General features: G+C 46.3%; 95 protein-coding genes, 2 pseudogenes and 2 riboswitches (1 of these 99 running past the window's edge). Of the genes and pseudogenes, 22 read left to right on the top strand and 75 right to left on the bottom strand.

The features are described 5' to 3' along the window. Positions 1-1,024, top strand: the 3' portion of a protein-coding gene (locus GK047_RS13285) for a ribonuclease J (RefSeq protein WP_205516778.1). 650 nt of this gene lie to the left of the window's left edge; only the last 1,024 of its 1,674 coding nucleotides appear in the window; the start codon falls outside the window, past its left edge; its stop codon occupies positions 1,022-1,024. 93 nt (positions 1,025-1,117) lie between these two features. On the opposite strand, the gene GK047_RS13280 is transcribed toward GK047_RS13285, so the two are convergent. Further along, the gene (locus GK047_RS13280) at positions 1,118-1,516 is read right to left on the bottom strand and encodes a hypothetical protein (protein ID WP_163947077.1); all 399 of its coding nucleotides are present in this window, start codon (positions 1,514-1,516) and stop codon (positions 1,118-1,120) included. A gap of 174 nt (positions 1,517-1,690) precedes the next feature. Here GK047_RS13280 and GK047_RS13275 point away from each other — a divergent pair, with 174 nt between their 5' ends. Continuing rightward, positions 1,691-2,692: a polysaccharide deacetylase family protein gene (locus GK047_RS13275; RefSeq protein WP_163947074.1), complete on the top strand. Its 1,002-nt coding sequence runs from the start codon at positions 1,691-1,693 to the stop codon at positions 2,690-2,692. A 28-nt stretch (positions 2,693-2,720) separates the two neighbouring features. Here the strand turns inward: GK047_RS13275 and GK047_RS13270 are convergent, their stop codons facing one another. From GK047_RS13270 to GK047_RS13250, 5 genes are all read right to left on the bottom strand, one after another. Beyond that, positions 2,721-4,961, bottom strand: coding sequence for a beta-glucosidase family protein (locus GK047_RS13270; RefSeq protein ID WP_163947071.1), 2,241 nt, complete (start codon positions 4,959-4,961; stop codon positions 2,721-2,723). A 27-nt stretch (positions 4,962-4,988) separates the two neighbouring features. Next, positions 4,989-5,894 carry an EamA family transporter gene (locus GK047_RS13265; RefSeq protein ID WP_163947069.1) on the bottom strand — a complete coding sequence of 302 codons (906 nt, stop codon included), beginning with the start codon at positions 5,892-5,894 and terminating at the stop codon, positions 4,989-4,991. Between the two features lie 95 nt (positions 5,895-5,989). Next, complete coding sequence (locus tag GK047_RS13260) at positions 5,990-7,279, bottom strand: extracellular solute-binding protein (RefSeq protein WP_163947837.1); 1,290 nt, start codon at positions 7,277-7,279, stop codon at positions 5,990-5,992. A 134-nt stretch (positions 7,280-7,413) separates the two neighbouring features. Next, positions 7,414-8,247, bottom strand: coding sequence for a carbohydrate ABC transporter permease (locus GK047_RS13255; RefSeq protein WP_163947066.1), 834 nt, complete (start codon positions 8,245-8,247; stop codon positions 7,414-7,416). Next, positions 8,247-9,116 (bottom strand): carbohydrate ABC transporter permease, encoded by an 870-nt coding sequence (locus GK047_RS13250; protein WP_240343944.1) that lies wholly within the window; start codon positions 9,114-9,116, stop codon positions 8,247-8,249. Before GK047_RS13250 ends, GK047_RS13255 begins: the two co-directional genes overlap by 1 nt. A 168-nt stretch (positions 9,117-9,284) precedes the next feature. Between GK047_RS13250 and GK047_RS13245 the strand changes: the two genes are divergently transcribed. Both GK047_RS13245 and GK047_RS13240 read left to right on the top strand, forming a co-directional pair. Further along, a complete protein-coding gene (locus GK047_RS13245) occupies positions 9,285-11,081 on the top strand; it encodes a cache domain-containing sensor histidine kinase (protein WP_163947060.1) in 1,797 nt (598 codons plus the stop codon). Next, positions 11,078-12,715 (top strand): response regulator, encoded by a 1,638-nt coding sequence (locus GK047_RS13240; RefSeq protein ID WP_163947057.1) that lies wholly within the window; start codon positions 11,078-11,080, stop codon positions 12,713-12,715. The genes GK047_RS13245 and GK047_RS13240 overlap by 4 nt, the downstream gene beginning before the upstream one ends. 200 nt (positions 12,716-12,915) lie before the next feature. On the opposite strand, the gene GK047_RS13235 is transcribed toward GK047_RS13240, so the two are convergent. The 3 genes from GK047_RS13235 to GK047_RS13225 all read right to left on the bottom strand — a co-directional run bounded on the left by GK047_RS13235 (position 12,916) and on the right by GK047_RS13225 (position 24,379). Further along, entirely contained in the window at positions 12,916-13,701 is a 786-nt protein-coding gene (locus GK047_RS13235) for a DeoR/GlpR family DNA-binding transcription regulator (RefSeq protein ID WP_163947054.1), read from the bottom strand. Between the two features lie 106 nt (positions 13,702-13,807). After that, positions 13,808-19,072, bottom strand: coding sequence for a DUF2341 domain-containing protein (locus tag GK047_RS13230; RefSeq protein WP_163947052.1), 5,265 nt, complete (start codon positions 19,070-19,072; stop codon positions 13,808-13,810). Positions 19,073-19,105: 33 nt separating this feature from the next. Then, positions 19,106-24,379: a LamG-like jellyroll fold domain-containing protein gene (locus GK047_RS13225; protein WP_163947049.1), complete on the bottom strand. Its 5,274-nt coding sequence runs from the start codon at positions 24,377-24,379 to the stop codon at positions 19,106-19,108. Between GK047_RS13225 and GK047_RS13220 the strand changes: the two genes are divergently transcribed. Then, positions 24,378-24,587, top strand: coding sequence for a hypothetical protein (locus tag GK047_RS13220; RefSeq protein ID WP_163947046.1), 210 nt, complete (start codon positions 24,378-24,380; stop codon positions 24,585-24,587). The genes GK047_RS13225 and GK047_RS13220 overlap by 2 nt on opposite strands. On the opposite strand, the gene GK047_RS13215 is transcribed toward GK047_RS13220, so the two are convergent. From GK047_RS13215 to GK047_RS13205, 3 genes are read right to left on the bottom strand one after another with little or no spacing between them, the layout of a single operon-like run. Then, positions 24,584-26,287: a putative 2-aminoethylphosphonate ABC transporter permease subunit gene (locus GK047_RS13215; RefSeq protein ID WP_163947044.1), complete on the bottom strand. Its 1,704-nt coding sequence runs from the start codon at positions 26,285-26,287 to the stop codon at positions 24,584-24,586. The genes GK047_RS13220 and GK047_RS13215 overlap by 4 nt on opposite strands. A 7-nt stretch (positions 26,288-26,294) precedes the next feature. Continuing rightward, entirely contained in the window at positions 26,295-27,359 is a 1,065-nt protein-coding gene (locus tag GK047_RS13210) for an ABC transporter ATP-binding protein (protein ID WP_163947041.1), read from the bottom strand. Positions 27,360-27,395: 36 nt separating this feature from the next. After that, a complete protein-coding gene (locus GK047_RS13205; protein WP_163947038.1) occupies positions 27,396-28,487 on the bottom strand; it encodes a putative 2-aminoethylphosphonate ABC transporter substrate-binding protein in 1,092 nt (363 codons plus the stop codon). 510 nt (positions 28,488-28,997) lie between these two features. On the opposite strand from GK047_RS13205, the gene GK047_RS13200 reads away from it, so the two are divergent. Beyond that, positions 28,998-29,681, top strand: a complete 684-nt coding sequence (locus tag GK047_RS13200) for an AlkZ-related protein (protein ID WP_163947036.1) — start codon at positions 28,998-29,000, stop codon at positions 29,679-29,681. A gap of 98 nt (positions 29,682-29,779) precedes the next feature. Here GK047_RS13200 and GK047_RS13195 read toward each other — a convergent pair whose 3' ends face one another. The 3 genes from GK047_RS13195 to GK047_RS13185 form a co-directional block, all read right to left on the bottom strand. Continuing rightward, complete coding sequence (locus GK047_RS13195; RefSeq protein ID WP_163947033.1) at positions 29,780-32,158, bottom strand: MHYT domain-containing protein; 2,379 nt, start codon at positions 32,156-32,158, stop codon at positions 29,780-29,782. A gap of 377 nt (positions 32,159-32,535) precedes the next feature. Next, entirely contained in the window at positions 32,536-33,015 is a 480-nt protein-coding gene (locus tag GK047_RS13190; RefSeq protein WP_163947030.1) for a hypothetical protein, read from the bottom strand. Positions 33,016-33,195: 180 nt separating this feature from the next. Next, positions 33,196-37,614, bottom strand: a complete 4,419-nt coding sequence (locus tag GK047_RS13185) for a fibronectin type III domain-containing protein (protein ID WP_163947025.1) — start codon at positions 37,612-37,614, stop codon at positions 33,196-33,198. A gap of 292 nt (positions 37,615-37,906) precedes the next feature. Here GK047_RS13185 and GK047_RS13180 point away from each other — a divergent pair, with 292 nt between their 5' ends. Further along, positions 37,907-38,104 carry a PspC domain-containing protein gene (locus GK047_RS13180; RefSeq protein WP_163947022.1) on the top strand — a complete coding sequence of 66 codons (198 nt, stop codon included), beginning with the start codon at positions 37,907-37,909 and terminating at the stop codon, positions 38,102-38,104. Between the two features lie 816 nt (positions 38,105-38,920). On the opposite strand, the gene GK047_RS13175 is transcribed toward GK047_RS13180, so the two are convergent. From GK047_RS13175 to coxB, 14 genes are all read right to left on the bottom strand, one after another. Further along, on the bottom strand, positions 38,921-39,787 hold the full coding sequence (locus GK047_RS13175; RefSeq protein WP_163947020.1) for an SDR family oxidoreductase: 867 nt from the start codon (positions 39,785-39,787) through the stop codon (positions 38,921-38,923). Further along, positions 39,784-40,293, bottom strand: a complete 510-nt coding sequence (locus GK047_RS13170) for a hypothetical protein (protein WP_163947017.1) — start codon at positions 40,291-40,293, stop codon at positions 39,784-39,786. The genes GK047_RS13175 and GK047_RS13170 overlap by 4 nt, the downstream gene beginning before the upstream one ends. Positions 40,294-40,407: 114 nt before the next feature. Further along, the gene (locus GK047_RS13165) at positions 40,408-40,971 is read right to left on the bottom strand and encodes a MarR family winged helix-turn-helix transcriptional regulator (protein WP_163947014.1); all 564 of its coding nucleotides are present in this window, start codon (positions 40,969-40,971) and stop codon (positions 40,408-40,410) included. A 434-nt stretch (positions 40,972-41,405) separates the two neighbouring features. Next, positions 41,406-42,692, bottom strand: a complete 1,287-nt coding sequence (locus GK047_RS13160) for an ABC transporter permease (RefSeq protein ID WP_163947011.1) — start codon at positions 42,690-42,692, stop codon at positions 41,406-41,408. Next, the gene (locus GK047_RS13155; RefSeq protein ID WP_163947008.1) at positions 42,685-43,590 is read right to left on the bottom strand and encodes an ABC transporter ATP-binding protein; all 906 of its coding nucleotides are present in this window, start codon (positions 43,588-43,590) and stop codon (positions 42,685-42,687) included. Before GK047_RS13155 ends, GK047_RS13160 begins: the two co-directional genes overlap by 8 nt. Before the next feature lie 3 nt (positions 43,591-43,593). Beyond that, positions 43,594-44,505 (bottom strand): ABC transporter ATP-binding protein, encoded by a 912-nt coding sequence (locus GK047_RS13150; RefSeq protein WP_163947006.1) that lies wholly within the window; start codon positions 44,503-44,505, stop codon positions 43,594-43,596. A 16-nt stretch (positions 44,506-44,521) separates the two neighbouring features. Further along, a complete protein-coding gene (locus tag GK047_RS13145; protein ID WP_481856006.1) occupies positions 44,522-44,932 on the bottom strand; it encodes a GntR family transcriptional regulator in 411 nt (136 codons plus the stop codon). Next, positions 44,925-45,674 (bottom strand): hypothetical protein, encoded by a 750-nt coding sequence (locus GK047_RS13140; protein ID WP_163947003.1) that lies wholly within the window; start codon positions 45,672-45,674, stop codon positions 44,925-44,927. The genes GK047_RS13145 and GK047_RS13140 overlap by 8 nt, the downstream gene beginning before the upstream one ends. Before the next feature lie 145 nt (positions 45,675-45,819). After that, the gene (locus tag GK047_RS13135; RefSeq protein WP_163946999.1) at positions 45,820-46,275 is read right to left on the bottom strand and encodes a DUF420 domain-containing protein; all 456 of its coding nucleotides are present in this window, start codon (positions 46,273-46,275) and stop codon (positions 45,820-45,822) included. Between the two features lie 17 nt (positions 46,276-46,292). After that, positions 46,293-47,150, bottom strand: coding sequence for a cytochrome c oxidase assembly protein (locus tag GK047_RS13130; RefSeq protein ID WP_163946995.1), 858 nt, complete (start codon positions 47,148-47,150; stop codon positions 46,293-46,295). Between the two features lie 86 nt (positions 47,151-47,236). Further along, positions 47,237-47,554 (bottom strand): cytochrome C oxidase subunit IV family protein, encoded by a 318-nt coding sequence (locus tag GK047_RS13125; protein ID WP_163946991.1) that lies wholly within the window; start codon positions 47,552-47,554, stop codon positions 47,237-47,239. A gap of 1 nt (position 47,555) precedes the next feature. Further along, positions 47,556-48,170 (bottom strand): cytochrome (ubi)quinol oxidase subunit III, encoded by a 615-nt coding sequence (locus GK047_RS13120; protein WP_163946988.1) that lies wholly within the window; start codon positions 48,168-48,170, stop codon positions 47,556-47,558. Continuing rightward, the gene (ctaD, locus tag GK047_RS13115) at positions 48,167-50,035 is read right to left on the bottom strand and encodes a cytochrome c oxidase subunit I (protein ID WP_163946986.1); all 1,869 of its coding nucleotides are present in this window, start codon (positions 50,033-50,035) and stop codon (positions 48,167-48,169) included. Before ctaD ends, GK047_RS13120 begins: the two co-directional genes overlap by 4 nt. 28 nt (positions 50,036-50,063) lie before the next feature. Next, positions 50,064-51,080: a cytochrome c oxidase subunit II gene (gene coxB / locus GK047_RS13110; protein ID WP_163946985.1), complete on the bottom strand. Its 1,017-nt coding sequence runs from the start codon at positions 51,078-51,080 to the stop codon at positions 50,064-50,066. Between the two features lie 279 nt (positions 51,081-51,359). Between coxB and GK047_RS13105 the strand changes: the two genes are divergently transcribed. The 4 genes from GK047_RS13105 to GK047_RS13090 all read left to right on the top strand — a co-directional run bounded on the left by GK047_RS13105 (position 51,360) and on the right by GK047_RS13090 (position 56,394). Next, a complete protein-coding gene (locus tag GK047_RS13105; protein WP_163946983.1) occupies positions 51,360-52,040 on the top strand; it encodes a hypothetical protein in 681 nt (226 codons plus the stop codon). Between the two features lie 165 nt (positions 52,041-52,205). Continuing rightward, positions 52,206-54,317 (top strand): DEAD/DEAH box helicase, encoded by a 2,112-nt coding sequence (locus tag GK047_RS30375; protein WP_163946981.1) that lies wholly within the window; start codon positions 52,206-52,208, stop codon positions 54,315-54,317. 242 nt (positions 54,318-54,559) lie between these two features. Beyond that, positions 54,560-55,147: a guanylate kinase gene (locus tag GK047_RS13095; protein WP_163946979.1), complete on the top strand. Its 588-nt coding sequence runs from the start codon at positions 54,560-54,562 to the stop codon at positions 55,145-55,147. Positions 55,148-55,248: 101 nt separating this feature from the next. Then, positions 55,249-56,394 carry a conserved virulence factor C family protein gene (locus tag GK047_RS13090; protein ID WP_163946977.1) on the top strand — a complete coding sequence of 382 codons (1,146 nt, stop codon included), beginning with the start codon at positions 55,249-55,251 and terminating at the stop codon, positions 56,392-56,394. Between the two features lie 459 nt (positions 56,395-56,853). Here GK047_RS13090 and GK047_RS13085 read toward each other — a convergent pair whose 3' ends face one another. The 5 genes from GK047_RS13085 to GK047_RS13065 form a co-directional block, all read right to left on the bottom strand. Beyond that, positions 56,854-58,149, bottom strand: a complete 1,296-nt coding sequence (locus tag GK047_RS13085; RefSeq protein WP_163946974.1) for an MFS transporter — start codon at positions 58,147-58,149, stop codon at positions 56,854-56,856. Between the two features lie 115 nt (positions 58,150-58,264). Continuing rightward, the gene (locus GK047_RS13080) at positions 58,265-59,512 is read right to left on the bottom strand and encodes a M48 family metallopeptidase (protein ID WP_163946970.1); all 1,248 of its coding nucleotides are present in this window, start codon (positions 59,510-59,512) and stop codon (positions 58,265-58,267) included. A gap of 75 nt (positions 59,513-59,587) precedes the next feature. Then, positions 59,588-60,094, bottom strand: a complete 507-nt coding sequence (locus tag GK047_RS13075; protein ID WP_163946967.1) for a hypothetical protein — start codon at positions 60,092-60,094, stop codon at positions 59,588-59,590. Further along, a complete protein-coding gene (locus tag GK047_RS13070) occupies positions 60,087-60,596 on the bottom strand; it encodes a hypothetical protein (RefSeq protein WP_163946964.1) in 510 nt (169 codons plus the stop codon). Before GK047_RS13070 ends, GK047_RS13075 begins: the two co-directional genes overlap by 8 nt. Positions 60,597-60,669: 73 nt before the next feature. Then, positions 60,670-63,051 carry an EAL domain-containing protein gene (locus tag GK047_RS13065; protein WP_163946960.1) on the bottom strand — a complete coding sequence of 794 codons (2,382 nt, stop codon included), beginning with the start codon at positions 63,049-63,051 and terminating at the stop codon, positions 60,670-60,672. 81 nt (positions 63,052-63,132) lie between these two features. Next, a riboswitch (cyclic di-GMP riboswitch) is annotated at positions 63,133-63,221 on the bottom strand. 159 nt (positions 63,222-63,380) lie between these two features. On the opposite strand from GK047_RS13065, the gene GK047_RS13060 reads away from it, so the two are divergent. Then, complete coding sequence (locus tag GK047_RS13060; protein ID WP_163946957.1) at positions 63,381-64,223, top strand: polysaccharide deacetylase family protein; 843 nt, start codon at positions 63,381-63,383, stop codon at positions 64,221-64,223. Between the two features lie 46 nt (positions 64,224-64,269). Beyond that, the gene (locus GK047_RS13055; protein WP_163946954.1) at positions 64,270-64,971 is read left to right on the top strand and encodes a C39 family peptidase; all 702 of its coding nucleotides are present in this window, start codon (positions 64,270-64,272) and stop codon (positions 64,969-64,971) included. Positions 64,972-65,028: 57 nt separating this feature from the next. Here the strand turns inward: GK047_RS13055 and GK047_RS13050 are convergent, their stop codons facing one another. From GK047_RS13050 to infC, 3 genes are all read right to left on the bottom strand, one after another. Beyond that, positions 65,029-66,564 carry an MFS transporter gene (locus GK047_RS13050; RefSeq protein WP_346010336.1) on the bottom strand — a complete coding sequence of 512 codons (1,536 nt, stop codon included), beginning with the start codon at positions 66,562-66,564 and terminating at the stop codon, positions 65,029-65,031. A 7-nt stretch (positions 66,565-66,571) separates the two neighbouring features. Then, positions 66,572-67,105: a PadR family transcriptional regulator gene (locus GK047_RS13045; protein ID WP_163946950.1), complete on the bottom strand. Its 534-nt coding sequence runs from the start codon at positions 67,103-67,105 to the stop codon at positions 66,572-66,574. 162 nt (positions 67,106-67,267) lie between these two features. Then, positions 67,268-67,753, bottom strand: a complete 486-nt coding sequence (gene infC / locus GK047_RS13040) for a translation initiation factor IF-3 (RefSeq protein ID WP_163946947.1) — start codon at positions 67,751-67,753, stop codon at positions 67,268-67,270. Between the two features lie 79 nt (positions 67,754-67,832). Here infC and GK047_RS13035 point away from each other — a divergent pair, with 79 nt between their 5' ends. Then, the gene (locus tag GK047_RS13035; RefSeq protein WP_163946944.1) at positions 67,833-68,141 is read left to right on the top strand and encodes a hypothetical protein; all 309 of its coding nucleotides are present in this window, start codon (positions 67,833-67,835) and stop codon (positions 68,139-68,141) included. A gap of 25 nt (positions 68,142-68,166) precedes the next feature. Here GK047_RS13035 and GK047_RS13030 read toward each other — a convergent pair whose 3' ends face one another. The 9 genes from GK047_RS13030 to GK047_RS12990 form a co-directional block, all read right to left on the bottom strand. Then, positions 68,167-69,177 carry an LLM class flavin-dependent oxidoreductase gene (locus GK047_RS13030; protein ID WP_205516777.1) on the bottom strand — a complete coding sequence of 337 codons (1,011 nt, stop codon included), beginning with the start codon at positions 69,175-69,177 and terminating at the stop codon, positions 68,167-68,169. A 98-nt stretch (positions 69,178-69,275) separates the two neighbouring features. Further along, entirely contained in the window at positions 69,276-71,003 is a 1,728-nt protein-coding gene (locus tag GK047_RS13025) for a hypothetical protein (protein WP_163946939.1), read from the bottom strand. A gap of 63 nt (positions 71,004-71,066) precedes the next feature. Next, entirely contained in the window at positions 71,067-72,692 is a 1,626-nt protein-coding gene (locus tag GK047_RS13020; protein ID WP_163946937.1) for a DHA2 family efflux MFS transporter permease subunit, read from the bottom strand. Between the two features lie 14 nt (positions 72,693-72,706). Then, on the bottom strand, positions 72,707-74,023 hold the full coding sequence (locus tag GK047_RS13015) for an efflux RND transporter periplasmic adaptor subunit (RefSeq protein ID WP_163946934.1): 1,317 nt from the start codon (positions 74,021-74,023) through the stop codon (positions 72,707-72,709). A 10-nt stretch (positions 74,024-74,033) separates the two neighbouring features. After that, entirely contained in the window at positions 74,034-74,693 is a 660-nt protein-coding gene (locus GK047_RS13010; RefSeq protein WP_163946932.1) for an HlyD family secretion protein, read from the bottom strand. Next, positions 74,690-75,133: a MarR family winged helix-turn-helix transcriptional regulator gene (locus GK047_RS13005; protein WP_163946929.1), complete on the bottom strand. Its 444-nt coding sequence runs from the start codon at positions 75,131-75,133 to the stop codon at positions 74,690-74,692. The genes GK047_RS13010 and GK047_RS13005 overlap by 4 nt, the downstream gene beginning before the upstream one ends. Before the next feature lie 392 nt (positions 75,134-75,525). Further along, a complete protein-coding gene (locus GK047_RS13000; RefSeq protein ID WP_163946928.1) occupies positions 75,526-76,233 on the bottom strand; it encodes a phosphatase PAP2 family protein in 708 nt (235 codons plus the stop codon). A gap of 1 nt (position 76,234) precedes the next feature. Beyond that, positions 76,235-76,897 carry a TVP38/TMEM64 family protein gene (locus GK047_RS12995; protein ID WP_163946926.1) on the bottom strand — a complete coding sequence of 221 codons (663 nt, stop codon included), beginning with the start codon at positions 76,895-76,897 and terminating at the stop codon, positions 76,235-76,237. Positions 76,898-77,122: 225 nt separating this feature from the next. After that, complete coding sequence (locus GK047_RS12990) at positions 77,123-77,974, bottom strand: sugar phosphate isomerase/epimerase family protein (RefSeq protein ID WP_163946924.1); 852 nt, start codon at positions 77,972-77,974, stop codon at positions 77,123-77,125. Between the two features lie 118 nt (positions 77,975-78,092). On the opposite strand from GK047_RS12990, the gene GK047_RS12985 reads away from it, so the two are divergent. Further along, positions 78,093-78,944, top strand: coding sequence for an AraC family transcriptional regulator (locus GK047_RS12985; RefSeq protein WP_163946922.1), 852 nt, complete (start codon positions 78,093-78,095; stop codon positions 78,942-78,944). Positions 78,945-79,118: 174 nt separating this feature from the next. Here GK047_RS12985 and GK047_RS12980 read toward each other — a convergent pair whose 3' ends face one another. Continuing rightward, positions 79,119-79,274, bottom strand: a complete 156-nt coding sequence (locus tag GK047_RS12980; protein WP_163946920.1) for a hypothetical protein — start codon at positions 79,272-79,274, stop codon at positions 79,119-79,121. A gap of 145 nt (positions 79,275-79,419) precedes the next feature. Between GK047_RS12980 and thrS the strand changes: the two genes are divergently transcribed. After that, positions 79,420-81,333: a threonine--tRNA ligase gene (gene thrS, locus GK047_RS12975; protein WP_163946917.1), complete on the top strand. Its 1,914-nt coding sequence runs from the start codon at positions 79,420-79,422 to the stop codon at positions 81,331-81,333. Positions 81,334-81,516: 183 nt separating this feature from the next. Here the strand turns inward: thrS and GK047_RS12970 are convergent, their stop codons facing one another. From GK047_RS12970 to GK047_RS12915, 12 genes and pseudogenes are all read right to left on the bottom strand, one after another. Next, positions 81,517-81,690: an aspartyl-phosphate phosphatase Spo0E family protein gene (locus GK047_RS12970; protein WP_163946914.1), complete on the bottom strand. Its 174-nt coding sequence runs from the start codon at positions 81,688-81,690 to the stop codon at positions 81,517-81,519. A gap of 191 nt (positions 81,691-81,881) precedes the next feature. Then, a complete protein-coding gene (locus GK047_RS12965; protein WP_163946911.1) occupies positions 81,882-83,135 on the bottom strand; it encodes a tetratricopeptide repeat protein in 1,254 nt (417 codons plus the stop codon). Positions 83,136-83,153: 18 nt separating this feature from the next. Continuing rightward, a complete protein-coding gene (locus GK047_RS12960; protein WP_163946908.1) occupies positions 83,154-83,813 on the bottom strand; it encodes a class I SAM-dependent methyltransferase in 660 nt (219 codons plus the stop codon). Positions 83,814-84,535: 722 nt separating this feature from the next. Then, positions 84,536-85,651, bottom strand: coding sequence for an aminopeptidase (locus GK047_RS12955; protein WP_163947827.1), 1,116 nt, complete (start codon positions 85,649-85,651; stop codon positions 84,536-84,538). A gap of 2 nt (positions 85,652-85,653) precedes the next feature. Beyond that, positions 85,654-86,256, bottom strand: a complete 603-nt coding sequence (locus GK047_RS12950) for an ArsR/SmtB family transcription factor (RefSeq protein ID WP_163946905.1) — start codon at positions 86,254-86,256, stop codon at positions 85,654-85,656. Positions 86,257-86,541: 285 nt separating this feature from the next. Beyond that, entirely contained in the window at positions 86,542-88,320 is a 1,779-nt protein-coding gene (gene thiC / locus GK047_RS12945) for a phosphomethylpyrimidine synthase ThiC (protein WP_163946902.1), read from the bottom strand. Beyond that, complete coding sequence (gene thiE, locus GK047_RS12940; RefSeq protein WP_163946899.1) at positions 88,298-88,993, bottom strand: thiamine phosphate synthase; 696 nt, start codon at positions 88,991-88,993, stop codon at positions 88,298-88,300. The genes thiC and thiE overlap by 23 nt, the downstream gene beginning before the upstream one ends. A gap of 119 nt (positions 88,994-89,112) precedes the next feature. After that, positions 89,113-89,904: pseudogene (thiD, locus tag GK047_RS12935) on the bottom strand (bifunctional hydroxymethylpyrimidine kinase/phosphomethylpyrimidine kinase); the annotation flags it as partial. Positions 89,905-89,945: 41 nt separating this feature from the next. After that, positions 89,946-90,713 carry a thiazole synthase gene (locus GK047_RS12930; RefSeq protein ID WP_163946896.1) on the bottom strand — a complete coding sequence of 256 codons (768 nt, stop codon included), beginning with the start codon at positions 90,711-90,713 and terminating at the stop codon, positions 89,946-89,948. A gap of 5 nt (positions 90,714-90,718) precedes the next feature. Continuing rightward, complete coding sequence (thiS, locus tag GK047_RS12925; protein WP_163946894.1) at positions 90,719-90,922, bottom strand: sulfur carrier protein ThiS; 204 nt, start codon at positions 90,920-90,922, stop codon at positions 90,719-90,721. Continuing rightward, positions 90,906-92,168, bottom strand: coding sequence for a glycine oxidase ThiO (gene thiO, locus GK047_RS12920; protein ID WP_163946892.1), 1,263 nt, complete (start codon positions 92,166-92,168; stop codon positions 90,906-90,908). The genes thiS and thiO overlap by 17 nt, the downstream gene beginning before the upstream one ends. Next, positions 92,165-92,788, bottom strand: a complete 624-nt coding sequence (locus tag GK047_RS12915; protein WP_163946890.1) for a thiamine phosphate synthase — start codon at positions 92,786-92,788, stop codon at positions 92,165-92,167. The genes thiO and GK047_RS12915 overlap by 4 nt, the downstream gene beginning before the upstream one ends. 114 nt (positions 92,789-92,902) lie before the next feature. Next, positions 92,903-93,001: riboswitch (TPP riboswitch) on the bottom strand. Positions 93,002-93,235: 234 nt separating this feature from the next. Here GK047_RS12915 and GK047_RS12910 point away from each other — a divergent pair. After that, a complete protein-coding gene (locus tag GK047_RS12910; RefSeq protein WP_163946888.1) occupies positions 93,236-94,204 on the top strand; it encodes a bile acid:sodium symporter family protein in 969 nt (322 codons plus the stop codon). 126 nt (positions 94,205-94,330) lie between these two features. Here GK047_RS12910 and GK047_RS12905 read toward each other — a convergent pair whose 3' ends face one another. The 6 genes and pseudogenes from GK047_RS12905 to GK047_RS12880 all read right to left on the bottom strand — a co-directional run bounded on the left by GK047_RS12905 (position 94,331) and on the right by GK047_RS12880 (position 101,627). Next, the gene (locus GK047_RS12905) at positions 94,331-94,849 is read right to left on the bottom strand and encodes a YbjN domain-containing protein (protein WP_163946886.1); all 519 of its coding nucleotides are present in this window, start codon (positions 94,847-94,849) and stop codon (positions 94,331-94,333) included. A 168-nt stretch (positions 94,850-95,017) separates the two neighbouring features. Next, entirely contained in the window at positions 95,018-95,791 is a 774-nt protein-coding gene (locus tag GK047_RS30370; RefSeq protein ID WP_163946884.1) for a carboxymuconolactone decarboxylase family protein, read from the bottom strand. A 14-nt stretch (positions 95,792-95,805) separates the two neighbouring features. Next, positions 95,806-96,060, bottom strand: a pseudogene (locus tag GK047_RS12895) (MerR family DNA-binding protein); the annotation flags it as partial. Continuing rightward, positions 95,987-96,181, bottom strand: coding sequence for a MerR family DNA-binding transcriptional regulator (locus GK047_RS30645; RefSeq protein WP_481856005.1), 195 nt, complete (start codon positions 96,179-96,181; stop codon positions 95,987-95,989). The pseudogene GK047_RS12895 and the gene GK047_RS30645, both read right to left, overlap by 74 nt. Positions 96,182-96,471: 290 nt before the next feature. Continuing rightward, positions 96,472-98,787 (bottom strand): heavy metal translocating P-type ATPase, encoded by a 2,316-nt coding sequence (locus tag GK047_RS12885; RefSeq protein WP_240343943.1) that lies wholly within the window; start codon positions 98,785-98,787, stop codon positions 96,472-96,474. A gap of 176 nt (positions 98,788-98,963) precedes the next feature. Beyond that, positions 98,964-101,627: an endo-beta-N-acetylglucosaminidase gene (locus tag GK047_RS12880; protein ID WP_163946872.1), complete on the bottom strand. Its 2,664-nt coding sequence runs from the start codon at positions 101,625-101,627 to the stop codon at positions 98,964-98,966. A gap of 425 nt (positions 101,628-102,052) precedes the next feature. Here GK047_RS12880 and GK047_RS12875 point away from each other — a divergent pair, with 425 nt between their 5' ends. The 3 genes from GK047_RS12875 to GK047_RS12865 all read left to right on the top strand — a co-directional run bounded on the left by GK047_RS12875 (position 102,053) and on the right by GK047_RS12865 (position 103,958). Further along, positions 102,053-102,817, top strand: coding sequence for an SDR family oxidoreductase (locus GK047_RS12875; protein WP_163946868.1), 765 nt, complete (start codon positions 102,053-102,055; stop codon positions 102,815-102,817). A gap of 20 nt (positions 102,818-102,837) precedes the next feature. Beyond that, the gene (locus tag GK047_RS12870; protein ID WP_163946866.1) at positions 102,838-103,101 is read left to right on the top strand and encodes an MmyB family transcriptional regulator; all 264 of its coding nucleotides are present in this window, start codon (positions 102,838-102,840) and stop codon (positions 103,099-103,101) included. A gap of 293 nt (positions 103,102-103,394) precedes the next feature. Beyond that, entirely contained in the window at positions 103,395-103,958 is a 564-nt protein-coding gene (locus GK047_RS12865; RefSeq protein ID WP_163946864.1) for an NAD(P)H-dependent oxidoreductase, read from the top strand. A gap of 84 nt (positions 103,959-104,042) precedes the next feature. On the opposite strand, the gene GK047_RS12860 is transcribed toward GK047_RS12865, so the two are convergent. Further along, entirely contained in the window at positions 104,043-104,402 is a 360-nt protein-coding gene (locus tag GK047_RS12860; protein ID WP_163946862.1) for a winged helix-turn-helix transcriptional regulator, read from the bottom strand. 138 nt (positions 104,403-104,540) lie between these two features. On the opposite strand from GK047_RS12860, the gene GK047_RS12855 reads away from it, so the two are divergent. Next, complete coding sequence (locus GK047_RS12855; protein ID WP_163946861.1) at positions 104,541-104,693, top strand: helix-turn-helix domain-containing protein; 153 nt, start codon at positions 104,541-104,543, stop codon at positions 104,691-104,693. Between the two features lie 333 nt (positions 104,694-105,026). Here GK047_RS12855 and GK047_RS30640 read toward each other — a convergent pair whose 3' ends face one another. The 9 genes from GK047_RS30640 to GK047_RS12810 form a co-directional block, all read right to left on the bottom strand. After that, positions 105,027-105,668, bottom strand: coding sequence for an LGFP repeat-containing protein (locus GK047_RS30640; RefSeq protein WP_481856004.1), 642 nt, complete (start codon positions 105,666-105,668; stop codon positions 105,027-105,029). Next, a complete protein-coding gene (locus tag GK047_RS12845; RefSeq protein ID WP_163946857.1) occupies positions 105,628-106,119 on the bottom strand; it encodes an LGFP repeat-containing protein in 492 nt (163 codons plus the stop codon). Before GK047_RS12845 ends, GK047_RS30640 begins: the two co-directional genes overlap by 41 nt. A gap of 146 nt (positions 106,120-106,265) precedes the next feature. Next, positions 106,266-107,069, bottom strand: coding sequence for a hypothetical protein (locus tag GK047_RS12840; RefSeq protein ID WP_163946854.1), 804 nt, complete (start codon positions 107,067-107,069; stop codon positions 106,266-106,268). A 15-nt stretch (positions 107,070-107,084) separates the two neighbouring features. Next, positions 107,085-107,783 (bottom strand): hypothetical protein, encoded by a 699-nt coding sequence (locus GK047_RS12835; protein ID WP_163946852.1) that lies wholly within the window; start codon positions 107,781-107,783, stop codon positions 107,085-107,087. 52 nt (positions 107,784-107,835) lie between these two features. After that, positions 107,836-108,864 (bottom strand): patatin-like phospholipase family protein, encoded by a 1,029-nt coding sequence (locus GK047_RS12830; protein ID WP_163946850.1) that lies wholly within the window; start codon positions 108,862-108,864, stop codon positions 107,836-107,838. Between the two features lie 11 nt (positions 108,865-108,875). Further along, positions 108,876-109,400, bottom strand: coding sequence for a papain-like cysteine protease family protein (locus tag GK047_RS12825; RefSeq protein ID WP_163946848.1), 525 nt, complete (start codon positions 109,398-109,400; stop codon positions 108,876-108,878). A gap of 10 nt (positions 109,401-109,410) precedes the next feature. Further along, the gene (locus GK047_RS12820) at positions 109,411-110,652 is read right to left on the bottom strand and encodes a hypothetical protein (protein WP_163946846.1); all 1,242 of its coding nucleotides are present in this window, start codon (positions 110,650-110,652) and stop codon (positions 109,411-109,413) included. A 245-nt stretch (positions 110,653-110,897) separates the two neighbouring features. Then, on the bottom strand, positions 110,898-111,296 hold the full coding sequence (locus tag GK047_RS12815; RefSeq protein ID WP_163946844.1) for a hypothetical protein: 399 nt from the start codon (positions 111,294-111,296) through the stop codon (positions 110,898-110,900). A 58-nt stretch (positions 111,297-111,354) separates the two neighbouring features. Then, a complete protein-coding gene (locus tag GK047_RS12810; RefSeq protein ID WP_163946842.1) occupies positions 111,355-112,845 on the bottom strand; it encodes a hypothetical protein in 1,491 nt (496 codons plus the stop codon). A 228-nt stretch (positions 112,846-113,073) separates the two neighbouring features. Between GK047_RS12810 and GK047_RS12805 the strand changes: the two genes are divergently transcribed. Further along, positions 113,074-113,718, top strand: coding sequence for a glycoside hydrolase family 25 protein (locus GK047_RS12805; RefSeq protein WP_163946840.1), 645 nt, complete (start codon positions 113,074-113,076; stop codon positions 113,716-113,718). The last annotated feature ends 1,625 nt before the right edge of the window (positions 113,719-115,343 follow it).

Below are 115,343 nucleotides of genomic sequence, written 5' to 3'. Positions count from 1 at the left end.
AGCGTTTAGCAAAGCTAAACAAAAAGTATTTATTTCAACCTTTGCTTCTAATGTTCATCGCCTACAGCAAGTCATCGATGCTGCAGAGGCAACAAATCGAAAATTAGCTTTGCTTGGCCGAAGCATGGTTACTGTAGTGAGTATCGCTTCGGAGCTTGGATATTTAACTATTCCTGAAGGAATGCTCGTTGAAGCAGATCTGGTGAACAAGTTAGATAGTGACCAAATAGCTATACTTTGTACCGGGAGCCAAGGGGAACCCATGGCGGCTTTATCCCGCCTAGCCAGTTCGACTCATCGGCAGGTAGAAATTCTGCCAGGCGATACCGTCATTTTTTCGGCAAGCCCCATACCTGGAAATGAACGAAATGTAGCTCATATCGTAGATAATTTATTTCGATTGCGGGCAAAAGTCATTTATGGTTCAGGTACTGTAACGGGTATGCATGTTTCGGGGCACGCTAGCCAAGAAGAATTAAAGTTAATGCTCACATTAATGAAACCTAAATATTTTATACCTATCCACGGGGAATATCGAATGCTTCATCAGCATGGTTTGTTAGCTGAATCCGTTGGTGTAGATAAAAACAATATTTTCATCATTAATAATGGTGAGGTTGTGGATATTGAGAAATCAGTTGCCTACCAGAAACGAAAAGTGACTGCGGGAAATACCTTAGTGGATGGTTGGGGCATAGGCGATGTTGGAAACATTGTTTTACGCGACCGAAAGCATCTTGCTGAAGACGGTATTCTTGTCACGGTGATTACGCTTAGCAAAATTGATGGGAAGATTTTATCAGGACCCGACATTATTTCGCGAGGATTTGTGTATGTTCGTGAATCTGAAGGCCTCTTGGACGAAGCAAGTCGTATCGTAACTGACACGATTAACAAATTACAGATTGAAAATGCTAATCATTGGAGCTCGCTTAAAATTAGTGTAAAAGCAGTTTTGGGACGTTTTTTATATGAGAATACCGGAAGAAGACCCGTAATTCTTCCTATTATCATGGAAATCTAAATAGAATAAATCTACACATAAAACACGTGATCAAATGAACTTTTCTAGCCTCGCTTCAGATGCAGCGGGGCTATTTCCCTTTTTCAACGCTTACTAGAAGTAGAACTCATTTTGAATATCATTATGCTGTTGAACTTGATTTTCATCATTCTCGTCGAAAGACAAATCGCGGCGTTCCCTTTCTTGATATTGTTGTCGGCCTTCTTGTTCTAATTGTCGTTCAGCGATTTCAATTTGTTGAAGTAAATCATCAATAATTGTGTAGGTTTTTAGACTCTGGGAAATTTGATTTAAAGCTAGTGATACTTGCTGTACGGTTTGAGATAAATACTGAAATGTTTCCTTCTGCTGTTGTTGCCCTCGCACTCTGAAATGGTGTAGTTGTTTAAGTAGATCGATGGTTTTATTGGTATGTTGATTAAGATGATAGCTTGTTAAAGAAGCATGTTGCTGCTTTGTAAACTCGATAGAAGTAGAATGCGGCTTCTTCAAGGGATAACGTCCCTCCAAATCCCGGATGTAAAGTAGGTTTAGCATTGAAAGTTTGCCCTTAATTTGTGTACCTATTCCTTCAGGGTGCTCTTAGATCTTTTTTAATATTTTTGAATCCATTGGAGCATAATTTTTCATAGCTATCTAATTCTCATGGAAAACTAGAGGTATACAATGGAAATGAAATTGTTAATGAAATTGTTAATTCTGGGTTCTAGCTTGAGTTTTCTTTCTGAAACTACTGCAAATGCTATGATCAATCGCTCATCCTCGAAAATAATCAACCCATTAACACCGAATGAAACACGGGTAAGGGCAGATTTGATGGATACAATCAAGAACGAGGCTACCTTAAGGCGAATAGCCCCTATAAACGCAAGGATTGATGAGATATGGAAAGCCATCCCCGGTTACAACGGTATTGAGATCGATGTGGAAAAGACCTATGAACTCAATAAGGGAGTTATTCATTTAAGTGCCATTCAATACCTGTATAAAGAAATTAAACCCCAAATTAGCCTGGGGAACTTAGGGGCTCAACCGATTCACAGGGGGAATCCCTCGAAACCTCTAGTTTCCTTCATGATTAATGTCGCTTGGGGAAATGAATATCTTCCTCATATACGCGAAGTATTAAAAAAACATCATGCAAAGACGACCTTTTTCCTAGATGGTTCTTGGTTAAAAAAGAATATCGATTTAGCCAAAGACATAGCAGCGGAAGGACATGAATTATCCAACCACGCCTATTCCCACAAAAATATGAGCCAGCTGGATAGAGCTCAAGCTATTAGAGAGATAACCAGAACGGAACAGCTGCTTGTTTCTAATTTAAATGTTCGTAACACCTTATTCGCGCCGCCTTCAGGCGATTTTGATATGGAAACTGTGAAGATTGCGAAGGAACTAAATTTAAAAACAATACTTTGGACATTAGATACCGTCGATTGGAGAAATCCAACTCCTCAATCGATTGTTCAAAAAATTGAAAATAACATTAAGCCAGGCTATTTAATATTGATGCATCCCACAAAATCATCTAGCCAAGCTCTTGACGAGATGATTACAGTAATCGAAAGAAAGGGCTTGAGATTAGGCACCGTTAGCGAGGTTATTTCGGAAAGCCGCGTTCCAAATCAGGAGGCGCTTAAAAACAGTAGCCAGATTGAAGAATAATTCGTTTCTCATTACGGTTAGTAGCTCATCAAAAAAACTTATCCATCAAAAAATTCGCCTCTTTATCTCCTGAAGAAAGAAGCTTAATAAATTTATAAATAGGCATTTGTAAATAAAAAGCGTTCATATTGTGATTTAAAATATCATTCTTTAACTTTTGGTCCTTAACATGATGCTCGCCTATATATTGAATTGCATCCCGTCCTGTCTTTGTGTTCAGCCAGTCTTTAATCGGATGATTCTCGTTCATGGGTACCATTGGCTTACAAGTAATCTCCATATACATATCGACAGATAAGCGAATATCTCGAGAAGAACTTCCGACCATGATGGTAAAGTATCCGGTGTCCGTCGTCCACATTTTGAGCGCAGAATCGTAATAACAAAAATCTCTTGGATTCAAAACAAAAGAGACCGTCTTTGTTACGCCTGTATCTAAAGCCACTTTAGCAAAACTTTTTAATTCCTTCTCAGGCCGAACCCAGCGGCATGCCTGATCATGGATGTACAATTGAACAATTTCCATACCAGGGCAGTCGCCCGTATTCGTTATGTCAATCGTCACTGTCAATGGATCGGAATCCTTCAATTGCTTACGGTCACACGTTAAATTCGTATACTCGAATGAAGTGTACGACAATCCGTGGCCGAACGGAAAGAGAGGCTCGATCTCTTTCTTATCGTAATAACGATAGCCAATAAACAATCCCTCACCATACAGCGTTTTTCCATTTTCACCGGGGAAGTTCAAATAAGAGGGGTTGTCAGAGAGCTTAACAGGAAAAGTCTCCGACAACTTGCCGGATGGATTCGTTAGTCCGAATAAGATTTTCGCTACTGCCCCACCTCCAGCTTGCCCAGGCATCCAAGCATCCACAACAACCGGAACAGCCTCGATCCAGGCATCCATCCCAACGGCAGAACCAGCATTAATAATAACGACACAGTTGCTTTGAACGGCAGCAACCGCTTTAATCAAATTGATTTGATTAGCTGGTAAATCGATGTGTGTTCTGTCACACGCTTCGCCTTGGGGTATCCCAACGAACAGCAAAGCAACCTCCGCTTCCTTGGCTAAGCTTACCGCTGCAATAAGAAGCTCCTCGTTAGGTTCATCCTCTTCTAGATATCCTTGCGCGAATTGAAGGTCGCTCCCGCTTCCGACTATATTACGTAATTCCTCCAGTGGAACATCCAACCGAGTCGGATTGACCTTCGCGCTGCCTTCCCCTTGATATAACGGACTCAGCGCGAACTTCCCGACCACAGCGATAGAAGCAATTTGCTTCGGATCAAGAGGAAGTATTTGCCGATCATTTTTCAACAAGACGATACATTCCTCAGCAGCTTGTTGAGCAAGCAGATGATGATCATCGAAGTTCCATTCGTCATCCATTTTTCTCGGTTCACTTACACTTTCAATAACTGACAAGAGATTGCGTACGACATTGTCCAATGTACTTACATCAAGGCGACCTGCATGGACAGCTTCAATAATTTGCTCACAGCTCGAATCAGCCGGTCCCGGCATTTCCAGATTCAATCCCGCTTCCACACTATTAACTCTGTCGTTAACGGCTAACCAGTCCGACATGACGATTCCCTGAAACCCCCACTCATTGCGCAGTATGTCATTCAACAAATAGTTGTTCTCAGAAACATACGTGCCATTCACCTTGTTATAGGCGGACATAATGGCCCATGGATTCGCTTTTTTCACGATACGCTCAAACGCGGCCAAATAAATTTCACGCAGTGTCCGCTCATCTACCTCAGAATTGATGGTCATTCTTTCGAATTCCGTATTGTTGCAGGCATAATGCTTGAGAGTTGCACCAACCTTTTGGCTTTGCACGCCAGTAACGAAAGCTGCTCCTAATTCTCCTGACAAAAAGGGATCCTCGGAATAATATTCAAAATTTCTGCCGCATAAAGGGGAACGTTTCATATTGATGCCTGGGCCAAGCAGTAAATCGACCCCCAAACGATTGCATTCCTTACCTAATGCCCTACCTATTTCATGCAAAAGCCCTGTATTCCACGATGAACCGAGTGCTGATGCTGTCGGAAAACAGGTCGCTGGAGCTGCGCCTCCCAATAACACATCATTTTGCTCCTTCCGAATCCCATTCGGACCGTCTGCCATGAAAAGGGAAGGTATACCAAGGCGCTCCACTGCTATTGTGCTCCACAAGTCTGCGCCCGCACATAAACGTGCCTTTTCTTTAAGTGTCAGCTTCTCAAGCCATACGTCTACCCGATTTTCCATATCCTGTCTACCTACTCTCTTCTTATATTAGCGTTGCGGTAATGCCCTCACCTTCCAAGTTCGTGATGAAAACATGAACTTCATAATAAGTCCCGCAACAATCAGGCAAACCCCCAGCCACTGTAGTCCACCTATCGCTTCCATAAACACAAACCGTGCCATAAATATGGCGATAGGCAGCTCAACGGAACAAAGCAGCGTCGTCATTTGAGTACCTATTTTGGGTGCTCCGAATACAAAACAAAGCATAGGGAGGATAAGCCCCATTATTCCTAGTGCAATGGGAATCCATATGTGTACGTTCCACCATAAGCCTGTTACCAGATAGTACGGAGGAAAAACACCCCATACAAGCAGCATGGCCCCCGTTCCCATTAACGAACTGCGAAACCATGGGTTCATATGAACCACAGCTTTCCCACTGGCATATAAGGTACCTGCATATGAGAATGCCGCTACCAAGCCAGCCAACACACCTACAAGAGATATCTGCGTCCACCCGTCATGAACAACTCCAGATGCCAGGAACCCGCCAAACAAGGACACTCCTACGGACATCAACGTCTCCAGCGATGGCTTCTTCCGTTCAAAAATCCACTCGTACCAAACCCCGACCCACACAAATTGAAACAACAGCACAATAGCGAGGGAAGCTGGAATCGTTCGTATGGAGACATAATACAAAATACCCGTCATTCCGCTTAACGTTCCAACGGCAATCAGCTTTGACGCTTCTGGCAGTGTAAACGGCAGCTTCCCCTTATTCCTCCATAAAGCAAGCAGCCATAGCACAATGACACCGACAAACATTTGGCTCCCAATCAACTCGCCGAGATGAAATCCGCTCCTATAACCGATCTTGGTCACTGCGGCCAGAAAGCCGTAACTGGCTGCACCCACCAGCACAAGAAACACAGCTTGCCAGCGAAACATCGAATCATCCTTTCATTTACTGCTTTCCGCGACGTATAAAATGGAAAGGGGGGACACCATGTTACGGCCGTCTCCCCCACTACAAACATCCTTTTTTATTTCCTGTTCAATTTATCCCAAGCCAATTGAAATTCTGCAAGCATTTGATCGCCGTTTATTTTGCCTGCCACATATTTCTGAATGGAAGCACCGAATTCCTGAGTGGCTCCATCTGGATATCTGGACCATTGCCAGCCCCGAATCTTGCCATCCTTAATATACTTGGCAACATCTTCTCCAATGCTGCCGACGCTTGTTGGATCCGCCTGAATGCTTTTGAACGCAGGAATAAATTTGAAGTCTTTCGTTAAGTATTGCTTTCCTGTATCGGAAGTAACGAGCCAGTTGAGGAAGTCTTTTGCTTCTTTTTTCACCTTGGAATTTTTATTAACAACCCAGTTATTAGGGACCCCGACATAAATGTTGTCATTTAAAGCTTTGTCATCATTAATTGGCATTGGCAAAATACCGATTTTCAGGTTTGGATCAACCTTGTCTACAATAGGCTGAACCCAGTTACCTCCGATGGTCATAGAGGCTTTCCCCGCCGCAAACTGCGAAGTTCCGTTACTATAATCCGTTGTCAGCGGATTTTTATTGCCGTATTTGACGGTCATGTCCAATAGCTTGATCCAATCTATGAAAATCGGATTTCCAGCAAAATGAGCTGTACCGCTACTCAATTCATTAATGAAAGCGCCCGTATCCTTCTGTTTGCCCATGGCTTGATAAAAAGCGTGGTAACCTAGCGTATACAAGCTTCCATAATGATTCATAAACGGAGTGAATCCAGCTCCTTGCAATTTCTTCGAGGTCTCCTCCAATTGCGACAACGTCGTCGGCAACTCGGTAATCCCCGCTTTCTGAAATTGCTCTTTATTGTAAAGGAACCCCAGACCTTCGAGATTCATCGGCATTCCGTACACCTTGCCATTTTTGGTCATCGGCTCTTTCGCAAGGTCAATCACATCAGCTACCCATGGCTGATCCGAAAGATCCTCAATTTGCTCAATCCACGTATCTAACTGACGATAACCTTCATTATTGAAAATGTCCGGCATATCTGCCGCTGCGAATTTCGCCTTCAATTGCGTATTGTAATCATCTCCACCTACCGTAGAGACATTGATTCTAACGCCTGGATGCGTCTTTTCGTATTCCTTAGCCAATCGGTCAAACTCCTGCGAAATTTCCACCTTAAAATTGAAAACATTGACAACCGCTTCCTGGGGTTTGCTCGTCGCCGTGCTTCCTGCTGCATCGCTGTTTTCTTTATTTGTTCCGCATGCTGTCATTAAGGAACCTGTAAATACGAGAACAGCAGCGCTAGTAACCCATTTTCTCATCATGTTGACCTCCCGATTTATATGATTCTTACAAGAAAATTATAAAATTGAACGCCATGTTCCTGACACTCATAGTATTGACTTTTAAAGTGGACAAATTTGAGGTAGCTAATCTTCCCTTCGTCTTTTCTTTCCTATCCTTTCACCGCCCCAGCTGTGATGCCTTCCATGATGTGACGCTGCATGAACAGGAAAAAAAGAAGGATAGGCACAATCCCCATAACTAGTGCAGCAAGCGCCAAATCCCATTGTTTGGTATACTGCCCGAAAAGAGCGTTAGTCGCTAATTGCACGGTCTGCAGCCCCTTGTCCTGAAGGACAAGCAGCGGAAGAAGGAAGTCATTCCATATCCATAAACTTTGCAACACAATCACAGTGACGGTCATCGGTTTAAGCAGCGGAAAAATAATTCTCCAAAATACGGCATAAGGATTGCAGCCGTCAACAACAGCCGACTCCTCGATCTCAGGCGGAATGGATTTAATAAATCCATGATACAAAAATAATGAAAAAGAAACGCCAAGACCTGCATAGCAAAGTACAATTCCGTAGAAGCTATTCAAAAAGTGGAGCCAATTCCCAACCTTGACAAGCGGAATCATTATAGCTTGAAATGGAACTACCATCGCGGTAATGAACAGGGTAAACAAAGCTCGGTTCATCCGATTGGACCGGCGTGCTAGTCGGTATGCAGCCATCGATGCAATGATAACCATGGAGCTTACGCTCGAAATGGTGATGATGATGGAATTAGACAAAGCGCGCGGGAAGTGAAGAACGTTCCAAGCCCGGATGTAGTTATCCCAGTTCAACTTGGTCGGTAAGCTGGCTGTGTTTGTGAGAAGTTCAGCAAACGTTTTAAAAGAATTTACAAAGAGAAAGTAAAACGGAACTAGGAATAGTAAGGCAAGCAGCAACGTCAACACCTCGATAGTCAACAGCTTGGAAGAGTATGCGCTGTGTTTCATTACATATCCACCTCCCTTTTTTTCGTAATCGAAACCTGGAGCACGGTAATGAACGATACAGCGATAAAGAAGACAAGTGCTTTCGCTGTGCCAAGTCCGAATCGGTTATTCTTGAATGCCTCGTTATAAATATTCATGGCGATGGATTCGCTTGACTTAAACGGCCCTCCCTGCGTCAGCGAGAAATTCAGATCAAATGATTTAAATGCCCAAGCGACACTTAAAAACAAGCAAACTGTAATAGCTGGCATAATAAGTGGAAGAATAATGTGGCGCAAAACCTGGTGATTTTTCGCACCATCAATCGCTGCCGCTTCAATGAGGTCTTTGGGCACATTCGTAAGTCCTGCGACGTAAATTACCATGTAGTAGCCGGCTCCCTGCCAAACGCTTACAATCACAAGAGCCCAAAACGCTGTCGCCTCCGTACCCAGCCAGGAAAGCTGGAACACCCCCATCTTAGTAACCTCTCCAAGAACTGGGAAGCTTTGTACGAAAATAAATTGCCAAATGAATCCGAGCAGCAGTCCCCCTAATACGTTAGGCATGAAAAAGACCGTTCGCAGCAAATTGCGCGACTTTAACTGCTTGGACAAGATCAACGCCAATGCAAAGCCAATCACATTGCTGAATACAACAACCGCTAACATAAAGCGCGCTGTAAACAAAAAGGATCGGATAAAATCAGGATCATGTGTGAAAATACTGATAAAATTGGCGAATCCTATCCATTCAATACTGCCTGATACCCCGTTCCAGTTGGTAAAAGAATAATAAATACCAAGGCACAAAGGCAGTAAAACGACAATAAAGAAAGCTAAAAACGCTGGTCCCACGAACACTGTTTGCTGCATATACTCTGATTTCATCCAGGTTTTCATATCACTGTTCCTTTCATTTACTTTGTTAGAGTAGTTTTATTGTAACGAGAGTACCACGATGATCCCACTCAGGAATTTGTGCAATTTGGTGGACGATTCTGACCTCATGTAGTAAGATCAAAAACGTTATCAGCATCTTTAAGGGGTGAGGGACTTATGCGTTTTTTACAATCCAGCATTCGATATAAACTCATCGCGCTGATGCTGATTTCCACGCTTATCCCAATTGCAGCCTCAATTACCGTTACGTACTTTTATACCAAGGAATCAGTTAAAGCGCAGACGGTCTTGGAGAACAGCAGGCTCATTACCGAAGGTAAAACGAACTTGATCAATTATTTGGAGAGGCTGAATAAAGCCTCTCTAATCCCATATGGCAACAAAACCATGGAAACCATCTTGTCAGAAGGAGTAACAGGGTATGAAGATGAATCCTATGTTTTTACTACCTTACAGCTAGTTTTTCAATCTGCGAATGATGTGTATCAGGTTTATCTTTATATCAACAAAAATCAAACTTCCTTCTTAAAGACTCAAAGCTTCTTTGATCGCCAACAAACAGACTCCCCGCCTGTGAATGAAAGGAAACTCTCCCCTTATGCAGTCTGGACTGCCCCTACGCATCTGAGCAGCCATTATGGCGTTCAGCAGCTTGCCTATTCAAATCCGGAGTTAGTATTTACCCTTCAACGTCCTTTATTTCGTGTTCCATCCCCGGAGCAAATCGGCTTTCTCGCCATTGATATAAAGCTCGATGCATTAAGCAAATTGAGTTCTCAGCTATACAACAAAGATAAAGAAGATTTTTATATTATTGACAAAAGCGGTTCGATTATTTTTGCATCTGACGATGCGGTTATCGGTCAAATACGCCAGGATGCTTGGATTAAACAGGTGCTTTCCAAAAACGATGTCAGCGGAAATATGGAGTGGAATGAGATAGACTTTAGCGGCATGATTTTTTATTCAAACGTGGCTTTGCCTTCTTTGAATTGGACGATCGTCAAACGTATTCCTAACTCACAATTGTATGAAGATACTCGTAACTTGACGATTATCAACACAGCTTTAGGTATCTTTGCCCTTACTATTGCGATAGCGGCCGTATTGACCGTTTCCATCCGTCTTACGCATCCGATTAAAAAACTGATCCGCAGCATGAACCAGATTCAAGCAGGGCACTTGGAGTATCCAATCGACATCGACAGGGTAGACGAAATCGGTACGCTAGCCCTCCGTTTCCGAACGATGATGTCCACCATCAACGACCTGATTCTTCGGGAATATAGGCTAAATCTGGCCAACAAGACGACTCAGTTGAAAATGCTGCAGGCACAAATTAATCCGCACTTTATGAACAACGCCTTGCAGTTGATTGGCGCGACAGCACTTGAAAGCGGTTCTCCCAAAGTGTATGCGCTTGTCTCTTCGCTCGGGCAAATGATGCATTACAGCATGAATACAGAGGAAGCCATTGTTCCTTTATCTCGTGAAATTGAATACGTCAACTACTATTTGTTATTCCAACAACAGCGCTTTGAAGAAAAGTTGCAAATCGAAACCGAAATTGACGTGTCTACAGCAAACATTCCGATACCCAAAATGATTGTGCAACCGCTTGTTGAAAATTTTTTCAAACACGGGTTTCATTCTACGGCAGGAATCGGTCGTTTACGGATTGTTGCTTGGATTGAAGAGGAAACCCTTTATATCCGTGTGGAAGATAACGGGATAGGTGTGCCCGAAGCGAAGATGACTGCACTCAAACGTCAGCTTACACTGCTTAAAACTACGCAAACAGGACAAGGGGAAAAGATCGGCCTGATCAACGTCATGTCTCGTCTTCTTATCTATTACGGTGACAGAGCAAATATGGAATTAGAAGGACAGACGTCGCACGGCCTTATAGTGACACTAGTGATTCCACTAAATCCTCAGGAGGAATCTTCATGAAAGTACTAATCGTTGACGATGAAAAGCATGTTCGCACTTCCATACGTTACTTGATTAACTGGGAATCCATGGGCATCAGTCATTTACTTGAGGCGGTAGACGGCACCGAGGCAATAAGTATCATTAAGACCGAACAACCTCAGCTAATCATTACCGACATTATGATGCCGATTACTACAGGCATCGAACTTATGGAATGGATACAAATCCATGCCCCCAAGTGTAAGGTCATCGTAATTAGTGGATATAACGATTTTGAGTATGTCCGGCAAACGGTCAAAAGTGGCGGAGTCGATTATTTGCTAAAGCCCATTGTACAGAAGCATCTCCAGGAAGCAATCAGCAAAGCACTAAGAAGTTTACACGATGCCCAAATGGAACAACTTCAATATGTTCAGTTAGCCATGGAGGTTAACGAGCTGAAGCCGTTTTACAAAGACAAATTGTTGTCCAATTTACTAGGGGAATACGAAACTAAAGACGCCTTGATCAGTTGGGAGACCCTATTTCGGGAATTCCCGGCATTGAAAACCGCTCGTTCGTGCTGTATCGCGATACTTGATGTCAATACCCTAGAGCGTTCAATTCGTGAAAAATTCGAATCGAACCTGGATCTGCTTATTTTCTCGCTTATCAACATTTGCAATGAGTTCATACAAACGAAACAGAGTGGAATTGCATTTCGGAACTGGTACAAACGGCACGAAATTGTGCTGATACTTTGGGATGACTTGGACTTTGTCCGAAAAACGATAGAGGAGATTCAAGAGGGAATTGTACGAACGCTGAAAACCCATATTCAAATGGGGATTGGCCTCAAAGCTGAATTTCCAGACGGTCTGCATCATGCATATGTCACAGCGCTTAAGGCCCTCCACCAACGTAACTTACTCTGTTCATCCGGACCAATCTCCGAATATGCGATAACGGAGACATCCCGGACCAACACACTTCGTTTCAGTCAATTTGAAGAAGATTTCCGCATGGCAATCAAGACAGGTAGAGCAGAACCAATCCAAGAGGCTTTACAAAAATGGTTTCAAATCGTATCTGCTATGGATCATATTTCGTTCGATCAATTAGAGAAATGGCGGGACGAATATAACGTTGCCAAGGCTCGCTGGATGGAAGAGCTTCTTGGTGATATCACAGAGCCTGCCTCTGCCGCATCATCGTCCTTTAACATTCCCTTTAATAAAGAAGGAAACTTATCGTTACCCGCACTCGAGCAACAAATCATGCGGGAGTTGATGGAACTATCACAATTCCTTACGACAATTCAAATAAATAATCGCAGCTCATCCATGCGCGAAATTGCGCGCTTCATTCGGACGAATTACAATCAAGAAATATCGCTGACCGATATTTCTGAGCGTTTCCATTTAAACAGGGAATACATTTCCCGTAAATTCAAACAGGAATTTCATGAAACGTTCATCGATTATCTCAATCGCATCAGAATTGAAAAAGCGAAGATGCTCCTGACGAATCCGAACCTTAAGATCGCCCAAATCGCCCAAATGGTAGGATATCAGGATGAAAAATATTTCAGTCGTGTTTTTAAAAAAGTTGCTGTCCTGACGCCAAAAGATTATAGAAATCAATTTGCAGCTAATAGGGGTCCAACGAACTGAAATCTGCTAAAAACCCAATTACCAGAAAAATATAAAGCGATATTCTACTTGTCCCTTGACCCCTGCGACAAAACACAAAAAAGCGAGGGAACAATCGTTCCCCCGCTCTAGAACCCGATTCTTTTTTCGTTTTCTCTGCTGCTTCAAGCTGTCTGACCGAGAACTAACCTAGTTAAGTAGATTTTTCAGCTGCAGGACGGTTATTCGCAGGTAACCCAACAAATTCCCTGCTCGTCCAGAACGTGCTTCCAATCCTTCGGATAATTCTGATCCGATATGACCATATCGATCTGCTCAAGCGGCATGATCTGGGCGAAAGCCTGCACCCCGATCTTCGATTGGTCAGCCAGGATGATAACTTCATTCGCTGATTTGGCAAATTCTTTGGAAATGTGCGTCTCGTTTAGATCGTAGTCCGTCACACCGCTACTCAGCGCAATGCCGCCAATCGACAAGAATGCCTTATTCACAAAAAACTGTTTCATCATTTGCTCGCACAGCGGACCTGTCAAAGATTGCTGTTCAGGATTCAGTTGTCCACCGAGCAGAAACACCTTGCCGCTGAAGGTATTCGAATTCAGCGCTTCAGATAAGTACGTACCAATCGGCAATGAATTCGTTAAAATGGTTAAATTACGTTTACCCTGGATGGACTTGGCAAGCTCCATCATGGTCGTGCCCACGTCCAGGATTATCGTGTCTCCATCCTGGATCAATTGGGCTGCACGCGCCCCAATCTTCTTCTTGGCGTCGGCGTACAACTCACGGCGCTGCTGGAAGGGCGGTTCACCGTTCTCATGCCCAGAACGGATGGCTCCGCCATATACACGCTGAAGACGGCCCTCCATCTCCAGTACATCCAAATCACGGCGAATGGTTTCGGAAGACACGCCGAGCTCTTCGGCCATCGGCAGCACCTTCACCTTTCCTTCGCGCATCAGGGTTTGCATAATTAGATCTTTACGTTCTTGAGCCAAAAGCGACAAGCGTGGCCACCACCGTCAATTTAATAGTGTTACCTATATTTAACATCTACGTTCAGTATATCGCCTTTACTAAAGAAATCCAACCATTGCTAGCCTTCGGAGGGCACTATCGCCCTTCCGGTATAAATAGGTAATTATGGATGACCTGCGCAGCTTCAGCCCGTGTTGCGTTTCCTTTCGGAACGAAGCTGCCTTCCTCCCGGCCGTTCAGTAGACGAAGTGCAGCCGCAGACACCACATACTCTTTCGCCCATTCGCTCACATCGTTCCAATCTGCAAAAGCTGCTTCAGACGACGCTTTGGTTGCATCCTTATGGGTGAAATTCCATGCTCTCATCAGCATGGCAGCCATCTGCTCACGCGTAATGAGCGCGTCCGGCACAAACTCGCGCTCGCTAACGCCCTGCACGATGCCTGCTTGCAGGGCAGCAGCTACCTCTTGTGTATACCAAGCCGTCGTCGGCAAGTCTGTAAAAGCTGACGGCGCTCCCTTTGGCAGCTCCAGACTTCGCGCTAATAATGCGGCGAACTCGGCGCGGGTCACCGGCTTTTCTGGATAGAAGCTCTGCGGGCCGCTGCCAGACACGATTGGTTCCGCCACCATAGAGCTGAACATACGCCTTGCTGCGAGGTCGCCGACGACGTCAGCTGACCAGTGGTTCGCTACATCCGGGTAGCGGATGCTGTAATCGAGCACTACATAGTCGCCGCCACCTGATAAAGTAAATATGGCTTCACTGGCACTTTGCGAACGGTTCGGAGATTGCAATCGCACCGATCCGTCCCCAGTCACGCGATACAAGCCAAGCCGTTTGGCGTGAGCTTGAGGCGGCAGCGGCAAACGCAGCTCAGCGGTCTGTCCTACTGAGGCCGGATCGTTCCATGCCACATGCAGCATATGAGCCAATGGCTCCACGTTCACAGCCGAGTTCTTTTGCAGCTCCGTCAAAACTTCCAGCAAATCGTCATCCCAAGTACGATAAGAGACGACCAAAGATGTCTGATCCTTGCGAGTGCCCGTTGGGCTCGTTCGCTCCATTTGCAGAGAGCGGACAGGGACCGTTAACGTTCCCCAGCCGAACTGAAGCGCAAGCTGGTCTGACCGAAGCTCCGGTATAAGCGCATAGGGCAACTCTACCTGAGACTTCCCTGCCTCCACTTTGACCTGCGATACTCCTTTGTTCCCTGTCACAACGAGATGACTTGGAAGAACGGTCTGAATGAAGGCCGGATCCACGGCTCCCGGCAAGCCAGATGGCCCAGGAGCAGGAATTGGGGAACCAGATGTGCCGCCACTGCTGCTGCCGTTTCCAATGCCACCACCATTGCCATTGCCACCTGAGTTACCCGAATTGTCAGCTGCAAGCACCGTCAATTCGGCGCTAGTCTCCCAACCCTTGTACCAGACGGTAATGGTGCTTTTCCCTGGCTTTAGCGGAGTTAACATGCCTTCCACATCAACCATGGCAACTGCTTGGTAGCTGCTAGTCCACTGCAAATCGTCGACAATTGGTTCCTTCACAGCAGCAGGACCGTATAAGCCAAATACGTTCGCTTTGCCTTGCTGTCCCATCTTGAGCGACTGCACGCCTTCAAGCACAATACCTTGCAGCTTAGGAGCCTCTGGCTGTGGCACAGCACGTACGAGTAGCGTATAGCTGCTGCGAAGCTCACGGTAGGTAGCCTCGATAACTGTCTGTCCAGCTTGCAGCGTCTTTACTTTCCCAGTGCCTGCTTCCAATTCTGCCACACGGGGGTCGGAGGTGGTCAGAATCAGCCCAGGCAGCGGCGCTTTCCCCGGCTCCAGCAGGAAGCTAGAGCTTCCGTCACTATATGCTGCGCTCACCCCAGCTTGAAGAACCTCTCCTTCCGTCGCTCCTCGTAAGCCGCTGAGCTCAATCGACTTCACCGACGGCGGAGCCGATTCGTTCGCTTGAATGAGCAAACGATAGGATGCAGTGAGTGAACCGAGCATCGCCGTGATGACCGTTTCACCCCCAGACAGCGCCGTAATACTACCGTTAACATTCACTCGGGCAACTTCCGGTCTGCTGCTGATAATGATGTATCCTAGTGCCGGCGCAAGGCGACCGTCAGTGTACGTGGCCTCCACCACCGCGGATTGTGTCTCCCCGATTTTCATCGGCTTCAATCCGCCAAGTCGGATTGACTGCACGACGGGTTCCGCTATCGTGAAGGTGCGTTCCTGCGATTTCACTTCGATGCCTGAGTTAGCATTTTTGGCGACAGCGTACCACGTGTACGGCTTATTGGCTTCCCGCAGGCCCCAAACGTACTCAGCCATCCCTGTATTCGGAGCGGCAGGACCTTCTCCAAGCAGTTTCGGCTTGCTGCCCTTCACGCCAATGTAGTCAGTAGCAAGCTCTATCGGCTCTTTGCTAAAATTGAGCGGAATCGTATAATTCTCATGCTTTTGCTGGAAAAACCCGTAGTTGTCGTCCGTAATCGGAGAATACGGCACCATGTACATCAGTTGTTTCTTCAGGTCGAAATACATCATGCGGATATAGCCAGCTCCGCCCAGAGCAGCATCCTGATAGTCATGAAGCAACTCGTATACAATTTTGCCGCCAATACGCTTAACATTGTAGTAGGCAGACTGGTTATGCCCACACAGCACCATGAACACGTTGCTGTTCGGTTGGACGATTTGGTTCATGATCTTTTTACCGCCGTAATCATCCGTTCCATAAGTGCCAGAGTAGAGCAGATACTCGTGGACAGAGAGAATCGCCTTGCGATCCTTGTACTGCTGAAGCACCTGATTGGCCCAGTTGACCGATTCAGTATTCATGCCCTGCCAGCCCATGTACAAGATGATGAAGTCAACGCCTCCTGCGGATATGAGATCATAGTGATTCTTGTTGTTGCTGCTGTATTCACCATTGCTGTTGCTGTATTGACCGTAATACGGCTTATCCCGGAAACGGTTGGCTCCGAAATATTGGGCGTAATAAGGCGTTCCCACATCGTGGTTACCTTCCAGAACGCCATACGGCACGTTCGCTTTCTCAAGAATTTTCATACTGTGATCAGCATTCTTCCACTGTTTCTCGGAGGACGCCGTGTTGACAATATCCCCCGTGTGAATCACATATTTTATTTTTTGTTCCTCTTTGTGATCAGCAATCCACTGTGTCGAGGCATCATAAACCCCTGGGAAAGATTCGGCTTCAAGCTGCGTATCCGTCATCCAAACGAAGGAGAAGTCGTACTCTTCAGGCAAAGGTTTCCGACCCGGCAGCATCGTATCGGGCTGCGTTGCGGCTACGTACAATTTGGCGACTTTCGTTGCCCCGTCCACCATTGTCGCCTTGTTCAGCATCCCTGTGAGCTTGAAATCTCGGTTATCAGAGTTCCCGTTGCGCGTGGCAAGCAGCTCCCATTTGTTGGTGGAGTAATTCAAAGCATAAAGCAGCACTTTGTCCTTAGAATGACCTTCCCATGACACCTCAAGCTCATCCTTGTCTGAAAGGTTCTGATCTATCGTCAGATCGAACCGCTGGTAAGGATAGTTAAGCAATGATTTGCTGCTGTAATAGGTCCCGTCCGCGGAGGTTCCTAGCTGCTCATAGGCGCTTACAGGCAAGGGAGTTTCGGACGTAATCGCCGCATTTGCTGGCGGGTCCATCGAATCCGTTCGCTCATAAGCGATATCGCCGGAAGCTTTCGTTCTGTAATCCTTCACGAACTGCACATTTTTCTCGTAAAAGCTCACGTCCACAGGTGCACCGACCGGAGACTCCGCCTTCACTCGCAGCGGTACGCTGCCGCCCTGCTGGGCGAGCATACCGTCAGCACCCTCTGGCACAACCGATGGGCTCAGCTTGTCGCCATCCACAGTAAAAGTGACACTTCTGCTGTCCGAAACAGATGGGTCCTTAGCGGATACAGCCTCTACGTGCAATTGGTGCGTCCCCTGCTTCAATCCCTTTAATGCCGCTTGAAAGACACTGCTAGCAGCGCTGCCTTCCAGGTTTACCGCTTCCCCGCCATCAAGCCTATAACGGACAACCGCGTGCTCGTTCACCATTGCAACGATGCTAAGATCAGGAGTATTGTAGACCTCCCCGTTCTTCGGCTGCAGCATTGTCACTTGCAGCGCCTTTCTATGCTGACGTTCGCCGAATGAGACGAACGAACTGTTCTTCACCATGCTTTGGTATTCGGCCTGCACCCAAGCGGCGCTGCGCGCTACCTTTGACACTCTCACCTCATCCACACCTCCGCGATACCCACCTCCAGCAGCAGTTGCATCAGAAGCTTTGCTAATCGTGAATGGCGCAGTCGATGTGCCGCTTGTCGTAATGATGGAGCCCGCGCGCGTCTTGGAATCAACCAGCACCCCATCACGGTACATCTTAAGGTTGCCGCCTCCCAACAAAGCTTGATCGTATGTGAGCGTGAAGTATGTCCATTCCGCAGTTGCAGCGCCGCCATCTAGCTCCGCTCCCGCCTGGCTGCCATTCTTACTTGCGTCAGCATCACCCGTAAACAGGTTCGCGCTCCAACGACCTCCTGCTATTTTGAGCATATATGCCTGATTGAGCGCATCTCCACTGCGTTTACGCGAAATAACCGGGTAGTTCAGCGTCGTATACTCAGCCTCGTTGGCGCGAACCCAAGCAGACAGCGTAAACTGCCGTGCGCCGTCACCGATCAGTCCGTTCTTGGCCCGGACATAACCCCGGTGGCTCTCATAATAACGGCCAACCATGTTATAACGCGGGTCCTTGGATTCCAGTGTATACGAAGGCCCGCTAGAGCTTGCGTTTGCTGCCTGACGCAGCCCAGCATTATCATTGGCGGTTGAGTCGAGGTGCTGCTTAACCGCCCCAGGCTGTGTAAAATAGTCCTCGATTCGCTCGCCGAAATGATACACGACCAGAAAGTTTGGATCCCATACCTGTCTGGGCTGTGCATCAGCAAACGAACTGCCGCCGTAATACAGCCATACCTGGTTGGCGCCAGATGCATGGAGAACCGGAATTTTCACCCAGACGATACTCTCCCCTTGCGGGTCCCACTTCTCGATCTCATAAGGGAGACGTGTCGTTTGATCCTCATTATAAAAGGTCAAGTCATTCGCCGCTGTTGCGGCGTAATCGATTGTGGCGGGGTTCAGTCTGACCGGGACTGGAAAATCATTCAGATCATCCTGAGGGCCAGCTCCCCAGCCGCCAGCCAAGTCGAGGAGCATTCTATAGTTACGTTCCGTATCCTTCCATTCTACAGCAGGCGTATTGCTAGCATAGACATCGGACTCTGGCAAGAACAATCCACATTGGCACAATATCGACAACAGCAGCACCATGGCGCAGCAGCGCTTCAAACGCAGTCTATTTCTCACAAGAAGTCTCCTTTGGGATGTTGATGTTATCATTTAGTTCCGACGCTCCTTAACGGCTAGCACACGCTGCATCGCCTGTACGGCTTCCGCACGTGTAGTTGTAGCTTGCGGAGCAAATCGTCCGTAATCTCGGCCCTGCATCAGACCGAGGTGTGCAGCCAGCTGTACCGCTTCCTGCGACCACGAAGCAATCTGTTCCCCGTCTGTAAAGGTTTGCGATTGACCGGATGCAGCTGCATCCGAGACGTGTCCAGATGCTCGAGTCAACAGCACGGCCATCTCTTCGCGACTAATCATCGCGTCAGGATCGAAGCGGTTGCCCTCCTTGCCTTGAATAAGGCCAGAACCCACCGCCGCTTCGATATGCGAAGCATACCAAGCCTGTGCGGGAACATCTTCGAAAACTTTGGGCTTGACTGTTGACGGCTGAATGCCGAGCGACTTGACTGTCAGCGCGATGAATTCTGCGCGACTGATTGGCTGATCGGGGTGGAAATACCCCTCATCTGAGCCTTCTACATGATGCTGTGCGCTCATCGTTTGAATCGTGCGATAGGCCCAATGTTCGGTTGGAACGTCCACATAAGGCTTGCGATACTCAAGCAGCGCATACTTGCCGCTCTCCCGCAGATCAGCACGGATGCCACTTTCTGAAAGCTTGCCTCCGACGTAAGTCATGCTGCCGTCTGCGAACAAGCGGTAGACGCCCAGCAATGCTTTATCAGCTCCACTCGGGAAGGGGAATTCCACTTGCATAGGCTCCGTCCATTGAGCAATGGCTTGAGCGGCCCCTGGATCCTGTTCCACAGCGAGTTGAACATCGTACATCGGTGCTTCGAGATTCAGCTTGACTGGTTGATTCGCCGCTACCTTCTCCCAGGCATCTCGTGCGCTTATAGAAACCGCAGGAAAGGAGATGGATAAGCGACCCTGCGGACTCCCCTGTACAGCGGGATGAACGGCAATCGCTTGGATGAAATCCCCCGATATCTCCAGCTTCACGTTCTTATGTTCTAACCTCAACGTTTCCCTACTTTTCAATTGCATGAGAGGAATTGGGAAGACTACTTTGGATACCTCGTCAGCTAGCAGGACCTTCGCCTGTCCAGTCCCTTCTCTCCAATCGTATGCCCTCAGTTCATAGGAAGATTTGCCGTCAGCTACAAGCTTGCTACTTGAATTGTCGTTGCTGCCTCCGGCTCCCGAACCGCCACCGTTGGCGCCTCCTCCACCCGGCAATAAAGCGCCAGGGGACTTCACTGTAACCACAGCCAGCGCTTCCCGGTCCTGATAAACCGCTTTGACCACGCTCGTTCCTTCTCCCACTGCTGTCATCCGGCCAGTCCCGTCCATACGCAGTACGCTCTTATTCATGACCAGCCACTGGGCTGCATCCGTTACGTCTAGGGAAACAGCGTTCAGCGAAGTCGTATTCTCATAAAACGCTTGAAGAACGAACATCGCCCGTTCCCCCAGCTTTACTTGGGATGGCCCCTTCATAACAAGGGACTTCAGCTTGTGGCCGGAGTCAGGCGCAGCCAGCACTTCCATGGAATAACTGGCATTTGCCGTCTGGTATACGGCCGTGAACGTAACCTTTCCCGGATTATGCGCATATACAGCACCGCTTACTGAATCAATAACCGCTACCTCGGGGTTACTGCTTGTATAGAGGACAGGGCCCGTCAATGGGCGGATCGACTGATCGCTATAAACCGCTTGAATCACGGTGCTTTCATATTGACCTTGCCGTAAAACAGTCGGTCCAGAGAATAGCAACGATGCCAGTGTGCCTGAATTTGGTAATTGCGGCTTGATGATCACCAGTTGATCAGCGCTCAAGCCTTTCCACTCGGCATGAACGTAAGCTTGCCCAGGAACTAGCGCAGTCACCATGCCAAGGCTGTCTACGGCAAGCAACTTATCTTGATACGTCGCGTAGGTGACGCCTGAGCTCAACATCTCCTCCGTTCCATTGCCATACGTTACCTTAGTGACGAATTTAGCTTGTTGTCCGGCCAACATCTCGCTTGGCCCAGAGAGGACAATCGACTGCGCAATCCGATCATTCACGTTGACCGTGATGCCAGCGCTCCATGCGCCATATTGCGCAACCAGTCTGGCCGTTCCCTTAGCCAGCGGTGTAATGCGGCCCGTATCTGAAATCGCAACAATCTCTGGATTCAAGCTTTGATATACGAGTCCTTGCGTAAGCTCCTTTTGCGCGCCGCTTCCATCTAGCGCATACACGATGGCTTGCCCTTGTTTTCCCACTGACCATTGCTCATCGATTCCCCAGCGGATGGAAGAAATTTGCTGCGGCTTATAGGTTGCTGTGTAGGCGTCATACAAAGACGCTACCCCAGCAGCATCTAAAACTTTGCTGAATAGCTGAATAACGCCGATATTACCCTTCATATAATTGTCGGCGGCTCCAGTCGTATCCAGACTTGCGCCAACCGCCAAATCTCCTTCTATGAAGCGTCCGATAGCGCCACTTCTAGAACTTCTCCCTACTTCGGCACCATTGAGATACAGCTTTGCATCCATGCCGTCATAGGTAGCCACAGCATGAACAACCTGTCCCACAGGAAGCGCCGCCCGGCTCTCCACAACCACGAACGATTTAGCTCCGAACACATCCTGAATGTAGAACCATGCTTCCAACTTGCCGGTAACCGGGTTATACTCAAGCGCATAATCGGACTGCTGTTTCTTCCCGATGATCGTCTGAGGGCGGTACTTGTCTTCGAGCAGGAACGATGCAGCGACAGACAAGAAATCGGGGCTTAACTCTGGTTGATGCGGAATTCGCACATAAGCTCCACTGCCATCAAGTGCTAGCGTGTTCTTGCCTAGTTGTGGATTGTATCGCACAACCGCACCTCCCACAGCAGTACCGTGATGCTTCCCAAGGCTGCTGTCCTCTGCCGCAGAACGGGCGAAAAGCAGCTCAAGCAGATCAGGCGCCATTCCAGGCTCTGCTGCAATCATAGAGCCCACATCGGGAAGGGCCAACCATGGCCCATTCACGGACCAGAGCCCGTTACTACTGCCTGCCTCCACCCACAAGCGGTGATTCCCCGGATAAATGCCACTCAAGGTATACGTATTCGTGCTGGCATCAACCGTCGCTAACACCCGACCATTCCAGTAGATCCTGTACTGTGTCACTACAGGGTCACCGGATGGCGACCACGATACCCGATACGTGGAGCGATCCACAGGTTCGACTGTCAGCTTGCTATCGGCGGACCAAATGGGCGCATCAACTTGCTGCATGAGGCCAGTGGCCTTATAGTAGCAGCCGAGCTGCTCGGCCGTCAGGGCTTGGCTGAACAGCTTGGCGTAAGCAATTTTACCCTTGAAAAAACCAGAAACTGCCGACATCGACCCATTCGTAGAGCGGGCGCCGATCAACAGGTCGGTCTTGCCAAGAGACGAATGGTAATCAATAACACCCGGGGACTGCACACGCCCAACTTCCATACCGTTAATGTATAGAACCTGAACCGTTCCGTTAAACGTCACCGCAACATCATAGTAGGCGCTTGACTCAAGTGCTGCACGGGTTTTCACCGTGCGGTAGTTATCCTGCTTGGACGAAGTTACCCCACTCAGGAGAGCATCTGTCCGTCCAAGTGATATGCCGTAGCCGCCCGTGTTTACTTTGGACACGATAGACGGATCTGCGAGCAAGCTCGTCAGGTCGTCGTACGACAGCTTCGTCAATAGTGTCAGTTGTCCTGATGGATTCAGCTCCGCTGCATGGGGAACGCGGATATATTGCGATGTCCCGTTCAGACTCAGCACTTGGCGGCCTAGCGTAGGATCCATGACCAGAACAGGATCACCAACAGCAGCCACGACAGCATTTCTAGGCGAAGCATCCTGCGTCATCGAGCCGCTGAAATCGAGATCAAGCAGATCGGCAATCGGAGCTGGACAAGCCGCAGGCGGCCCACTGCTCTTGTAAGAGGCAGCCAGGCTCGGCTTCGCCCAATACCCCGTTCCATCTCCGGCCTCGACCTCAATCGCATAAGTCGTTCCTGGGCGAAGCGCACGAACGATCAGCTTCTGCTGTCCCGATGTGATGATCGGAAACGGCGTGCCGTTAATGGTCACGCGGTATTGCGTGATTGCTGCTAGACTCGCATCGAACGCGGTAGGCCAAGTCAGTTCCACATCGCCGCCGGAGCCGACAGGCGTCACAGACAGCTTGGCGTCCTCAGGCCAAGTCTGCAGCACCGACGGCACTGTATAGCTGGCCTCAGGACCATTTGACGTGCGGTTACCGATCCGGTCGGAAGCTTCCACGCGGTACACGGACGTATCGCCCGGCGGCATGCTAGCCGCCGAGTAGGACGTGACACTGCTGTCAACCGACGCAAGAAGTACGTTGTCTTTAAAAACGTGATACTGCGTGACGCCGGCGGCATCCGCTGCATTAGGCTGCGGTTTAATACTGTTCCACGCGATACGATAGCCATATAACCCGTACCGTTGCCCGTCCAGCTTCCCACCGACTGGCCAAAGCGGCGCGTCCGAGCTTCTCAGATTCGCTTTAAGTTGATACAACGTTTTCACTTCATTGGCGCTTAGCGCCTTAGTGAAGATACGGAAATCGTCCAGTTTGCCCGTATAAGGCAGATTTTGCTTGCCATCGGCACCTATATTCAAGTTTAGTGCTGTATCGATGCTGCCTGAACCAGCAATCGTAAGCGTTCCTTTCAACGCATTGTCCACGTAGACGCTAGCTTTACTGCTGCGATCGTAGGACACCGCGATATGGTGCCACTGATCATCGCCTACTGTGAAAGTCTTGCTCAAGTCCACACGATTGGCTGACGCGCCTTTGTAGTTCACCGTCAGCTTACTGCGCTCCATCCCGATCTCCCAGCCTGGATTGGCGCCGGAAGCCCAGTCTTTGTTCGCAATGATGGCGGTGTCGTTCATCAGCGAACCGTCTGCCTTCATCCAGAACGAGACGGTGAAGCTCTGACTGCTGCCGAACTTGAACTTCGAAGCGTCGAGCCCGATGTATCCGTTGGCAAGGTCAGCCGCTTGGCCCCCGATCTGGCCTTGCGGGAACGTCAACGGCGCACTTGGCGTTCCGTGATTGCTTTTGCCCGAAGCATCAAGCGCACTTCCTTCAAAAGGCAGGTACAGCATCTGGGCATCAAATATATCCGTGCTGCCAGACTCGGCAGCTAACGCTTGCCGCTGCCCCTGATCGGGCAGCAGCAACATCACAGCTAGCAAAAAACAAAGAAGAGAAGCGGTAGGTAGCAATTTCGCACGAAACATGAACGCGGACCTCCTCGTATTTGGGTTGTTCCTGCTTATCGTCGGTTCTGATAAGATTCCTGATAGACAACTGAGTAACTTCTGGCAGTTGGTTCTGATGCATCTGATCGTTTTTCTGATCTTTGTTCTGATCTTTGTTTATGATCTTTGTCATGATCATTGTTCTGATCTTTGTTCTGATCTTTGTTCTGATCATTATTTCTTCTAGCGCTTCTGCCAAGCTTCCGTCCGTTTCAACACGCGGTGCGCAATCAACTCATAGCCGAGCCGCACCACAATGTTAGCTACCAGGATCAACGTTGACATTGCAGCTGCCGCCGCCACGTCTCCCGCATCATCCATATTGACGATAGAAACCGAGGCTAGCTTGAAATCCGGAGAATACAAAAAGACAACAGCCGAGATCGTGACCATTGCATTGACAAAATAATACGCCGCCATCTCGAAGATCGCTGGCAGCGATACCGGGGCTGATACCCGAAAAAACAACTGGAACACAGATACCCGCATCGATTCGGACACAACTTCATACTCCTTGTCCAGCCGCTTCAGCGATGTTGTCGCTGTAATGAAGGATACAGAGTAAAAGTGTACGACATTAGCCAAAACAACAAGCCAAATCGTCCCGTACATCGCATGCAGCGGATTGTCCGGCCGATTAAAAAAGAAAATATAGCCAAGACCAATCACCATGCCCGGAAGTGCAAGCGGCAGCAAGGAGAGGAAATATCCGAGTTGGCGCAACGTTTTCCATATTCTTATTTTTTCGATCAGATAAGCATGTACAAACGTGAGTCCAGTCCCGATCACTGCCGTTAGGAACGCAACAAGTAAGCTGTTCCAGAACGGCTCTAGTCCCCCCGCAGACACGTCACTGAAATCGTAGTGTTTAAAGGAAAGCTCTAAGCGATAGGGCCATACTTTCACGAGGGAAGCGAACACCACCGTGAGCAGCAGTACCCCAATGATCAGAGCAACAAGCGAACAGTATACCGTGTACAGCGTGTCTCGAATGCGGTTGGGTGCAATTTGGTAAGGAACCGACTTGACCGATACCATCGATTGCTGCTTACGCTCTACGAAACGATCAACGAAGAAGGCAGCTAGTGCAGGCAGCGTGAGTAAAATACCGATTACCGCACCCATTGACATATTTTGCTGGCCGATAACCTGCTTGTAGATGTCGGTGGGCAGCACATTGTACTGACCTCCCACGACCTTGGGCGCTCCAAAGTCTGTAAAGCTCAAAGTAAAGCACACAAATAGAGAACCTATCAAACCGTACTTGGCTTGCGGTAGCGTAATGGTCCAAAACTGCTTCCATTTACCCGCCCCCAGTGTTTGGGCTGCCTCGTACAGACGGTAGTCAACGATAGAGAACGTTACAATAAGAATGAGAAAAGCCTGTGGAAATGTGTAGATAATTTCCGAGATGATAATACCCAAGCTTCCGTACAACGGAATGGGAAAGCCTGGCACAAGGCCGAACAGCCCTGTGGTCACAAGCCCTTGGTTGCCGAACAAGTAGGTCAAGGCAATGCCGTGCATCATCGTCGGAGCGAACAAAGGCAGCAGCGCTATGTACCGGAACCAACGTTTGCCAGACATCCCCGTGCGCGTCAGCGCATAAGCATAGAAAAAAGCAGCTCCCACGGATATGAGCGTCGTCAAAGTAGATACATATAGCGAATGGCTGATCGATTGCGATAACGCTGGTGTGGTCAAATAAGCGGTAAAATAACTGAAACCGACCCATTCATTTTGCTGATTGCGAAATGCCTTCATAAATAACTCGCCCAGTGGACCTACAATAGCGACAAAGAGAACAACGAGCATGAGGATGACGAGCAGCCGAATCAGCCAATCATCCTTGCGGAATTTGCGGCGTATTGCCGATTGGATAGACATGCTAGCACTACTCCTCACTTGTGAGCGGAATGGTTTGCGATTCGCCCGCTCCTTCAAACGAAATCAGGCGCGCCTGTGGCAGAAGGATTGCGATTCTATCTCCTAGCGCCATCTGCCGAAGAACGTAAGCCTCTACTTGTACATCCATGTGTACAGATTGCCCTTCCGCGACATCCGAATGTCCAGGCAGCGTTTCGACCGTAAGACGGTAAAAGGACCCCCGAAATTCGATGTACGTGAGCAGTGCGGGAATCGAGTCTTCTTCATGCGACGCAGCGAGTTTCACATGTTCGGGTCTAATCGCCCATATTCTCTCGTTACCGAGACCTGAACCGCTCTGTTTCTTGATAAAATTCATCGTACCAATGAAATCTGCTACAAATGGCGTTGCGGGACGGTTATAGATGTCCTCCGGCGTGCCGATCTGAATAACCTCCGCATGATTCATCACGATGATTCGGTCAGCCATTGTCAACGCTTCTTCTTGATCATGAGTAACCATGACCGTCGTGATCCCGAGCCTTGCCTGCAGCTCGCAGATTTGCTGCCGCAGGCGATGGCGCACCTTCGCGTCCAGCGCCGACAGCGGCTCGTCCAAGAGCAGAAACTGTGGCGACAGCGCAATCGCTCTTGCCAACGCCACCCGCTGCTGCTGCCCGCCTGAGAGCTGCGCAGGATACCGGTCCCTCACTTGAGCGAGGCCGACCATTTCCAGCATCTCCTCCGCTTTGCAGCGGATATCCTGCCTGCTCATACCCTTGCCTGTCAGCCCATATGCGATATTCTCGGAAGCCGTCAGGTTGGGAAACAGCGCGTAGGATTGAAAAACAACGCCGATATTCCGCTTGGCGGGGGGCAAGGACGTGATGTCCTTACCTCCTGCCAAAATCAAACCGGAATCTGGGGCTTCCAGCCCCGCTATAATACGTAGCAATGTTGTCTTGCCGCATCCGCTCGGACCAAGCAAGCAGACAAATTCGCCCTGCTTGATATGGGCATCGATGCGCTTCAGCGCATGAAACCTTCCAAACGATTTGGTGATGCCCTGAATCGTGATATCATGTTCTGTCATTACGTCATTCCTCTTCGGATCTATTGACTTGTCCGTTTATTTTTTAGCCTCGCTCTTGGTGTTGTAGCGTTTTTGCCATTCGGTTAGAATGCCGTCGCGTTCCTGAGCCATCTTATTCAGGTCGTTCTTAATCAACTGCTTCACGGGGTCCTTCTCGTAGCCGTCAGGAATTTTGCTGTCTCCGCTTTTCACGCTGACAATAGCATAGTTCTTGTTGTACTCTTTCATGGCCTCATCAGAGATTGCCCAATCCAGGAATTCTTTGGCAATCGGCTTGATCGCCTTCTTCTTCATCAAAGCGTTCGCCTCCACATCCCAGCCGGAGCCTTCTTTCGGGAACACCACTTGCACGGGAGCGCCGCCCTTCTTCTCTGTAATGCCGCGGTAGCCGAAGGAAATACCGATCGGGTACTCCCCGGTTCCTGCCAGCTTGGACGGCTTGGAGCCGGATTGGGTATACATCCCGATGTTGTCATGCAGCTTGTCCATGAACTCCCAAGATTTATCTTTACCGTGCAGCTGGATCAGCGCACTAACCGTCAAGAAGCCGGTTCCGGATGCGGCTGGATTCGGCATCGTAATCAGACCCTTGTATTCAGGCTTAGTCAAATCCTCATAGGAAGTAGGAACAGCAAGCTTGCGCTTCTCCATCTCCGTCGTGTTCACGACGAAAGCGGTCTCCCACGCATCGATGCCCACCCAAGTCGGAGGATTCGCTGTATCCTTGAACTCAGCTACGACGCGTTCAGTACCCTTCGGCGCGTAAGGTTCCAGCATCTTGTTCTGGTTCAGCACAAGCAAACTGGTGGCGGCTGTTCCCCATACGACGTCAGCCTGTGGGTTGTCTTTCTCCGCAAGGAGCTTCGCTGTAATGACGCCTGTAGAATCACGTGCGATGTTCACTTTAAGATTAGGATGTGATTGTTTGAACGTTTGCAGATAGGTCTTGATTTGGTCGTCCTCAAGCGCAGTGTAGATCGTGAGTTCATTGTTGTTTACATCCGCTTGCGCTGGAGCTGGCGTACTTGCTGTATCGTTGCCTGTTGTTGTGGTTTTTGCGGTCCCGCATGCTGCAAGCAGTGAAGCCGATAATGTTAGTACTACAGATAATTTCAAAGCCTTCTTCATGTGTTGTCTCCTCTTAGTTCTAATTTTGGCAAACTTGATCTAGTTAACTGTAACGTAGTTTTGTTATCGTATCGTCATTCCCATGTTAATTTTTGTTTAATTTTGTTGTTTATTTTGATTTATTGTTGTTTGTTGTTATTTATACCCATTTTCAGAAGTACTTGTTAAATCGTTACTCTTCGTAGAAAGCAGCTTAAACCAAATACAAAACAATACGTGTACAACGTCCACTTTTGTGCATCAGGCACTTGCAGGCCTGCCCTTTGAGCACACATGGCTGACATCTGCTTGCCAGAACATGAAAAAGATCGCGCTTCTTTGGCCGAGGATGGCTGAAGAAATGCGATCTTTCATATTTGTTGAAACAGGGATTACCTAACAACCTGACAACATCATATATATTGTGTTTTACTGTCTCGCTGCTGCATATTTCTATGGAATCATGGAAAAAGAATGAAATCGATATGGTATGATGAAATTAATTATTTCGACTGATTGAGGTGAACTGTTATGAAAGAACGAAATATACATACGTACGAAGAGGCCGTTCGACTTATTCATGAGGTAGGTATTCTACCTTTAGCTCCCTTAATCCCAGATCACCCGTCACTCTATCAAATCACTCCCGGTGAGTCGTGGTTAACTGGCACTGATTTAGATCCTTGGATGTGGCGGGCACGGTTTCCGAGCGATGGCACGGCAGCCTATGGCAAACTCCTAAAAAAAAAATCGGTTCTCATTTCAAGCGAACTGTTTCCATTTGTCAAAGCCATATTAGGAAACCCACAGCCCGTTGAAGATCGTTACAAGCTCGGTCTTGTTTCAAAAGCTGCTCTAGAGCTTTTCCGGCAAATTAAAGAAGAAGAAGGAATTGAAACAAGGTCGTTAAGATTTAAAACGGGCATGAATGCCAAAGAAATGAAAAAAACCTTTGGACAAGGTTTATTGGAATTACAAGACACGCTGGATATCGTCATTTCCGGTGTCAAAGAAAGCAGAATTTTGTTAGATGAGAAAAGCGCATGGCAAAGCACTTCATTCGAGACAGCGCATCATTGGATGGAGAGCGTTGGATTGCACGAATCTGACATTGATTTGAAGATTGCCAGAAAAGAGTTACAAACTCGATTAAAAAACAGTTGTAGTCCCGATGCGATGAAATTTTTTACTAAACTGTTTCAGTTCGAAGCCTGATCTTTCCCACGGCTTGGCATCGAAATCGTCGCACGGCCAATCTCCTTTTTCATCTATAGCAATCTTTCAACGTCAAGCCTGCCCATGCAGTACGATACTTAACTCTTCTGAACCATAGCATCTGTTATAAGCAGTTGAATTTCTGCCAATAGTGATTTATGGTCGAACGCTCCCTTTTGAATAACGTTCTTCACATAACCATTCAATTTGTACCGTTCTTCCGACGTAATCGATTTTGCCGTCAGTACCACAATCGAAATTGCACTCCACGCATCCTGCTTACGCAGTTCTTCAATGAATTGGAAACCGTCCATTTCCGGCATCATCAAGTCAAGTAAGATCAGTGTAGGCAATTCCTTCACCATGCATTCCAAAGCTAATCTGCCATTACGGGCCTGAGTCACGACATACCCTTCTTTGTGTAGCAGCCTGGTCATCAGTTCACTTGTCGTCGTATCGTCCTCGATAACGAGGATGGAATGATCGGTACGATTCGATACATATTTGTCCATCACGTCAATCAGCCGTTCCCTTTGCACCGGTTTCACCAAAAATTCAGAAGCCCCTAGTGCATAGCCCAAATGCTTGTCGCTTGTCATCGACCAGATCACAACGGGAATATCCGCCAGTTCAGGATCGCTCTTCAATACCGACAATACGCTCCACCCATCCATGCTCGGCATGAGAATATCCAGACAAATCACTTTGGGGCGAAGCTTCCTGGCCAGCAGCAGCCCTTCCTGTCCGCTTTCAGCGAACGCTATTGTCCATCCCTCTTTGGCAAGATACCGCTCCATCAATTGCCGGTTAAAAGGCTCGTCGTCGATGAGAAGAATGCTTACCTGACTGAGATCTTCCACATATTCAAGCTCTGTCTCTGCAGATGGATCTTTGACAGATTCTTGCTCGAAGAGGGCGGTTGGAAGCCAGCATGTAAATGTACTGCCAGATCCAAGCTCGCTTTCCACATCAATGTCGCCCCCCATGATATTGCAAAAGCGTTGGCTGATGGCCAGTCCAAGACCCGTGCCTCCATATTTGCGCGTCGTTGATGAATCGGCTTGCGTGAATGGCTGGAATAACTTCTCAAGTTGCTCCGGTGTCATCCCAATTCCTGTGTCTTGAACACGGAAGCAGTAACCTGCTTGGTTACCTCTTGTTTGGCGGTATATATCGAAACCGATGGTGCCAGCCTTGGTAAATTTGCTTGCATTACTGAGCAAATTGAACAAGATTTGTCGCAGTTTCGTTATATCTGTCGTTATGTCTCCTTCCTCACAACGGGTCTCCACCTGATTTCCATTCCCTTCAATCAACGGCGTGACTGTCGTCATCACATCCTGAATCAGCTCTGCCAATTCGCATGTCTCAAGGTGAATTTCCATCTTGCCAGCCTCAATCTTCGAGATATCCAGAATATCATTAATAAGAGCGAGCAGATGATTTCCCGCCTTGCGGATTTTCCCTAGATCATCCACGAAGGTTATCTCGCCAAGCTCTTCCGCTTCTTCTTGCAACATTTCACTGTACCCGATGATGGCATTGAGCGGTGTTCGCAGTTCGTGACTCATATTGGCCAAGAATTGACTCTTAATCATATTCGCCTTGATCGCTTCATCATGGGCTTTCTCAAGCTGCGCGGTTCGTTCAACCACCAATTCCTCCAAGTGGTCGTTCAACTGGCGCAGCTCCTGATTGATGATATAAATTTCATCTGTTTTCCCCTGAATTTCCGAATCTTTATGTGAAAATCGTTTGGAGATGTATATTCCGAGCAGAGACAGTCCAAGGGTAAATAAAGTGCCTCCCGATATGAAATAAGCGAGCCATTTCTGATCTAGCACCATGCCTGAAGATAACACTGATTTGCCACCTAACTGGAAGTGAGCAGCCATCATGCCTGTGTAATGCATGCCCACGATCGCAGCACCCATAATCAACCCGCTTCCGAGCTTCTTCCAACTTTCGCTTCGTTCTCCATCCTTACGGAAATAAAACGAGAGCCATAACGCCGCAACAGATGCCACAATCGCAATCACAATGGAGAGCGCAAAGTAGATGGGGTCATACCTAATATCAACCTGCATCGCAGCCATTCCAATATAATGCATCGCTGAAATGCCAGTAGCAAGCAGCATCCCTCCAGAGAGCAATTGTCGCAGTGTTAACTGGTTGCGGCCGACTATGAATAAAGCAATGAAGGAGGCGAAAATAGCTGCAAGCATAGATAGAAGCACTATCGTCAAATTATAAGCAATCGGTACGGGCAGTGAGAAAGCAAGCATCCCGACAAAATGCATCGACCAGATACCCATCCCCATAGAGACGGCGCCAAAAAAGAGCCACAACCAGCGATTTCTCCCTCTGGACGTGCTTATCCTTCCGACCAAATCCAGAACGGTGTATGAAGCTACAACTGCAACAATATACGAAAAAACTACAAGTACCATGTCATGCGAACCGTGAACATGTTCCACCTGAAATCCCTCTTTCCATTAAGGTGCCCATAATCCAAACAAGCCTTATATTATTCAAGTATAACATCTCCATAAGCAGTAGTTCTTAGCTTTAACTCATCATATTACTTTCCATGTTATATCGGTATTTCAATTTTGAATCATTACTGTTATTGCTGCGATAGATAAATGCCAGTTAAGCATTTCGTTTAATCGTCTCTTCAGAATAAAACAACTGAGCTCCCGTTTCTGGGACTCCGCGGAAAAGTTTCACATGAGATACCAGAGAAGAAGCAAAGGTATCGCGGAAGTAGGACAAAGTGAAGCCCTGAGGGAAAGCATCTCTTAGGGCTTTTGTTGTTTTATATGAACAACCAGTTCCTAGCTTGACAGTGAATTTATTTACTGGAACGTCTACATGAGCATTTTTTTATTTCGTTGCATGCTATGGCGATTATTTCGTTAAACGGGATAATATGCCTGAAAAAGAAAATAACATCTGGATCATTCTCCGGTACGACGCTAATAATTTCCACAAAGTTTGAACCGATACGAATATTAATGGCGTTCAAGATACCTAATGTTTTTGTGCGAACAACCGCCTTGAAGTTGACCCGTTGAGGGTTGACTTCGATACGAAACGAAGCTAAATTATTGTAATTTATTGCCACGTTTTTTTTGTTTACAGAAACTACAAAGGAAGTACTACCCACGCTTCGGATTGTTCCACCAAAAGCTTTCCCATTTAGTAATGTAATATCTCCCAAAGTTCCGATGAGAGGCCGAAGACGTTGTTGGATCGTGATTCTCTGTTTTCTGGGACACCCCGGGAAAATCTGGGGACTGGTAGGAAGCTGACCTTGTTTTATAGTTACCATCGGCAATCCCTCGCTTTCGCAATAATGATTCAAGATATGCAAAAATGTTGAGGGGAGTATGGGGAGGTTCGATGGTCTTTATGCCTACATGGGGTCTGAACCTTCTACAATAATGAAAAATACCCCTCAAGCCAGGTTCTAGCGCTTAAGGAGTATTTTAATAATTCAACTGTAGATTTATTAAATTAGATCAGACTTCTGCAGAAGTCTTTGAACAATAACCGCAACTTCTGCTCTTGTTATGAAAACTTTAGGAGCCAGTTCAGTGCTGGTTCGTCCCGAAACGAGCCCCGATTGCAGGCAGTCGGAAATCCCACTCTTCGCCCAATTCGATATAGTTCCCGCATCAGTGAAGGCGTTCAATAATTGTTCCGTAATTTGAGAAGGCTTCGCTTCAAGACCTGTAATGGTCATCGCTCTTCCCATGATGGTCATCGCCTGTTCGCGTGTAATCTTATCATTCGGACGGAAAGTGCCGTCTTCCAATCCGCTTATCAGGTTGTAAGTGAATGCCGTCCCAATCGCACTGGCGAACCACTCCTTCCGATCAACGTCAGAGAAAGGCGTTGCCCCTGCCTTTAGTTTTAGTCCTAATCCACGAATCAGGATAGCTGCAAACTCCGCACGTGTAATATCTTGATCGGGATTGAAGGAGCCATTGCCGACGCCATTGATGACCATACGTGATCCCATATCGTTTACGGCTTTTTTAGCCCAGTGCAACTCTACATCTTTAAACTCAAGCGGATGCCATATCACAGAATAAGTGCTATTCGTCAAGCTGTTTACCTTGGCATAATACTTACCATCCAGCAGCACGATTTTCGTCGGCACATGGCGCAGTGTTCCATCCGCTTCAATCACAACTGCAGTCGTGATTTTGTTAGGATTAACGCCGTCTGGAATCACAATTGTATGTTCAACATAAGCTTTGAACTCGGTGACCTCAATTGTCGTGTCCTTATAAAGAGCTCTTACAGTAAAATTAAGCGGTGGAACGACAATCGTAATCGTTCCGCCTTTTGTCGACTCGTTTGGAACCCCATGAACTGGCGCTCTTGGCACAGCAATTTCGATCTGAAGCTTAATATCTTGCAGGGCTACCGATTTGCCTACCTGATCGGAGATCGAGTTGATGTTGATCTGTTGAGCCGGCAAATGATAGGTTGCTTTATCTGTTTTAATTTCCAATACCACTTGCTGGGTTTCCATTTTACTGACCATCTGTCCGTTGAGCTCAACGATCACGACATCGGATTTGGTGCCCAACGGTATCGTTACCACAGCAGACTGGCCTTCCTTTGCGAGCTTATCCTCCAGCTTCTTCTGGTCAATCGTGATGGTTGTTACCGTCAGTGAATTTACGTTCGTTACCTTTGCTGTTCCTGCATTCTCCAATTTGCCATTGACAAGAACGATAACTTCCGTTTTATCAACTTCCGATGTTGTTGGAGACGCTGGCTGTGACGGCGTGCTTTCACTGCCGTTGTTATCGGAATAAGCTGATGGCCTTACGGCATTAGAAACGGCGGAAGCGGCGCTGCTGCCAACGCTGTTGATCGCAATTACGGTAAACGTATAGGTCGTGCCATACGTTAAGCCCGTGACTGTAATTGGACTGCCAGTCCCGGTTGCCGTTATGCCGCCCGGACTCGAAGTCACAGTGTAGCCGGTTATAGCGCTGCCTCCATTGCTGACGGGTGCTGTAAAACTCACTTTCGCTCGCGACTCACCATTCGCTACCTCTGCCGTTACAGCAGTCGGCGCACCCGGCACCGTAGCCGGTGCGTTCGGTGCCGTCGGTGTCACACTGTTCGATGGCGTCGAAGCGGCCGAGCTTCCTACGCTGTTTATGGCAACAACGGTGAACGTATACGCCGTGCCGTACGTTAAGCCCGTGACTGTAATTGGACTGCCAGTCCCGGTTGCCGTTATGCCGCCCGGACTCGAAGTCACGGTGTAGCCGGTTATAGCGCTGCCTCCATTGCTCGCAGGTGCGGCAAAGGTTACGGTCGCTTGTGATTGACCATGCACTACCTCTGCCGTTACAGCAGTCGGCGCTCCTGGCACCGTAGCCGGTGCGTTCGGTGCCGTCGGTGTCACGCTGTTCGATGGCGTCGAAGCAGCTGAGCTTCCTACGCCGTTTATTGCAACGACGGTGAACGTATACGCCGTGCCATATGTTAAGCCCGTAACTGTAATCGGACTGCCAGTTCCGCTAGCCGTCAATCCACCCGGACTTGAAGTCACGGTGTAGCCGGTTATAGCGCTGCCTCCATTGCTGAGCGGTGTTGTAAACTTCACTGTAGCTTGTGACTCACCCTTCGCTACCTCTGCCGTTACAGCAGTCGGCGCTCCTGGCACCGTAGCCGGTGCGTTCGGTGCCGTCGGTGTCACGCTGTTCGATGGCGTCGAAGCAGTTGAGCTTCCTACGCCGTTTATTGCAACGACGGTGAACGAATACGCCGTGCCATATGTTAAGCCCGTAACTGTTACTGGAGTGCCAGTTCCGCTAGCCGTCAATCCCCCTGGACTCGAAGTCACGGTGTAGCCAAGAATGGCGCTGCCTCCATTGCTGACGGGTGCTGTAAAACTCACTTTCGCTTGCGACTCACCCTTCGCTACCTCTGCCGTTACAGCAGTCGGTGCGCCTGGAGCGGTAGATCCCAATTTCTGAATACGTTCGTTACTGAAATCGGACACGTATACATTCCCTCTGCTGTCTACCACCACGCCGGTTGGATACGCAAACTCACCCAAACGGCTTCCTGACCCGCCACCGCTCCTCTTCCACTCGCTCCACACACCTGTGGATACATTCAGCTTCTGAATCCGATGGTTTTCGGAATCAGCCACGTATACATTATCATTGCTGTCTAACTCCACGCTAAATGGTTCATTAAACTCTCCGAGGTCGCTTCCTGCCCCCCCACCACTTCTCTTCCACTCGCTCCATATCCCTGTAGATATATCCAGCTTCTGGATGCGATGGTTATTTGTATCCGCAACATACACATTCCCTCTGCTGTCTACAGCAACACCACTTGGTTCAGCAAACTCTCCAAGGCCGCTTCCTTTCCCGCCGCCGCTCTTCTTCCACTCGCTCCATATCCCTGTAGATATATCCAGCTTCTGAATGCGATCGTTATTTGTATCCGCAACATACACATTCCCTCTGTGATCTACCGCCACGCCGCCAGGATAATCAAATTCACCGGGGCCGCTTCCTTTCCCGCCGCCGGTCTTCTTCCACTCGCTCCACACCCCATTGGAAACTTCCAACTTTTGGATACGGTGGTTATAACGATCAGCCACGTATACATTCTCTCTGCTGTCTATAGCAACGTCGGTTGGATCCGTAAACTCTCCCAGGCCGTTTCCTGATCCCCCGCCGCTTTTCTTCCACTCAGTCCACACACCTGTGGATACCGTCAGCTTCTGGATGCGATGGTTTTCGTAATCAGCCACATACACATTTCTGTCGCTATCCACCGCCACACCGCTTGGACCATTAAACTCTCCCAGGCCTGCGCCAACAACTGCCCCCTGATATACCCACTCGCTCCACACCACTGTGGATACATTCAGCTTCTGGATGCGATGGTTGCTGGTATCACCCACGTATACATTACCACTTCCGTCTATCGCCACGCCTTTTGGATGATTAAACTCTCCCAGGCCACTTCCTGCGCCTCCGCCACTCTTCTTCCACTCACTCCATATCCCTGTGGATACATTTAGCTTCTGGATGCGATGGTTATTATACTCAGCCACGTATATATTATCACTGCTGTCTAGAGCAACGGCGAATGGATTATCAAACTCACCCAAACCCTTTCCTGCCCCTCCGCTGCTTTTCTTCCACTCGCTCCACACACCTGTAGATACCGTCAGCTTCTGGATGCGATGGTTGTTGGTATCACCCACGTATACATTACCAATGCTATCTACTGCCACGCTGGATGGTTTGTTAAATTCACCCAGGCCGTTTCCTGACCCACTGCCGCTATTCTTCCACTCACTCCATACCCCTGTGGATATATCCAGCTTCTGAATGCGATCATTCCAACCATCCGCCACATACACATTCCCTCTGCTGTCTACCGCCACGCCTCTTGGGTTATTAAACTCACCTAATCCGCTTCCTGGCCCTCCGCCGCTCTTCTTCCACTCACTCCACGCCCCTGTGGATATATCCAGCTTCTGAATGCGATGGTTACTGGTATCAGCCACATATACATTCCCAATACGATCTACCGCTACGCCTGTCGGATTCCCAAATTCCCCCAGGGCGCTTCCTCCTGCCACCCCGCCGTTCCCCTTCCACTCGCTCCATACCCCTGTAGATGCCGTCAGCTTCTGAATGCGATGGTTAACGTTATCGGCCACGTATACATTCCCTCCACTGTCTACCGCCACACCGTTCGGATTATCGAACGATCCAGGCAAATCATTGCTAGATGATCCTATCCTGGCGTATTGACTCCATTGATCTGCTGCTTGCACAGGAACCACAAACCATGCAATAGAGGCTATAAAGAGCACAATACCCCATACCCATAATTTTCCTGTAAACTGATTTGAATGTACCCGATTCATAACTTTCATTCTCCTCCTCCGAAAGCTCGACTCACCTGTAAACACCAGGTATATTCTACCAAACACTTCTCTCAAAATTCTCACACAACAATTCCCCCAAATTTCCTTCTCCGTGATCTGCCGATACATCCACTTTTCTGCCCCTAAGTAGTGGAACTTCCCCGACTTTAGTACAGCTTCCAAAACCGCCATAAGTCCGTTTTCGTATTTCTTCACAGAAGCTACAATAAAGACATGAGAAACGAATTGAATACTAATAAAAATGCTCGATAATTGAGAGGAGATTCATTGTATGAACAAATTGTTCAGATCCACAACAGAAAGTAAATTAACTGGTCTTTGCGGAGGGATTGCAGAATGGTTAGGACTTAATCCAACGATCGTTCGTCTCGTGTTTGTTGTTGCCGCTCTGTGCAGCTTTGGAGCCGTCACGTTGATGTACTTTATTGGTAGTATTCTAGTACCGAAGATGCCTTATAGCCACTATTAATGAAAAGCTAAGCTTTCAACATTTTCCATATGAAAAACACAAAAAAATTGTGATGTTTCAAAAAATATAACTTTTGAACCCAATAAGATATTGTGTGTCCATATTTTCCTAGTTGAGACTAAAAACCACCTGATTAGGTGGTTTTTTAACATCTGTTTGAAATTTACGGTTCTTATATAAGATATTGAGAATCGCACCCTTTACACTGGAACAAGCGATACTCCTGCCAATTGCAGTAAGGGCAAAACAATCCTGCCGTCCGCAAAACCCGAATTTCCTCAGGAAATGCTCAATGTGACCAAACGAGTGACCCATGGTTTAATTTCTAAATCATTTTCTCTCTAGAAAAAACAAAAAAACGCTCAGAAACCCAAGCGTTTTACGGTTTAATTACGGTGAAGCCTAGAGGGCTCGAACCACTGACCTTATGGGTGCTAGCTATGTACTCTCCCAACTGAACGGATTCCCCGCCAAATAGTCAGCGCCTGTCTCAACAGCCACTCTGTCACCTGCGCAACTGGATGGGTCGAGCGGATCGTACTTGAAATACAATAAGCGGCGAGAATAGCAAGGAGTTATTGCCCGGATCTTACTCTTTCGGGATGAATTATGGGGGAACGTATAATCGAATGGAACAAAATACCGGCACCGATTCAGTGGTCGTATTTAAGTTCTAGAAATGGATGTAGTCACCGATGGGTTGAACAACAAAAAGGACCGACGAACTTTATGTTCGGCGGCCCTTTTGTTGTTCATACACTTCCATTTTACTCTGCTTACTAAAGGCACAAACTTCAAAATAGACGCAGTCCGCTTCTACCGGAAATATTGTACATGCTCTTGTAGAAAAGCATCTAGCGTGCGGGGATTTCTACCGAGCAAGTGTTTTACAGCGTCCGTAGGCCTCTCTGGCACTACCGTAGACATGGTTTGAATTTCCACAACGTGGCTCGCAAGCCAAGGAGGCATATGCCCGTACTCGATTAGATTATTGCGTAGTACTTGGGGCTCCAAGTTAATGTAGTTTATCGGCCGATCAAGCAGGGCGGATAGTTTACTTGCGATCTGGGGATAGCTAAAAATCTCTGAACCCGTAAGCGTATAGATTTGGCCTGCTGCCTCACGATTGGTCAGAACCTCTGCGGCAACATCTGCGATATCGCGACAGTCAATGAAGTTACAAGGTGAATCGCCCATGGCGCCGAAGAAAATATTTTGAGTTGTGACCGTTGGTACAAGACGCAATAAGTTTTGCATGAATGCATAGGGACGCAACACAGTGTGGATGAGACCCGATTCTCTCAAGGTTTTTTCGATTTCTTGATGCCAGCCTGCCACTGCTACTGGGGAGCTCACCTCAAAGGCAGGACTGGATATCTTAACGATGTGCTTGATTCCCGCTTCGGCAGCAATCCCAATGATTGAAGTTTCCAATTCCATTTGTATGGGACTGTTGGACATGGCAAGGAATAGCTGACTAGCTCCTGCAAATGCGCGGCGCAGCGATTCAGGGTCGGAAGCATCCGCCGATGCGACCTCGATCGTCGATAGGCCCTTATCCCCAATCTGAGCACGTAACTTCTCAGGCTCTCTGCTCAACGCCCGTGCGGGCACACCAAGATCCACCAAACGTTTCAAAAGCGCACTACCTATCGTACCTGTTGCTCCAATAATAACGATCATTTTTTATCTTCTCCTTTGGATGAAAAATTAGTTTTGACGGCAAGACGCCACCGCCATGTTATAATCGTGCTGGCAATCACACCGGATAACGGGAAATCGATCCAGACACGATCGACCCAAGCTAAGTTATCGATGGGAATAATAATTCCTAGTAGATTGGATGTCGCCCAAGCGGCGCATAGGCCAAACATGGCTCCCATCAACGCGAATAGCCCAACCACAATCAAGTGAGGCACGGCGACAAGCCACCGTATACGACCTCCCCGGATGCGCAGCCAAAGGCCAAGCATCAAGGCAATCAAGGCCGATGTTCCGCCGATTGTGGTCAAGGCCGCAAATTGGAGCCCCTTGTCGGCGGTGACCAATCCCCCAATACCTGCCATAATGGCTGGAGATACATAAGCCATGACAACTTCACGCCAAAGTACAAAAGTCTTTGTTCTAGGACCAGCATCCTTGATGTCGATAAGACTTTCTGCCTTACTCGGGTATCCCGTCTTGTTCATTCAGTTACATCCTTCCCTTCTTCTTAAAAATTGCTCAGCAATTGCTCCCTTGTTTATAATTAGGAGGCTAACTATATGAGAGTGAGAATGGGCTAGCTTCATCACTAGCCCATTCTACTCATTACTGATGTGTCCCTTTGATCCGGCTGGTTCGTCCGTAAGCGCTGAGATGCCTTTCGTAACTCGGCCGAGCAGGTCGAGAAATACGCTGCGTTCCTCGATACTGAGTAAGCCCACCATAGCTTCCAGCCGTGCAAAATGTTCGTGAGCCATGTCACGGAGCTTCCTCGCTCCTTGCTCTGTCAATATGACCGCTTTCTGGCGGCCATCGACAGAACTTGATCGCCGGAAAACGAGGCCATCTCGCTCAAGCGTGTCGATGAGTCCAGTCACTGTAGCACGTGTAACACCTAGATGCTCCGCCAATTGCGAGGGCAACACTTCTCCTTCGTGATCTTCAAGATCAGCTAGTAACCGATAGCGCCCTGTTGATAAACCGAATCTGGAGAAATGAATCTCCGAAGCATGTCCAAGCTTAGCTCCCGCTGCCATCAGCCTAGACGCGACGAGCACAGCCTGTGCGTCTATGTCTAGTTCATAGCGATCAATCTGACGCTTGGATTGTGCAAGCGAGGGAACTGCGTCAATGTCATTTGTTATATTAGTTTCGTTGGCCATATAATTAGTATGGAGCCTAACTATTTATTTGTCAACTATTTTTTAATTCACTGAACACGATAGGCTATTCAACTCAATTGGTCTACAGTTTGACTGAATTTCCTAATCTTGCGGATTCATAAGCGCCGAGCGCAACCTCCGCTAATCGGAACCGCTTCCCCGCTGTGTAGCGCATGGACAAAAGCCCTAATCATATATTCATCCAAGTTGTCTCCCCAGTAGTTCCATTCCCCTTTGCCAGACTTGTTCCCCCGTCGTAAAAAGTATCAATCATAACCGTGTTATATGTAAAATAAAAAAAGACAGATAAATCAACGAATTGATTCATCTATCTTCATTATTTAGCCTCAAACATGTACCCAAATTTGTCTCATTTATCGACCAATTCTGTCTCAACTATAACCGTTACTCACACTCATATGTGAGGACATACCCTAAACCTTATAAGCCCGCATCGCTTTACGAAGCTCGCGCCACGAAGGGCGTTTGCCATACATCAGCACACCCGTACGGTAGATCTTGGCGGCTACCCAAGCCATGGCACAGATGGAGGCCAACTGGATAACGATAGATAACCAGATCTCCCATACTGCTGGACTGCTCATGCCAATGCGTAGAAACATAATGAGCGGAGAGAAGAATGGAACGAATGACATCACGACCACGAAGCCAGCATTGGGATTGCTTAGTCCGAACATTGCAATCATGAAAGCTGCAACGATCAACATTGTAACGGGCATAATGGCCTGACCTACTTCTTCTGTTCGACTAACGAGAGAACCTACTGCCGCAAACACCGTTGCGTAGATGAAAAAACCTAAGAGGTAAAAGATTAAGAAATATATAATCAGCGATATTTGTAAATCCGACCAGTTCAAATGAAGTTCTGCAATTAGCTTGCTGCTGCTCGATAAGCTTAAATTCACTGCACCTACCGCAATGATTAAGGCAATTTGTGACAAAGCCAGTAAGCAAATACCGATTATTTTGCCAAACATTTGTTTAAGCGGTGACACGCTGGTGATGAGGATCTCCATCACGCGCGAGCTTTTCTCTGCGGTAATTTCCATGGCCACCATGTTCCCAAACCCAATCACACCCATATACAGCATGAACAACATGACATAGACAAGCGCATAAGACATCACCATTTGAGATTCTGTTTTCCCCGCCGCAGCTTCTTCATTGGTTGAGATTTGTACGGTTTCTAAGTTAACTGGCGCTTGAATGTTCGCTTTCTGCTCAGCAGCAAGACCGGCCCCTTGCAGGGTTACATCTGTTTTGATGAGCTGGAGAGCCGTTTGCAGCTTATTTTTAAACGTAAATTCCATGGTACCCTCTGATTTATAAACGACCTTGGGAAATCCAGCTTCATTAACATCGGTAAATTCCACGTATCCCTTAATCTTTTTATCGGCGATCTGCTTTTTACCCGAAGCTTCATTCGACTCCCGGCTGCCTTCATCTTGAAGCGGCACAATCACGATATCTGGACTCTCTTGTTTCGTGTAGAATTCAGCTAATTTGCTAGCCAAATCAGCATGAACTCCACCGAATACACCAATTTTCGTTGCTTCATGAGAGGAAAGTTTATCGATCAGTGTAGGTAAATGAATCATAATGGATAAGAGCACAATAAGAATGAGGCTCATGACACGAAACGACTTCGAGCGAAAACGCGTCATAAACGTAAACTTGATCACCGTTCCCATACTATTCATGTGTGCTTCCCACCTTTTGAATGAAAATTTCATTTAACGTCGGTTCCATAATTTGAAAGCGTTGTATAGTAGATTGCTCTAAGGCATGCTGTAAAATCTGCTGCGCAGCTGCTGCTTCATGGATTCGAATTTCATAGCCGGTTAAATGCTTAATCACCTTTGTAACCCCGGAAATAAGCTCCAAGCCCTCTATCGGCTGCTCGGTTTCAAGAAGGACTCGCTCCTTGGGGAAAGTCGCTTTAATCTCTTTCAAGCTCCCTTGAACAATCGTATTCGATTGATGGAGAATACAAATATTTTCACAGAGCTCCTCCACATGATCCATACGATGACTTGAAAAGAGAATCGTCTTTCCTTCGTCGCGCAGCGCCTTCACTGTCGTCTTCAATAGCTCCACATTGACGGGATCGAGTCCACTGAACGCCTCATCCAGAATCAAAATTTCCGGATTATGAATAACAGCAGCAATGAACTGAATTTTTTGTTGGTTCCCTTTGGAGAGCTCCTCTACCTTCTTGTTGTAATACTCGGGCACGCCAAATCGCTCCAGCCACATCTTCAGACCTGCATCTGCCTGTTTACGAGCGAGCCCGCGAAGCTCTGCAAGATAAATGATCTGCTCACTCACTTTCACCTTTGGATACAGCCCGCGTTCCTCTGGCAAGTAACCCATTAGACGTCTGAGTTCTTCCCTGTAGCCCTGTCCCTTCCATAGGATCTTACCTTCATCTGGATAAATGAGCCCAAGCACCATACGCATCGTCGTTGTTTTCCCTGCACCATTGGCACCTAATAAACCGTATATTTCCCCTTGTTTCACACGAAGTTGGATTCCGTTAACCGCTGTCTTCTCACCATACTGCTTCGTCACTTGTTCTACTTGCAATGAATAGGTCATGTTTCACCCTACCTTCCTTATTTCTCCTGATATGAGGTAGCCAAGGATTTCATCTAATTCCACAGACTGTGTCTGGATCACCTTTACACCGAGTCGGTGAAGATCAGCTTCCGTTTCCCGAGAAGAACGACTGATTACTTTCGTAGCGGTTGCCGGGCTAAGTTCCTCCACAGCCACAACCCCGGATAGCTCAATTAATTGATCATGATGACCCTCTATCCAGAGCGTTTTCCAGCTATCGAACAGCACATCCTTTTCATAAAAACCCATCAGCTTCCCATCATGGATGAAAGCCACATAGTCGGCCATCCGTTTCACCTCATCAATGATGTGTGTCGCCAGCAGCACTGTCTTGTCTCCGCGTTCCATATACGCCATCAAATCTTCCATCATCATGCGCCAGGCAAAAGGATCAAGACCTGAAGTCGGCTCATCCAGGAATAGGATATCCGGATCAAAAGCCATTGCATGAATGAAAGCTAATTTACGTTTCATCCCTTTAGAGAGATGACGCAGCTTCTGCTTGCCATCTAAACCGAACCGTGCAAACAACTCCTGCGCTTTAGATTCATTCCAGCCGAGATACCAATGTGACACAAATTGCGTCAGTTCTTTAATGGTACTGAATCCGGCATCCATCCACTCTTCCGTCTCGGGGATATATCCAATTCTTTGCTTTATTGAAATTTCATTTTCTATATAGGTTTGCCCCAAAAGCTGAATCTCTCCTGCATCAGGCTTAATCAAATTCATTAACAATCGAAATAAAGTGCTTTTCCCAGCGCCGTTAGGGCCGACAATCGCAACAATATAACCAGATTCAATCTCCAAATCAATAGGACCTATGTCCATTTGATCAAGGGATTTACGCAAGCCTTTTATTGAAATGGCCTTTGAAGTTTCTACATATTGCATAACAACGTCCTCCCTTCTACTCTTTCTTTTCCATGCTGACTTGTTCGATTGCTTTCTCAAAAAGAATGTGAAGTTCCTCGACTGTACAATTCACTCCGAATCCTGTACGTACAGCTCCTCGCATTGCTTCGATAACAGCCTCTTTGCGATATTGCTCGCGAACCGTTTCTCCAACCTGCGCCACGAATGAGCCCGTACCTTGTCGCGTACGCAGTATACCTTCATTCTCAAGATCCTGATAAACTCTTCGGATCGTGATTACACTACACGAAAGATCTGAAGCGAATTCACGGATTGAAGGCAATTGTGTGCCCTCAGCAAGCTGACCGCTCAAAATTAGTGCTCTTAACTGCACCTCAATTTGATGATAAATGGGTTCCGCACGATCTACGGATACTTGAATTGGAATTTTCAACGACTTATCCATGCAGATCACGTTGCGCAAATCTTTTATTTAACCAAACAGCACTTGCTATAATCGCCAACGTTCCTAACGCAAGCGAAACAATCGGAAGCAGTACTTGGAATTGCTGCACCCACTCCATCATTCCTATCCATACCGATTGACCAAAAAGCCACCACAACAAAAAAGCTCCAAGAACGATAAACGGCATCATCAACAAACATCTAATGAAATAGGTCTTACCTTTCACACCCAATTCCCAACAGATGTACAAGCAGCCCACCGTCAACGAGTAGCCAATCCATACAAATGCATAAAACAAGCATTCCAGCAAATTTAACGGCATTTGTCCTATATGACTAAGGATGCTGAAATATGGAACGAAGACCACAATTGCCATTGCGAATACCATAATAATAATTTGTAAAAACCGACTACAAATGATGACTTGATTCGAAATCGGCATTGTTTTCAAATAGGCAATTCGTTTCGTGTACACGTCCGTTTTCTTATAGTTGAGAAAAGCTTTGGATAGTGGAAATCCCCAAATTGGCACAATGCCCATAACAAAAAAATTCAAAGACACATCATTAAAAATAGTTACGTTATAAGAAAGGTCCGAACGTTGCCCCATACTTGTCATCGATAATAAGGTGAATACGACATATAAATTAAATAGGATATTCCATATCAGCATCAGCCGATTGTTTCCAAAATCTTTACGCGTAAGCCACCAAGCATCTAGCAGCACCTTTTTACTTATCATTTCACACCCCACTGTATATACTGTATATATTGATATACACAGTATATACCAAATTCATTTGTAAAATCAAGGAAAAATAAAAAAAAGCAAAACCTTTAAACGGATTATCCCGCTTAACAGTTTTACCTTTTTAACGCCTATTTTATTATAAGCCGAAAATTGCATCTAACACAGGCTTCGTTGTTCCACCTGGGAAAAGGAGATAGAGCATGACATACACGACAACGCCCGTAGGTGCTGTAATTAGCCATACAATTGCCGCTACTCGTCCAATCTTCTTGTGCTTAAAGAACTTCTTCTTGTAAGCCAACCAGAGAGTAACGAGTCCCAAAACGCCACCAATTGTCGCAAGTGTGATATGGAAAAACAAGAACAAATGGTACGGGAGCTTTAAGCTTTCCGGCCCGCCAAAAGCCGTATTCCCCTCGAATAACGTTCGAGACATATAAATAATGAAGAAAGCGAGTGCAAAGATCGCTCCGAAAACCATCAATTTCTGATGCGTTTCACGGTGCCCTTTGACAATATGATACCATCCGAAGCCGACAAATATCGCACTAATCACGATAAACATCGTAGAAATAGTTGGCAAAATGTGCATCTTCCAAAATCCTTTCTTTAGGCGCGATTCCAGCTGCCGCCTTGGTGGTTCAAGCTCTCCTGAGCTTCAAAGCTGTCCGCATATTCATCCTCTTTACGCTCTCTACGGTACCATCTAAAGAATATGTAAGCAAGCACAGCTCCATAGACAACTTCTTGTATCATTTTCATAATAACACCGCCAAGCTGTTGATCGTCAAGTGGCGACATGTGAGCGAAGGGTATCGTTACGTTCTTGTACATATCATAAATGATTGTATCTGCAAAAATAATAAGTGCACACGCTGGCGTAAGCAAAATGCCATTTCCGAAAATATAACCAAGTTTCTTCAGATCATTTAGACGATTGAGCTCAGGTAGTGGCGTAAACACAGGAAACCACATCGTAAAAGCAGTAACAAAAAGTGCAATGTGGTAAATCAGCTGCAGCCATTCATTCCGCATTAAACCATCCATAACTAAAGGCATGTGATAGATAGAAAAAAGCATATTAAATAAAAACAAAGCAATTAACGGTCGCGTGAAAAATGTAAATGCTACCCGGAACACGCGATTTTTCATTAAAGGACGGAACATCCATCCTGGTGTACCAAGCCAAATGAAAATGGGTACAATTAAATATAACATAGTTTGTTGCAGCATGTGCATGCTGAACAAATAGTGATGTCCGAGATAATTAATGGGGCTTCCTTGTCCAATATAAAACAAGGCAAGTCCTGTGTAGAAAGACAATTTCTGCTTAACCGAAACCGGCTCTACATCTGCAAATATCCCATTCGCTTTAGTGATGAAGCGATTGTACACATAACCGATAACAATAACCACCAATAATAAAACAGGACTCCACAGATCAAAAAATCCACCAATTTGGTTCATAGCTGTTGTCTATCTCCTTTCAATTTCCTATCAACTAAAAAAAGAGGAGGCACTTTGTCTAGACAAAGTTGCCTCTTCCTGCTTACTTACCACCACATCCAGTATACAGCCGCGATTACTCCTGTTACCGCAATAAAGGCTCCTCCCGCTAGGAATATAAGCGGGAATAAATGTCCTCTTTCTTTGGCATGCATCCAGAACAGTAGTTGAATCACTGCTTGCACAATACCGAGGGTAACGATGAAAATTAAGATAAAGGATCGATCCAAATCCCCATACAACACAACAGCAAATGCCAGCATTGTGAGAAGGATCGAGATAATGTAAGACAAATAGTGATTCAGCGTCGGTTCTTGCTTATGTCTTTTGCTAGGAGTGGAAGCTTCGTGAGAATGACTGCTCATCTTAGTGACCCACCTTCCCCATCAGATAGACGACCGTGAAGATAAATACCCAGACTAAGTCAATAAAGTGCCAATATAGAGCAGCTACGTAGAACTTAGGTGCCGTAACAACTGTAAGACCTTTTTTGAGTCCTTGTAAAATCAACAATGTAATCCAACATATCCCGAATGCAACGTGAGCACCGTGGAAACCAACAAGGGTATAAAATGAAGTTGCAAAAGCACTCGTTACAAACTTATGCCCTTCATGCACATACTCAACAAACTCATAAATTTCTAAACCTAAGAACGTTAAACCAAACAACACAGTTACTGCAAGCCATCCTAACAATTGACCAAGCTTTTGTCTGTGCATCGCGATAATCGCGAATACACTCGTCAAGCTACTAGTTAAGAGGATAAACGTAGACCAACCAACTGTTTTAAGATTGAACAATTCTTGTGCAGTCGGACCATCAGCAACTGAATTCCGAAGTGCAATGTAGGTTGCGAATAAACAACCGAACAATACCACCTCAGCACCCAGGAAAAGCCAGAAGCCAAGAACCTTATTTTTCCCTTCAAGGGTTGCCGTTTCCGGATGTGCAGGCAGTGCGCCCGTATGATGAGTACTCATGCCTTTGCCCCCTTGTCTTCAAGTTCTTCAGGTTCGATATGCCATCCATGATCGTCATAAACGGAACGTAAGAACATTGCAATGAATGTAATTACGATACCGGCAGCAGCTACATAATAATTTTTGTACATGAAGCCGAAACCTGCAATAAACAGACCAAGCGACATAACAAGCGGCAGAATCGAGCCAGATGGCATATGAATTGAACCGATTGGCTCAGCAGGAATCATTTCCTTATTACCTGCCGTTTTTTCTTTCCAAAGAGCATCTAAGCCGCGAACAAGCGGAATTTGTTTAAAGTTATACTCTGGTGCAGGTGAAGGAATCGTCCACTCCAACGAGCGTCCATCCCATGGATCTGCTAAAGCTGTCTGTGGTTTTCTCGATGTTGCAATGATGTTGATTAAGAACACAAGTGTACCGATACCCATTAGGAAGGCACCCGCTGTACTAATTAAGTTCCCTGTTTCTAGATCATGACCTGGTTGGTACGTAAATACGCGACGAGGCATACCCATCAATCCCAAGAAATGCTGTGGAAAGAATGTCAAATGGAAACCAATGAAGAAAAACCAGAAGTGAATTTTACCTAAAGCTTCATTCAACATGCGACCAAACATTTTTGGCCACCAGTAGTAAAGGCCTGCGAATAAGCCTAACACCAAACCACCAACAATAACGTAATGGAAATGAGCTACTACGAAATACGTATCATGATACTGAAAGTCTGCCGCAGGAATCGCTAGCATAACCCCGGTAGTTCCACCCATAACGAATGTAGGGATGAAAGCAGTAGCAAAAATGTTAGCTGTTGTGAAACGGATTTGACCGCCCCAAAGCGTGAACAACCAGTTAAAGATTTTAACGCCTGTAGGAACCGCAATCGCCATTGTAGCAATCGAGAAGATCGAGTTCGCTACTGGACCTAAGCCTGCTGTAAACATATGGTGGACCCAAACCATGAAACCTAGGAAACCGATTAACACGGAAGCGAACACCATGGAGCTGTATCCGAAAAGACGTTTCTTCGAAAAGGTAGAAACAATCTCAGAAATAATACCGAATGCAGGAAGAATCAGAATATATACTTCGGGATGCCCAAATATCCAGAATAGATGCTCCCATAACACGTTGTTACCGCCTCTTGCGGCATCGAAGAATGCGCCTCCGAAAATACGGTCAAACATAAGTTCTACAAGCGCTACTGTAATTGCAGGAAACGAAAGGATAATCAAACCAGAAGTAATGAATGCAGTCCAAGTGAACATCGGCAAGCGCATGTAAGTCATACCAGGCGCACGCATATTAATGATCGTCACTAGGAAGTTAATTCCCCCGATAAGAGTTCCAATACCGGCAATCTGTAAACCCAAGACATAGAAATCAGTCCCTTGTAAATTACCCTCTATTGTAGTTCCCCAACCTGTATCCGTATTGGAAGATAACGGAGCGTACCCCGTCCAACCAGCATCAGGTGCTCCGCCCAAGAACCAACTTGTATTCATAAGCACGCCGCCTAAGAAGAACAACCAGAAACCTAGTGAGTTCACAAAAGGGAAAGCAACGTCCCTTGCCCCTATCTGTAAGGGTACAATAGCATTCATAAAGGCAAAAATGATCGGCATCGCTGCAAAAAAGATCATCGTCGTACCGTGCATCGTTGTTAATTGATTAAATGTATCCCCGACAAAAATATGAGCATCGGGATACGCGAGCTGAATCCGAATCAGAATGGCTTCAAGCCCTCCGACGAGGAAGAAAAAGCCGCCCGCTATCAAATACAGGATACCGATTTTCTTATGATCGACCGTTGTAAGCCAATCCATCAGACCGCTGTATTTTTTAACTGCATGAGTGTGAGCCAACGTATTTACCTCCTTTATCCTGAGAAGTTTATTTCAAAGTCTGTAAGTATTGAACAATATCTTTGATTTGGGTATCATCAAGTTTACCGCCTGCTTCTTTACCGAAGGCTGGCATCTTGTTACCCGGTTTTTGTTCTTGCGGATTACGTATCCACAAATCCATTTTCTCAGGAGTGTGTTCCAGAACACCAGCAAGCGTATCGCGATCTGCGAAACCTTTCAGGTTCGGAGCAACACCAGGACCGTTCGCGTTCACGGCGTGACAAGTCATGCAATTTTCTTTGAAAAGCTCCTCGCCTTTTTGTGCAGTTGCCGGCACAGAAACTGGCGTTTTCATTTTAGTTACCCAAGCATTGAAGTCAGCTTCACTCTTGGATTCTACCGTGAAATTCATCAAAGCATGTGAAGCTCCGCATAGCTCCGTACATCTTCCTTGGAAGGTAGCAATTTCGCTTGCTTCTAAGTAAAGGGTATTCGTAATACCTGGATTCGTATCTACTTTACCGCCGAGAGAGGGTACCCAGAACGCATGGCTGACGTCTGCCGATACAAGCTCAAATGCAATAATTTTGTCCTTAGGTACAACCAGCTGCTGAGCTGTAGCGATGCCTAAATCCGGATATTCAAACTGCCACCAGAACTGATGAGCAGTTACTTTGACATGAACGGCATCCTTGTTCTTATTGTAATTCGTTGAATGCTTAAACGTATACGAAACAGTTGGCACCGCAAGTACCAGCAAAAGAAGAATCGGAACGATTGTCCAGATAATCTCAAGCACGTGGTTCCCTTCGACTTGCTTAGGTATGCTTTCATCACCTTTGCGTTTGCGAAAGCGAATTAGAACATACGCATAAATAGCAAATACGACAATTACGACAAAAATCATGATAAAGAGACTCAATTTCATTAAGTAAAGCTGCTCATCTGCTACTGGACCTTTCGGCTTTAAAGCAGATAGGGTCGGGTCTCCACACCCGGTTAGCAAGAACGTCAATACCGCGAAAAGGGGTATTAGGCGCCATAACTTTTTCAATCGACTCATTGTATCAACCCCACTTTTAAAACATTATTTTTACCACGAAGGCCATGCACGTGTCAATTCACTTTATTAACTATAAATTCGTGAAAACTTTTTGTCAATCGCTGTAGAGAAGTTCACAAATTGTTCTTAAAGGGCTTTCTAGCCATATATTTTCCTTCCATGGTTATTTCCATACAGCCACCTCTTTATGCATAAAAGCGTATATTTGAGCTAGCGAATAAAAGACCGGAAACATCCCATCCTATAGACATTACAACGTCATCGGGAGGTATGTTCGACATGCTCAGGAAGTTAGGTTTTCCGATTTATGGATTGATATTCCTCATGCTGCTCTTAATAGGTTGCTCAGAGCAAGGAAGGCAATATGGCAAAAGCCCCGATCACACCAACTTTGGATCTCCATCAGAAAATTCGACAGATTCAGAAAGAGCTTACCAAACACAGCAATTCTCCGGCCCTGTCTCTCACAACAACAAGCAGCTTGCATACAGTCAGTTCCTCTCTAACCAACTAAACGCTCTAAATGGGGTTAATACCGCTATCGTCATGACCACAGATCAATACGCCTATGTTGCTCTCATGATGGATAGCACAGCAATAGGAACCAAAAATACGACCAGGGAAACGAATAATCAAGGAACGAGCAAAGGCTTTTACAATGATCATGCCCCATCCAACGATTCCATGTCTTCACAAGATTTGAACACAGGTTACAACAATTATGAGACAGCCGTCCATCATGATTTGTTGACTCATCGATTCAAACAGACCATTGCAGAGAAAATTCGCAGCCTCCAGCCGAATCTTCTAGATGTTTATATTTCGGCGAACCGGGATTTTCTAAATAAAATGAATAGCTATGCCCAACAAAGTTGGAAAGGTAATTCGTTGATGCCGCTGTTAACCGACTTTAACCAGACGGTAGAACGAGTATTTGGCACGGCACAGGTGCTGCCATAACATTAAAACTAGAGCTTTTGTCTTCTCTCGTGATGGACTTTCTTCTATATAAATGGACATCATTGTACAGGTTGCGGTCAGCTCCTGTTTTCAATTGGCGAACATTCCTGTTAGAATGAGGGGATCGTCTTTAATATGTAGGAAAAAGGGAGCTGGCCAATTACCATGTCAAATGGATTTGCCTCATTAGGAATTAGAGAACGTCTTGTTCAAGTATTACAAGCTGACGGAGTCGTTGAACCGACCCCGATTCAAAAGGAAGCAATCCCCGTACTATTAACCGGCACTGATGTCATCGCACAAGCGCAGACAGGAACCGGCAAAACACTTGCCTTCGTACTTCCAATGCTGGAAACGATAGATGTAGAGAGCTCTGATGTGCAAGCATTGATTTTAACACCTACTCGAGAGTTAGCTATACAGATTAGCAGCGAACTACAAAAGCTTGCTCCTGTAACGGGTGCAAAAGTTTTGGCCGCCTATGGGGGCCAGGATGTAGAGAGACAGCTTAGAAAGCTACAAGGAAACATACATATAGTAGTAGGAACACCAGGGAGATTGCTTGATCATCTCCGTCGTGGCTCGATTAACTTCTATAAGTTGAAGATACTTGTATTAGATGAAGCAGATCAAATGCTGCACATGGGTTTCTTGCACGAAGTGAAAGATATTATTGCCCAGACCTCTCCATATCGTCAAACGCTTCTCTTCTCAGCCACCATGCCTGAGCAGGTGCGCAGCTTATCCAAAGCTTATATGAAGGAAGCCAAAGAAATTCAAATCAAGAGTAAACAGGTCACCTTAACAGAAATTGAACAAGTCCTTGTGCAAACAACGGATCGTACCAAGCAAGATCAACTGATCGAAGCGATTAAACAATACAGACCTTACTTAGCGATGATTTTTTGCCGCACCAAAGCCAGAGCAATTGCGCTTAATGAAGCCCTGCAAGAGATTGGTTTGATGTCTGATGAGCTGCATGGCGATTTATCCCAGGCCAAACGGGAACAAGTCATGAAACGATTCAGAGACGGTCGCATTGAGCTTTTGGTCGCAACCGACATCGCGGCACGCGGCTTGGACGTTGAAGGGGTTACACACATCTTTAATTATGATGTGCCTCAAGATGCGGAAAGCTATATACATCGTATTGGAAGAACGGGTCGCGCTGGACAAAAGGGTGTTGCCGTTACTTTCGCAACACAGAGGGATATTCCAACTATCGAGCTTATCGAAAAAGGCATTCGTATGTCTTTGGGAAGGCCTGACCAACCAAGACGCGTACGTGCAGTTTCCGATGAAAATTACGACAACGATGGAAGAGGGTCTGCACGTAAAGGCGGCGGCCAGCCATCAAGCGGTGGACGCGGTGGCAGAAATGGCGCATCGGAACAACGCGGCCGCAATGATAGACCAGGCGCACGGGGCGGTGCTAAACGTGGCGATCGCGCAAACATGCAATTTGGCTCCCGCAATGCTGGACCTCGTGCAGCGAAAGTTAACTCTGAACGCAGCCCACAAACTTGGGGGCGCGGCGACGAAGCAAGAAGCTCTGCACCTCGCGGTGATAACATGAGCGCTGCTAAAGCACGTGTGACCAACTCATATGGACGCGATACCGGGTCTGAGCGTGGATCGAGAAGCGAAAACGCAGGTAGGAACGGCGGCGATTCCGAACGTGGCGCTAGAGGTAATACCCCTCGCGGCGAAAATAAATACTCACCTTACAATAAATATGCTGGCGTTGAACGCAGCGACGCAGCTAGCTCGGAACGCGGTGCCAGAGGCGGAGCGTCTCGCGGTAATAGAACGAGCGCACCTCGCGGTTCGCAAGGCGGCGGCGAGCGCAGTGGTCAGGCTTGGGGACGCGGCGACGCGGCAAGCTCTGAGCGAGGCGCTAGAGGCGGTGCGCCTCGCGGCGACAGAACGAGCGCACCTCGCGGTTCGCAAGGCGGCGGTGAGCGCGGCGGTCAGGCTTGGGGACGCGGCGATGCGGCAAGCTCCGAGCGTGGAGCTAGAGGCGGTACGCCTCGCGGCGACAGAACGAATGCACCTCGCGGTGCACAAGGCGGTGCGCCTCGCGGCGACAGAACGAATGCACCTCACGGTGCACAAGGCGGTGCGCCTCGCGGCGACAGAACGAATGCACCTCGCGGTGCACAAGGCGGTGCGCCTCGCGGCGGCGACAGAAGCAGCACATCGCGTGGCGGACAGTCTGGTTCACCTCGCGGTTCCAAAGGTGGAGCCCCACAGCGCGGTCGCGGAGGGAAACGCTAAAACAACGCGTTTCCACCGCAAGCCTTTACCACGCATCGGGAAAGTTGTAAAATAAAAGTACCCCCTACTTGGGGTTAGGATATCTCGTGCTTGATCTTTTCTACCAACTGTCTTTCTTCCTAATAAATAGAGAGCAAATGCAGATTATGGAAAAGTGATCCTACTTCAGCAAAAATCGTTTCATACCAGAACTCGCACGAGGATTTACCCCCCATTATTCACAAAATAAGGAGGTATGTTCCATGTACGCATTAAAGGAAAGAGAAATGGTTTTTGTATTTACGGGTCCTCATGGAGCCGGTCGCAAAACGGTAGCGGAAATGTCAGGTTCAACGCTAGGCATGAAACAAGTAATTTCGTATACGACCAGACCTCCAAGAGCAACTGAAGTAGACGGTCAAGACTATCACTTCATCTCACCAGCCCAATTCGCTGCCTCCAAAGAGGACAATGAATTTATCGAGGTCAGCACAGTTAATGACCATCTATATGGCATTAAGAGCGCTGATATTGAACAGATGTTTCAACAGAGCGGTAGCATCTATTTGATCTTGAATCGTTTCGGAGCGCGCACGCTCAAGGAGCTTTACGGGGAACACGTTGTCCAAATCTTTATCTACGCACAACCCGAATTGCTCGCACAAAGAATGAGGGAAAGCGGTGACTCCGAAGAGATCATCGCCAAGTATATTTCTTATTACGAAGAAGAAATGGCTTATCGCGATCATTGTGCTCATGTATTTGAAAACGTAGATCTGGCTCACACCGTATTTGATTTAACCAAAACATTAGACCAGTACTTAAATCGTAATTTATTAGATCTGGATTAATCGGCATCAACTGCCTATATCAGGCCTGGACGAAGCAAACGTCCGGGTCTTTTCACGTACAGATACTCTCTCTGGCTTGTTGAAAGGAGCTGCAAACTGAAATGAACATCATATCCATAGAACCAACACCAAGTCCTAATTCCATGAAGCTGAACATGAACGAATCCCTCCCGGCTGGCGTACGGATGACTTATACAAAAGCGAACATTGCGGAAGCGCCACAGGCCATCCGCGAGCTTATGACTGTCCAAGGAGTGACAAGTATTTTCCATACTGCAGACTTCGTTGCCGTAGATCGAAACCCGAAGGGGTACTGGCAGTTTATCCTCGGCAAAGCCCGTGAAATCTTCGGTGAAGCGCAGCCTTCTGGGGACACGGGCCTGCTTCCTGAGCAGACTGCCCCTGAGGCGGCTTTTGGTGAAGCGCAAGTCTTCGTGCAGATGTTTCGCGGCATCCCACTCCAAGTCAGAGTGCGCGCTGGCGCAGAAGAAATGCGCTCGGCTATGCCGGATCGCTTCACGCAAGCCGCAGTCCGCGCAGGTACGGCTTCGCCGAACCTGATCAAGGAGCGGAAGCTCGAGGAGCTCGGCGTTCGCTACGGCGAGCTCAAGGACATCGCGGGCGAAGTCGTCCAGGAGCTGGACGCTTCTTATGACGACGCCCGCATCGAGAGCTTGGTCTCCCTGGCGATGGAGGAGACCTCGGAAACCACCTCCGCGAGTGACCTCGCGGAGCCGTTCAATACCGACGCAGCCGCGGAGCAGCTGCGTCACAGCGATTGGAAGCTGCGCTACGCCACACTGCAGAAGATCCAGCCGTCGCTTGAAACGCTGCCGCTTCTCGTCCACGCGCTGCAGGACGAAAACACGTCGATTCGGCGGCTAGCGACGGTGTACCTCGGGGACATCAAGGAACCCGAGGTGCTGCCATACCTGTACCGTGCTCTCGAGGATGCCACCCCTTCCGTACGTCGAACAGCTGGAGATACCTTATCCGACATCGGAGATCCGGCTGCTATGCCCGCAATGGCTAAAGCGCTCAAAGATCGTAACAAACTGGTTCGTTGGCGCGCCGCGCGTTTCTTATATGAAGTCGGCGATGAATCCGTTATCGAGACGCTTCGCGAAGCCGTGGACGATTCAGAATTCGAAGTCCGTATGCAGGTGAAGATTGCGCTTGAGCGCATTGAAGGCGGCCAAGCTGCAGAAGGCTCCGTTTGGCAGCAAATGACACGTAGAAACAATTAGCCCTATTAAGAAAAACGCCTAACGGCGTCCTTGTCTAAACCCATAAGTTTATGCATGGGGAGGGGATTAGGTATGGGGTTCCAACCGCTGTTAAAGTCGTGTTCCTTGAATTTACAAGGTGGTATTGAACACGACTTTAAAGGCGGCCGCTAACGCTTCTCCACCCCATCCCCTTTTTTGTTCTGCTTGGAGCTGCCTTCTACTTTTCTTTTTGTTAACCTATCTGTGAAGATCATCCTGACAGTCTCTTTTAGGTTTGACGCTTATCGGTAGTTTTGCACTCCTATCCTTAAGGGGCAAGTTTCGCTCACCCAAAAACATATAAATTCTTATATGTCAAAATAGGCCATATCCAAAGTAGTGAATTGCTACTTTGGGTATGACCTTTTTTTATGGAGATCGGGTTATTTATTATTGGCTTATACACGCTTTTCACTTTTGTACGCTCATTGACTAGTTTCATGTCAACGTCCTCTTCTGATTCGGGCGAATTGAAAACAACGCCAAAACCGCAGCTACCATGCAAAACGCAGATATGACGTAGAACATAACGTTGGGCGAAATTTTAATAAGTAGAGAAGCAGCAGGAGGCCCGGCAGCTACACCAACGAACCGCATCGAGCTATAGATAGAGCTAATCGTTCCCCGCTCCTCTTTCTCAATGCCTTCTGTAAGCATTGCATCAAGACAGGGTAATGCGGACCCAATACCTATGCCCGCCAGGCTCAGCAAAGCAATTAGAATATGGATCTGCTGCATAAGTGCGCACAGCAGCACACAAGCAGCCAAAATGACAATACCTGAGAACGTAACCCATTTCATGCGTTTTTTGTTCTGGCCAATCCATTTCCCAGTAAAAAAAGAAGCAAGACATAAGGCTGCTAATGGAATCGCTAGTACACACCCTTTTAGCACGCCATCAAGGTGGAATTGCTCCTCCAAAACATCGGATAAATAAAACAAGGTGCCGAAGATGACGAACATACAGATGCCGCCGATTGCAAAGATGGCAATGAGCCACGTTCCTTCCTGCCTGAATATCCCCTTTATTGAAGCCAAAAAGTTAGCAAAGCTCCCAGAACTCCCGGAGCTTGATTCCACCCTAACTTCTGAAATCCTTTTCCCAATTGCTTCTAAATTTCCTTCCCTTACATCACACTGTTCTTTCTTCCGCTTCCCCGCCTTCGGCGTTTTCACCAAAAACCATACCAACAGCATCGAAAGTAGGCAAAATGCAGGAATAGCCAGAAACGGCAGGTACCACAACCATGCAGCGAGCGCCGACCCAAGTATGGGACTTAACACTTTGCCCAAGGTATTCGCGGTTTCGATCATCCCAAGCCCACTGCTGACATCGCTCTCTTCATGAAATAAATCACCGACTAGTGGCATGACAATCGGCGCAGCTCCTGCAGCACCGATACCTTGAAGAAATCTCCCCAGTAAGATGATGTAATAAGGATGCTGCATCCACATCGCCGCTAAGCCTGACAAGAGCCCCCCAAAACCAGCGATAAGCAGACTAGGCACAATTACAACTTTTCTCCCAAATTTATCAGATAGATAACCTGCGATAGGGATAAGAATAATCGCAATAGCTGAATAAACGGATATCATCATGCTGACCTGCAGGGACGATACACCTAGCTTGCTGCGAATAGCGGGAAGCACAGGAATCAGCATCGAATTCCCTAGCGTCATAATAAGCGGAATGGAAGCAATGGATATGAGATCCCATTTCTTTCCCTTCTCCATGCGACGAACACCCATCCTTGTTCTGTAGTATGCTTCGTGACTCTCCGGTCGCCCGGTCGATTCCTCAACGCTACTACTATTCCCTATTCGTACAGAGACATTCTTTCAGCAAGCATCAATGAGTAAACGGTTTGAAATACTGGATTCGTTCCATAATTGTCGGATGCGACCCACGAAACCATTGAACGATTTTTGGCTGTGTGACTGGACTTAAATTCTCTCTGGCAATTTTCTGAAAAGCATGAATAGCTGACAAGCCGTCGCCTGTCATTTGCATGGAATACACATCAGCCCGATGCTCAATGATCCGTGAAAACGCATTTTGCGCAGGCGATGAAGTAAAATTCATGATTGTTACTAGCAGCAGCAAAATAGGCAGAGCAGCCAAATCCAACTCCCCGCGTATTCCCCAATGTGCTCCCCAACGCTTTATGAAGAATCGATAAGCCTTATGGGCTAGCCAGAAGCCAATAAAACTTAGTGCAATCCCATAGGCAATTCCCCAATATATATGCCCTTCTACGTAGTGACCCATTTCGTGAGCCATTACGGTCAAAATCTCTTCAGGCTGCAGCTTTTTTAGAATCGTATCCCAAAGCACAATACGCGCATTGCCGCCAATTCCATTGACATAGGCATTAATAGCATTCGTGCGTTCCGACATGTTGACCTCATAAACTTGATCCGCAGGGATGTTGGATTGGGCCGCAAGGGAGAGGATCTCCTGCTTGAGTTCTTGATTCTGGAGTGGTTGAAAATCGTTATATAAGGGATCTAGCACCACAGGCTGAATGAACGTTACGAATAATATAAGCGGAATACATATAACCCAGAACCATAGCCACCAGCGTTCTGGGCTCCTTCGCACTAGCCATCTGAATAGGGCCACCAAGATGATTGTTCCTAATACGTTAATCACAAAATCTTTGGCAAGGTCGCTCCAAAACATGGTAATCGTCTCGTTAGACATCCCATAGTGATGATCGACTTGATACAGCAAGTAGTCAATAGGTAGCAACAACACGTCCATAAGAAGCATAAATAACAAAATAAACACAATCATTTGTAAGAAGGGGCGATGAAACCATTGTTCCACAATATGACGAAATCTTACTGCGACCCCGAGCAGAACCACAAGGAGTCCCATTTGTAAAGGCGAAGAAATGAAAAATGCCAACGAACGAATACGTGATAAGGACTCTGCTTTCTCAATTTCCTCCAAAGTCATGAACGTGTGCGGGTCAGCAACCGTTCCTCTAATTGAATCTGGAATCTGAAACAGATCCCCTTGTAACAAGTACATACTCATTCCTAACGTATACAGAGCAAATATAACTAAAATTATCAGGTATAGTCGTTTCATTTCATTCCCCCTCTCCTTTACTTTGGACAACCTATTTATATGTTTAGCGAAATAACCTTATAACAAATCCAATGATTATAACTCCAAGAGCTTACTTTTAATCTTGTGAGGCAGAGGCTCCATCAGTAGTTGTTCAATCATCTCCGGCTGGCTCCGCTCCTTCAGATATTGCCATAATAAATCCGCTTTGGTTTGACGGTTCATCAGCTCATAAGCAACTGCCCATACTTCCGGACTTCCCATGGATAAGCCCTGCCAGCGTGAAACAGCCATACTGGGCAATCGGACAATGGCATCCTCTACATGCAGCTTGAAGCCACCAATGATCTCGATCGGCATGTCATCCGTCAGGATGAGAACGCGATAATCACTAGCAAAGGGAAAGTCACCGCTGTGCTGAAGTCGAACTTCTTCCAGGATTAGGCTGTTCATGAGCATTTCCAGAGGAACATCCGTTGTTATATCCCAATCGTTCATCGTCTCGATCAGTTGTAAACTGAAGTGCAGCCCGCTACCGCCAATTGCGTACGGCACCTTGGCTCGATCCAAGGCTCCTGCCACTCGTTTAATGTGCTTAAACATGGTAACATCCCCCATCAATCTCATATAAATTGACCAACAGCCAGTCCGGGGTGAAATCTCTGGAGAGCAACCACACCTCTCTGAATTGGCCCCGCGGCAGCATAAGCTTTTTCTTTCTGCCCAATACATCGGACATGCCGAATAACAAGGATACGTTGCGAATAAGGAGCATACACGGATATTCGTGCGAATATTCCCTATATTTCTCCTCCTTGCCTCGCACCCGATCATTAATAACCTTAATGAATTGATCTAATACTTCCGTTCCTGGAAGGGTAAGCTCCGATCGCGACATCATCAGCCTCGCCTCTTCAGAATCATAGAATAGATGTGTGACTTCAAGCCCTACCAGGTTCTGTTCTACATCCTCAAGCAGCGCATCCGGCTTCTCTTGCTGCTGCACAAACCTCAGCGGATGTTCGTGATTACGATTATATAGCTCTACAAATATATCAATTGCGGTTTGTTCCAATCCTTTTTTTTCAGCTTCGTGTTTGCTCATCTATCTCCCTCATATCCATAAACGGGTCGTTCTATTTATTTTACCCTATTACATGAGTCAATGCCCGATGAGGTCATGCAGTAACACCTTTTTGTTTCATAAATCTAAGCAGCTCTTGAGCTTCGAGCGGTCTGCTTAGGAAATAACCTTGAACCTCGTCACATCCTAATGTGGATAAAAGTTCCCATTGTTCGAACTTTTCAACGCCTTTAGCGATAACCTGATTACCTAGTTCCCGAGACAGCGAAATTATGCCTTGTATCAAGGTTTGATCTTGTTCATCTTGCACGATGTTTTTGACGAAAGAACGGTCGATTTTAATAGAGTGAATGGACAACCTCTTCAATAACATTAGTGATGCGTACCTGCTGCCCAAATCATCGATCGAGAGTTTGACACCCAAACGCATGATCTCCTCGCAAGCCTTGAGTACGTTTTCATTCTCCATCATCGCTGTATTCTCTGTAATTTCCAAACAGAGAAGAGAAGGATTAAGGTTGGTGCGCTGTATTGTTTCCGCTAACTGCTTAGGGAAATTAAGATCGAGCAATTGCCGCGCTGAGCAATTAACCGACATCATGAGAGGAGGCAGACCTTCCATGATCCAACCTTGGAGCTGTTCACAAACCGTATTCAGCACCCAATAACCGATATCAACAATGCTATCTGTCTCCTCTGCCTGTACAATAAATTGATCAGGCGATAAGAAACCAATACCTGGACGTACCCAGCGTATTAGCGCCTCCACCCCAATGATTTCACCTGAGCGCATATGAATAAGCGGCTGGTAATGAAGGACGAACTCCCCTTTCTCCAGCCCTTTTCTAACTCCATAATTCATCTGAAATTGCCGCTCGTCCTCACAACGAACCGAGGCTTCATAGATAATGACTTGATTCTCACCTTGCTGCTTTGCCTGATTCAAAGCAATATCAGTAACTTGCATAAGCTGTTCCGCGCGTTGTCCGTGCTCAGGCATAAGAGCGATTCCCATGCTAACCGTAGCTTGGAGCGATCTACGTTCATACAAGAACGGCTCCTTCAAGCCTTCGATGACCCTCGATCCCAGTATGGAAATCTGCATACGATCGACCATTTCTGGTACCATCAATGCAAACGTGTTTTCACTCAGCCTTGAGATAACAGCCTGTAGCGGGGAATATTTCCTGAGCTGCTCAGCCACATGCTGCAGCACTAAATCTCCTATTAATGACCCCACTTTCTCATTCAAATGTTCGAATCCGTATACTTCTAATCGCATAATGGCAAACGGGTCCGGGTTCGGCTTGGCTAAGTGCATTTCCAATTGATTTTCAAAAAAAACCTTATTAGGAAGACCTGTTAGCCTATCGTGGTACGCCAGGTAACATACCCTTTCTTCCGCGATTTTCCCTTTCGCTACCTCTATAAGAGCGACATATTGAAGCAGTTCTCCTTGTACTTTCATATCCTTGCTTTCAACTCTTACATGCTTGCGCGCCCCGCTGCTTGTTTCAAGCGTATAATTCCCCTGTAAAATAGGATAAGGTTCCTCTCCATAATCATCGTCCAGCGATTCGATATCTGATTCATAGATCAGGAGGACTTGCCCCACATGGCGTAATAGCAGCTCCTGAGGAGATTGCTCGAAGAGCTGTGCCGCTTGCGGATTTATGTCTTTGATCATACCTTCCTGATTAATAATGAGAATAGATAGCGGCGATAGATCATATAGCAATTGATAGGTACGATCAATGGAGGGCAGAAAATCATATTTGAGCACGGCAAAGCGCAAAAATAAAGCAAACCATAAAAGTGAGAACATACCTAAATCTGGGTAATTAAATGATTCAGGCAAAAAAAATGGACGCTTCTCAAACAAAAAGGCAACCGACCACAAACTAGAGAGGAGTACACCTAGCAAAATTACACGAATTTGTTTTCTTTTGGTGTTCAAATCATATTTCTTAACATAACGAAAACCAGCCACTGCCAGCATAATGCAAGTAACCATCGTGTATACACGAGCCCCCAACATGATGTAGCGAAGTCCAACGCTCGCGGATTCGTACTTCCAAAATCCATCGTTAACGAATTTAACGGACAGCCAGGGAAAGGGACAGAATAACAAGCTTCCTAGAAAAATAAAAATAGGCCCGTAACAAATAGCGAGCAGTTGCCACTTGGGCAACGTTCGAAACCTTCCCGTCAGCCTCATCACAAAGTGAAGCATGACACCCATCAACAGGAAACTAGGAAAATAGAATAACCAGACAACCATCCCACGCTCATAGAATAGCGCTGCATAACGGACCAAGTAAGTTCCCACAAACTGGACAGCCATCAAGAATAATACGATAGCTGCGATTTGGTTCAGCTGATGATAAGGATTTTTTCGATAGACTTCTATACCTAATATAAATAATACCGAAACAGGAATAAAATAGAGTAAGATAATTACTGTCATAGTCATCATGATGCAAACACCTCATAGTTTCGTAGACCATCAAAAAAGATAAAAAAAGAAACCTAGCTTAAGGTTTCTTAATCGACCTAAAGCGGAAACTGGCTGGCATACGAACAAATCATCGTGTAGCCCCTCTAGTTTTGCGTCCTTGGCTTTCGCCAAGTTTGCCTTTATCTCTTTTAAGGAATATTTAATTAATTAGCACTAGGACTTTTTACCTATTCACTTTATAACACGTTCAATGAAAGACCGTCAACTATTTTATGAACTGTTTGCATTTTTTTTCGTCAGATGATAGTAATAAGACTATGTTTATTTATATTAAAGGTAGGGATTCTATGAAACTCATTTATTATTCAGCGATTTTTTCCATCTTCACTTGCCTTTCACTAACAGCCTGCGACCAGCATGCTTCGGATTCGACTTCTAGTCCTCCTACTGAGCAAGCAGTTTCTGTAGCGCCGTCTAGCACGCCAGTTCCTACAGAAAAGTCTGACGTCTCAGGGACAGCAAAGCCTGAAGCAATCATCCCTCAAGCTCCAGAAACCGGAATTCCGAAGGAAGAGAATATCGTCTCAGATCCCAAAAAGCCTGATAAGGTATCAAGCCTGAAGCCTATTTATAACGTAGGTAAAGACTGTGTAGCGATTACGATCGACGACGGTCCGACAAAGAATACGAAAGATCTTCTGAAAATGTTAAAAGAACAAAACGTGCATGTGACCTTTTTCTTTCTTGGGCAAAATGCCGCTGCATACCCAGAATCTGTAACCCAAGCTGTCTACGAGGGAAATGAGGTGGGTTATCACTCGGACACACATCCCCAAATGTCCAAAATGACTTATTCGGATCAAGAGAAGGAGTTTGAATCTGGCCTTGCAAAGCTAAAAAAATGGGATACGCAGCCAGTTACTCTTTTTCGCCCACCGTACGGCGCTTATAATAATGACACCAAACTCATCACAGAAGAGCATCAAATGAGTATGGTTTTGTGGAACGAGGATCCGAAGGACTGGTCATCCAAAGACCCAAAGAAAATTGCTGATAATGTCTTATCCCAAGTAAAATCCGGCAGTATTATTGTGCTGCATGACCATCCTTCCACAATTGCTGCACTTCCAGCAATTATTAAAGGCATTAAAAGTAAAGGCTTTAAACTAGTCATGCTCTCTAAGCATTAAGGAGTTTTGAATCCGGATTACTGGATTGGAAAGGATGCATGAAAGGATGAAAAGGAAAAAACCCTTATTTCTCTTTTTGATTGGCATGATCAACTTTCTACTTCTACCCCAAATGGTTTTCTCAGAAGATAACAACCAACATTACCAAATTCCTAACGTCCCTGTCATCTCTCAGCTACCTGAGCTGCCGAATGGATGTGAAGCTGTAGCTGCGACAATGCTGCTGCAATGGGCAGGAATTACCGTATCGAAAGAGGAAGTTGCAGAGGCGCTTCCCAAAGGGGATTTTCCCATGATGAATGAGGACGGAATATTAATTGGTGGTAATCCAGAGGATGTCTTTGTAGGGGACCCCTTCGGGAAAGGTTTTGGGATCTATCATAAGCCGATTGCTACGCTATTAGGTCACTATCTCCCAGAACAAATTGACGACCTCACAGGCGGGTCTTTCGATAATCTGCTCGATACAGTTAAGTCAGGGCGACCCGTTATAATCTGGGCCACCGAACATATGGATGCGCCTCATTTTGAGGATCAATGGCAGGACGAGGAAGGACACCTCATCGATTGGTATAATCCTGAGCACGCCTTAGTGATGACGGGATGGGACGACGATTATGCCTATATGAACGACCCTATGACAGGTGAGCGGGAAAGTTATAATTTATGGGGGTTCAAAACGATATGGGAATCGATGGGCTCTCAAGCAATTACAGTTATGGAAAATTTCATAAAGCCAACTCAATGAATAAGACCTCCCGATCATCCGGGAGGTCTTGTTTTCATACATACTAGCGAATCAGGTTTAAATCGTATGCGGCACAGAGCCCTCTTCCTTAGGCTTCGCAGCGAAGTTAGGTGTCGTGAACTTTAGAGGCCCAGCCACGAAAGCGGCAGCAAGCCCAATGACACCGAACACAATAGATAAGATGAACCCATGGTTAATGGCTGTTCCAAGCGAATCGCGCATGAAAACCATTGTCTCTTGAGGCAAAGTAGAACCCGCACGAATCAATTGATCTGGATTCGCAAGCGTAGCTAATTGTTCGAGCGGCATATGGTGCGCTTCTGCACCTTTTTGAATCAAGCTTTGGTAGTTATTGTTCACAATAGTAGCCATAATCGATGCTCCCAGAACCCCGCCAATGTTGCGCCAGAAGCCAACAATAGAAGAACTGACCCCAATGTATTTACGATCCACACTAAGTGCCATCGCTGTTTGTGCGACACTCATCAGAGGTCCAAGTGCTCCTACTCCAAGGATAACCATTAGTAAAATCATATACCATTTGGAGGCATCATGACTGGCGACACTCAGCAGATAGCCAACGACGATACCAGCAGTCATACTAAATGCGATAATGGTACGGAAACTAACAAAGCGCTGGATGGTGCCTATAGATACCGCTCCAACCATTAAAGAAAACATCATTGGTGTTAATAATGTGCTGGAATTAGCCTGCCCCAACACTGCAGTTGCAAAAACAGGCAAGTAAGCAATCGCCGAAAACATAATCGCCCCTTGGCACAGACAAGCTAAGACCATGCCCACGACCATGCGATTCTTGAACAAAGGAAGCGGTAGCATGGGTTCTTCTGCTCGGCGTTCCACAGCGATGAAAAGGATACCTACAACAACGGCTACCGCTAGCATGCCGATAATTTGCCAAGATGCCCACGGGTACTCTTTCCCTCCCCATTCCAAAGCCAGCATAAGTGAAACTGTTGTGATAATAAGAAACAATGAACCCAAAAAGTCAATTTTGGGACGCCGATCTGAGCGTGATTCCTTCAATGCAAAAAGTAAAACTAGGAACGAAAGTATGCCTAACGGTAAATTCACATAGAAGCACCAACGCCATCCCCAGTTATCTGCAAGAAAGGTACCAATCTGCGGGCCTGCCACAGACGATAGCCCGAATATAGCCGCGAATACGCCAGATAGCTTAGCCGCCTGTTTGGGGTCGGCAAAAATTGTATAAATAATCGTAAAGCTGATTGGAAACAGGGCGCCAGAGCCAATCCCTTGTATGGCCCTATAAATAATAAGCTGAGTCATATCCTGCGCAGTCCCACAGAGTGCCGAGCCAATCAAGAAAATAGAAATTCCAATCAGGTAAAACAGCTTCCTTCCAAACATATCCGACAGTTTACCGAATATAAGCATTGTGCTTGTAGAAGCGAGTACATATGCTGTGAATACCCAACTAATTTTATCGAACCCATTAATGTCACCGATAATATGACTCATGGCTGCCGACGTAATTGTATTGTCTAACGCAGACATTAGCAACCCAAGCGCCATAGCCAAAACAATAAATCCTGCTTTCTTGTTATCCACGATCTTTCTACCTCTTTTCTGGTAATAATTTTCTCAGTCGTTCCAAGCCTCTTCCTAACGTACCTAATACACTTTCATTGTTTTCAATACCAATGAGAAGACATATTTCCTGAGTCGAGGAAATAGAATGTTTGTGTTTTTCATAGTCGCTCTTTAAAACAACAAGCGTCTCTTCCGTTCTTTGAATACCAAGCTCCAGATAACTAATTACGACCTCCGGCTCAATAAATTCTCCAAAATAGAGTCGGATCATGGCGTCAGACTTAAATTCGTTCAGCTGAATCGGGCTGTACATGTACGTTCTAAAACGCTCACGGCCTTCCTCCGTAATGGAATATACCTTCTTGTTCGGTCGCCCGTCTTGTTGAACACTCTCCTTGGTGATCAAACCCTCCTTCTCCATCTTGCTCAGCGTCGGGTAAATCGTTCCATAACTAGCGTTATAGAAGTAAGAAAACACCGACTCCAACAAATGCTTCATGTCATATCCTGAAAGGCTCTTCTTCATTAACATGCCTAAAATAACGTCCTGACTGGTCATGTAGTATGGCCCCCCTGCTTCATGCATTTTGTATTTGATATTCATAATTTACCAGATCATATATATCGAGTCAACATATATTTATTCTTCATATATAGAAATGATATAAAAAAAGCATGAACTGCCGACAAACTCGCAGTCCATGCTTTTTAATGACGCTTTTTAGAGCGGGTCTAGCTGAACGGCAGCCTGCTTACCGCTCAGCTGAATGCCTGTACGCTTAAGCCCGTGCCCACTTAAATCCCGAAGCAGCGTTTCCAACAATACCTTCGCTTTCGGGCCTTCTTTGCCGCTTATCTTCACAACCAGCAGTACAGCGTCGCCAGACTGAAGAATGCGCTCAGCCTGCTGCCGCTTCGTCTCCAGGTCATGATCCTCAATCTGCGGCGTTAGCCTGATCTCCTTGACCTTTGGCGCCTGCTCGCGTTTGCGAGCCTGCTGCTTCTCCTGCAAAGCTTGCTGCTTGGCTTGCCCCGCACCAACGAGCTTGCAGGGTGGCGGGCTGCTCATGAGCGATGTGCAAACCAAGTCAACCTTGAGCTGCTTGGCCATCGCCAAAGCTTCTTGTGTAGGAAGCACTCCGAGGTTTTCGCCGTTTAATCCGGTTAAGAGCACCTCAGAGGCTTTAATCTTCTCATTCTTAATCATTGTGATTGCCCCTATACTTTCGATATAATGAATCCAATACCGTTATCAACCTGAATAATAAGGAGTTTTACGCCCCGTCATGAGCAAAAAAGAAATGGAAGAACAAATTATTGCCAACTATCAACGAGATGAACAAATGATGATTCTCATTTTCGCACAGTGGTGCATCAATCATGACCTCAACCCAGCTGAGATCTACCAACTCGCCTACCCGAACCAAGAGCCAAATATCGCCTTACAGCTGGCCCTAGACCTGACCGTAACCAAAGATGAAGCTGGTGAAATACCTGATGATACTGTACTCGGTGTGCTTTCACTCTTCGGCAATGAAGAATTAGCCTGCTTCGTCACCGAGGAGATTGCCAAAAGACCGCAGCGTGAGCGTTAGAAGAGAGCCTCCAGGCTCTCTTTTCTTATGTCAGGTTAAAGATTTCAGACAACAGCTCGCACGTGCGCAATCTCGTCTCCATACAGTAACCACCCGCGACAACCATCACCTCATCCACTTCATAGCTCTTCGCTAATGAAAGCAACTGCTCTTTCACCTGCTGCGGCCCGCCAATAATCATGCGTGACCGGTTGTCGCGCACGCGTGTTCGATCCCATTCCGTATAGGGGTAAGCAGCGGCTTCTTCGGGGGAGAGCACACCTGTAAACTCCCCTTTTTCCACTTGCAAAATTCGCAAATCGAATGAAGCCGCAAGCCGATCTGCTTCTTCATCGGTATCCGCACAGAGCACATGAATGCACACTGTCGCCTGTGGGACGACATTCAGCTCCGAAGGCCGGAATGACTTGCGATAGCTGCGCACCGCCTGCTGGCCGCCTGCGCCATTAATAAAGTGCGCGAAGCAGAATGCCGCACCCGCTTGCGAAGCATACACCCCGCTCTGCCCAGTGGAACCGAGCAGCCACACCTGGGGCGTCGATTCCACCAGTGGGGTGGCGCGGATGCCCTCGAACCTATGACCCGGTTCCACCGAATCGGTGAGGAACCGCAGCAGATCCGTGACTTGTGCCGGGAAGCGCTCAAGTCCCTCGAACAGATCAGCGCTGCCGCCTCGCAGCGCCTTCGCCGTATGCGGCGTGCCGCCCGGCGCGCGCCCGATGCCTAGGTCGATGCGCCCTGGATAGAGCGCTTCGAGCATGCGGAAATTCTCAGCGACCTTGTAGGCGCTGTAGTGGGGCAGCAGCACGCCGCCAGAGCCGAGCCGAATCCGGCTCGTGCGGGCCGCAAGCGTGGAAATGAACACCTCCGGCGATGAACCGGCAAGGCCCGCGGAGTTATGATGCTCTGATACCCAGAACCGAGTGAAACCGAGCCGATCTGCTGCCTGCGCCAACCGAATCGTTTGCTGCAGCGCTTCCTTATGCGTGGAACCGGATGACACCGGTGACTGATCCAGAATACTGAGCTTCAGCATATTCATCCCTACTTTCTATTTGCCGATGATCATTGATTATACCTCTCTAAACCACAAAAGAAAAAGGACAAGCCGCTAACGACATTGTCCCCTCGTTGTTACTTCAGCTCCGCAATCAGACGGTCCACTTCGCCAGCAGGAGTAGCCATGGTTTCATATACTTTAACGATTACGTTGCTTTGTATTTGATCTATTGTTAGATTGTTGAAGGTTAAGGTCTGTTTTCCATTCACTAAACGATCTGTGCCTGTGAACGGAAAAGTCTTGGAGCCAAGAATGCTGCCGGAAGGATCGACCAGCTCAAATTTTAATTTGGAAATGTTGCTGTCCACAAGCACTTGCGGATCACGCGTGATATCCATAGACAACTGCAATTTATAGGTGTAGTTGATGGAAAGCGTCTGTCCTGGGGACGTTATTTGCGCCAAATAATAATCCTTAATATTGACAGTGTATGGGTAAAGCGAAATTTTATGTCTATCCTCTTGCGCTTGCGCCGTTACCTGATAAGAGGCAATTGTCGATTTATAGTCCGCAGCGCTGCTTGAAGAGGAGCTAACCACATTTTGCAATTTCATCGTAAAGGTATCGCTTGACTCCGAAACAGGTAGAACGAAAGCATAGCTAACAATCATCGCAGTCCCCGGAGCAATCGATTTCTGCACTTCACTTTGTCTGGTGCCCGCATAGTCATAGCCAGATGGACTTGCTAATTCGGTTTGAAACGCTGGTACCGGAATCGGACTTAAGCCTTTATTGGTGAGCTTAAACTTGGCAAAAGCCAGTTTGCTACCCTGATCTGCATTGTCGGCAACATGCAATTCGGTTAAGGCCACATTTAAATCCTGATTAATGGTGTCATTCCACTTTTCAAAAGTAATTGGCGTACCATACTGATAGCTGCTCGCAAGTGTTTTCGTATCTGGCAGTTGAATGTTCAACTTCCCAATGTTGAAGGTCGAGGTTTTCATGCTACCAGACGTGTCTGCTTGCGCAAAGCTCTCGGTTGTGAGCACATTCAAACTATCCAATATCGTGTCCATCTCTGTTTGAATAGCAAAGTGGACATATTTACTTTCGCCTGGCTCCAAAGAAACAGAATCTGCTTCAATCTGTTTGCCTGCGTATACGTTTGTTTTGCTTTTGCCGGCAAGCTCAAGTACGGGTAAGGTTTCCGTCTGATCAGATGGATTGCTCACCAGTAATTTCACAACATAGTTAGCTCCCTCGTTCGTGTTGCTCTTATTGACGTCTACTGTTTTGAATTGCAGCGGTGATTCCAAAGTAGGAATGGTAAAGGATTCGCCCCACTTTTTGAGGCGTGCCGAATCTTTGAATTCTGCGCGCGTGCCGTTCCAAACGGATGCGCCCACAGGAACTGTAAATAAAGTCGTTTCCACTTTTGGATACACATTATAGTTAACGTCAACGAGCGAAATATCGCTCAAGCTCACTTCGGTTTGACGGTTAACGCTCTTCAGGTAAGTCAGTTCGACTTCAGAATCCGGCTGCACGCCTCGAGCGTTACTGCTGCTTGGACGTAATGTGTACGTCGTGCCATCGGTCGTTTTCACTCTCAATTCATGATCGGGGATACGGATCGTTTGACTGTTTGTGTTCTTCACACGAATGATAGCGCCTATGCGTACGCCACTCGATGTTTTCTCGTTATACATACCTTCCACCGTTACATGAAGGCTGTCATTTAGATCGTAAACTGCGGTAGTCGGCACGGCTGTTCCTTCGGCTAAAGCGGGAATTCCCGACATCAGCAGAGAAGTAGACAACACGAGGCTCATCGCTACTTGTTTGAATTGGATCTTCATGGTTGGGCTCCTCCTAAGCGTTTTGCTTTAGCAAGCTGACTTCGTAAGCATATACGCTTGCAATTACATTTCAATCATCACATGATGCTGTGCATCAGAGCTTGCTTTCTCCTGCGCCACTTCTTTCTGCTTCTTTCTCTGCCTCATAAAAATAACGAGAACGATCGAAATGAAAGCAGGGATCGCTGAAATAACTAGCGTATCTGCAATGGCTCGCGTTAAAGCTTCCTTTTGCACCATGCCGTATAATACACCAATAACCCCGCTCGTTGCCGAGCCCGAGTCAGTGCCAAGCTCCAAATAACGATGCACCACATTCGTTTGAAAATCCGCATAAGCGGTTGTATTCGTAGAAATAGCCTCATTAAATCGAGTTCCATACTGTGTTGATCTAGTATTCATAATACTCGTCAACAACGCAATACCAAGCGACGCCATAACGTTCCGAATAACGTTGGACATGGCTGAAGCTATACCGATTTGATGGTTCGGCAAGGTGTTTAGCCCAGCTGAGGATAACGGCATCATGCATAAGCCGATCCCAATTCCACGGATAATCAACAATCCGCTAATCCAATGTGTAGCTGTTTGCTGGGAAAGCACGTGCATCTCCAGCGTCGTACATCCAATGATGGTGAGTCCCAATATGCCTAACGGAACAACGCCATACTTCGAGACGAGTTTACCGGCAACCGGCATCATGAATGCCATGGCAATCGATTGCGGCATCATCACCAGTCCTGTTTGCATCGGTGTCAGTCCAGTCACATTCTGCATGAAGATTGGCATCATATAAATGCCGCCCTGCATGGATATCATGACGAAGCTTGAAGCCGCCAAGCTAAGTGTAAAGATTGGATTCTTGAACAAACGGAAATCCAGAATCGGGTTTTCCTTGCCAAGCTCCACCCAAATCAATAGAACAAAACTGAAGAAAGAAATGAAAAATAAACTAACGATATATAAGGACGTCCACCCGTCGGACTGACCATCAGTTAAAGCCAACAACAGGGTACTGAATACAATCATGGACAACACGCAGCCGAGATAATCAAATTTCAGACCTTCTCGTTTCGGTGTCTCTTTGAGGATAATGAAGCCTAGAACAACCGCAACAATCCCTATCGGAACGTTAATATAAAATAAGTACCGCCAACTGAAATTATCAACTAAATAACCGCTTAGCGTTGGACCCATGGCAGGCGCAGCCATTGCGGCAATCCCCCAAATCCCCATGGCAACTTGGATCTTGCTGCGTGGCACAATTTGATACAGCATCGCCATACCCACAGGCATAATAAACCCGCCGCCAAGACCTTGAATAATTCTGAAAATGATCAGGCTCGTATCGCTCCATGCAATCCCACACAGGATTGACCCGATGATGAAGCCAATGACCGTCGAAAGAAACGTCGTCTTGTAACCAAAGCGATCGGAAAGAAATCCCCCCATCGGCACAACGACCGCTGAAGCGAGCATATAACCCGTAACGACCCATTCAATCTCGGTCGAGGTAGAGCCAAATACAGCCATTAGCTTTGGAATTGCCACGTTCATCAAGCTATTATCCAAAATGGCAAGGAACGTACCGAGAATGAGTACCATTAGCGCTAGCCATTGGTAACCCGTAATTTTTTCCTCTTGCTGTTCAACTGCGGGGCTAGATGCTGCTGTAGCTGTAGTTGACATCCTTGCAGCCCCCTTTACTCGGCATGAACTTTCGTACCTTCACTCAGCTTATCGCCTGGATTGAGCACAATTTTATCATTTGGCTTGAGATCCGCTTGCCCTTTAAGATAGACCCAGTCTTGGTTCTTCTCTTCGGTTTGCAGCTCGACCAGATGCACCGTCTCGCCACTTAGCTTGTAAACGATAGCTTTGCCGTCTTTTTGGACGACAGCAGCTTTGGGAATCTCCACTCGGCTCTCGCCGCCCGTTCCTCCGAAGGCTACACTGGCAACTGCACCGCCATGAAGCGCCCCGTCTGCATTGCTCACTGTCAGCTTCACTGGAAATGTATTGTTATTCGTATCGGAAACCGGACTTACGAAGGTGATTGTGCCTTCGAATGTTTTACCGGGCAAGCTCGGTACGATAACCGTTGCCTTCGCCCCTTGCTTGATCGAGCCAACCATCGCTTCCGGGACACTCACTTCGACTTTAACTTGATCCATACTTACAACAGTCAGCAGCGCTGCTCCGGCCTGCGCCATTTCGCCCGCATTCACATTTTTTTTCACGATGACCCCATCGATTGGTGAGACTATGCCTGCATTTTTAACCGCATTTTGCGCTAAATTCAAAGCTGCTTGCTTCGCTGAAACGTCTGCCTTTAACTGCTCCAACGTGTTCGCTGTGGCTCCCTCTTTAGCCAGACTGAGCTTCGCTCCAGCAGCCGACAGTTGAGCATTAGCTGCTTGCTGCTGCGAAACCGCCGTTTCATAGGCAGCCTGTGCCTTGGTGTAGTCCAACGTCACTTTGTCTAATTCATCTTGACTCACATCGCCTTGATCGAAAAAGTTCTTGGCGTGATTGTAACTTTTCGTCACGAGGTCGTAAGCCGCTTTCGCTTGTGTGACGCCGGCCGCTGCTTGGTTACCGCCTGCTTTCGCTTGATCGACTGCTGCCGATGCCGCTTGGATATCTTGCGTTCGTGCGCCTGCTTCTATATCAGCGAGCTTCGCTTGAGAAGCTGTAAGGCCTGCTTGCGCTTGATCCAACTGCTGCGTCAAATCTTCGGTATCAATTTGCAGGAGGATATCACCTTTCTTGACTTTCGCGCCCTCTTCTACGTTCACGGAAGCAATTTTTCCGCCAATTTTGGACACGACTTGAACCGTTTGATCTGCCGCTAGTTTACCACTGGCGCCCGCAGCGCCCGTACTGCCGAGCGTAATCACTTTTACAGAAGGAAGCTGTGTCTGCGCTGCACTAGTCGGCGTGCTTCCACAGCCGCTTACCATGATCATTGAACCTGCCAGAACACTTAAAGATAGAATGACGTTAAGATGTTTTTTCATGGGTGTCACCTTACTCCCCTTTGATATGGATTTTGATCTCTGCATTCATGCCTGGCGCCAGATCAAATCCCTGATGGTCGTCTATCGTAACTTTTACATTCATGCGTTGCGTGACTTTGGTGAAATTCCCGCTTGAACTAGTCGTTGGCAGCAGCGAGAAGGTAGAGGCCGTCGCTTGACCAATCTCTGATACTTTTCCTTTAAATTCCGTTCCACCGTATGTATCAATGGCAAATGTAACTGGCTGACCGATATGAATTTTCTTAATCTTCGTTTCATCAATATCTGCGGATACGAACAGAGCGCTCTTATCTACAATCATTGCAACCGATTGTCCTGGCGCAACCACTTCGCCTACTTTGGCCGCCGTTTGAATCACTGTGCCTCCAATTGGTGAACGCAAGGATGCTTGATCCAGCAAGCTGTTCGATAAGTTTGTAATATCTTGCTGACCAACGATTTGATCGGCTACCACCGTATCGCCGACCTTCACGCCAAGTGTGTTGATTTTCCCGGAAATCCTGGGCATAACACGATAAATATCTCCAGAAATGCGCGCATTATCTGTGGATACATAATTTGCTCCTTGATACCAGTAGTAGCCGCCAATGCTTCCTCCAGAAATGACCATAATGGCAAGAATTATAATTAATACCAGTTTTCGCTTCATTCCGTTCCCTCCAGCTTTTTCTCTAAATGGTCAATCAGCGTTCCAACTACCTGTTTGCAAGTCGCAATTTGCTCAGGTGTAAAAGCTTGCTCCAAGCCCGCATAAAATTTTTGATTGATGGTCTCCAGCTTCGTCTTCTTCATCTCTTGACAGATGTTCGTCGTACCGATCCAGACGACTCTTCGATCCTGCTCATCCCTCCTCCGCTCAACAAGACCGTCTCGTTCCAGACGATCGACAATTCCTGAAACTGTACTATTGCTCAACTGCACGGCTTGAGCCAAGTCACCAAGCTTTCTTGGTTCCTTGAGGAATAATTCTCGTAAAATAAACAGCTGCGGTCCAGTAAGCTCTTCTCGCTGGAGCTCCCGATACAGCAAGGAAATTCGTAATTTATTCAGTCTCGTAAAGTCGGCTACAAGATCTTTAATTTCTTCCAAACCACTTCCCCCTTTGCAGTCATAGAACTATTTCGAATGCGAATATTTCGTATACGAAATAGTTGACGTCACTTATCATAACACGTTTTATTAATTCTGGAAATATCTTTCTTTTGACTACAATATAAGCGAGAAAAACGCCTAACGGCGTCCTTGTCTAAACCCATATGTTTATGCATGGAGAGGGGATTGGGTATGGGGTTCCATACCCATACCCTTTTTTGTTCTACTTGGAGCTGCCTTCTACTTCTCTTTTTACTAACCTGTCAGTGAAGATCATCCTGACTAGGTTTGACACTTATCGATAATTTTGCACTCATATCCATAAGAGGAAGTTTCGCTCGCCCAAAAACATATAAATTCTGGCGTGTCAAAATAAAACAGCCGAAAGCCTATGCTTTCGACTGCTTTATTTGTTTATATTGTATAGCCTGTATCCCCATAATACATCCGATAAGACCTGCACTACCGGCTGCAAACCCTGCCAATACATCGCTTGGATAATGTACGCCTAAATAAATGCGACTTATCCCAATGCAGAGAATGACAAAAATCGTGATTACAGGAACACACCAAGCCCCTTTCCAGGAATTACGTATATTCACCCAAAGCAAGTAACCGATAAGTCCATAAAAAAGACTAGCTACCATGGCATGACCACTTGGGAAGCTGAAGCCCTCCGCTTGGATCAACCACTCCTCTAAAGGCCGCACTCTCTCAAATATCATCTTCAGCAGCGCATTAAGCACCCAAGCTCCTGCTGCACCCGCGAATAAAATCAGTGTTTCCCACCTAATTTTGTATTTAAAAAGCAGCCATGCTGCTGCAACTAAGAAGAGTACAGATTCTGTGATCAACTTTCCCAGTATTGTAAAAAAAATAGCGATCTGAGTTAGCCCCTCGCTTCTTATTGATCGAATAGCTTGTCCAATCGTTATATCGAGCCTTTCCAGCCAACTGGATGACAAGCTCTTTGAAAGGACAATAAAACCCATTAGCAGGATAATCGCCATGGCAGCTCCCCAAAATAAATCCTTATATAACCGCTTTCTATACACTTCTCCGTTCTCTACCAAAGTCACCTCATCCTCCGTTTTCAAGCTATTTTTTATTGAATCTTTGCCTTTTGCTATATCTTCTCAGCACCAATGGAAGGAGTGCGAAAACAACATAAAGAGCCGCAGCCCAGTAAAAATTGACTGAACCTATCTCTTGCAGCGAAGCGCCGAATACATTGTAGACAACCGCACCCGGGATTATTCCAATCAGAGTAGCCCAGGTATAGTCCCAGAAGCGGATTTTGGATAAACCAGCTCCATAACTCACGCCATCGAATGGAAAAAAGGGCATCAGTCGCATGTACAAGACGACCATGAATCCATGCTTTTCCGCCTTATCCTCAAAGGTCTGGAGCTTTTTGTTCCGTAAAATCCGCTGAAAGCTATTTCTGCCCCATTTTCGTGTTAGGTAAAAAGAAAGCAGCGCCCCTGCACCAGCTCCTATTACATCATAGATCGTTCCCCAAAAAGCTCCGAACACAAAGCCTCCAAATAGTGTCAAAGGCGTTGCCGGAAATAGCACGAGCGGACGCAACGTGTAGGCAAGAATATAGAGCAGCCCACCAATTAGCCCTAAATTCCGTAGCCATGCGCCGATAAGATGCATATCGAATCGCGACCACACATCTGTATATTTGAGAATAAGCAGACAAGTTGCAGCAGCAAGAAACCATGTTAGCAGCAACCACAGCGATTTGGAGCGCATCCTGTCCCCCTCCTCTTACCTCTTTCATTCGTCTGAATTCCATCTTACACAAATGGGTAGTTAATTATCAAACGGGTACCCCTCATGGAATGAAAACAGACAAAAAAACAAGCGAAAAGAACTGAAAAGCGAGTGGAAAGAATCGGAAAATAAGTGAAAAACACAGACAAAAGCCCCATTCGTTTCACAAACACGAATGAGGCTTCTTTTGGTACAATCTCTTTCTTATGCTAGCCACTGTTTGACTTTCTTCGCATAATTAAGCAGCATCTCAGATGACCCATACTGTCCGCTGAAATCTTCAATTCCAAGGTACCCCTCGTATCCTACGGCTTTCAAAACGTCGAGCAATTGCTTCCAGTTCACAATGCCTTCATCCAGCGGCGACCAGTCGCTTTTCCATAACTTGATGCTACCTTGTGCTTCTCCAGTAGGTGCCCACCCGGCATTCTTAATGTGGACATGTGTCAAGTACGGTCCTAAAAGCTCAAGACCCATGCGATAATTCTCAAATCCCTCATGAACCATGTTGCCTGCATCGTGCAGAACACCCACATAATCAGGATTGAAGCCTGAAATTATTCTATGCACTAAGCCAGCACTTGGCGCAATGGTTTTATGATGCGTCTCTAACAGCCCTTTCACGCCATATTGCTGCGAAAGCTCCTGCACATGGTGAAGGTAGTTAACTGCCTCTGCATATAGATCGTTATAATTTCTGCTTTCATCATAGGCTGGAACACCGACGCGAATGAAGCTGGCTCCCACTTTTTTCGCTACCTGCATCACTCGCTCCGTACCCGCAATATCACCGCAGTTCAGGTAAGGTGTCACGCTCAGATTAACTAAACCATGTTCTTTAGCGAGAACTCTGAAACGTTCAAGCTCTTCATCAGATGCTTGGGGATCAATTGAACACAAGTTGTTTCTCCAAAAAGAAGGCTGTTCGCCCACTGCGTCAGCCGGGATTTCTTTGTAACGCCATTCAATTCCATCTATACCTGCGGATTGAGCCGCTTTGGCAAGTGCTTCTGGTGTCAGGTCTGGTGTGGCAACAGTAAATACAGATAGTTTCATAGGAATCCTCCTCAGTGTTTATCTCCTCTTTATTTTGCAGTATAATAAAAACGTATTCATTGCAATAATTGGGCAAAAGTTTGCTTATATTGACTCCACAACGAGGAGAATACCGCTCATGCAGGAACTATACCAAAATTTACATGAAGCTATTAACTTTAGGCATGCCGTCACCCATGATCCAGTGTCTTTCGAATTTCACCAACATCAGGACCAGTATGAGATTTATTTTTTCCTAACAGGCGATGTTCATTATTTTATAGAAAAGCAAGTGTACCCGCTTCAGTATGGGGATCTTCTCATCATGCACAGCAATGAACTGCACAGACCTAATTTCCAATCCAAAAAGCAGCGCTATGAGAACATCGTTATTCACTTTAATCCGAAGCTGATGGATGCATTCAGTTCCCCTCAATTTAACTTGCTAGACTGCTTCAATAACCGTGTGCCTGGCGAGCAAAATCGCATGAGGCTTACGCCGCAGCAAATCGATGATATCATGAAGCTTTACGAACGGATGGACAGCCATAATCGCGCGCAGGCTCGGGCTGGCTCCGAAGTGCTCTTCGTAGCGGCATTCACAGAGCTTCTTGTCTTTATCAATCGCATCTTTCAAAGTCAAGGAAAGCAAGAGGAACAGGCGATGATTCCAGATAAGCTCTCCTCTCTTCTTGCCTATATCGATGAGAACTTGGATCAAGATCTGTCGCTCGAAGTGCTCGAACATGTCGTGTTTATGAACCGTTCTTACCTCTGCCGTTTGTTCAAAAAGCATACAGGTAGTACGATTCACGAACATATTTTATTCAAACGGATTGCCAAAGCGAAGCTGCTGCTGCGCGAGGGCTGTACAGTTACGGATACGTGCCAGCAAGCTGGCTTTAACGATTATTCCAACTTCATCCGTACGTTTAAGAAAGCTGTTGGCCTGCCGCCCAGGCAGTACCAAGCACTGCAAAAAAGAGCTTAGTTAGGTTCAAGCTCATCTCCCTACGTCATGTCAACGGCAGTCTTATGCGATTCAAACCTGCTTAACCGTGAAATATTTATGTTCTTGACTTTTCCATATTTGATCCTTTATAGTGTTGAATCAAGCAACAAATAACAGGCAATGACCAAAGACATGATTTCCTTAACGGACTGTTCAGAGAGAGAAGCATTCGCTGCGAGCTTCTTCAGTAACCGAATCGAGATTACCCCTTTGTAGCCGTGGCGATGAACCCGTCCCCCGTGGAGCGGCAGTAAACGGCACCGTCTTATCCCCGATATCGGATACTAAGAAGGATCTTGCATCTTGCATACTTTGGCTTCCGCCAAAGTAATGTTACGCTGCAGGTCGAATTAGGGTGGAACCACGAGCTGAACGCACTCGTCCCTTTATGGGATTAGAGGCGTTTTTTTGCGTTCATAAAATAAGGAAAATCAAAGGAATGGAGGCTTAATTCATGGAGATCAATGTAACATTGGCTGATGGAAAGATTCGGAGGTATCCGCAAGGAACAACCATCGAACACGTAGCGGAATCGATTAGCGCAGGGTTGAAGAAAAATGCCGTGGCTGGCAAAATAAACGGCAAACCCGTTGATCTCAACCAAGCAGTTGATCAAGATAGCCACGTCGAAATTATTACCCTTGAGAGCAAGGAAGGTCAGGACATTTATCGTCACACTACGGCGCATATTATGGCCCAAGCCATTAAACGCAGATATGGCGCTCATACTGTGAAGCTTGGCATTGGACCTGTCATTGAAGATGGATTTTATTATGATGTGGATATCCAAAACCCGCTATCGATCGATGATTTGGCAGCTATCGAGAAAGAGATGGACGCTATTATCCATGAAAACCTCCCCATCTTCCGTCGAGTTGTCTCTCGCGCAGAAGCAACAGCAACCTTTGAGAAACTCGAAGATCCGTTCAAGCTGGAGCTTATCCGTGATCTCCCAGAGGATGCTGTTATTACACTCTACGAGCAAGGGGAGTTTATCGACCTCTGCCGCGGGCCGCATCTGCCTTCTACAGGTAGAGTTAAAGTCTTTAAGCTGTTGAGTGTAGCCGGTGCCTACTGGCGAGGGGACTCTAACAATAAGATGCTGCAGCGCATTTATGGCACTTCGTTTCCGAAAAAGGTCCAGCTTGAAGAGCATCTGCATAGGCTCGAAGAAGCCAAGAAACGTGATCACCGCAAGTTAGGTAAAGAGCTCGAACTGTTCATGTTCTCGGAAGAAGCGCCGGGTATGCCCTTCTACCTTCCCAAAGGCATGACAATCCGGACGGAGCTTGAGAACTTCGCTCGCGATATACAAAGACAGCGAGAATACAACGAAGTCCGTACACCACTGATGATGAATAACCGAATGTGGGAGCAGTCAGGGCATTGGGATCATTACAAAGACAACATGTATTTTACGGATATAGACGAAACAACATTCGCACTGAAGCCAATGAATTGCCCGGGACACATGCTCATTTTCAAAAACAGTCTACACTCCTATCGGGAACTGCCTATCCGTATTGCGGAATTCGGCCAAGTACACCGCCATGAATTTTCGGGAGCCCTTAACGGAATGATGCGAGTGCGTACTTTTTGTCAAGATGACGCCCACCTCTTTGTTCGCCCTGACCAGATTGAGGATGAAATTAGACGCGTTATCGAGCTGATCGATTACATGTATCAAATATTCGGCTTCCAGTACACAATTGAGCTCTCCACTAGGCCAGAAGATTCAATGGGTTCAGATGAGCTATGGGATAAAGCCGAACAGTCCTTGCAAAATGTGTTAGAAAACCTTGGTATCCCTTATCGGCTCAATGAAGGCGATGGCGCATTCTATGGTCCGAAAATTGATTTTCATATTCAAGATGCGCTGAAGCGCAGCTGGCAATGCGGCACGATTCAATTAGACTTCCAAATGCCTGAGAAGTTCGAGCTTTCCTATATCGGCGAGGATAATCAGAAACACCGACCTGTTGTTATCCATCGTGCTGTGTACGGGTCCATTGATCGATTCATGGGGATTATCACGGAGCATTTTGCTGGTGCTTTCCCGTTATGGCTTGCGCCCGTACAAGTGAAAATACTGCCAGTTTCTGAAAACTACATGGACTACGCCTATGAGGTGAAAAAGAAACTTGGCGAAGAAGGCATTCGTGTCGAAGTAGATGGACGAAATGAGAAGCTTGGCTACAAAATTCGTGAAGCGCAACTGGAGAAAGTTCCGTACATGCTCGTTCTTGGCGAAAACGAGAAAATTTCGAATGAAGTATCGGTTCGTAAACGGGGCGAAGGCAATCTGGGCTCTAAGAGCATAGCGGAAATGATTAAGCTTATTAATGAAGAGATTTGTTCGAGAACGTAGATTTGTGCTAGGACATTCTAAACATAAGCATTGGGAGGGAATTAGGCATGGCGTTCCAACCGTTTCTTGAAATCGTGTTTCTTTGAGTGCATGGAGTGGTTATAACACGATTTCAAATACGGGCGCTATCGCTGTTCCCCTCCCATACCCAAGAAGTTCTAGTCACATTTGTCCTCATTACAATTAAAAATCTATTGGGTCGTGCCCTGATTTCACCCCATAAAACTGATTAAGCAATTTGTCCAATTGATGAGACATTTTTAGCACATCCTTTGTATGAACTTCTTGTTTTTCAAATAGATGCAATAACTCCTTTCGTTTAATTTCAATCTCTCTTACAATTTCGTTGTAATACATGTTTCCTAGGCTCCTATCTGAGAAATAACTTCATAACATCCTCTCAAAAAAATTATATTTGATGTTACATTTTTCTTCATCGCCTGAAATCTATAACATGAACTTCTCTGGTCAACCAGTCATTTTTAAACTGAGATTCGATACGAAAGATTACAACAGCAAAAATTCTACTGCACTCAGCAATGGAAGGTTCAATATATCAATAGTTTACTAGTAAATAATTCTTCATGCTCTTTGGAATGTCTGCTTATTCTGGCTAGTAATTTATATGCTTCTCTTAAATATCCTGCTGACTCGATGCCTTCTTGAAGTTTAAAGTACTCAATTATTTCAAGAATCAGAGTGTCCGATTTTAAAATTCCCAATGCGAACTGCGCTTCCGATACAATCAATTTAGCAATTTGAAGGTTTCTATGATTTGCACTTGATTTAATCACTTCTTCTCCTATCTTCAATGCTTCATTGTGTTTCCCCGTCAAATTATGTAACCTTGCCAATCTTAACTGTATGATTTCAGCAAAATAAGTTTGTTTGATATCTAATGCAATTTTTAATGAAGAATTTTGATGTTTGTATGCTTCGTCATGCTTACCCATGTCAGCATATAGGTCTCCTAAGTTGTTATTATAAATCAACTCAAAAGATGGATGATAATTTAAAAATGATGTAGAAAGTTTATACTGAAGCTCTGCTTCCGAAAATTTACCGACTGCATGGAGACATTTCCCAAGTAGATTATGGGAACGAAATCGATAAACAGGAGAAAGTCTTTTTCTAGACTGAATATCTTTTAAATATTTAATTGCTGTGAGGTATTCACCCATTGCATACTTATAGGCTGACAATGTAAGATTAACGGAAATTGTTAGATCGACAGGAATACTGTATCTCTCCATTAAATTTGAAGCTTCCTCCATATATTCGCTTGCTTTGTTAGGGATAATATTGATGTACATGAAGGAAATTCTATTCAAAGCTGAAATGAGGAGTGGAAAATCTTTGCTTATCCTAGCTAATTCAATAAATTTCTTGTATGACTTTTCCGCTTCAATGAAATTTTGATTCACGTCTTCTACAAACGCTTTTAAAGAATACATAATAACTTCATGTTCTGGTTTGATAACCGTTTTAATTCCATTTAATTTTTGCAACCAATTTTGTATCGTATAAGCATCTCTATTTTCTTCGTACCTGTCATTCATGAACCCAAAGATTATTCCTAGAATCGTTTGTTTCTCGTCAACTTCACATAATGTTTGGACTAAATCCGTTAGATGGATATCCAATCTCTCTAGTAATTTTTCTACAATTAATAAATTGGGAAAATAATCTTCTGTTTCGATCCGTGATATCATACTCCTTGTACATATCCCCATACAAAGTTCTCGTTGCAAAATTTTTAATTCTTCACGTTTCGATTGAATCAGGTGACCAAAGCTATTCACGAACATATTTTTTCCTCACTATTTCTCACAACCGATTATCCATAAGTTGCTGCAAAATGATTTTGTAATCCAATCCATTTTGTCATACATCTCTTCAGAGACTCCTTGATTTCTTACACCTTTAATCGATTTAATTTTTAATCCTAAACTCTCCAACATTCGATGGAGTTCCACAGGCATAAGCATGTTATAGTTTGATTGCTCACCTAGCAGCCTATTATATGCTTCATCAAATGGAAGGTTCCGCGGCCCCAGACAAGCTATTACGATTCTTCCCCCTGAACGAGTAACTCTAATCATTTCACTGACTAATGCAGCAGGATTTTGTACCCATTCCAATACAGTGCAGCAAAATACAAAATTAAAACTTTCATCATGGAAAGGTATTGGGTTGCAATCGGACAAAAAAACCTCTAGACTGTTCGTCCTTGCATAATCAACCATCTTTGGGGATACATCAAGTCCAACTGCTTGGAATCCCATTTGGTTTAAACGTTTAGTACTAATACCCGTACCACAACCAACATCCAATACACGCTTATGAACGTTAGATTTTGCGAATTTCAAAAAGAAATCCATCAAAGTCTTTCTGCTTTCTTGTTCCCATAAAGCTTCATCGGAAAAAAAGTCAACATGCTGATCCCACCAACAACCATTAGGTGTGACGCTATCTGTCATAACTATGGCCCCTTATCGTGATTCATATTTTCTCAGAACTTTCAAGAAGATATCGACAATACAATCTTTTTCATTCGTTAATTCTCCCACCTTAAAATGTTATATTGTAAGCTGCGCAGCCTATCAATCAAAATAAACACTCCATTCATATAATATCCATATAATTCAATAAAAAATAATATTATCCTATCATCATATAAAAATATTGTCAATAAATGGTTCAAAGAGTAAGTTAGTGTTAAAAATTTAACACTAAAAGTACCGCTAACCCAGACATTATGATAAAAACTATTAAGAAAAACGCCTAAGGGCGTCCTAGTTTAAACCCATAAGTTTATGCATGGGAAGGGGATTGGATATGGGGTTCCAACCGCTGTTAAAGTCGTGTTCCTTGAATTTACAAGGTGGTATTGAACACGACTTTAAAGGCGGCCACTAACGCTTCTCCACCCCATACCCATCCCCTTTTTTTGTTCTACTTGGAGCTGCCTTCTACTTCTCTTTTTGTTAACCTGTCAGTGAAGATCATCCTGACAGTCTCTTTTAGGTTTGACGCTTATCGGTAATTTTGCACTCATATCCATAAGGGGCAAGTTTCGCTCACCCAAATATAAATTCTTATATGTTAAAATAAACGCTGCCTCGCCACGTAACCTTATTATATATAATCTAAATTATAAAAAGCCGTAATCCCCAACAGGAGATTACGGCTTTCATGTCATTTATTTCAGGTTTTCTGGATTCAGCTGAGCAAGCTCCGGCAGGACGAAAATACCATCTTTACGAATGAGCACATCGTCAAACCAAATTTCGCCGCCGCCATATTCTGGACGTTGGATATTTACAATATCCCAGTGCAGCGAAGATTTGTTGCCGTTGTATGCGTCGTCGTAGCAATTGCCTGGCGTAAAGTGGAAGCTGCCATCGATCTTCTCATCAAACAGCGTATCTTTCATCGGGTGCTGGATGTAAGGATTCACGCCAATAGCGAATTCGCCTACATAACGTGCGCCTTCATCCATATCAAAAATTCCGTTAATACGATCGGTATCATTCGCCGTCGCACTCACGATTTTGCCATGTTCAAATTCAAGACGAATATTTTCAAAAATAAAGCCGTTATACGGCGTAGGCGTGTTGTACGTGATAACACCGTTAACGGAGTCGCGCACAGGCGCAGAATAGACTTCTCCGTCTGGAATATTCAGGCCGCCATCGCATTTCACGCTGCCAATTCCTTTAATGGAAAATTTCAAATCGGTACCTGGGCCTACCAAACGCACTTTGTCCGTGCGATCCATCAAATCTTTAAGCGGATCCATTGCTTTGGACATTTTGCCGTAATCCATTGTACATACGTTGAAGTAGAACTCTTCGAATGCATCTGTGCTCATACTAGCCAGCTGCGCCATAGAAGACGTAGGATAACGAAGAACGACCCATCTAGTATCCTTAACTCGCACATCAAAATGAACCTGTTGATAATAAATGGAATTATACAGCTTCATACGATCAGCTGGAATATCGGACAGTTCATAAATATTAGCCCCGCCGCGCACACCTATGTAGCCTTGCATTTGTTTCATTTGGAAAACGTCTACATCGGCCCACTTCTGCATTTGCGCTTCGGTGCCGTTCATAATCAATTGGCGCATAATCGCATGATCTCTAATGTTTACGTAAGGATGCGCGCCTGCCTCGTGAACTTTCTTAACCAGCTCTTTCACTAAAGCCGCATCGATCCCATAGGCTTCGATCAAGATGTTCTCGCCGGGCTGCGCCTTAACCGAGTAGTTTACTAGCACATCAGCAAGCTTCGTTATTCTTGGGTCCAACATCATTATCTCTCCTCTTCTTCGTCCACTGCAAAAGATGGCTCATTAATCTGGAAGCCAACCGTAGTCAAGTAAAACCATTCCCCGTTCTCTTCCTGCTGTTGGTCAAGCTCAAAGATTAAAGAGCGGAACTTGGTTAGCCAAGCAGCAAATTTCTCTTTGCTCATCTTGACCTCCAAATAGGTCGCCATTCTTGACCATTGTGCGCGATCGGAAGAAGGAATCTGGAAGGCTTCTTCAGGCGCGGCAATTGCTCGCAATCTAGCACGGGCAAGGACACTCAGCGTAGTTTCTCGGTAATAGTTCTCAACTTCGGAGACGTATGGAAGCAGCTCTTCGCTTGGTACGAAGCCACGGGCGACAGCACGGTAAAATTTCTGCACAATACCATTCTTAAGCTCGGTGCGAACGACCAAAATGAAGCCATGCTTCTCCAGCTCATTCAAATGATAATGAACCTTCGCACGCGCCATTCCTAACAGTTTAGCCAACTGTTGACCGGTGTAGGCTTTCTCAATCAAATAATGAAGCACCTTCGTACGAAGTGGGTCACTTACAGTTTTTAATTGCTCAAGATCTTGGATAATAAAAACTGGCTGTATCTTCATCTTTGACTCGACCCCCCCTCTAATTTACCAATAAACCCGTTAAATAGGCGATTATTGGCCAGCTCTTACTGTCCAAAAGAGATTAATTAGACAACGGTCAAATCTTTTTAACCGTATCATAATGCGAAAAAGATTCCATGTCAATTGCGCTTTTCTTCCCTATAAATCCGCAGGTTACATGGTCTATTCAACGCTTTAACGAATTAACGAAGTTAAGCTTTTCTCTATCGTAGCAAAAAGGGACGGTTCTGTCATTACTTTCGACAGAAACGCCCCTCGGATAAATTAACTATAAATGCGACTCCCCGCTTCGCGGAATTGCTTGGCTTTTTCCTCCAGACCGCTGTCTAGCGCCGCTTCCTCCTCAAGTCCCTGAGCATGCGCGTATTGGCGAATGTCCTGCGTGATCCGCATGGAGCAGAACTTCGGTCCGCACATCGAGCAGAAATGCGCCGTCTTCGCGCCTTCAGCCGGGAGCGTTTCATCATGATACTCGATCGCGCGCTCCGGATCGAGCGAGAGATTGAATTGGTCGCGCCAGCGAAATTCGAAGCGCGCCTTCGAAAGCGCATTATCGCGAATTTGCGCGCCAGGATGGCCCTTGGCCAAATCTGCCGCATGCGCAGCGATCTTGTACGTGACGACGCCTTCGCGGACATCGTTTTTGTTCGGGAGACCGAGATGCTCCTTCGGCGTCACGTAGCAGAGCATCGCTGTGCCGAACCAGCCGATCATCGCTGCCCCGATAGCGGAGGTGATATGATCGTAACCCGGTGCAATGTCCGTCGTCAGCGGCCCCAGTGTGTAGAACGGCGCTTCCTTGCACACCTCTAGCTGACGGTCCATGTTCTCTTTAATCATGTGCATCGGCACATGACCAGGGCCTTCAACCATCACTTGGACATCATGCTTCCAAGCGATATCCGTCAGCTCGCCGAGAGTTTCCAACTCGGCGAATTGCGCTTCGTCGTTCGCGTCCGCGATTGAACCAGGGCGCAGACCGTCGCCGAGCGAGAAGGCAACATCGTAGGTCTTCATAATTTCGCAGATGTCTTCGAAATGCGTATATAGGAAATTCTCCTTGTGGTGAGCAAGGCACCAGGCCGCCATTATCGAGCCGCCACGGGAAACAATACCAGTCACCCGCTTCGCTGTCATCGGGATGTAACGCAGTAAGACGCCTGCATGGATCGTGAAATAGCTGACACCCTGCTCCGCTTGCTCAATCAAAGTATCTCGGTATACTTCCCATGTGAGATCCTCAGCTTTGCCGTTCACTTTCTCCAACGCTTGGTAAAGGGGCACTGTGCCTACAGGAACCGGTGAGTTACGAACAATCCATTCGCGCGTCGTATGAATATTTTTGCCTGTCGATAAATCCATAATCGTATCGGCTCCCCAACGGGTAGCCCACGTCATTTTCTCGACTTCTTCTTCAATAGAAGAAGCGACGGCTGAATTACCGATATTCGCATTAATTTTCACCAGAAAATGACGACCGATAATCATCGGTTCACTTTCCGGATGATTAATATTCGAAGGAATAATCGCACGACCTCTGGCTACTTCGTCCCGAATGAATGCGGCATCCATGTTCTCACGAATAGCGATGTACTCCATCTCTGGTGTAATCATCCCTCGGCGAGCATAATGCATCTGAGTCACATTATGCCCCGCTTTTGCCCGCAGCGGTCTGCGATGCAAGCCTGGGAACACTTCGGCGGCTCCCTTCGCCTCTGGAGAAGAAAGGCCATTATCTTCCGGTTTCACTTCACGTCCAATATAAGATTCAACATCGCCTCGCTCTTCAATCCATGACAATCGATTGGCTGGAAGCCCTCTACGAATATCCGTCTGCTGCTCCACATCGGTGTAAGATCCGCTTGTATCATACACTTGAATAGGGGTATTCGCTTCTTCTTCGCCAAACATATTCGTCGTCGGGCTAAGCGCGATTTCCCTCATCGGCACTTGAATATCCGGCCTTGACCCTTGCACGTACACCTTGCGACTGCCTGGGAAAGCAGAAATTTTAACGTCATTAACCTTTGATGTCGTTGTCATTAATTATCCCTCCTAATGAATTGGAAATGATTGAAAGCAGCTGATCTGCCGCCTCGCGCGGTGAGCGCGCCTGCGAGATCGCGCTCACCACAGCCACGCCATCCGCTCCTGCGCGGATGACAGCTCTAGCCTTATCGGCATCGATGCCTCCGATGCCGACGATGGGCAGCTGGATGCCGCCAACACGCATCCGTTCTAATACTGCGGGCCCCTGAACCTCACGCGCATCGTGCTTCGTGCGCGTGGCGTACTGGGGCCCTACACCCAAGTAATCGGCGCCTGCGGCCAGCGCCGATTCAGCTTCGCCCAGATCGTGGGCCGATACGCCCACGATCATGCCCTTCAGCCGCCGCCTGATCTCGGCGGCTGGAGCATCCTCTTGGCCGATGTGAATACCATCGGCCTCAAGCTCTAGAGCGAGCCGTTCATCGTCATTCACGATGAAGGGCACCGCATGCTGCGCGCACAAGCGACGCAGCCGCGCGCCGAGCTCGAGCTTCGCCTGCCCCTGCAGGGCATTGGCGCCTTTCTCGCGAAACTGAAACATCGTAATGCCGCCCGCTATCGCGCCCTCCAGCACAGCATAAGGGTCAGCCTCCGCACAATTGGAACTGCCCATAACCAGATACAAACGCAAGGCTTGCCGCAGCTGCTCACTAGTCAAGTTCATCATCTTCCCCCTCGAATCTCGAAGTGAACCTCATTAGTTACTTCCTCTTTAGCAGAGGGAGTTCGCTCATGGAGCAACATAGCATTCTCCGCTGCTCTATCCATATTTTCACGCTGTCGACGTTGATACGCCCAATGGTTCGTAGGTCCATGACCGCCGCCAATGTCGAGCGGGTCTGAGATTGCAGCTTGAATGAAGCGTTTAGCCAGCTTTAAGGATTCCTGCATTGATAACCCCTGCGCAAGTCCCGAGGTAATGGAAGCAGCGAATGTACAGCCGGTTCCATGCGTATGACGTGTAGTCAAACGTCGTGACGTGAATGACGTGAATGTCTCGCCATCATATAGGAGATCGGTAGCCTGCTCTGCATCGCCCTCATCATGTCCCCCTTTAATCATCACATGCTTACAGCCGTATTGATGTATACGCTTTGCTGCTTGCATACGCGAACCCTCATCCGTTATACGCATCCCGCTAAGCACCTCTGCTTCCGGAATATTCGGTGTGACCACAGAGGCCAATGGCAGCAATACACGAATCATCGTGTCGATTGCCTCCTGCAGCAGCAGAGAGGCGCCGCCCTTCGCGATCATGACTGGATCAACAACCACATGGTTCCATTTGAATTTATGTATAGATGCAGCAACCACTTGAATAATCTCTCCATTGAAAAGCATCCCTGTTTTAATCGCATCCGGAGAAAGATCTTCCCCAATAGAGGCTAACTGACGCTCAATCGCTTCTACGCTCATGGGATATACCCCCTGCACACCTAACGTGTTCTGTGCGGTCACAGCCGTTATCGCCGACATCCCGTAAACACCGAGTTCTTGAAACGTTTTGAGGTCAGCCTGTATGCCCGCGCCACCCCCGCTATCTGATCCCGCTATCGTCAGCGCTTTGAAAATCGGCATCTTCTCTTCTCCCTTTCATCAGATAGCTCTTTAAAATGTATCTACAAACGACTGAAACCTTCCATCGGACTGCTAGCTGAGGCATAACGTTTCTTCGGTATGCGTCCCGCTTCGAATCCTGCGCGTCCCGCTTGAATCGCAAGCTTCATGGCCAAAGCCATTTTGATCGGATCTTTCGCACCAGAAACAGCCGTGTTCAAAAGAACGCCGTCTGCTCCCATCTCCATAGCTAAAGCAGCGTCCGAAGGAGCACCGATGCCTGCATCCACAATGACCGGCACTGTCGCTTGCTCAATGATGAAGCTTAGATTTAACGGATTAATGATCCCTTGACCCGTTCCGATTGGTGACGCCCCCGGCATAATCGCATGCACGCCTAACTCCTGCAAGCGTTTAGCAAGCAGCACATCATCTGAGGTGTACGGAAGCACGATGAATCCTTCTTCTAGAAGCATTTCCGAAGCTTTCAGCGTTTCGATAGGATCGGGTAGCAGCGTCTTCTCATCCCCAATCACTTCTACTTTGATCATGTCGCAAAGGCCCGAAGCTTTGGCCAGCTTGGCAATACGTACAGCTTCTTCTGCAGTCTTTGCCCCTGCCGTGTTAGGCAGCAGCGTGAAATTAGATACATCAAGCATGGACAAGAAATTAGGCTGACTCGCTTCAAAAATATTCATCCGACGCACAGCAAATGTCAGAATCTGCGATCCACTGACGTCAACGGCCTGCTTTTGGATATCAAAATCAGGGAATTTTCCCGTACCTAACAAAAGACGTGAATGAAACTCATAAGAACCTATTTTCAACATTTGAATTATCCCCCTCCAACAAAATGTACAATTTCTATTTTATGTCCCTCTGATAATGCTGCTGACGCATGCTCTTCTTTTTGCAAAATCGTCTGATTGAGTTCAACGACCAGCATTTTACCAGTCAACTCAAAATGCTCGAGCAGCTCAACGACCGTTGAGACCGACTCCGGCACGTCAACCATTTGACCATTAATATGCAGCTTCACTCGTGTGCAGCTCCTTTCTTTTCCCCTCACTCGAATCTTGCTTACCGGAGGCACGTGCTGCGTTACCAAGACCGAACCGTTTAGAGCGAACTGACAAATCAGGAGAAAAGGCATCCAGATCCATCTCCGCTTTTGCAAGCTCCTGTCTCTGCAATTCCAACTCATTCTGCGCGTGCTGCGTCTCCCCGAGCACTAGATCAGCCATCACCTTACCTGTGACGGGACTAAGTAGAATCCCATTGCGATAATGTCCATAAGCCGCAAATAATCCTTCGTACTCCGGCACCTTGCCGATGTACGGCAATCCGTCAGGCGTCTGTGGACGCAAGCCCGCCCAAGCTTTCTCCCACTCTGCCTCGCCAATGGATGGCATTAGCAACCTCGCTCGCTCCACGAGCTCAGCCAATCCTGCCAACGATACTTTAAGATCGTAACTATTGGGCAGGACGGTCGCGCCGATCAGCAAACGACCGCCTGCTTTAGGCACGATGTAACACCCTTGCGTAAATAAGGTTTTGCCTAAAACCGATCTCGGTGTAAGAACAGAAAAGCACTCACCTTTTACAGGGAACACCGGCAACTGGACGCCAATGCTTGATAGTAGCTGCCCGCTCCACGATCCAGACGCGACGATGACACGGTCGCTGTATAACGGGCCCTCGCTTGTCAAGACGCCGACGGCTCTGCCCTGCTCGGTCAACAGCCCTTGCACTTGAGCGAATTCTTGCATCTTCGCCCCCAGCAAGCGGGCTGCTTGCCCGAAGGCTTGAGCCAGGAGCGGTGCCTCAACCTGCCCGTCTTCAGGCAGGTATAGCGCTCCGCACACGTCACGGCTCAAAGCTGGCTCTAATCGAGCAGCTGCGGCTGCACTTAACCACTGCGCCTCTTCGCCCGCTGCGCGTTGAAGCTTCTCCCTTGCGCGCAGCTCCTGCTCTTGCGCATCGTTCAGCGCCACGTTCAGGAGCCCCTCACGGACAAGACAAATGTCGATGCCTGTGAGAGCTTTCAGTTCATCGGCTAGCTGCGGGAACATCGCTCTGCTTGCTCTCCCCCACTGAAACAGCGGTCCTGTGTCTTCCATTTCAGATTGCGCACCGAGCATACCGGCAGCTGCCGATGAAGCTTCCGCTCCCAATCTCCCACGTTCCAGAACCGTAGCTGATTGGCCTCGCTTAGCCAATTCATACGCGATGGAACAACCGATAACACCGCCACCTACAATAATGACTTCTCGCTTGCCGTTCATTTGTTTGCCTCCATTTGCGCCAGTTCATTGGCATATGCCTTGACTGCTTTGAGCGGATCCTTCGCTTCCCAAATGCCGCTCATCACCGCTACGCCTGATGCCCCTGCCTCCAGCACTGAGTGGACCCGCTGTGGTGTCATACCACCAATGGCGATAACTGGAATGTTCACTTTGGCCGTCAGTTCAGACAGCTGTTCCAATCCCCTTGGAGGAACATCCTTTTTGGAATCCGTAGTAAATATATGGCCGAACATGATGTAATCGGCTCCTTCTTGCTCACGCTGCCAAGCTTCTTCCATACTATGAACAGAAACCCCGATTCTTGCCGCATCCAGACCTAATTCCTTCATCTCTGATAGGGATGGCGTTGTTCCTTGCAAATGCACACCGCCTAGTAACGATGTTTTGGCTATAGCGGGATAGCCATTTATATAAATGCGCTTTGATGAAATGCCTGCTTCCAGAAGCATCTGCAGCCCCTTCATAATCTCTTTTAACGGTTTTGATTTCTCGCGTAAATGGATCGCCGTGACGTAAGGGTCAATCCTCCCCGCAATTGCCGTTAACGTCTCCCAATCCTGCTTGCCAGTAGAGATCGCATGCAATTCATAACGCGCCATTACCAACTCTTCTCCTTTTGTCCAGGGTCAATTGAACGCAAAAAAACCACTTTTCCAAAGAAAAGTGGTTGTAAAACGGCAGCATGCAGCTAAATATGCATAAAAATACCGTAACAAGTCGTAATTCCACTTTCCTCCGCTGGTATAACCCAGGTCAGGTTCAAAGGGTTCAGATCACTCTGTCTCAGCCTTACGGCGCCCCTAGGGATAAAAAACTGTCATTCAATTGTTACTTATCATAGCACGTAGCCTACGACTTGGAAATAGGGAATTTACCATCCTACTGAAAGCTTCTATAATGAGAAAGCGTGTCAAGCTGCGAATACACATACAGAATAAACGTCAACAAGCCTCGGCCCATGATCATAACGAACCCATCTATAGGAATCTGAAGCTGCTTAAGCAGCTAAGGGAATCAAATACATATGACGGAAGGATGTCCTCTGCATGTTCCTTCAGCTTAACCGTAAATTAGAAAAAATGATGCCCTTGATTACGCCCTTCGGCTTGCTGATCGGAGTTCTACTCGGAGCTCATTTGTCTAGCTTCGCCTACTTATCCCCATGGATCTTCGCATTCATGACGTTCTCAGGCAGTATCAGTTCTAGCTTTAAAGAATTCGTGCAAGTGGTCGTTCAACCGCTCCCTTTGCTTACAACCTTGGTTATTTTGCATGTCATCATGCCCCTTCTTGCGTTAGGACTCGGACACGTCGTGTATAGCAACGACCCCCTCACCCTAACAGGACTAATTTTAGCGGCAGCTATTCCGACAGGGATCACGAGCTTCGTTTGGGTAGCCATTTATTGTGGCAACATCGTACTCACGCTCTCGATTATTTTAATCGATACCCTTCTTTCCCCTTTCATTGTTCCCTATACACTTTCCGTACTGGTTGGGACTAAAGTGCAGATGGACATGCTCGTCATGATGAAAGGGCTATTTTACATGATCGTACTACCCTCTTTGATCGGCATGCTGCTGAATCAGTGGACACGCGGTAAAGTGAAAAAACAATGGAGTGGACGTTTGGGCCCTTTTTCGAAAATAGCGATGGGCATCGTAGTCGCCATGAACGGTTCCGTTATCGCTCCTTATCTGCGCGATATTACTAGCAAACTGATGGGCTTAGCTTTAATTGTTCTGTTACTCGCTTCTATGGGCTACCTCCTTGGTTGGCTAATCGCCAAGCTCATGAGGTGGAACGATGACATCGTCGTTGCATTGACCTTTAACGGCGGCATGCGAAATATCGGTGCAGGAGCTGTCTTAGCAGTGGCCTACTTCCCTGCTCCTGTCGCCCTCCCCGTGGTACTTGGCATGCTTTTCCAACAGTCGCTTGCCTCTTTGTTCGGTTACTTGCTGAACAAACGATATGCGTTAAAAAAACCTCATCTTGACGTCGGGAAAGGATAGATGAAAAAACAAATAAAATCCGATGCCAGCTTTTTAGGAGGCATCGGATTTTTCTCTAGTTTACTTTTTTTCTTTTCTTTCACTTCGCGTGGGGTCTGACCGCCGCCATGCGTGCTTTGCCTTACTCTATTTCAACGTTTGGAGCACCTCTGCGACTTCTGCTTCCCCACTTGCTACAAGCTCGACAGGCTCTGCGAACATGTCGCACATGTAGACAAACATACTCAGTATCTCCAAAATTTCTTCGCTATCAAACGATTTGGCAACAGATAGACTGTATACGTAACGATAATGCAATTCATTCTGTTCATTGATCCCAAAATGACCGATAGGAAGTCGTGTATTGACCGCCAGCAGCACAGCAGCAGCTTTATCTCGCTGTCCCTCTTTCAGATGAAAGGGAAGCGTACTGTATATTTGCAACAGTTGTATGGCTCCAATATCTTCTTCATCCAGCGGCAAAAAACTAAAATGCAGAAACCGATTACGGCCCTTTTTATCCTCTTGAAATCCAGCCATAAGCACGTGAATGGGAATTGCTTCGGACTTCTCGAGCAGATTCGTCGCTAAGCCCGCCTCATCCAAAATATCTTTCAACAGCCCTAACTGCGCCAAATGGCGCGTATGTACAAGTTCTGGCATCATCTGCTAGCCTCCCACTTTCTTTTGCCCATTGCTTCAATGAGGCTTATCTTTCATTTTACTCGATCTTTCATAGCTTTCTCCAGCCTCGCGCTCAGCATTCAAGTGGGGCAATTTCCGAATCTGAGTGAAAGCTATCCTTATTTTTACTATATCATAAAGAGCAGAGAGTTAATGCGATAAGAAGATTTTTTTAGCAACGTTTATAGCATTCAACACTTTGGGGAATCCCGTGTATGGAGAACATTGTAGTAGTGCCTCAACCACTTCTTGTCTCGTTAGACCTACACGAATTGCAGCATTGAGATGAACGTCCAGCTGTGGTTCGCATCCACCCTGAGCAGTTAAAGCGCCTAACGTGACAAGCTGACGTTGTTTAGGGTTTAATGCTGTACGGCTGTATATTTCACCAAATGCAAACTCGATGATTCGTTCAGCTAACATAGGAGCAATATCGGTGAGTGAATCAGCAACTGCTTCGCCATGTTTGCCGTCGATTTCTTGAAGTTTTGCCAGGCCTCTTTCCCTTCGTTCGTCTATATGATTTAGTAACTCGTCCTCGATATTCACTTCGATATTTTGCTCAGCAAAAAGTTGTTTCGCAACGAAAACGGCATTTAATGCACGAGGAAAGCCGCAAAACGGAATGCACTGGGTAGCAATTTCTATCATTTCGTTCGGGGTGATCCCAACCTTTAAGCCGAAGTTCATATGCCATTTGAGTTGATTTGGAGTATCGCCTAACGAAATCAACGCTGAGATGACGATCATCTCCCTTTGTTGATAGGTGAGTATGGGATTACTAAAAGCTTGTCCGAAAAATTCAATAATGTATCTACTAATTTGCGGTGATACGTCACTTAAACCATCTATGACGCCCTGAATACCTGCTTCATCAGTTTCCCGAAAAAATTTCATTCCATTTTCATATGCAGAGTTCATCATTTAGTTACCTCGATTTATGAATTTTCTAATTCCCATTGATGGTAAATCTCAATTTTTTCGTTAATAACTTCATAATGCTCTTGAAGCCTCTCGATCTGTTCCGCTAGCTTGTTCTTGTGGGCTTCCAGCAGAATTCTCCTATCCTTGGTCGTAGCAGATCCTTGTCTTCTCAGTTCTGCGATCTGTTGCATTTGTCTAATGCTCATTCCTGTCGTACGAAGCCTTACCAAAAAACGAATCCATGCCAAATCGGTAGTTGAATATTTGCGGCGACCGTTCGCCCCCCCTGGCTATGGCATGAATCAGACCGTTCTTCTCATAGTAACGCAAGGTGTGGGCGGTGATACCAGTAAGATTAGAAATGTTTTGTATGCTCAAATGTTGTTCCATAGCGTAATTCTACATCTTAGAGCGTGCTCGAAGTCAATAGAACAACGATAAAAAGATATAAAGTTTCAACAAGATCGTCCCGATGGATAAACAATGGATAAACCTACCTTAAACATACTTCTCGACATTCCTTTTATATGTGGAAAATGGAAACTAAAAAAGGTATCTCAACGAAGTTGAAATACCTGAAGTTTAATTTTTGTCACAGAAAATAGTAACCTATTCGTAGCAGAGATATATGTGTTTAGTCATATTTAGATTCACACTTAGACTGCTCTTTTCTAGTGTTCTTATCGCGGAATACCTGTTGTACGCAGTACGCGCATAGCATTTAAAACTGCTAGAAGCGTGACACCAACATCAGAAAATACCGCTTCCCACATAGTCGCTATTCCAAAAGCGCCCAATAAAAGAAATATACCTTTGACACCCAGGGCAAAAAAGATATTTTGCCATACGATCTTGCGGGTATTCTTAGCAATATAGATAGCATGGGCTATTTTGGAAGGTTCGTCGGTCATGATTACAATGTCCGCAGCTTCAATAGCAGCGTCTGATCCAAGGCCGCCCATGGCAATTCCCACATCTGCTCTAGCTAAAACAGGCGTGTCATTGATACCATCCCCAACAAAAACTATTTTTTCTTTGGGAGACTTCAATCTGTCCAGCTTTTCAATTTCCTCAACCTTGTTCTGTGGGAGTAGTTCAGCATGGACTTCATCCAGACCTAGCTGACGGCCTACGGCTTCTCCGACTGACTTGGCATCCCCGGTAAGCATGATCGTCTTTTTAATGCCAAGTGCTTTCAATGATGAGATCGCTTGCGCGGAATCTTCTTTCACCTCATCAGATATAGCAAGATAGCCGACATACTGCTTATTTACTGCCACATGCACAATTGTACCGATTTCATCAGGCTTTTGAAATGAAATGTGTTCCTTATTCATGAGCTTCTCATTTCCTGCCAATACTTCTTTGCCCTTCACAGTAACCTGAATGCCATGACCTGAAATTTCATTGTACCCTTCGATGCTTTCTTCTTGCATGTCTTTTCCGTAAGCTTTGCGGATGGACTCAGCTATTGGATGGTTAGAGTGCAATTCCGCATAGGCCGCATAGGTCAATAGCTCTTCTTTGGATATCGCACCAGCTGGGCGAATGCTAGTAACATTGAACGAGCCTTTAGTAAGTGTCCCTGTTTTATCAAACACAACATATTTAACGTGATTTAAAGCTTCTAAGTAGTTGCTTCCTTTAACAAGGATACCGGCTTTTGAAGCCGCCCCGATTCCGCCAAAAAAACCAAGAGGAATGGAGACGACGAGCGCACATGGACAAGAAATAACCAGAAATATTAAAGAACGATAGATCCATTCTGAGAAGGTGGCTCCCTGAATAATGAGAGGGGGTATCAATGCCATGAGGAGAGCTACGATCACAACAACAGGCGTATAGTACCGCGCAAACTTTGTAATGAAGTTCTCCGTAGGCGCTTTTTTGCTGCTGGCGTTCTGGACCAAATCTAGAATCTTGGAGACCGTCGATTCACCAAAATCCTTTGTAACTTCAACCGTTAATACACCGTTTTTATTAATAAAACCACTTAAAACATCACTGCCTGCTTCAACTTCACGAGGAACCGACTCCCCTGTCAAAGCCGAAGTATCCACCATGGAATGCCCTTCGATAATCCTTCCATCCAACGGAACTTTTTCCCCCGGCTTAATAACAATGAACGCCCCGATACTCACCTCTTCCGGCGATACCCGCTTCGTTGTATTTCCTATTTTAAGATTTGCATAGTCAGGTCGAATATCCATAAGGGCTGTAATTGACTTCCTAGAGCGATTAACTGCAATCCCTTGAAATAACTCGCCTACCTGGTAAAACAACATGACGGCAACACCTTCAGGATATTGTTGAATACCGAATGCCCCAATCGTGGCTAAAGACATAAGGAAATATTCATCGAATACTTGACCTCTAACGATGTTTTTCACAGCCTGCAGAACAATATCTCCACCAATGATGAGATAGGCAAGGAGAAAAACACTGAGCTCAACATAACCAGAAATCGGAGAAAAAACAGCGATCCCTGTCAGAATAGCACCAATCCCCAGTCTAGCTATCATGCGGCTTGTGTTTTTTCCTCCGTGATCGTGATCGTGACTGTGTCCTTCTTCCTCATGATTGTGACTATGCTCTTTTTTATCATGGCTGTGGCTGTGGCTGTGGCTGTGGCTGTGGCTGTGGCTGTGGCTGTGGCTGTGGCTGTGGCTGTGGCTATGCCCTTCTTTATCATGACTGTGGTTTTCATGGCTATGATCCGAATGAAGTGCGTTTGCTTTAGAAATGGTTCGATCTTTTACTTTTACATGAATGTGTGGTTCTAGCTGTTTTACCTTTTTCTTAGTTTCAGTAACAGCAGCTTCCTCTTGTCCTTCTTGCATCTCCAGCGTCAAAGTTCTGGTAACGAAATTAACTGAACAAGTCGAAACCCCAGGAACTTTTTTCACCCCATTCTCAATTTTCAAAGCGCAATTAGCACAATCCAAACCCTCCAGTAAAAACTCGCGTTTCACTATACCTTTGGCCGCTTCACTCATAGATACTCCTCCACCCATAACATGTGAGCATGTATTCATATATATTAGTATTAAAGTTATTATATTCATCCTAGGAATGAAATGTCAATCTCTGTTCCTTTTTTAAAATAAAAAAACGCTCCATTCATTTGAACGGAGTCGTTGCTTGTTCATATAAAGGCTAAGATCAACTGTGATTACTGCGTGCTTATGGCAAGCAAGCGCATTTTTGAATTGCTCGGCAGTGTAATACTGGATACTGTTTTACCTGCTGTTGGCGTTAAATGATAGGCGAAAATATAGGTATTGATCGTCTGATCCGTGTTGTTAATCGCATTATGCCGATGAGTCATGGATAGCGCGATATCTTGACCCGTTGTACTGGAAGTACACCAATCTTTCATCGTAATGCTTGTATCTGTGAATGTGCCATCCGTGTAATTGATTCTATAAGTAGCGGTGCTATCTCCGTTGACGGAGGAACCCAGCATTCGTATAGATGTATACTGCGCTTGAGTCAGGGAAATCGTCTGACCGCTCGCAGCTACTGCGTTCTTGGCTGTTGCCGCAAACGATCCCATATTGTACGTAGTTCCACCATACGTAATCGTGGATGGCACCAAATCTGCCGAATAGCACACTCCCCCGCCATCATAGTTACAATCGGCCCGATTGGTATCGTAGCTGAAGCCGTCGATTGTAAATTTGTTCGTCAGATCAATCGGAGTCGATGCTACTGGCGGGGTAGTTCCCCAAGTAAGTGTGGTCTGAGCCGCACTACTCTTCGCTCCATCGAAACCGACCGTCACAAGTTCAAGTACAGTAGTCGGCTCCGTGCCTATACGTTCCAACGATTTCACATAGAACACTTCATCATAAATCCTGCCGACGGACTCTCTGCTATTATCAGGCTTCACACGGTAAATGTCATAGTACCACACGCCCGATGGATTGAAGTTCCAAGAGAGGAATACCTCTGCCTTCCCAGATGCCAAATAGGACTGGTCAATCTTAAAGCCTGTCGGCGCAGCAGGTAAGCTTGCTGCCGAATTCGTTAGAGCTACTTCTCCAATGTTTACCGAATAATTTGTTGAAGTGCTTGATTCAAATCTTAATCCGATTGCAGCAATCGTTCTGCCCGCATAGGCTCCTAGATTGAACCCTTTCGTATTCCAGTCCGTGCTTGTCGTACTGCCAACATCCAGATTCAAGAAGGTGTTGGGAGCATCCTCGAAGATCAGTCCAACCTTCATATTCGATGGCGCGCTTGCCGTTCCTGTTTTATAGGTAATCGATAGATTCGTACTTGCAGCTACGCTTAATTTTGTTTTGAACAGCCGCAAATCAGTCGGATTGGTCGAATCCAGCGTACCCGCAACCTTAAGCGATGATCCACCGTCATAAGCGGTTGTGTAGTCAAGAGAAGGCGACAGAGGTGCTCCGCTGCCAGTACTCTTCACCCACCACTGCCAGCTTGGTAAAATATCTTGTATGCTCGCATTGTTCCATTCCTTGGAGCTTGCGAGGCTGCCGTTCAAGTAGAACGCTTTGCCGTGCCCCGTATTAAATCGGCTGACAAATGGATAGGAGCCAATAACGGATCTCTCAGGAATGTAATTGGCAACGCCATCCCAACATCGGTACTCGTTAGGATTATTGGGAACGCCTTGATCCGGATACGGACTGCATCCTGTTGATAAAGTGCGACCGGTATTGGTAGGGTCTTGATTCGGACCTGACCAGTATCGTCTTTCTCGTGTATACACCGCATCCTGATCATTCGGATCCATTTTGTTCGTATACTTGTTCCAAACCATATCGGTTCCGAACAGTGCCCAACTGGATCTTGGTGCGCCGCCGTCCGGGAAGATCGCATGCGGATCATAAGGCGGGTTGAAGCCGTACTTGTCGTTTTCCGTTCCTGCATACAGTGCTTTTATAGGATCGAGACCAAGGCTTGCCGCATAACTATTCCCTGAGGTTAATGCACTGGAGCTCCAGGCATAGTTCATAAATATACTGTTATTGACGGGTGTCCCATTATCAACAATCCATGGTGCATTGTTGGAGTTAAACCCATTTACATAAGATAAGGAGCCATTCGTTTTCAATGAATCATACCATTGCAAATGAAAATTGGCAGGAGCATGCGCGCGTAAGTACTTCAGCATGGCCATCAGATTCGCAGCATCGGTTGACGAGATACTCGCTTCTTGGTTAATAAAATAGCCATCAAATCCGTAATACTGAGCCATCGCAATCATCTTATCCGCTACAGGGTAGCTCCCGTCTGGATTTTTGGTAAGCCAATCAGAAAAGGTACCTGATCTCGGCCAGAACCAACACCCAAGACTTAGTACACCGTTTCGGTGTGCAGCATCTGTATAGGCTGGATTCGGCAAATTAATGACTCCGTAATTGGGATTAGTTGTGGAAGACCCATTCACTGGCAAGCCATGCCACGATGCGTAGATATCCGTGTACTGCCAAAAATTCAGCAAATTCCTGGTGTATGCATCGTTATATTTAAAAGAAGTGAAAGGCGAGTTGTCATAGTCTGCTGACAAATTCATTACCTGCGGCGCAGCACTCAGTGAAGGCTTGGCCTGCGTTGCTGTAAATGCAGGAATACGAGTCGCTAGAGGGACTCTAGCGCGGAGATACTTGGCATTCTTATCCGCAGCAGCGCTCCAGTTTTTCACATCATTTGCATTGTAGCCATGTGCGTATGGTTGGTTTTGTCCTGCTGGAGTTTCTGCTGAAGCAGGAAATGCCCAAATCGATAAAGCTGCAAATACCGTCAGCAAACCTCCAGTCAAGAGTTTTATAGGTTTCTTTGAACGAATTGAGAAATTTAACATACAAGCACTCCAATCATATTCTTTTTTTAAAGCGCTTTCAAAATGTGTCCGAACGTGTTACTCCATACTCGTCAAGTTCATCTTTCATTTCACCCTCTCACTAGTAGATATACATAATTTACATCTGAAGGAATATTTATGAAAGGATATAAACTAAAGATTCCTGATACAAACTAAAGAAACAGTTGGGGTCCCGCCAACACAACGTGTAAAAACGTACGCTAAGGAATTCGACTTATACTATTGTGACTTATTAAACATTTGATGTGGTATCGGGGGAAATTCGATTCCCTCTTGTTGATTTATAACTGTAGTATCCCGTAGACTTATTGACAACAAACATGAATCCCGAATGAGAGAGCAATATTTCAAACATCACCTTGTGATATAACTAAACATGAAATTCCAAACAAGGAGATGAGAGCATGAATAAGTTGAAAGGTAAAATCGCTTTAGTAACGGGTTCAAGCCGGGGGATCGGCCGTGGCATTGCGTTACGCCTGGCACAAGATGGCGCATTAGTGGCAGTGCACTATGGAAAAAGACAAAGTGAAGCAGAGGAAGTCGTTCATAGGATTCAACAAAGTGGAGGTTCCGCATTCATGATCGGTGCAGATTTAAATACCCTTAACGGCATTCGTGATTTATATGCGACATTGGATGAAGCCCTTCAGAAACGTACCGGTGATAATCGGTTCGATATTCTTGTGAATAACGCTGGAATCGGGCAAATTGTAACCATTGAAGAGACGACGGAAGAATCTTTTGACGAACTTATGAACATTAATGTCAAAGCACCGCTTTTTGTTATCCAGCAAGCTTTGCCACGTCTGAAAAATGAAGGCCGTATCATCAATATCTCATCGTTTGTAACACGAGTGGCATCCCCCATTGTTTTCGCCTACAGCATATCGAAGGGTGCGGTCAACACGCTTACCCACGTCTTGGCTAAGGAGCTTGGGAGCCGTAATATTACGGTGAACGCTATCCTGCCTGGCATTATTAATACAGAAATGAATGCCGGGACGTTGCAAGATTCCAATGGGCAGAAATATGCCGCTGGTCTTTCAACCTTCAATAGGTGGGGAGAGCCTGAAGATGTCGCGGATATTGCCGCCTTTCTGGCCTCATCGGACAGCCGTTGGGTAACTGGTCAATTGATTGATGCGAGTGGCGGATCTCATCTTTAAATAATTCACTGCTGTTTTAGATGAATTATAAAGTAGAATTTTGTGATGATAAAACTACCAACATTAGTCCTGAATTTAAGGAAATGGGGCAGCGACAAGAAGTTACCTACGCACCTGAAGGGCATAAAGCCATTTCTCATCCTACTGCAGGTAGCATGGTTTTTGAATATCTTGCTTTCTGGGCAGCAGATTCCCCAGAATTGCAGATTGTAATTAATACGCCAGTGAGCGGCACAGAAACAGCCGAGAAAGTAAACATGCTATTATTACAAAAAAATAATTGAATATTGAAACGGGCTTGTTGCAAAAAATGCAACAAGCCCGTTTTGGTTTTATTTAAGCAGGTTTCCGTTGTATCCATGAACCACGCTGCCCGTTAGCGGAGTGAAGGGCTTAACTATCGTGTCCCGTTAGAGTTTAATAATCATAATACGATGTTAACAACATTTAGTATATAAGCTCGGGTGACACTCACCTTTATGACAGTACCTGTACTAAAAGTGCATACTTACATATTTACAGTACAATCTTTATACTCAAAAAAAGGAAATAAATAAGAACTAAGGAGGACAAATCTTTGAAAACTCTTGTTGTCGTAACACACCCAAGCATAGAAACTTCCGTCATTAATAAGCGATGGGTAGAAGAACTCAAAAAATATCCTGAAAAGTATACTGTTCACGAATTGCATAAGGCTTACCCTGATGGAAACATAGACGTGGAAAAAGAACAGAAATTGGTTGAATTGCATAGTAATCTTGTTTTGCAGTTTCCTATATATTGGTTTAATTGTCCGCCTCTCCTTAAAAAATGGCTTGACGATGTTTTAACTTATGGGTGGGCTTATGGTTCAAATGGAGGAGATAAATTAAAGAATCGTAAAACTGCTTTAGCTGTATCTGTCGGAATTAAAAAAGAAGATTATAGTGAAGAGGGTAGATATCACTATACACTTGATCATTTATTATCTCCTTTTGAAACTACCTTCCTATACTGCAATGCAAATTATCGTTCGTTCTTTGCGTTTTATGGTACGGAAAATGAGCCTGGTGAAAATGTGCCTAGTACAGAAAATGAGCCTTCTGAAAGCCAATTGGAAAAAAGTGCACTAAATTATTTGAATTTTGTTGACAACCTTTAAAGGTTGCTTTATTAAAGCTGCTATAAAAAAGAAGTATTTCCTTGTTCGGGAGATACTTCTTTTGATTTTTAAAAATAGCTATGTCTACCGCTGCACAGCCTCCAGAGCTGGCGAACTGTTTTTCTCTCCCCACTCGCACATCATATTTAACAATGGAATGAGAGAAAGACCACGTTCAGATAATGAATATTCAACTTTTGGAGGTACTTGTGGAAATTCCTTGCGGATGATAAGACCATCTGCTTCCAGCTCTTTTAACATAATGCTTTGCGTTTTAAATGAAATGGTACCGATACATCGCTTCAGCTCATTAAATCGCATAACCTTATTTTCAGACAGCCAATACATAATGATCATTTTATATTTACCGCCTATTAAGGACAACGTGTATCCAAAGCCAGTTTCTTTTAGTTTCACGCCAGTCGGAACACAGGTTTCGCGCACAAGTTACACTCTCCTTTTGGTAAGTATATGATATAAATATTCATACTTTACAATAGATCATTATGCAATCTTATTGAAAGGATGTAAATCGCTATAAAATTTGCTGTATCCTAAATTTGAATAAATTTTAAAAGCGGAATGGGACCAGAACGATGGCAGACACTTTACGTCCTGACCGCGTACGCGAACGCGGAGGGTCAGTGTTGGCCGAAACAGGAAACGGTTGTCCAAGCGCTCGGTGTAACTCGTAAGGCGGCGAAGGTTTATTACGTTAAACTGCCGTTAGCTTAATCAGTAGGCCAGATTCCAACCATTACGTTAGCCACCTCATCTACTCCCAGCCATCCGTCGAGAATGAGATCAAGTTCTTGTCATTTGGTTTTGATAAGAACTTGATCCCATAAAACAAAAAAAATCCGCTCCACTAATTCCCCAATATTCAGTTGCATCTCCTTCTGCTCGAGATAATCTCATTCTAAACCCTGACGTCAGCGTTAGGGTCAAGCGAAAATAAGTGATGACCAATGTCCATTTCACGGTGCCAAATCAGTGCGGGGGTTGTTTTCCCTTTGATGCTACGGCCTACAATTTTTTTGCTGTCAAAGCCCGACATTAATTATCTTATCAACATGAAGGGCAACAAATTTTAAATAAATCCTCACAATCTCTCATACAATTGGCGTATATATCTGTCCATTCATCCCAATGTTTGCACTGTCTCTCGCAGTAAATTCTTCTTCTAATACATTCCTGCGGGGAAGGAGGATGTGAAATTCCAATATCGCACCCTGTTTCGTAATAATTACAGTGCGAAGTTGGTGTCCCCCGATAAAGTTCTATATACCCGCCCTGAAAATTTTGACGTTTGTTAACTAAATCACTTATGGGATATCCCAGTGGACCTTTTTCCCAATTCATATTCGCCCATTTATCGCGTACAGCTCCGTGCACCTCGTGAGCTCCAAGGGAAGGATGCCAGTAGATTGAACCTCCTTGGAAATGATTATAACGTCCAATTTGGTCCGGTGTTTTCTCTTCATCAGTGACAAGATATCCAAGGATGTTTTTCAACTCGGGACTGAGACTGAACCATTTATCCTGAATAGCTCCGTGCACCTCGTGGGCACCAAGGGAAGGATGCCAGTAGATTGAGCCTCCTTGGAAGTCGTTGTGCAGACCACCGCCTGCTACGGGCAATGTATCAGTAAGGGGAAATCTCAAGAAACTAGATTCCGCCCATACTTTTCCATTTGTCAAATACAGCACCGCGCACTACGCGTGTTGCCCTGGCATAACCATTAACCATCCCCCCCGAAGGGAATGAATAGATAAATCCCCTCTGGAATTGACTCCAATAAGGAGCTGTAGCAGCTAGCATCCCGGGAATGGTCATTATATCCGTTTCAGGATACCCTAATTCATGAATGCCGCCGAGACTAAGCCATTTATGCCATATGGGATCATACAATGCGTGGGTGCCCGATGAGCGATGCGCAAGAATAATACCTTTTTGAAAGTTTTGGCTTGCTCCGCCGTCTTGTGTTCCTTGCGCCTCTGAAACGGGGGAGCCCAAAATTCCGCTCGCCCCGCCAAGTTCTTGATATTTTCTTGAAATAGATTCAGCTAACGCCGGGTCAGGCGGCGGATCGCGATATAAATTAGGCAGAGCATACTCTATAGAGGATACCGCTTTAGGTGCAATCTCATTTCTAGACATATGAACCTCCAGTGTTGTCGATTTCAAAATAACTTATGAATATTTCGCCCAAACGGCTTGGGTAATTGCCTATTTCGGAAGGATAAAAAAAATCACCGAAACGGTGATTTTTTATAATTTATATTTTTGGCTTTCTATACTGTTCCCTATCGCCAAAAGCTCGTATAGGTAAGTCCCTCATACTTCGCTATATCGTAATGCCGATCCTCCCATTGACCCGATCCCTTATAAATCAATTCACGTCTTACGTGCCCGTCATCTATACCCGGATTGCGTGGAATATAATTCAATAGAATAGACAATCGCTTCTTGTCCGTGATATTTCCTCTCGCCCTTACATCAGGTACAGCCCCCTCATTCTCCCACCGTGTAAAACTCATTTGAACCATTTGATCAAACACGAAAGCCAGTCCTTGCGTACTTTTGATGCCTAAATTCTTAGCCATATTGACTGTAAGACGTAGAGGGGCATCGGCAAACTCAAACTGTAGCTGTTGATTGATCTTGCTCTCTCCCATCTTCATAAATGCCTGATGCCAGTCCGGCAGGAGGTGGCAATCGCCTGGGCAGTCGCCGCGCTCGTTTTTAAGGGTAATGCTGTCCCCCCATGCTTTTTGCTCTTCTATTGATTTTTCTACGATGTCTTTCAAGACCTTTGTTTTTTCCGGACCAAAAATCTCGTTAACTTCATCAGGAGCCCGACGAATGTATTCCTTCAAAAATTCTCCCAACTCATATCCCAAACTATATTGCAAAATCCCGAATGAGATGCCTTGAGCATCAAAATTGCCAGTAACATTGGAATAACCATTTTCTCCTTCAAAAAAACCGGTATTGTACATCAGGTTGTATTTCAACTGGTCCAAAATCCCCTCATAAGCGTGTACCTCGCCCGAAGGAAACACTGAAAGTGCCAGCAGAAGTATAACCGTGTACCACTTTTTTACCATGGAAAATCCCTCCTTTTACTCCTCGCCAATCGTTCCAGTGATCTGACGGCGCCTCTCATGATGCAGATGCGAAGGCGGTGGTGTAACAGACTGTTGCACCAACAGATCGGCTGTGTAGGTTCCATTGTCCTTGAATCGGAATCTGTGAAATGGCTCCGAATAGGAACCGTTAAACATTTTTTTCGGTTCCACCTTGTTCAATTTTGTAAACACCTTTGCGGCAGCAGGGTCTAATTTGAACGTGTATACCGAATTAACCGTTTTTTTATAACCTGCGCTTTGAGAAGTCACCACTGCCACTTTTCTTTGATCCGGCGATACGGCGGATTCTTGATAAATCGCGCTTTCTTCAAGGGGGGCTCCCTCCCACTTGTCCGTTCCCGGTCTTTTCATATGTACGGAAAGTCTGCAACTTTTAACCCCGCAAGCCGTGCCCACGATCAGGATATCTTGGCTGGCATTGGGAACTTTCCAGGCCCGGATACGCTTTTTCTCCAATTGCTGCAGATCGGGCGGCAACGTCTGAAGGTACTCTTTAAAACGAGGAATATCGGCCACATTGAGCTTGTAGGCCACCTTATCCACGACAACTTGCACTATATTGGATTCTTCCGCGTTAGCCGTGTTTGGCCTAGGCAGCGCCCCCCACTGAAAAACATTCAGGAAACTCATTGCTATACAGAAAGAAGCTATTGCAAGCAGACGCTTTAACATATAAACCAACCCCTTACAAGCTTGAATTTAATTGGGCGGCATGCCCCACCGTCTATGGATGGTTAATGGCCATGCCATTTTCCGTGTCGTTGTACCATTTCAAATATTTCTCTGTGTATTCTTTGCCCGACTGTTCTAAAGCTTCCTTTTTTTCCTCGCTTAGATCAAATTCGGTTGTTTTTACTCCCAGCGTATCGATATAAATCGTTCGCTGCCAATCATCACTATGCAAATGCTGATTTTGCTGGCTCTCCAATATTGTTTCTACGAGGCTCCAAGTATAGGAAAACAAGTTATCGATCTCATACCGCGGAGGCTCCGACTGGTCGCGGAAAACTGCAATTTCCTTGGCGGAATCCAGCCGGAATCCAAGCGTTTCTTTGTTGAATACATAGGGGCTTATGGTTTCGCCCTCTTGCTTCAATTTGTCATTATGCTTCTCATAGTAATCCGGGATGAGAAAATATTGGTCTACGTATTTCTTACGGTCAAAAAGTTTAACGGGATAATTATCGAGCACCCCGCCATCCACATAAACATCGCCGCGGTCACTTCTTTTGGCAGCAAAAAATAACGGGATGGACATGGAAATCCGCACAGCATCGGCAATGCACATTCGCGGAGTATGTTCGAAAGAAAAAACCTCCTCGTAACGTGTCGATAAATTAGTCCCAATAAAATAGAGGTCCCGCAAGTTTCGTTCTTTCTTGAGATCATCCACATCCTTGAAAGTGGCTTCGCTGTTGCCAGTCTTATTTTTAACCAGGTCGGCAATCCACTGGCGAAAATAATCGCCTTTATACCAACCGAATTGATGAATCAATCGCTCGGTTTCAAAGACAAGCCCCCACGATTCATCCAGGAAGGTTCTAAAATCAAGATTGCTTACGATATCTCTGATTTCTTTTGTAGAGTAACCCAGCCCGACCAAAACCGAGATAATAGCTCCGGCAGAAGTACCGCCAACCCTTGTGATATTGCTTAGTATCCCCTCTTCATCCAGTACCTCAAGGGCCCCGATATAAGCAATACCTTTAACCCCTCCGCCTTCAAAGACAAGATTTTTAAAGTGGTACTCCATGTCTTTCTCCATTAAGAACCCGCAGCAGGAAAATGGCAAACCTGGATAATGACTTGTTCTAACCCGGCCACCGCTTCGAATAATTTAATCATTTCGGAAATCGTTATTTCTTTTACCAACCCGTCCGCAGGGTCAATAAAGGTAAAATAAATGCCTTCCACGGTATCATCGCTGCGTATTCCCGTAATGATGATCGCATGCATGGACCAGGGTTTATCCGGATCGGGCGCTATGGTGACCCAGAGAGGTCCGTATGTCTGGAGCAGATTCAGCCAGCCTTCGCTGGAGTAATTCATCGGCGGTTCAGCGACCAGTCCAATGCTTTGCAACAGCTCCGGTGTATCTGCCGGATATAGTCCCGTATTTTTTTCATAAATCTCTCTGTACTTGGGTCCGGCCAGATCCATAACGTCTTCTATTGTGTAACTCGCGCTTTTGCGCCAAGAAACCATACTTGTCAGCACAGTTGCCCAACAGGCCATCGTATAAGGCTGGGCTATCGGCGGGACGGTATCTGGAACAGCATATTGAAACATAAGGAACCTCCTATGAATCGAAGTGGGCATTCGGACTTGGATCTGGTGCTTTTCCAAGAAATCGGCAGATGAATCCTATTAATTGCAGTCCGTCGATGTGCAACCCATCCTCTTCAAAATGCCATGCGGAGCGCTCGTTCGCTTCGCTATGAGAGTAGTGACCGCCAATCGAAAAGGGGCCCCAGCCGAAGCTGCCGCCACTACTCAGCTGGCTTTCATACGTACTGCGGTCGGAGTGGAACGAATTGTTGTTAATCACTACATTGCGCACGAATAATGCAGTGGTCGGATAGGCTACAAGCCGCCCGCTTGGAGGCTCTTTTCCATCGGAAAGGTCTTTACCAATGTAATCTTTCGACCATTTCCACCCCTTTCCAATCATGAAACCGGGATCGAACCACCCGCGGCCGATCGGCACTTGCGTGATCTCAAACTTCATGCTGAATCCGCTGCCGTCAAACGATTCGAAGCTCTTCTTTGTTTCAGAGCTGACGTTGGCCCCCGCCGACCAAAGACCGAAGCCGAAGCTTGCGCTGCCTCCCCAAGCGGTTGACTCTTGACTCGTGTAATGGGAGTAACTGCTTTCAGAGAAATTGAACCCTGTCCAGCCGCCAGATCTCGTAAAGTCGCCGGGGATAACGCTGGAGTAATAAAAGTCTCCGTTAGGACCAGCCTGCTTGGCTTTTCGAAACTTATCTTCAATATTGGCCTTGATTGTTGCCATATCGCGTTCCGTCACCTGATTGATGTAGGCAACCATAGCTTCCACATCGTTCTTATAGCCGTTCGTTACCCAATCGTCAAATGCGCTGCGCACCGACTGCCTCAGTTCATCTGCCATGAAACGCCATGTGTTGACGGCATCCGGTGATTCGGCATTATTGAACGCGATTTCGGCGTGCTTGTATTTCATGGATGCTTCCAAATATGCCCTTAGCTTCTCCTTGTAAGCGACTAATACCGGTCCGTCTTCAATGACTTCCTTCTTCTCGTCGGTAACGAGGTTTACTTTCTCTTTTTTCACAGACAATAAATTCCGGAACTTCTCGACCTTCGCCTTTTCCTCGTCAGTCAGCTGCGACACCGCTACCTGGCTCATTTTCAATGTTATGTCAAAGACACCCCACAACAACTCCTGCGAGGTGGTATATCTGGCTTGCCTGAGATTAGACGACATGAGGAGCGGTTCACCGGTAGGAACGAAGTTGGCAAGCAGGGCCCATTCGTTGGCGCATGCCGCATAGCGCCACATCTGCGCGGCTTTGGCTGCGTCTGTGCTGCCGCCGGGCTGCGGCGCCGTCGTCGGAAGAGCGACTGTCGGCGGCAGGCTGGCAAAATCGAAGAAATCCTCCTTGAATGGAATACCCGGCGTGATCCAGGTCACATAATTATTCTTGTCCACCGGCATGTCCTCCATGCCCCCAGTAACAACAGTGTTAAGTTTATTGAGCAGTGACTGCATTAATTGATCTGGTTGTACGGACATAGCAATTCCTCCTAGTAGCTGTGATCTGGCAATGGGTCTTCAGTTTTTATATGGACAGGATCTGTGCCCGTCACCTGGCGGATATAGGCAGCCATGGTTTCCACGTCATTCTTATAGCCGATTGCGACCCAGTCATTATACGCGGTGCGCTCCAACAGTCGCAGGTCGTCCGCCATGAATCTCCATTTATTAATAGCTTCCTGTGATTCACTTTCTTTGTATACCGTTTCTGCATCCTTATATTTTTGGGATGCCTCGAGGTATGCCTTCTGCTTTTGCCTGTAAGCGGCTAGAATCGCTCCGTCCTCAATTTCTTCCTTCGTTTTCCCGGTAAGCGGATCTTCTACTGCTTTCTTCACAAAAAGCATATTTCGGAACTTCTCAACCTTCTCCATTTCCTCATTCGTCATGTTTGCGCAACCACCCTTCTATGAAATGATGATCGAACTGGGTTGGGTAATCTTCTGATCAGGGCCACGTTAACGACGGGTCCGGGTCGGGCGATTTGGCTGTTCGCTGGACGATATAGGCAACCAGGAACACGGTATCTCCCGTAGAAGCGGTCCCACCGGACGTGGAGCCATCAGGCTCGGGTTGAGGCAGCAGGACCAAGTGCAGCAGCCGCAAGTTGTCATGTTCCACGGCGTTGATAGGTACGTCCGCCCTGATAATAGATCCGAGCGCCGGACTGGAAGGAGCTCTGGTCGCCGTCAGAGCCTCATTCACATGCATGAAGCGAGTCGGCCGTTCTGCGACATGCATGTGGGCCAAGTGAATCGGCTGTTCTGCGACAGGCGTGGCCACCAAGCGAACCGGCTGCTCTGCGACACGCAATACGTCTGCTCCCAGCACCAAGTTGCCCAGCAAACGGTAAGAGTTATTGATCTCTTCGGGGTGCGGTACCGTTTTCCAGCTAATCGTAATATTTCGGACAAGCACCAGCCCGGCTATATAGCCGGGAAGCGTTCCATTAGGCCACGGACGATCGCCGCTAGAAAGAGGCTGCTGATCCGGATTGCTCCACTTCCAGAATCGGCTATGGAGCAATTCGGGGTGGAACCAGGTGCGTTCTACATCCACACGGACCATCTCCATAGTCATCCGCTCGATCTCGCCGTCGGCGCGCAATGCATCTCCGAGAGCGTCTTGTGCACGCAACACCTCCGGAGGAGCGCTTGCGGCAAGCGAGGCGACCTCGGTGCCGGTCAAGGTAAACTTTATCCAACCTGATCCCATATCGAATAGCCGATCGGGACGATAGCCTGTCGGCCAGAAAGCTCCGTAGCTATCGTTCTGAGGACCGATGCTTTGGAAGTCGTTGACCCAGGAATTCCATTGATGAAGCGGATTATGGGTAAATTCGGAAAGTGCATGAATTGCAGCTTCGACTTCCTTTTTATATCCGTTGACGATCCATTCTTGAGTGCAGGATTCCAGCTTTTCCGAGAACATGTCGCTGTCGGCCTTAGCCTGTGCAGATACATTCGGGTCTGTGGTGCTGGCAAGGGTTAGTTGAGCATGACGCAAGGATAGCTCTAACGTGCTGCATTGATCCCTGAAGGTCAAGTAGGCCTGATACTGCGGGGTAGGTTCCCCCGGCGGACCTATAAGCGTACGGGCAGCTTGAACGCGTGCCTCTTCCGCATCAGAGCCAGGTGCTTCCGCCAGAATGACTGCCCCTTCAAACACTTCGCGGTAGGCGTCCCAAAGATATGTTCCCGAACTGATCCAGACGTCGCCGGAAAGCGGAATGCTGTTGACCCGCCGCGCGAAGGCGCCGCGTAAATTCACGCTGTCCCACTCGGAAATGCCAGTAACGGCAGAAGGCAAATCGAAGGCGATTTCACGCATGTCCCATCCCTCTGCAAGTGTGGGAAACGATACAATCTGGCCGGCCTCAGGATTTGACATCGTGTTGGCAATTTTCGTGAGCAGAGCAGCTCCTGTAGCTAATCCCATGTTCTATCCTCCCTTGTATAGGGGCCTGAAAAATTAGTTTACGTACATATACTTAACTAAAGTCCCTTGAATATACAATCCATGTTTTACATTTTTTGGAATTTTCAATGCGTGATATGCCAATATTATGAACGTTGAAATTATGAATGATCGGGGCTACTTTTGAAAAACATGAGGTAGATGCCAAACTCGCAATGCAATCCACTAAAATTATGAAGGAGCTTTATTATGCAGAACAGGACAGACACGGATATTATGGGGATAGACGTCAGCCACCATAACGGAGATATTGATTGGAACGCGGTAAAAAATAGCGGAGTACAATTCGCATACATGAAGGCTAGCGAGGGAGACAACTTCAAGGACAACAAGTTTGAAACTTATGTAAAAGAAGCCAGAGCCGCGGGACTGCCTGCCGGCGCTTACCATTTTGCCCGCCCGACTGATAACGCCCCGCAAACTGAGGCTCGCCATTTTCTAGACACCTTGAAAACAGGGATGCCCGATTACGGAGATTTAATGCCGGTATTGGACTTGGAAGCACCCACTGAAGCCAGTCAATCGAACGGTGAGTTCATTTCGAATTGGGCAAGATCATTTATTTCAGTCATTCAACAAGAAACAGGGAAACAGGTCCTGCTGTACACAGGGAACTGGTTTGTCAATCAGTTTGACAATTTAAACAATGCTTTAAAAGATATCCCCTTATGGATAGCTAATTATAGTAATATTCAAGCTCCTCCTGATTGTGGCGGTTGGACCCGTTGGTTAGTGTGGCAGTACACTGAAAAAGGAACCGTAAGCGGTATTGAAGGGCATATTGATATGAACGCCGCCACATCCCTGGCCGCTCTGAAAGGTACTCTCATGTAAATTGGTCCTACGGGTGAATTTCTAATCATCTGAAGGTCAAGGAGAGACAGTACCCGACTCCTTACCATTCCGGTACCTTTCACTATTACATCAAAATGATTCTTGACGTATTAAAAGAAGACCGATGCATTTAAGAGAGTCCTCACCATATTAGGGTTAACCTGGGAGGGAGTTAGAAGGGAGACCGATGAGGGGATATAAATACGAGGACGTAAGGTGTGTTTATTATGCCGTATAATCTAACAATGAAAAGATGGCGTAAAAAAGCGAATTGTTCTATATCGTGAAAGTTCCCGAAATAACCGGATGTATCGCTGCTGGCAGATCGCCACAAGAGGCTCTTAAAAACAATTTTTATCGTATGTATCCTGCTTTTTGTCGATACTGCCAAAAGGTATACATATCCAAAAGTGGACAAAATACCTTTAGGTTTAGGTTGTCTTAAAAAATACTGACCATTTGATTATCAATGTGTATTAAACGAAAGGAGTTCAATATGCCACTCTGTAATCCTGTTATTATCGGACCATTGACTGAATGGAGTCCTTCAATTGCAGTAGAAGGGTGCCTTCCAGGTGGTACTGTAGTAATAGAGTCTAAGGGCCCTAACTGCTTCATTCAACTATCGTTCCTCGTTAGCTCAATTAACACTTAGGCCTTCTTGTAATATGTCAGAACTACGAAATGATCATTTATTAGTACATCACCTTTCAATTTGTAATGAGTGTACAGTTCATGATTAATTTCGTTCTTGATTTTAAAATACCTCCATCTATTTCTAATTTCCCATTAGCACTGCAGGCCACCAAGTTTATCCCCGGCAGCCTGCATGATTATTGTTATTGAGCTATCGTTTCAGTCAAATAGCAAACATTTATACATCTATCTCACAAAAGTAATATAATCAGTGTTCACTGGTTCAAAACCATCCAGTGAGAAGTGTTTTGAAGTTATCTTCATTTTGTTTAATAAGTTTTGCACAGACTTCTAGATCACTATCCGACCAGATGGGCATTTGTGAACTGTCCTTCTCTTTTATTCTAGTAATCCAAACTTGTTCTGAATATAGAATATGCGAAAATAAACTTACCTGTTGGAACTCGACTTCAACATTTTGCAAGGTTTCTAGAATTCGTTGATTATCCCATAAAACAAGAAAGCCTCTATTTATGCGACTTTTATTGAGATAATGTTGTTGTCACCCGACATTTGAAGAAGGGAAAATCCAACATCATTTAAATTATACTTAAATTTTTCTACCCCATACCAACAGTGTGCGTTGTAACTCAGTCTGAATAAGTTGCCCGTTACGCCATTTCTCATACTTTAGAAATGAAACTTTGTATTGATCGAAAAACAAATCAATTTCAACACACTTACCTTCCATCGTAATTACATCACCGTCGAATAACAACTCCTATGTATTCAATTTGAGTTCTGCTGGCCTCAATCCTTCCCTTCATTCAAGAAAAAAGGGCGCTTTTCAGCGCCCTTTTAGCCTATAATTTGGAAATTGCGTTTGGCATTCTGCCTGTACGTTGAATGGTACGAATCTGAGAAGTTGTTATCCGGAATCCAACCAGAATAAACGACGAGGTTACATTGTTAAAGTTGAAAGCTCGTAA

Source organism: Paenibacillus sp. SYP-B3998 (assembly GCF_010820665.1).
Lineage (GTDB): Bacteria > Bacillota > Bacilli > Paenibacillales > NBRC-103111 > Paenibacillus_E.
This window is presented reverse-complemented; position numbering and strand designations above follow the sequence as displayed.

Coding starts and splice junctions, on each gene's coding strand:
- GK047_RS12985 (WP_163946922.1), top strand. CDS start 78,093: ATGCAGGAACTATACCAAAATTTACATGAAGCTATTAACTTTAGGCAT.
- GK047_RS13010 (WP_163946932.1), bottom strand. CDS start 74,693: ATGAAGCGAAAACTGGTATTAATTATAATTCTTGCCATTATGGTCATT.
- GK047_RS12835 (WP_163946852.1), bottom strand. CDS start 107,783: ATGTTAAAGCGTCTGCTTGCAATAGCTTCTTTCTGTATAGCAATGAGT.
- GK047_RS13140 (WP_163947003.1), bottom strand. CDS start 45,674: ATGATAAGTAAAAAGGTGCTGCTAGATGCTTGGTGGCTTACGCGTAAA.
- GK047_RS12960 (WP_163946908.1), bottom strand. CDS start 83,813: ATGACAGATAGCGTCACACCTAATGGTTGTTGGTGGGATCAGCATGTT.
- GK047_RS13160 (WP_163947011.1), bottom strand. CDS start 42,692: ATGAATAGTATGGGAACGGTGATCAAGTTTACGTTTATGACGCGTTTT.
- GK047_RS12820 (WP_163946846.1), bottom strand. CDS start 110,652: ATGTGGCGCTATGCGGCATGCGCCAACGAATGGGCCCTGCTTGCCAAC.
- GK047_RS12915 (WP_163946890.1), bottom strand. CDS start 92,788: ATGGCGCGTTATGAATTGCATGCGATCTCTACTGGCAAGCAGGATTGG.
- thiE (WP_163946899.1), bottom strand. CDS start 88,993: ATGATGAACTTGACTAGTGAGCAGCTGCGGCAAGCCTTGCGTTTGTAT.
- GK047_RS13130 (WP_163946995.1), bottom strand. CDS start 47,150: ATGAACCAAATTGGTGGATTTTTTGATCTGTGGAGTCCTGTTTTATTA.
- GK047_RS13065 (WP_163946960.1), bottom strand. CDS start 63,051: ATGATGACTATGACAGTAATTATCTTACTCTATTTTATTCCTGTTTCG.
- GK047_RS30645 (WP_481856005.1), bottom strand. CDS start 96,181: ATGGAACAACATTTGAGCATACAAAACATTTCTAATCTTACTGGTATC.
- GK047_RS13200 (WP_163947036.1), top strand. CDS start 28,998: ATGAAAGAACGAAATATACATACGTACGAAGAGGCCGTTCGACTTATT.
- GK047_RS13025 (WP_163946939.1), bottom strand. CDS start 71,003: ATGAAGATCCAATTCAAACAAGTAGCGATGAGCCTCGTGTTGTCTACT.
- GK047_RS13135 (WP_163946999.1), bottom strand. CDS start 46,275: ATGCACATTTTGCCAACTATTTCTACGATGTTTATCGTGATTAGTGCG.
- GK047_RS12810 (WP_163946842.1), bottom strand. CDS start 112,845: ATGGGATTAGCTACAGGAGCTGCTCTGCTCACGAAAATTGCCAACACG.
- GK047_RS12880 (WP_163946872.1), bottom strand. CDS start 101,627: ATGTTAAATTTCTCAATTCGTTCAAAGAAACCTATAAAACTCTTGACT.
- GK047_RS12980 (WP_163946920.1), bottom strand. CDS start 79,274: ATGCAAGATGCAAGATCCTTCTTAGTATCCGATATCGGGGATAAGACG.
- GK047_RS13175 (WP_163947020.1), bottom strand. CDS start 39,787: ATGATCGTTATTATTGGAGCAACAGGTACGATAGGTAGTGCGCTTTTG.
- GK047_RS13260 (WP_163947837.1), bottom strand. CDS start 7,279: ATGAGAAAATGGGTTACTAGCGCTGCTGTTCTCGTATTTACAGGTTCC.
- GK047_RS13245 (WP_163947060.1), top strand. CDS start 9,285: ATGCGTTTTTTACAATCCAGCATTCGATATAAACTCATCGCGCTGATG.
- GK047_RS12995 (WP_163946926.1), bottom strand. CDS start 76,897: ATGCGCTCCAAATCGCTGTGGTTGCTGCTAACATGGTTTCTTGCTGCT.
- GK047_RS12805 (WP_163946840.1), top strand. CDS start 113,074: ATGCAGAACAGGACAGACACGGATATTATGGGGATAGACGTCAGCCAC.
- GK047_RS13070 (WP_163946964.1), bottom strand. CDS start 60,596: ATGAGCAAACACGAAGCTGAAAAAAAAGGATTGGAACAAACCGCAATT.
- GK047_RS13255 (WP_163947066.1), bottom strand. CDS start 8,247: ATGAAACACAGCGCATACTCTTCCAAGCTGTTGACTATCGAGGTGTTG.
- GK047_RS30375 (WP_163946981.1), top strand. CDS start 52,206: ATGTCAAATGGATTTGCCTCATTAGGAATTAGAGAACGTCTTGTTCAA.
- GK047_RS13145 (WP_481856006.1), bottom strand. CDS start 44,932: ATGGATAAGTCGTTGAAAATTCCAATTCAAGTATCCGTAGATCGTGCG.
- GK047_RS13075 (WP_163946967.1), bottom strand. CDS start 60,094: ATGTTTAAGCACATTAAACGAGTGGCAGGAGCCTTGGATCGAGCCAAG.
- GK047_RS13165 (WP_163947014.1), bottom strand. CDS start 40,971: ATGGCCAACGAAACTAATATAACAAATGACATTGACGCAGTTCCCTCG.
- GK047_RS13170 (WP_163947017.1), bottom strand. CDS start 40,293: ATGAACAAGACGGGATACCCGAGTAAGGCAGAAAGTCTTATCGACATC.
- GK047_RS12830 (WP_163946850.1), bottom strand. CDS start 108,864: ATGGAGTACCACTTTAAAAATCTTGTCTTTGAAGGCGGAGGGGTTAAA.
- GK047_RS12875 (WP_163946868.1), top strand. CDS start 102,053: ATGAATAAGTTGAAAGGTAAAATCGCTTTAGTAACGGGTTCAAGCCGG.
- GK047_RS12950 (WP_163946905.1), bottom strand. CDS start 86,256: ATGAAGATACAGCCAGTTTTTATTATCCAAGATCTTGAGCAATTAAAA.
- GK047_RS13240 (WP_163947057.1), top strand. CDS start 11,078: ATGAAAGTACTAATCGTTGACGATGAAAAGCATGTTCGCACTTCCATA.
- GK047_RS13180 (WP_163947022.1), top strand. CDS start 37,907: ATGAACAAATTGTTCAGATCCACAACAGAAAGTAAATTAACTGGTCTT.
- thiO (WP_163946892.1), bottom strand. CDS start 92,168: ATGAACGGCAAGCGAGAAGTCATTATTGTAGGTGGCGGTGTTATCGGT.
- GK047_RS13215 (WP_163947044.1), bottom strand. CDS start 26,287: ATGTCTATCCAATCGGCAATACGCCGCAAATTCCGCAAGGATGATTGG.
- GK047_RS13085 (WP_163946974.1), bottom strand. CDS start 58,149: ATGGAGAAGGGAAAGAAATGGGATCTCATATCCATTGCTTCCATTCCG.
- GK047_RS12905 (WP_163946886.1), bottom strand. CDS start 94,849: ATGATGCCAGAACTTGTACATACGCGCCATTTGGCGCAGTTAGGGCTG.
- GK047_RS12970 (WP_163946914.1), bottom strand. CDS start 81,690: ATGTATTACAACGAAATTGTAAGAGAGATTGAAATTAAACGAAAGGAG.
- GK047_RS12815 (WP_163946844.1), bottom strand. CDS start 111,296: ATGACGAATGAGGAAATGGAGAAGGTTGAGAAGTTCCGAAATATGCTT.
- GK047_RS13095 (WP_163946979.1), top strand. CDS start 54,560: ATGTACGCATTAAAGGAAAGAGAAATGGTTTTTGTATTTACGGGTCCT.
- GK047_RS13265 (WP_163947069.1), bottom strand. CDS start 5,894: ATGTTTCGCTGGCAAGCTGTGTTTCTTGTGCTGGTGGGTGCAGCCAGT.
- GK047_RS13030 (WP_205516777.1), bottom strand. CDS start 69,177: ATGCTGAAGCTCAGTATTCTGGATCAGTCACCGGTGTCATCCGGTTCC.
- GK047_RS13210 (WP_163947041.1), bottom strand. CDS start 27,359: ATGACAGAACATGATATCACGATTCAGGGCATCACCAAATCGTTTGGA.
- GK047_RS13080 (WP_163946970.1), bottom strand. CDS start 59,512: ATGAAACGACTATACCTGATAATTTTAGTTATATTTGCTCTGTATACG.
- GK047_RS12870 (WP_163946866.1), top strand. CDS start 102,838: ATGAATTATAAAGTAGAATTTTGTGATGATAAAACTACCAACATTAGT.
- GK047_RS13105 (WP_163946983.1), top strand. CDS start 51,360: ATGCTCAGGAAGTTAGGTTTTCCGATTTATGGATTGATATTCCTCATG.
- GK047_RS13275 (WP_163947074.1), top strand. CDS start 1,691: ATGGAAATGAAATTGTTAATGAAATTGTTAATTCTGGGTTCTAGCTTG.
- GK047_RS12840 (WP_163946854.1), bottom strand. CDS start 107,069: ATGGTAAAAAAGTGGTACACGGTTATACTTCTGCTGGCACTTTCAGTG.
- GK047_RS13155 (WP_163947008.1), bottom strand. CDS start 43,590: ATGACCTATTCATTGCAAGTAGAACAAGTGACGAAGCAGTATGGTGAG.
- GK047_RS13190 (WP_163947030.1), bottom strand. CDS start 33,015: ATGGTAACTATAAAACAAGGTCAGCTTCCTACCAGTCCCCAGATTTTC.
- GK047_RS30370 (WP_163946884.1), bottom strand. CDS start 95,791: ATGATGAACTCTGCATATGAAAATGGAATGAAATTTTTTCGGGAAACT.
- GK047_RS13120 (WP_163946988.1), bottom strand. CDS start 48,170: ATGAGTACTCATCATACGGGCGCACTGCCTGCACATCCGGAAACGGCA.
- GK047_RS13125 (WP_163946991.1), bottom strand. CDS start 47,554: ATGAGCAGTCATTCTCACGAAGCTTCCACTCCTAGCAAAAGACATAAG.
- GK047_RS12910 (WP_163946888.1), top strand. CDS start 93,236: ATGTTCCTTCAGCTTAACCGTAAATTAGAAAAAATGATGCCCTTGATT.
- GK047_RS13185 (WP_163947025.1), bottom strand. CDS start 37,614: ATGAATCGGGTACATTCAAATCAGTTTACAGGAAAATTATGGGTATGG.
- GK047_RS13020 (WP_163946937.1), bottom strand. CDS start 72,692: ATGTCAACTACAGCTACAGCAGCATCTAGCCCCGCAGTTGAACAGCAA.
- GK047_RS13205 (WP_163947038.1), bottom strand. CDS start 28,487: ATGAAGAAGGCTTTGAAATTATCTGTAGTACTAACATTATCGGCTTCA.
- GK047_RS13090 (WP_163946977.1), top strand. CDS start 55,249: ATGAACATCATATCCATAGAACCAACACCAAGTCCTAATTCCATGAAG.
- GK047_RS13015 (WP_163946934.1), bottom strand. CDS start 74,023: ATGAAAAAACATCTTAACGTCATTCTATCTTTAAGTGTTCTGGCAGGT.
- GK047_RS13035 (WP_163946944.1), top strand. CDS start 67,833: ATGAGCAAAAAAGAAATGGAAGAACAAATTATTGCCAACTATCAACGA.
- GK047_RS13060 (WP_163946957.1), top strand. CDS start 63,381: ATGAAACTCATTTATTATTCAGCGATTTTTTCCATCTTCACTTGCCTT.
- GK047_RS12930 (WP_163946896.1), bottom strand. CDS start 90,713: ATGTTGAAAATAGGTTCTTATGAGTTTCATTCACGTCTTTTGTTAGGT.
- GK047_RS13225 (WP_163947049.1), bottom strand. CDS start 24,379: ATGTTTCGTGCGAAATTGCTACCTACCGCTTCTCTTCTTTGTTTTTTG.
- GK047_RS12825 (WP_163946848.1), bottom strand. CDS start 109,400: ATGTTTCAATATGCTGTTCCAGATACCGTCCCGCCGATAGCCCAGCCT.
- GK047_RS13055 (WP_163946954.1), top strand. CDS start 64,270: ATGAAAAGGAAAAAACCCTTATTTCTCTTTTTGATTGGCATGATCAAC.
- GK047_RS13045 (WP_163946950.1), bottom strand. CDS start 67,105: ATGACCAGTCAGGACGTTATTTTAGGCATGTTAATGAAGAAGAGCCTT.
- GK047_RS13250 (WP_240343944.1), bottom strand. CDS start 9,116: ATGAAATCAGAGTATATGCAGCAAACAGTGTTCGTGGGACCAGCGTTT.
- GK047_RS13270 (WP_163947071.1), bottom strand. CDS start 4,961: ATGGAAAATCGGGTAGACGTATGGCTTGAGAAGCTGACACTTAAAGAA.
- thiC (WP_163946902.1), bottom strand. CDS start 88,320: ATGACAACGACATCAAAGGTTAATGACGTTAAAATTTCTGCTTTCCCA.
- infC (WP_163946947.1), bottom strand. CDS start 67,753: ATGATTAAGAATGAGAAGATTAAAGCCTCTGAGGTGCTCTTAACCGGA.
- GK047_RS12885 (WP_240343943.1), bottom strand. CDS start 98,787: ATGAGTGAAGCGGCCAAAGGTATAGTGAAACGCGAGTTTTTACTGGAG.
- GK047_RS12855 (WP_163946861.1), top strand. CDS start 104,541: ATGGGACCAGAACGATGGCAGACACTTTACGTCCTGACCGCGTACGCG.
- GK047_RS12845 (WP_163946857.1), bottom strand. CDS start 106,119: ATGTCTAGAAATGAGATTGCACCTAAAGCGGTATCCTCTATAGAGTAT.
- GK047_RS13220 (WP_163947046.1), top strand. CDS start 24,378: ATGAACGCGGACCTCCTCGTATTTGGGTTGTTCCTGCTTATCGTCGGT.
- GK047_RS12955 (WP_163947827.1), bottom strand. CDS start 85,651: ATGTTGGACCCAAGAATAACGAAGCTTGCTGATGTGCTAGTAAACTAC.
- thrS (WP_163946917.1), top strand. CDS start 79,420: ATGGAGATCAATGTAACATTGGCTGATGGAAAGATTCGGAGGTATCCG.
- GK047_RS13150 (WP_163947006.1), bottom strand. CDS start 44,505: ATGCAATATGTAGAAACTTCAAAGGCCATTTCAATAAAAGGCTTGCGT.
- coxB (WP_163946985.1), bottom strand. CDS start 51,080: ATGAGTCGATTGAAAAAGTTATGGCGCCTAATACCCCTTTTCGCGGTA.
- GK047_RS12990 (WP_163946924.1), bottom strand. CDS start 77,974: ATGAAACTATCTGTATTTACTGTTGCCACACCAGACCTGACACCAGAA.